Source organism: Cypionkella sinensis (assembly GCF_042646385.1).
In the GTDB taxonomy this organism is placed as follows: Bacteria; Pseudomonadota; Alphaproteobacteria; order Rhodobacterales; family Rhodobacteraceae; genus Cypionkella; species Cypionkella sinensis.
Genome location: NZ_JBHRTO010000002.1, coordinates 507160 through 622502, shown reverse-complemented (window position 1 = coordinate 622502; position 115343 = coordinate 507160). Strand labels below are relative to the sequence as shown.

At 61.6% G+C, this 115343-nt stretch carries 99 protein-coding genes (2 of these 99 only partly in view); 36 read left to right on the top strand and 63 right to left on the bottom strand.

Going from position 1 to position 115343, the window contains the following annotated elements:
• Both leuB and ACFOGH_RS18110 read right to left on the bottom strand, forming a co-directional pair.
• Positions 1-30, bottom strand: the 5' end (the start) of a protein-coding gene (gene leuB, locus ACFOGH_RS18115; protein ID WP_380074577.1) for a 3-isopropylmalate dehydrogenase. The gene continues 1077 nt to the left of window position 1, outside the view; 30 of the gene's 1107 nt are visible here — the first part of the coding sequence; its start codon is at positions 28-30; the stop codon falls past the left edge of the window.
• A gap of 35 nt (positions 31-65) precedes the next feature.
• Complete coding sequence (locus ACFOGH_RS18110) at positions 66-971, bottom strand: LysR family transcriptional regulator (protein WP_380074575.1); 906 nt, start codon at positions 969-971, stop codon at positions 66-68.
• A 90-nt stretch (positions 972-1061) separates the two neighbouring features.
• Between ACFOGH_RS18110 and ACFOGH_RS18105 the strand changes: the two genes are divergently transcribed.
• The gene (locus tag ACFOGH_RS18105) at positions 1062-1952 is read left to right on the top strand and encodes an epimerase (RefSeq protein ID WP_380074574.1); all 891 of its coding nucleotides are present in this window, start codon (positions 1062-1064) and stop codon (positions 1950-1952) included.
• Here the strand turns inward: ACFOGH_RS18105 and ACFOGH_RS18100 are convergent.
• From ACFOGH_RS18100 to ACFOGH_RS18080, 5 genes are all read right to left on the bottom strand, one after another.
• Positions 1914-2834 (bottom strand): endonuclease/exonuclease/phosphatase family protein, encoded by a 921-nt coding sequence (locus ACFOGH_RS18100; protein WP_380074573.1) that lies wholly within the window; start codon positions 2832-2834, stop codon positions 1914-1916. The two genes, ACFOGH_RS18105 and ACFOGH_RS18100, sit on opposite strands and share 39 nt — an antisense overlap.
• A 95-nt stretch (positions 2835-2929) precedes the next feature.
• Positions 2930-3736 (bottom strand): hypothetical protein, encoded by an 807-nt coding sequence (locus tag ACFOGH_RS18095; RefSeq protein ID WP_380074902.1) that lies wholly within the window; start codon positions 3734-3736, stop codon positions 2930-2932.
• Positions 3737-4025: 289 nt separating this feature from the next.
• Positions 4026-4631 (bottom strand): 3-isopropylmalate dehydratase small subunit, encoded by a 606-nt coding sequence (gene leuD / locus ACFOGH_RS18090; protein ID WP_380074572.1) that lies wholly within the window; start codon positions 4629-4631, stop codon positions 4026-4028.
• Positions 4632-4643: 12 nt separating this feature from the next.
• Entirely contained in the window at positions 4644-6062 is a 1419-nt protein-coding gene (leuC, locus tag ACFOGH_RS18085; RefSeq protein ID WP_380074571.1) for a 3-isopropylmalate dehydratase large subunit, read from the bottom strand.
• 308 nt (positions 6063-6370) lie between these two features.
• Positions 6371-6511, bottom strand: a complete 141-nt coding sequence (locus tag ACFOGH_RS18080) for a hypothetical protein (RefSeq protein WP_380074570.1) — start codon at positions 6509-6511, stop codon at positions 6371-6373.
• 219 nt (positions 6512-6730) lie between these two features.
• Between ACFOGH_RS18080 and rsfS the strand changes: the two genes are divergently transcribed.
• From rsfS to ACFOGH_RS18050, 6 genes are all read left to right on the top strand, one after another.
• On the top strand, positions 6731-7201 hold the full coding sequence (gene rsfS / locus ACFOGH_RS18075; RefSeq protein WP_380074569.1) for a ribosome silencing factor: 471 nt from the start codon (positions 6731-6733) through the stop codon (positions 7199-7201).
• A 3-nt stretch (positions 7202-7204) separates the two neighbouring features.
• On the top strand, positions 7205-7675 hold the full coding sequence (rlmH, locus tag ACFOGH_RS18070; RefSeq protein WP_380074568.1) for a 23S rRNA (pseudouridine(1915)-N(3))-methyltransferase RlmH: 471 nt from the start codon (positions 7205-7207) through the stop codon (positions 7673-7675).
• 121 nt (positions 7676-7796) lie between these two features.
• Positions 7797-9323, top strand: coding sequence for a 2,3-bisphosphoglycerate-independent phosphoglycerate mutase (gene gpmI, locus ACFOGH_RS18065; protein ID WP_380074567.1), 1527 nt, complete (start codon positions 7797-7799; stop codon positions 9321-9323).
• Between the two features lie 24 nt (positions 9324-9347).
• On the top strand, positions 9348-10463 hold the full coding sequence (locus ACFOGH_RS18060) for a murein hydrolase activator EnvC family protein (protein ID WP_380074566.1): 1116 nt from the start codon (positions 9348-9350) through the stop codon (positions 10461-10463).
• Between the two features lie 9 nt (positions 10464-10472).
• Complete coding sequence (locus ACFOGH_RS18055) at positions 10473-11819, top strand: S41 family peptidase (protein WP_380074565.1); 1347 nt, start codon at positions 10473-10475, stop codon at positions 11817-11819.
• Between the two features lie 55 nt (positions 11820-11874).
• A complete protein-coding gene (locus ACFOGH_RS18050) occupies positions 11875-12357 on the top strand; it encodes an RNA pyrophosphohydrolase (RefSeq protein WP_380074564.1) in 483 nt (160 codons plus the stop codon).
• On the opposite strand, the gene ACFOGH_RS18045 is transcribed toward ACFOGH_RS18050, so the two are convergent.
• Both ACFOGH_RS18045 and ACFOGH_RS18040 read right to left on the bottom strand, forming a co-directional pair.
• Entirely contained in the window at positions 12345-12809 is a 465-nt protein-coding gene (locus tag ACFOGH_RS18045; protein ID WP_380074563.1) for a GNAT family N-acetyltransferase, read from the bottom strand. The two genes, ACFOGH_RS18050 and ACFOGH_RS18045, sit on opposite strands and share 13 nt — an antisense overlap.
• Complete coding sequence (locus ACFOGH_RS18040) at positions 12809-13195, bottom strand: GFA family protein (protein ID WP_380074562.1); 387 nt, start codon at positions 13193-13195, stop codon at positions 12809-12811. Before ACFOGH_RS18040 ends, ACFOGH_RS18045 begins: the two co-directional genes overlap by 1 nt.
• 194 nt (positions 13196-13389) lie before the next feature.
• On the opposite strand from ACFOGH_RS18040, the gene smc reads away from it, so the two are divergent.
• The 3 genes from smc to ACFOGH_RS18025 all read left to right on the top strand — a co-directional run bounded on the left by smc (position 13390) and on the right by ACFOGH_RS18025 (position 17747).
• On the top strand, positions 13390-16845 hold the full coding sequence (smc, locus tag ACFOGH_RS18035; RefSeq protein ID WP_380074561.1) for a chromosome segregation protein SMC: 3456 nt from the start codon (positions 13390-13392) through the stop codon (positions 16843-16845).
• Positions 16845-17186 (top strand): hypothetical protein, encoded by a 342-nt coding sequence (locus tag ACFOGH_RS18030; RefSeq protein WP_380074560.1) that lies wholly within the window; start codon positions 16845-16847, stop codon positions 17184-17186. Before smc ends, ACFOGH_RS18030 begins: the two co-directional genes overlap by 1 nt.
• Before the next feature lie 210 nt (positions 17187-17396).
• Complete coding sequence (locus ACFOGH_RS18025; RefSeq protein ID WP_380074559.1) at positions 17397-17747, top strand: hypothetical protein; 351 nt, start codon at positions 17397-17399, stop codon at positions 17745-17747.
• A gap of 6 nt (positions 17748-17753) precedes the next feature.
• On the opposite strand, the gene ACFOGH_RS18020 is transcribed toward ACFOGH_RS18025, so the two are convergent.
• Positions 17754-18923 carry a MalY/PatB family protein gene (locus ACFOGH_RS18020; protein ID WP_380074558.1) on the bottom strand — a complete coding sequence of 390 codons (1170 nt, stop codon included), beginning with the start codon at positions 18921-18923 and terminating at the stop codon, positions 17754-17756.
• Positions 18924-19129: 206 nt separating this feature from the next.
• Between ACFOGH_RS18020 and def (ACFOGH_RS18015) the strand changes: the two genes are divergently transcribed.
• Genes def (ACFOGH_RS18015) through fmt form a run of 4 tightly spaced genes read left to right on the top strand, consistent with a single transcriptional unit; the run spans position 19130 to position 21526 of the window.
• The gene (gene def / locus ACFOGH_RS18015; RefSeq protein ID WP_380074557.1) at positions 19130-19654 is read left to right on the top strand and encodes a peptide deformylase; all 525 of its coding nucleotides are present in this window, start codon (positions 19130-19132) and stop codon (positions 19652-19654) included.
• Complete coding sequence (gene def / locus ACFOGH_RS18010) at positions 19654-20136, top strand: peptide deformylase (RefSeq protein ID WP_380074556.1); 483 nt, start codon at positions 19654-19656, stop codon at positions 20134-20136. Before def (ACFOGH_RS18015) ends, def (ACFOGH_RS18010) begins: the two co-directional genes overlap by 1 nt.
• Positions 20133-20636 (top strand): peptide deformylase, encoded by a 504-nt coding sequence (def, locus tag ACFOGH_RS18005; RefSeq protein ID WP_380074555.1) that lies wholly within the window; start codon positions 20133-20135, stop codon positions 20634-20636. The genes def (ACFOGH_RS18010) and def (ACFOGH_RS18005) overlap by 4 nt, the downstream gene beginning before the upstream one ends.
• Positions 20633-21526 carry a methionyl-tRNA formyltransferase gene (gene fmt, locus ACFOGH_RS18000; RefSeq protein WP_380074554.1) on the top strand — a complete coding sequence of 298 codons (894 nt, stop codon included), beginning with the start codon at positions 20633-20635 and terminating at the stop codon, positions 21524-21526. The genes def (ACFOGH_RS18005) and fmt overlap by 4 nt, the downstream gene beginning before the upstream one ends.
• A gap of 18 nt (positions 21527-21544) precedes the next feature.
• Here fmt and ACFOGH_RS17995 read toward each other — a convergent pair whose 3' ends face one another.
• The 5 genes from ACFOGH_RS17995 to hisD (ACFOGH_RS17975) are packed head-to-tail and all read right to left on the bottom strand — an operon-like array spanning position 21545 to position 26074.
• Positions 21545-22324 carry an HpcH/HpaI aldolase family protein gene (locus ACFOGH_RS17995; RefSeq protein WP_380074553.1) on the bottom strand — a complete coding sequence of 260 codons (780 nt, stop codon included), beginning with the start codon at positions 22322-22324 and terminating at the stop codon, positions 21545-21547.
• A 7-nt stretch (positions 22325-22331) separates the two neighbouring features.
• Positions 22332-23015: an alpha/beta fold hydrolase gene (locus tag ACFOGH_RS17990; RefSeq protein ID WP_380074552.1), complete on the bottom strand. Its 684-nt coding sequence runs from the start codon at positions 23013-23015 to the stop codon at positions 22332-22334.
• 3 nt (positions 23016-23018) lie between these two features.
• On the bottom strand, positions 23019-23987 hold the full coding sequence (locus ACFOGH_RS17985) for a cupin domain-containing protein (protein WP_380074551.1): 969 nt from the start codon (positions 23985-23987) through the stop codon (positions 23019-23021).
• 15 nt (positions 23988-24002) lie between these two features.
• A complete protein-coding gene (locus tag ACFOGH_RS17980; RefSeq protein ID WP_380074550.1) occupies positions 24003-24767 on the bottom strand; it encodes an SDR family NAD(P)-dependent oxidoreductase in 765 nt (254 codons plus the stop codon).
• On the bottom strand, positions 24764-26074 hold the full coding sequence (gene hisD, locus ACFOGH_RS17975) for a histidinol dehydrogenase (protein WP_380074549.1): 1311 nt from the start codon (positions 26072-26074) through the stop codon (positions 24764-24766). Before hisD (ACFOGH_RS17975) ends, ACFOGH_RS17980 begins: the two co-directional genes overlap by 4 nt.
• Positions 26075-26325: 251 nt before the next feature.
• Between hisD (ACFOGH_RS17975) and hisD (ACFOGH_RS17970) the strand changes: the two genes are divergently transcribed.
• A complete protein-coding gene (hisD, locus tag ACFOGH_RS17970; protein WP_380074548.1) occupies positions 26326-27624 on the top strand; it encodes a histidinol dehydrogenase in 1299 nt (432 codons plus the stop codon).
• A gap of 1301 nt (positions 27625-28925) precedes the next feature.
• On the opposite strand, the gene ACFOGH_RS17965 is transcribed toward hisD (ACFOGH_RS17970), so the two are convergent.
• The 8 genes from ACFOGH_RS17965 to ACFOGH_RS17930 all read right to left on the bottom strand — a co-directional run bounded on the left by ACFOGH_RS17965 (position 28926) and on the right by ACFOGH_RS17930 (position 37131).
• Positions 28926-30284 carry an amidase gene (locus ACFOGH_RS17965; protein ID WP_380074547.1) on the bottom strand — a complete coding sequence of 453 codons (1359 nt, stop codon included), beginning with the start codon at positions 30282-30284 and terminating at the stop codon, positions 28926-28928.
• The gene (locus ACFOGH_RS17960; protein WP_380074546.1) at positions 30281-30424 is read right to left on the bottom strand and encodes a hypothetical protein; all 144 of its coding nucleotides are present in this window, start codon (positions 30422-30424) and stop codon (positions 30281-30283) included. Before ACFOGH_RS17960 ends, ACFOGH_RS17965 begins: the two co-directional genes overlap by 4 nt.
• Entirely contained in the window at positions 30421-31440 is a 1020-nt protein-coding gene (locus tag ACFOGH_RS17955) for a LacI family DNA-binding transcriptional regulator (protein WP_380074545.1), read from the bottom strand. Before ACFOGH_RS17955 ends, ACFOGH_RS17960 begins: the two co-directional genes overlap by 4 nt.
• Positions 31441-31500: 60 nt before the next feature.
• Positions 31501-32547 (bottom strand): ABC transporter ATP-binding protein, encoded by a 1047-nt coding sequence (locus ACFOGH_RS17950; RefSeq protein WP_380074544.1) that lies wholly within the window; start codon positions 32545-32547, stop codon positions 31501-31503.
• 3 nt (positions 32548-32550) lie between these two features.
• Positions 32551-33423 carry a carbohydrate ABC transporter permease gene (locus tag ACFOGH_RS17945; RefSeq protein ID WP_380074542.1) on the bottom strand — a complete coding sequence of 291 codons (873 nt, stop codon included), beginning with the start codon at positions 33421-33423 and terminating at the stop codon, positions 32551-32553.
• Between the two features lies 1 nt (position 33424).
• Entirely contained in the window at positions 33425-34456 is a 1032-nt protein-coding gene (locus ACFOGH_RS17940) for a carbohydrate ABC transporter permease (protein ID WP_380074541.1), read from the bottom strand.
• A gap of 68 nt (positions 34457-34524) precedes the next feature.
• The gene (locus ACFOGH_RS17935; RefSeq protein WP_380074540.1) at positions 34525-35778 is read right to left on the bottom strand and encodes an ABC transporter substrate-binding protein; all 1254 of its coding nucleotides are present in this window, start codon (positions 35776-35778) and stop codon (positions 34525-34527) included.
• A gap of 195 nt (positions 35779-35973) precedes the next feature.
• Positions 35974-37131 (bottom strand): nuclear transport factor 2 family protein, encoded by a 1158-nt coding sequence (locus tag ACFOGH_RS17930; protein WP_380074539.1) that lies wholly within the window; start codon positions 37129-37131, stop codon positions 35974-35976.
• A 266-nt stretch (positions 37132-37397) separates the two neighbouring features.
• Between ACFOGH_RS17930 and ACFOGH_RS17925 the strand changes: the two genes are divergently transcribed.
• The 4 genes from ACFOGH_RS17925 to ACFOGH_RS17910 are packed head-to-tail and all read left to right on the top strand — an operon-like array spanning position 37398 to position 43113.
• Complete coding sequence (locus tag ACFOGH_RS17925; protein ID WP_380074538.1) at positions 37398-38387, top strand: efflux RND transporter periplasmic adaptor subunit; 990 nt, start codon at positions 37398-37400, stop codon at positions 38385-38387.
• Positions 38384-41551 (top strand): efflux RND transporter permease subunit, encoded by a 3168-nt coding sequence (locus ACFOGH_RS17920; protein WP_380074537.1) that lies wholly within the window; start codon positions 38384-38386, stop codon positions 41549-41551. The genes ACFOGH_RS17925 and ACFOGH_RS17920 overlap by 4 nt, the downstream gene beginning before the upstream one ends.
• Positions 41552-41575: 24 nt before the next feature.
• Positions 41576-42859, top strand: a complete 1284-nt coding sequence (locus ACFOGH_RS17915) for an NAD(P)/FAD-dependent oxidoreductase (RefSeq protein ID WP_380074536.1) — start codon at positions 41576-41578, stop codon at positions 42857-42859.
• Positions 42860-42909: 50 nt separating this feature from the next.
• Positions 42910-43113, top strand: coding sequence for a YgaP family membrane protein (locus ACFOGH_RS17910; RefSeq protein ID WP_380074535.1), 204 nt, complete (start codon positions 42910-42912; stop codon positions 43111-43113).
• A gap of 38 nt (positions 43114-43151) precedes the next feature.
• Here the strand turns inward: ACFOGH_RS17910 and glpK are convergent, their stop codons facing one another.
• From glpK to glpD, 8 genes are all read right to left on the bottom strand, one after another.
• Complete coding sequence (gene glpK, locus ACFOGH_RS17905) at positions 43152-44636, bottom strand: glycerol kinase GlpK (RefSeq protein WP_380074534.1); 1485 nt, start codon at positions 44634-44636, stop codon at positions 43152-43154.
• Between the two features lie 437 nt (positions 44637-45073).
• A complete protein-coding gene (locus tag ACFOGH_RS17900; protein ID WP_380074533.1) occupies positions 45074-46795 on the bottom strand; it encodes an ABC transporter substrate-binding protein in 1722 nt (573 codons plus the stop codon).
• 70 nt (positions 46796-46865) lie between these two features.
• On the bottom strand, positions 46866-47267 hold the full coding sequence (locus tag ACFOGH_RS17895) for a DUF2160 domain-containing protein (RefSeq protein WP_380074532.1): 402 nt from the start codon (positions 47265-47267) through the stop codon (positions 46866-46868).
• A gap of 1 nt (position 47268) precedes the next feature.
• The gene (locus ACFOGH_RS17890) at positions 47269-48072 is read right to left on the bottom strand and encodes a carbohydrate ABC transporter permease (protein WP_380074531.1); all 804 of its coding nucleotides are present in this window, start codon (positions 48070-48072) and stop codon (positions 47269-47271) included.
• Entirely contained in the window at positions 48072-48944 is an 873-nt protein-coding gene (locus ACFOGH_RS17885; RefSeq protein WP_380074530.1) for a carbohydrate ABC transporter permease, read from the bottom strand. The genes ACFOGH_RS17890 and ACFOGH_RS17885 overlap by 1 nt, the downstream gene beginning before the upstream one ends.
• Positions 48944-50020 carry an ABC transporter ATP-binding protein gene (locus tag ACFOGH_RS17880; RefSeq protein WP_380074529.1) on the bottom strand — a complete coding sequence of 359 codons (1077 nt, stop codon included), beginning with the start codon at positions 50018-50020 and terminating at the stop codon, positions 48944-48946. The genes ACFOGH_RS17885 and ACFOGH_RS17880 overlap by 1 nt, the downstream gene beginning before the upstream one ends.
• The gene (locus ACFOGH_RS17875) at positions 50020-51087 is read right to left on the bottom strand and encodes an ABC transporter ATP-binding protein (protein ID WP_380074528.1); all 1068 of its coding nucleotides are present in this window, start codon (positions 51085-51087) and stop codon (positions 50020-50022) included. The genes ACFOGH_RS17880 and ACFOGH_RS17875 overlap by 1 nt, the downstream gene beginning before the upstream one ends.
• 9 nt (positions 51088-51096) lie before the next feature.
• Positions 51097-52692: a glycerol-3-phosphate dehydrogenase gene (gene glpD / locus ACFOGH_RS17870; RefSeq protein WP_380074527.1), complete on the bottom strand. Its 1596-nt coding sequence runs from the start codon at positions 52690-52692 to the stop codon at positions 51097-51099.
• A 284-nt stretch (positions 52693-52976) separates the two neighbouring features.
• Between glpD and ACFOGH_RS17865 the strand changes: the two genes are divergently transcribed.
• The 4 genes from ACFOGH_RS17865 to ACFOGH_RS17850 all read left to right on the top strand — a co-directional run bounded on the left by ACFOGH_RS17865 (position 52977) and on the right by ACFOGH_RS17850 (position 59776).
• Entirely contained in the window at positions 52977-53735 is a 759-nt protein-coding gene (locus tag ACFOGH_RS17865) for a DeoR/GlpR family DNA-binding transcription regulator (protein ID WP_380074526.1), read from the top strand.
• Positions 53736-53943: 208 nt separating this feature from the next.
• Entirely contained in the window at positions 53944-56757 is a 2814-nt protein-coding gene (locus ACFOGH_RS17860; RefSeq protein WP_380074525.1) for a PAS domain-containing hybrid sensor histidine kinase/response regulator, read from the top strand.
• Positions 56758-56908: 151 nt separating this feature from the next.
• A complete protein-coding gene (locus tag ACFOGH_RS17855) occupies positions 56909-57319 on the top strand; it encodes a response regulator (protein ID WP_380074524.1) in 411 nt (136 codons plus the stop codon).
• Positions 57320-57382: 63 nt separating this feature from the next.
• Entirely contained in the window at positions 57383-59776 is a 2394-nt protein-coding gene (locus ACFOGH_RS17850) for an ATP-binding protein (RefSeq protein WP_380074523.1), read from the top strand.
• Positions 59777-59889: 113 nt separating this feature from the next.
• Here the strand turns inward: ACFOGH_RS17850 and ACFOGH_RS17845 are convergent, their stop codons facing one another.
• The 3 genes from ACFOGH_RS17845 to ACFOGH_RS17835 all read right to left on the bottom strand — a co-directional run bounded on the left by ACFOGH_RS17845 (position 59890) and on the right by ACFOGH_RS17835 (position 62479).
• Positions 59890-60993, bottom strand: a complete 1104-nt coding sequence (locus ACFOGH_RS17845) for a Zn-dependent alcohol dehydrogenase (protein ID WP_380074522.1) — start codon at positions 60991-60993, stop codon at positions 59890-59892.
• A 167-nt stretch (positions 60994-61160) separates the two neighbouring features.
• On the bottom strand, positions 61161-61550 hold the full coding sequence (locus ACFOGH_RS17840) for a hypothetical protein (protein ID WP_380074521.1): 390 nt from the start codon (positions 61548-61550) through the stop codon (positions 61161-61163).
• On the bottom strand, positions 61532-62479 hold the full coding sequence (locus ACFOGH_RS17835) for a response regulator (protein ID WP_380074520.1): 948 nt from the start codon (positions 62477-62479) through the stop codon (positions 61532-61534). The genes ACFOGH_RS17840 and ACFOGH_RS17835 overlap by 19 nt, the downstream gene beginning before the upstream one ends.
• Positions 62480-62792: 313 nt before the next feature.
• On the opposite strand from ACFOGH_RS17835, the gene ACFOGH_RS17830 reads away from it, so the two are divergent.
• From ACFOGH_RS17830 to hpaH, 5 genes are read left to right on the top strand one after another with little or no spacing between them, the layout of a single operon-like run.
• Positions 62793-63200: a 5-carboxymethyl-2-hydroxymuconate Delta-isomerase gene (locus ACFOGH_RS17830; protein ID WP_380074519.1), complete on the top strand. Its 408-nt coding sequence runs from the start codon at positions 62793-62795 to the stop codon at positions 63198-63200.
• 9 nt (positions 63201-63209) lie between these two features.
• Positions 63210-64727: a 5-carboxymethyl-2-hydroxymuconate semialdehyde dehydrogenase gene (gene hpaE / locus ACFOGH_RS17825; RefSeq protein WP_380074518.1), complete on the top strand. Its 1518-nt coding sequence runs from the start codon at positions 63210-63212 to the stop codon at positions 64725-64727.
• 30 nt (positions 64728-64757) lie between these two features.
• Positions 64758-65738: a 3,4-dihydroxyphenylacetate 2,3-dioxygenase gene (hpaD, locus tag ACFOGH_RS17820; RefSeq protein WP_380074517.1), complete on the top strand. Its 981-nt coding sequence runs from the start codon at positions 64758-64760 to the stop codon at positions 65736-65738.
• Between the two features lie 9 nt (positions 65739-65747).
• Positions 65748-66611 (top strand): fumarylacetoacetate hydrolase family protein, encoded by an 864-nt coding sequence (locus tag ACFOGH_RS17815; protein ID WP_380074516.1) that lies wholly within the window; start codon positions 65748-65750, stop codon positions 66609-66611.
• A gap of 2 nt (positions 66612-66613) precedes the next feature.
• The gene (gene hpaH, locus ACFOGH_RS17810) at positions 66614-67414 is read left to right on the top strand and encodes a 2-oxo-hept-4-ene-1,7-dioate hydratase (protein ID WP_380074901.1); all 801 of its coding nucleotides are present in this window, start codon (positions 66614-66616) and stop codon (positions 67412-67414) included.
• Positions 67415-67474: 60 nt separating this feature from the next.
• Here the strand turns inward: hpaH and ACFOGH_RS17805 are convergent, their stop codons facing one another.
• Positions 67475-69358: a calcium-binding protein gene (locus ACFOGH_RS17805; protein ID WP_380074515.1), complete on the bottom strand. Its 1884-nt coding sequence runs from the start codon at positions 69356-69358 to the stop codon at positions 67475-67477.
• Positions 69359-69514: 156 nt separating this feature from the next.
• Here ACFOGH_RS17805 and ACFOGH_RS17800 point away from each other — a divergent pair, with 156 nt between their 5' ends.
• Together ACFOGH_RS17800 and ACFOGH_RS17795 are read left to right on the top strand one after the other, a co-directional pair.
• A complete protein-coding gene (locus tag ACFOGH_RS17800; protein WP_380074514.1) occupies positions 69515-70228 on the top strand; it encodes a Crp/Fnr family transcriptional regulator in 714 nt (237 codons plus the stop codon).
• Positions 70218-72071, top strand: a complete 1854-nt coding sequence (locus ACFOGH_RS17795) for a CHASE2 domain-containing protein (RefSeq protein ID WP_380074513.1) — start codon at positions 70218-70220, stop codon at positions 72069-72071. The genes ACFOGH_RS17800 and ACFOGH_RS17795 overlap by 11 nt, the downstream gene beginning before the upstream one ends.
• A 164-nt stretch (positions 72072-72235) precedes the next feature.
• Here the strand turns inward: ACFOGH_RS17795 and ACFOGH_RS17790 are convergent, their stop codons facing one another.
• The 3 genes from ACFOGH_RS17790 to ACFOGH_RS17780 are packed head-to-tail and all read right to left on the bottom strand — an operon-like array spanning position 72236 to position 75112.
• Positions 72236-72844, bottom strand: a complete 609-nt coding sequence (locus tag ACFOGH_RS17790; protein ID WP_380074512.1) for a FecR domain-containing protein — start codon at positions 72842-72844, stop codon at positions 72236-72238.
• Positions 72845-72895: 51 nt separating this feature from the next.
• Positions 72896-73885 carry a capsular polysaccharide export protein, LipB/KpsS family gene (locus ACFOGH_RS17785; protein WP_380074511.1) on the bottom strand — a complete coding sequence of 330 codons (990 nt, stop codon included), beginning with the start codon at positions 73883-73885 and terminating at the stop codon, positions 72896-72898.
• A gap of 45 nt (positions 73886-73930) precedes the next feature.
• On the bottom strand, positions 73931-75112 hold the full coding sequence (locus ACFOGH_RS17780; protein WP_380074510.1) for a mandelate racemase/muconate lactonizing enzyme family protein: 1182 nt from the start codon (positions 75110-75112) through the stop codon (positions 73931-73933).
• 121 nt (positions 75113-75233) lie between these two features.
• Between ACFOGH_RS17780 and ACFOGH_RS17775 the strand changes: the two genes are divergently transcribed.
• Together ACFOGH_RS17775 and ACFOGH_RS17770 are read left to right on the top strand one after the other, a co-directional pair.
• Entirely contained in the window at positions 75234-75632 is a 399-nt protein-coding gene (locus tag ACFOGH_RS17775) for a DUF1036 domain-containing protein (protein ID WP_380074509.1), read from the top strand.
• A gap of 165 nt (positions 75633-75797) precedes the next feature.
• Complete coding sequence (locus tag ACFOGH_RS17770; protein ID WP_380074508.1) at positions 75798-78056, top strand: peptidoglycan DD-metalloendopeptidase family protein; 2259 nt, start codon at positions 75798-75800, stop codon at positions 78054-78056.
• 191 nt (positions 78057-78247) lie between these two features.
• On the opposite strand, the gene tssH is transcribed toward ACFOGH_RS17770, so the two are convergent.
• The 17 genes from tssH to tssK form a co-directional block, all read right to left on the bottom strand.
• On the bottom strand, positions 78248-80881 hold the full coding sequence (gene tssH, locus ACFOGH_RS17765) for a type VI secretion system ATPase TssH (RefSeq protein WP_380074507.1): 2634 nt from the start codon (positions 80879-80881) through the stop codon (positions 78248-78250).
• Positions 80882-80924: 43 nt separating this feature from the next.
• Complete coding sequence (gene tssG / locus ACFOGH_RS17760) at positions 80925-81917, bottom strand: type VI secretion system baseplate subunit TssG (RefSeq protein WP_380074506.1); 993 nt, start codon at positions 81915-81917, stop codon at positions 80925-80927.
• Complete coding sequence (gene tssF / locus ACFOGH_RS17755) at positions 81914-83851, bottom strand: type VI secretion system baseplate subunit TssF (RefSeq protein ID WP_380074505.1); 1938 nt, start codon at positions 83849-83851, stop codon at positions 81914-81916. Before tssF ends, tssG begins: the two co-directional genes overlap by 4 nt.
• The gene (tssE, locus tag ACFOGH_RS17750; protein WP_380074504.1) at positions 83848-84402 is read right to left on the bottom strand and encodes a type VI secretion system baseplate subunit TssE; all 555 of its coding nucleotides are present in this window, start codon (positions 84400-84402) and stop codon (positions 83848-83850) included. The genes tssF and tssE overlap by 4 nt, the downstream gene beginning before the upstream one ends.
• Before the next feature lie 96 nt (positions 84403-84498).
• Complete coding sequence (locus ACFOGH_RS17745) at positions 84499-84999, bottom strand: Hcp family type VI secretion system effector (RefSeq protein ID WP_380074503.1); 501 nt, start codon at positions 84997-84999, stop codon at positions 84499-84501.
• Between the two features lie 71 nt (positions 85000-85070).
• Positions 85071-86558 carry a type VI secretion system contractile sheath large subunit gene (gene tssC / locus ACFOGH_RS17740; RefSeq protein WP_380074502.1) on the bottom strand — a complete coding sequence of 496 codons (1488 nt, stop codon included), beginning with the start codon at positions 86556-86558 and terminating at the stop codon, positions 85071-85073.
• Between the two features lie 55 nt (positions 86559-86613).
• Entirely contained in the window at positions 86614-87138 is a 525-nt protein-coding gene (gene tssB, locus ACFOGH_RS17735) for a type VI secretion system contractile sheath small subunit (protein WP_380074501.1), read from the bottom strand.
• Positions 87139-87258: 120 nt separating this feature from the next.
• Positions 87259-88557, bottom strand: a complete 1299-nt coding sequence (locus ACFOGH_RS17730; RefSeq protein ID WP_380074500.1) for a type VI secretion system protein TssA — start codon at positions 88555-88557, stop codon at positions 87259-87261.
• Positions 88558-88729: 172 nt separating this feature from the next.
• On the bottom strand, positions 88730-89992 hold the full coding sequence (gene tagH / locus ACFOGH_RS17725; protein WP_380074499.1) for a type VI secretion system-associated FHA domain protein TagH: 1263 nt from the start codon (positions 89990-89992) through the stop codon (positions 88730-88732).
• A 42-nt stretch (positions 89993-90034) separates the two neighbouring features.
• On the bottom strand, positions 90035-90631 hold the full coding sequence (locus ACFOGH_RS17720) for a DUF6931 family protein (protein WP_380074498.1): 597 nt from the start codon (positions 90629-90631) through the stop codon (positions 90035-90037).
• A 10-nt stretch (positions 90632-90641) separates the two neighbouring features.
• A complete protein-coding gene (locus tag ACFOGH_RS17715; protein WP_380074497.1) occupies positions 90642-92456 on the bottom strand; it encodes a type VI secretion system Vgr family protein in 1815 nt (604 codons plus the stop codon).
• 159 nt (positions 92457-92615) lie between these two features.
• Positions 92616-95228 carry a serine/threonine-protein kinase gene (locus tag ACFOGH_RS17710; RefSeq protein ID WP_380074496.1) on the bottom strand — a complete coding sequence of 871 codons (2613 nt, stop codon included), beginning with the start codon at positions 95226-95228 and terminating at the stop codon, positions 92616-92618.
• Positions 95225-95968, bottom strand: coding sequence for a PP2C family protein-serine/threonine phosphatase (locus tag ACFOGH_RS17705; RefSeq protein ID WP_380074495.1), 744 nt, complete (start codon positions 95966-95968; stop codon positions 95225-95227). Before ACFOGH_RS17705 ends, ACFOGH_RS17710 begins: the two co-directional genes overlap by 4 nt.
• Positions 95969-96077: 109 nt before the next feature.
• Complete coding sequence (tagF, locus tag ACFOGH_RS17700; protein WP_380074494.1) at positions 96078-96704, bottom strand: type VI secretion system-associated protein TagF; 627 nt, start codon at positions 96702-96704, stop codon at positions 96078-96080.
• The gene (tssM, locus tag ACFOGH_RS17695) at positions 96705-100280 is read right to left on the bottom strand and encodes a type VI secretion system membrane subunit TssM (RefSeq protein ID WP_380074493.1); all 3576 of its coding nucleotides are present in this window, start codon (positions 100278-100280) and stop codon (positions 96705-96707) included.
• Entirely contained in the window at positions 100277-101995 is a 1719-nt protein-coding gene (tssL, locus tag ACFOGH_RS17690; RefSeq protein ID WP_380074492.1) for a type VI secretion system protein TssL, long form, read from the bottom strand. Before tssL ends, tssM begins: the two co-directional genes overlap by 4 nt.
• On the bottom strand, positions 101992-103323 hold the full coding sequence (gene tssK / locus ACFOGH_RS17685) for a type VI secretion system baseplate subunit TssK (RefSeq protein ID WP_380074491.1): 1332 nt from the start codon (positions 103321-103323) through the stop codon (positions 101992-101994). The genes tssL and tssK overlap by 4 nt, the downstream gene beginning before the upstream one ends.
• Before the next feature lie 232 nt (positions 103324-103555).
• Between tssK and zapE the strand changes: the two genes are divergently transcribed.
• A complete protein-coding gene (gene zapE / locus ACFOGH_RS17680; RefSeq protein ID WP_380074490.1) occupies positions 103556-104635 on the top strand; it encodes a cell division protein ZapE in 1080 nt (359 codons plus the stop codon).
• 253 nt (positions 104636-104888) lie between these two features.
• On the opposite strand, the gene ACFOGH_RS17675 is transcribed toward zapE, so the two are convergent.
• From ACFOGH_RS17675 to serB, 3 genes are read right to left on the bottom strand one after another with little or no spacing between them, the layout of a single operon-like run.
• Complete coding sequence (locus tag ACFOGH_RS17675) at positions 104889-105650, bottom strand: TSUP family transporter (protein WP_380074489.1); 762 nt, start codon at positions 105648-105650, stop codon at positions 104889-104891.
• The gene (locus tag ACFOGH_RS17670) at positions 105643-106131 is read right to left on the bottom strand and encodes a GNAT family N-acetyltransferase (RefSeq protein WP_380074488.1); all 489 of its coding nucleotides are present in this window, start codon (positions 106129-106131) and stop codon (positions 105643-105645) included. Before ACFOGH_RS17670 ends, ACFOGH_RS17675 begins: the two co-directional genes overlap by 8 nt.
• Positions 106128-107003 carry a phosphoserine phosphatase SerB gene (gene serB, locus ACFOGH_RS17665; protein WP_380074487.1) on the bottom strand — a complete coding sequence of 292 codons (876 nt, stop codon included), beginning with the start codon at positions 107001-107003 and terminating at the stop codon, positions 106128-106130. Before serB ends, ACFOGH_RS17670 begins: the two co-directional genes overlap by 4 nt.
• A 150-nt stretch (positions 107004-107153) precedes the next feature.
• Here serB and ACFOGH_RS17660 point away from each other — a divergent pair, with 150 nt between their 5' ends.
• The 3 genes from ACFOGH_RS17660 (at position 107154) to ACFOGH_RS17650 (ending at position 110770) form a co-directional block, all read left to right on the top strand.
• The gene (locus ACFOGH_RS17660; protein WP_380074486.1) at positions 107154-108302 is read left to right on the top strand and encodes a phosphoserine transaminase; all 1149 of its coding nucleotides are present in this window, start codon (positions 107154-107156) and stop codon (positions 108300-108302) included.
• Between the two features lie 52 nt (positions 108303-108354).
• The gene (gene serA, locus ACFOGH_RS17655) at positions 108355-109950 is read left to right on the top strand and encodes a phosphoglycerate dehydrogenase (protein WP_380074485.1); all 1596 of its coding nucleotides are present in this window, start codon (positions 108355-108357) and stop codon (positions 109948-109950) included.
• A gap of 88 nt (positions 109951-110038) precedes the next feature.
• A complete protein-coding gene (locus ACFOGH_RS17650; protein ID WP_380074484.1) occupies positions 110039-110770 on the top strand; it encodes a metallophosphoesterase in 732 nt (243 codons plus the stop codon).
• Here ACFOGH_RS17650 and ACFOGH_RS17645 read toward each other — a convergent pair whose 3' ends face one another.
• From ACFOGH_RS17645 to hmgA, 5 genes are all read right to left on the bottom strand, one after another.
• A complete protein-coding gene (locus ACFOGH_RS17645; protein WP_380074483.1) occupies positions 110771-110962 on the bottom strand; it encodes a DUF2783 domain-containing protein in 192 nt (63 codons plus the stop codon).
• Entirely contained in the window at positions 110959-112503 is a 1545-nt protein-coding gene (locus tag ACFOGH_RS17640) for an FAD-dependent monooxygenase (RefSeq protein WP_380074482.1), read from the bottom strand. The genes ACFOGH_RS17645 and ACFOGH_RS17640 overlap by 4 nt, the downstream gene beginning before the upstream one ends.
• Positions 112504-112507: 4 nt before the next feature.
• Complete coding sequence (locus tag ACFOGH_RS17635; RefSeq protein ID WP_380074481.1) at positions 112508-113458, bottom strand: MBL fold metallo-hydrolase; 951 nt, start codon at positions 113456-113458, stop codon at positions 112508-112510.
• The gene (gene fahA / locus ACFOGH_RS17630) at positions 113459-114724 is read right to left on the bottom strand and encodes a fumarylacetoacetase (RefSeq protein WP_380074480.1); all 1266 of its coding nucleotides are present in this window, start codon (positions 114722-114724) and stop codon (positions 113459-113461) included. It lies immediately after the preceding gene.
• Positions 114725-114803: 79 nt separating this feature from the next.
• On the bottom strand, positions 114804-115343 hold the final stretch of the coding sequence (gene hmgA, locus ACFOGH_RS17625) for a homogentisate 1,2-dioxygenase (protein WP_380074479.1). Its footprint extends 822 nt past the window's final position; only the last 540 of its 1362 coding nucleotides appear in the window; the start codon falls outside the window, past its right edge; it ends in the stop codon at positions 114804-114806.

Below are 115343 nucleotides of genomic sequence, written 5' to 3'. Positions count from 1 at the left end.
GGCGAGGATAAGCAGGGAGGGATTTGCCATCGTAGGCTCCAGAGGTTTGAAAGGTTGGCGATGGCCTAGCGGGTGGGTGGGGCAGGGTCAAGGTTTAGCGCCCGGAAATGGGCGGCAAGCGCATCAAACACCCGGCGGATTCGGGGGGTGTGGCGCAAAGCTTCGGGCGCTGTCAGCCAGATCGGCAGGGGCTGCAGATGCAGAAACGGCGCGGCGCGCGTAACTGTACGCTCGGCGTCGCCGATGATGGTCTGCATTCCGCCCAAACCGAGGCCCGCGCGCACCAGCGCCCAATAGACGATCTGATCATCGCAGCGGGTTGGGAAATCTTCGCGGCGGGCCTGGATACCTTGCGCGGACATCATCCGCAGCATCACATCGGATCGGTCAAAGCCGATGAAGTCATGGCTGAGGATGGTTTCGGGTGTGATCGGATCCGGGCGGTGGGTGAGGTAGCTGTGGGCGGCATAGATCGCCATCGGGATGTCGCACAGATGCGCCGTGATCAGATCGGGCTGCGTCGGGCGATACATGCGCAGGGCGATATCCGCCTCGCGGAACAACAGGTTGTCCGAGGCGTCGGTGGGGGAAAGTTCGATCTCGATACCGGGTTCGTCGCGGCGCAGTTGTGCAAGGATCGGCGGCAACAGGTAATGCGACACGATGCGGCTGGCGGTGATGCGGACCGGGCCGTGCAGGCGAGTGTCGCGGCCTGCGGCTGCCATGGCGAGTTTTGCCGCTGCATCGCGCATGCTGCGGGCGTGCGGGATCAGGGCAGCTGCCTCGGGCGTCGGGGCCAGACCGCGCGGTTGCCGGGTGAACAGCGGTAGGCCAAGGGCGGCTTCCAGATCGGCAATGTGACGGCCAAGGGTGGGTTGGCTGAGGTGAAGCTGTCGTGCGGCAGCCGAGAGTGACCCGGTTTCGGCGACAGCGAGGAAAGAACGTGTAAGGGTCCAGTCAAGATTATCCATACAGATATGTATAGCATATCTGCACTTGTTGCCAATGTTATGAATGGGGCAGCGGGTCTAATTTCATCCTGCAACAACAGGAGATTGATTATGGCAGTGGTTTTGGTGGCAGGGGCGTCGGGGCTGTTTGGGTCTCATGCGGCGCGTGCCTTTGCGGCGGCGGGGTGGGAGGTGCGGCGCTATCAGCGTGGCACCGATATGGCGCAGGCGGCGCGGGGGGCGGATGTGATCGTCAACGCAATGAACCCGCCGATGTATCATGATTGGGGCCGGTTGGTGCCCGCGATCACCGCGCAGGCGATTGCGGCGGCGCGGGCCAGTGGCGCGACCCTGATCGTGCCCGCGAGCGTGTATAATTATGGTGTGCAGCCAAGGCCTTGGGGACCTTCGACTCCGCAGAAGCCCAATACCCGCAAGGGCGCGGTGCGGGTGCAGATGGAGGCAGACTATCGCGCGAGCGGAGTGCCGGTGATCCTGCTGCGGGGCGGTGACTTCATGGATGCCGAGGGCAAGACGCAAGCCATGGGTATGGCGCTGCGCGGGCTGGCGAAGGGCAAGGTGATGGCATTTGGCGGCGAGGATGTGCCGCGTGCCTATGCCTATCTGCCGGATATGGCGCGGGCAGCGGTGGAATTGGCTGCGGTGCGGGATGGGTTGCCGCGGTTTGCCGATATTCCGTTCGCGGGGCTGACGTTCAGTGTGCAGGATCTGCTGGCGATGTTCGAGAAGCTGAGCGGGCAAACCTATCGGGTGACGAAATTTCCGTGGTGGCTGATGCGTGTGGCTTCGCCGGTCTGGGAATTGGCGCGCGAGTTGACTGAAATGCGCTACCTTTATGATCTGCCGCATCGGCTGGATGGTGCGACGATGCAGACGGTGTTGCCGGATTTCCAGACAACGGGGCTGGCCGAGGTGGCCGCAGTTCAGCTGCGCCGGGCGGGCTTAGCGGCGCAGATCGACCCACAGCGGGTGATGGCGTGAGGCTGCCGTGATGGTGGCTGCGCTGGGGTCATCGTCGGGCGGCCAAACCACGCCAGCGGCCTGAACCTGCAGGTCTTGCGAGGGCAAGATCATCTCAACCCGCAGGCCGCCGACTTTGGGGTAAAGTGCGGTATCCAGTGCCGGATCGCCGGACTGGCCGGGGTCGTGGCGACTGGAGGTGCCACGCGGGGCGGGGTCTTGCAGCGCCCTGTGGTGCAACAATGCGGTGATGGCATCTTTGCGGCCCGCGCCATCTGCGGGGTCAAGATTGCTTTGGCCGAGGATCACGAACGGCGGCTGAGGCGGTTTGAACGGCAGATCGCCTGCCAGAAGATGTAGCCAGAACGCGGTTTCATCGTGATTGCGACGGCCATTGCGGTCATCCGCGCCGTCAAAGATCGGCGGGCTGGCGTAATAGGCCAGCAGGCGCAGCGAGGTGCCGTCGGGCAGGGTGATCGGCACCTCATAAGCGCCGGTGGTGGATAGAGGCTGGCCGGGGGGTGTATCTGGCGGCATCAGGTTGCCGGGCAGTTCGGCCCACGGGAAACTGCTGAAATCGCGGATGTTATCGGTCTCAATCGGCAGACGCGACAGCACCGCCATGCCACCTTCGCCTGACCAGCGGCCATAGGCCATGGCATCGCGTGGCTCACCCAAGATGCCGTTGCCGTCAAGATCAAGCCCGGTCTGCACCCCGGTATTCGGGCGCAGGGCCAAGCGGTAGGGATAGGCCGCGCCCGCATCGGCAAGGCGCGCCTCAAGCGCCGCGACGGTTTCGCCGCGCAGGTCATAATCTATGCCCGTCAACAGCAGCACATCGGCGTTCAGCTTAGTGATGACCTGAACCGCCGCAAGCTGTGCCGGATTGTCGCCGCGTTGCAAGGATTGCAGCGCAAGGCCGGGGCCCTTCGCCCAAAGGTCGATGTTATAGACTGCAAGTCGCAGGTCAGCGCGGGCAGGCCAGGCCAGCAGCCAGATCAGGCATGCGCATAATGCTTGCCATCGCCGCCCGTCATGTTGGCGGCGCGGGTTTCGATGATCATGTCGGCGATGCGACCCATCGCAATTCCGCGCATGAACAGGCTGGCGGGTAGAAAGGCCCATGCCGTCATCGTCCAGATCAAGGTTTGTGGTGCTGTCAGCGTCAGCGGCTCGAATCCGGTTGACGCGATCTTCACCACGGCTGGAGTCAAGAATGGCAGCAAAAACCCTAACGCAATGTTAATGCGCGCGTCGCGCGTCAGACGCGTCACGACATCGGCCCCTGCGGTGGGGTCGAAAGTGGGCAGATTAACCCAGACGTTGAAGGCGCGGCCGCGCGACGGCCAGCGACCGGCTTTCAGGATTACCACGAAAACCGATAGCGAAATCAATGAGATCAGATAGGCCATACCGGCTGCAGTGCGCACAGCGGCGATTTGCTCGGCGGTGGCGTCATTGGCGACCATCAGGGTGGCAAGGCGCACCGGGCTGTAGGGGAAATCCATCGAAATGCCGATCAGGGTGCCGACGGCATCGAAGAAATCGGTCAGGGTCGTGGGGGCGACGCGGCCATGTGCGATCATTGACAGCGAGAACACCGTCGCCAGCAGCATCAGAAAGCGCACGCGGTTGAAGGGGGCGGCATCACGAAATTCGACAAGGCTGGGATAGGTGGCGTTGTATTCGACAAAGGTCAGAAGGCCGATAAACAGCGCAACCAGCGCCACCATCTGTTTGGCGTCTGCCGTCACATCGACCAGCAGCACGGAGGGCGTGGCGACAAGCACCATCACCAAAACCATGCGCACGATCGCGCCTGTTAGCCGCGAAACCACCGCCCTGCCACCCTTCAATCGGTCTTGACGGGTGCTTTGCCGCGCCAAGGTTCCGAAAATATCCCGCACTTTAAGGCGGGTTGCCTCAATATTGCCCAATTCTTGCCATCTTTCCCGCTGATCGGCAACCATCGGGTTAATGATCGGTAAGCACTGTGGCAATTCCGTGTTATAGGTGTTGCAGGATTGAATCAAACCAGCGGTAACAAAAAGGCCACCCCGCAGGGTGGCCCAAGATGTAGTGGTTTGGCAGGCGTTAGGCCCAAGGGTGCAGGGCCGCGTTCTTTTTCTCAAAAGAATCAATAGCCGAGGCTTTTTCCAGCGTCAGGCCGATATCGTCCAGCCCGTTGATCAGGCAGTGCTTGCGGTGGCCGTCGACTTCGAACGGGAACACTTGGCCGTCCGAGGTGGTGACGGTCTGCGCGATCAGATCAACCGTCTGCCGCGCATTGGCGCCTTTTTTGGCATCTGCCATCAGCACGTCAACCACTTCTTGCGGCATCACGATGGGCAGGATGCCGTTCTTGAAGCAGTTGTTGTAGAAGATGTCAGCGAAGCTGGTGGAAATCACGCAGCGGATGCCAAAATCGAGCAAAGCCCAAGGCGCATGTTCGCGCGACGAGCCACAACCAAAGTTGTCGCCCGCCACGATGATTTCAGCCTTGCGGTAAGCGGGCTGATTCAGCACGAAATCGGCGATCTCGCTGCCGTCGAGATTATAGCGCATCTCGTCGAACAGGTTCACACCAAGACCCGAGCGTTTGATGGTTTTCAGGAACTGCTTGGGGATGATCATATCGGTGTCTATATTGACCAAGGGCATGGGCGCTGCAATGCCGGTGAGGGTGGTGAATTTATCCATCTTTACAGCTCCTTAAACCGTCTCTGCCATCAACTCGCGCACATCGGTCAGATGGCCGGTGATTGCGGCTGCGGCGGCCATGCCGGGCGACAGCAGGTGGGTGCGACCACCGCGGCCTTGGCGGCCTTCGAAATTGCGGTTGGAGGTGGCTGCGCAACGCTCGCCCGGTGCCAGTTGGTCGGGGTTCATCGCGAGGCACATCGAGCAACCTGCCAGACGCCATTCAAAGCCCGCGTCGATGAAGATCTGCGCCAGACCTTCTTCTTCCGCTTGCGCACGCACCAAGCCAGAGCCGGGGACGACCATCGCGCGGATGCCGTCTTTCTTCTTCTTGCCCTTCAGGATCGCTGCGGCTGCGCGCAGGTCTTCAATCCGGCCATTGGTGCAAGAGCCGATGAACACGGTGTCGATTTTGATATCGCTCAGCTTTTGACCGGGGACGAGGCCCATGTAATCCAAGGCCCGCTGCACGGCTTCGACCTTGCCGCCGGTGAAGTCGGACGGCGAGGGCACGACTGCGGTGATCGGCAGCACGTCTTCCGGGCTGGTGCCCCAAGTGACGAGCGGGGCAATGTCTTCGCCCTTGATCGTCACGACTTTGTCGAAATGCGCGCCTTCATCGGTAAACAGGGTTTTCCAGTAGGCAACGGCAGCCTCCCAAGCGGCACCTTTCGGGGCGTGCGGGCGGCCCATGCAATAGGCGAAGGTTTTCTCATCTGGCGCGATCAGGCCAGCGCGGGCGCCACCCTCGATGGCCATGTTGCAGACGGTCATGCGGCCTTCCATCGACAATTCGCGAATGGCCTGGCCACAATATTCGATGACATAGCCGGTGCCGCCGCCGGTGCCGGTTTCGCCAATCACTGCCATGGTGATATCTTTGGCGGTCACACCTGGGCGCAAGGAGCCGGTGATTTCCACCTTCATGTTCTTGCCCTTGCGCTGGATCAGCGTTTGGGTTGCCAGAACATGCTCGACCTCGGAGGTGCCGATGCCATGTGCCAGCGCGCCGAACGCGCCATGGGTGGCGGTGTGGCTGTCGCCGCACACCACGGTCATGCCGGGCAGGGTCCAGCCCTGTTCGGGACCGACGATATGGACGATGCCTTGGCGAACGTCAGAAACCGGATAGTAGTTGATGCCGAAATCGCGGGCGTTCTGATCAAGTGCTGCCACCTGGATGCGGCTGTCTTCGGTCATCGTCGCGGCATTGGCACGGTCGAGCGTTGTCGGCACGTTGTGATCCGGCACGGCGATGGTTTTTTCCGGTGCGCGCACCTTGCGGTTCGACATGCGCAGGCCTTCGAAGGCCTGCGGGCTGGTCACTTCATGCACCAGATGGCGGTCGATATACAGCAGGCAGGTGCCGTCATCGGCTTGGTGGACGACGTGATCGTCCCAGATTTTGTCATAGAGCGTGCGAGCGGTCATGGCTGGCTCATCCTTGGGATTTGGAAAGGGAAAAGGTGATGGGTGAGGGCGGTCTGCCCTGAAAACCGATCAGAGGTGCGCAAGGATGGCGCGCGTGGCCCCGTAAAACCGCCACGGCAGGCGGTCATGGTCGGCGATGTCGAAAAACCGGATCATGTGGGGGATATACGCCTTTGCTGCTTTGCAGGCAAGGGTCGAGGCTGTGCCATGTTGGGAAGTTTGGCCGTAGGCGTGCGGTGTGCTTTGGCGCTTGGCGCAGGCATCCGGGGGCGGGAGCGCCCCCGATGCAGATTCAGGCTTTGGTAGGATCAGAACTGCGCAAAACGTCCGCGTTCGATTTCACGCTCACGGCATTCCAGATCATACAGGCTTACGGCGCCGTTCAGGTATTCAAGCTCTGCCTCGTGGCGGGTTTTGCGGCGCGGCAGCAGTTTAAGGAACTTGGTCATGGTATCTACTCCAGTTGTTCCCTCCCTGTCGATAATATGCTGCGTTGCAGCGTGGATGTGTAGGTATGCGATAAGTATTGCCGCCATGCGTTCAGCGCATGGCTTTGTGCACGATTTTTCATCCTGCCTACTGGCCAAGGGGCAGGTGATCCCCTTGCGCTGCGGCACATTGCAGGCTATGCGCCCGCTTTCGCCTGCCGTTGAGATTGTTGCCCTGCAATGATAGGCTGGCGCAAGCCCTGTGCCGGGGCCGCATCGGCGCGCTATTTGGAGGACGTTGTCCTGTCGCATTCTGATCCTGCCACCGGATTGCCGGTTGGCCCGCGCGCTGCCCGCGCCTCTGAAGATTATACTGCCGAGGATATGCTGGCCGCTGTGCTGGCCTCGGTTGACGACGACAAGGCTGAGGACATCGTGCAGATTGATCTGCGCGGGCGTTCGGATGTGGCGGATTACATGGTGATCTGCTCGGGCCGGTCGTCGCGGCAAGTGGCGGCGATTTCGGAAAAGCTGGCGGATCGGCTGAAAGAGCAGTTCCACCTGTCGGCCAAGATGGAAGGCAAGGAAACCGGCGATTGGGTGCTGATCGATGCGGGCGATGTGATCGTTCACGTCTTCCGGCCGGAAGTGCGCGAGTTCTATGATCTTGAAAAGATGTGGCTTCCCGGCAGCGCGCATCGCGGAGCGTAAGCCTTGCGGCTGCATGTCTGTGCGGTGGGGCGACTGCGGGCAGGGCCTGAGCGGGCGCTGGTCGACGACTACTACACACGGTTGGACCGGACCGGGCGGGCGTTGAGCCTTGGCCCGGTTGCGGAGCTTGAGGTTGAGGATAAGAAAAACCTCGGCATGGCGGCAGAGGCCGTTTTGCTTGAACGCGCTATCCCGGTGGGCGCGCTGATTGTCACGCTGGACGAACGCGGTAAGGTTCTGAGCAGTCCGGAATTTGCCGATCAGTTGGCCGGCTGGCGCGATGGCGGGCGGCAGGACGTGGCCTTCGTGATCGGCGGCGCGGATGGGATTGATCCCGGTTTGCGGGCGAAGGCGGGGTTTTCGATAAGCTTTGGCCGCATGGTCTGGCCGCATATGCTGGTGCGGGTGATGCTGGCAGAGCAGTTGTATCGCGCTGCAACGATTCTGGGCGGCGGGCCGTATCATCGGGCGTGAACGCATTCCGACACGGAATTCGGCACGATTTTTTGTGGAAAAAATCGGAGAGAATCGGTCGGGCGTTGCTCTGCCAGTTGCGGGGCGCTAGAAGCGTTTCACGCATTGGAAAGGCCGCTTCATGTCCCGCAAACCCGTTGTTCTGTGCATTCTGGATGGCTGGGGACTCAATGCTGATCCAAGCGTGTCGGCCCCGGCGCAGGCCAATGTGCCGAACTTCAACCGGATTTGGGCGACCTGCCCGCACTCCACGCTGACCACCTTTGGCCCGGATGTGGGCTTGCCGACCGGACAGATGGGGAACTCCGAGGTTGGTCACACCAATATCGGCGCGGGCCGGGTGGTGGCGATGGATCTGGGCGCGATTGATCTGGCGGTTGAGGATGGCAGTTTTGCCACCAATCCGGCGCTGCTCGAATTTGTGGCCAAGCTGAAGGCGAGCGGTGGCACGGCGCATCTGATCGGGATGGTGTCGGATGGCGGGGTGCATGGCCATATCACCCATGTGATTGCGGCCTGCCGCACGATCACGGCTTTGGGCGTGCCGGTGGCGTTGCATGCGATCACCGATGGGCGGGATGTGTCGCCCTCGTCGGCAGCCGAGTTCATCGACATGCTGATGGTGCAACTGCCCGAGGGCGCGAAGGTGGCGACGGTGATCGGGCGCTATTGGGCGATGGACCGGGATAATCGCTGGGAGCGGGTGCAGCGCGCCTATGATGCGATGGTGATGGCCAATGGCGAGCGGGCCGACACTCCGCAGCAAGCGGTGGCGCAGTCATATGCCAAGGGCGAGATGGATGAGTTCATCGCGCCGACGGTGATCGGCGACTATGAAGGCGCGATTGATGGCGACGGGGTGTTCTGTCTGAATTTCCGCTCGGACCGCTCGCGCGAGATTTTGGGTGCGCTGGCGGCTCCGGGCTTTGCGGGTTTTGCCACCGGGGATCGCCCGGTTTGGGCGGGGATGCTGGGCATGGTGGAATATTCCACCGACCACAATGAATACATGGCGACGGCCTATCCGAAACGCAGCATTTCCAATACCTTGGGCGAGTGGGTATCTAAGCAGGGGCTGACGCAGTTCCGTCTGGCCGAGACCGAGAAATACCCGCATGTCACGTTCTTTTTGAACGGGGGTCGCGAGGTGCCATTCGAAGGCGAGGACCGCGCGATGCCGAAATCGCCGAAGGTGGCGACCTATGATTTGCAGCCGGAGATGTCCTCGGTCGAGGTGGCCGATAACCTCGTGATGGCGATCGAGAAGCGCTATGACCTGATCGTGGTTAACTTTGCCAACCCGGATATGGTCGGACATACCGGCAGTCTGACGGCGGCGATCAAGGCCTGTGAGGCGGTGGATGTTGGTCTGGGCCGCGCGCTGGTTGCGCTTGAGGCTGTGGGCGGGGCGATGATTGTCACCGCCGATCATGGCAACTGCGAGCTGATGATTGATCCGGTAACGGGCGGGCCACATACCTCGCATACCGTCAATCCGGTGCCGGTGGTGCTGGTTGGCGGCCCTGAGGGCGCGGTGCTGCGTGATGGGGGGCGTTTGGGCGATCTGGCGCCAACGGTGCTGGCGCTGATGGGGTTGCCGCAACCGCCCGAGATGACGGGCCGCGATCTGATGCAGACGGCGATCTGAGGCAGGATGGGATTTGACCCCGGCATGATCCGCACAGCTGCCTTTGCCTTGATGCTGACCGCCAGTGCTGCATCGGGCGGCGTGGCGGAGGATGCCGCACAGGCGAGTGACGAGTTGCAGCAGGCGGTGGCGGCATTGCAAGCGGCTGAAGGTGCCAAAGATCGCGTCTCGGCTTTGACACAGACGATCAAGGCCTATGAGGAAGGGCTAGCGGCGCTACGCGAGGCTTTGCGTCAGGCCGAATTGCGCGAGGCGGCGATGACGTTGCAGTTTCAGACCAAACGCGACCGGATTGCGCAGCTTTTGGGTGTTCTCAGCAGGATTGATGCCGAGCCGGGGCCGCTGCTGCTGCTGCATCCGACCGGGCCTTTGGGCACGGTGCGCTCGGGCATGATGCTGGCCGATGTGACCCCGGCGCTGCAGGCCGAGGTCAATGCGCTGAAAGGCCAGTTGCAGGAATTGTCCGATCTGCGGCGGTTGCAAAAGGCGGCGGGGCAGACTTTGGCGCAAGGACTGGCTGCGGCGCAGGTGGCGCGCTCTGATCTAAGTCAGGCGATTTCTGACCGCACCAAACTGCCGAAGCGCTTCACCGAAGACCCTGAAGTGCTGAAAGGTCTGTTGGAATCGGCCGATACGCTCGAGGCTTTCGCAGCGGGTCTGGCGCTGGACGATACGGGTAATGCAAGCTTTGCCGATCAAAAGGGCAAGCTGGAGTTGCCCGCGCTGGGCACCTTGCTGCTGAAACCCAATGAAACCGATGTGCGCGGTGTGACCCGCCCCGGCATGACTTTCGCCACACGTCCGGGGGCTTTGGTGACAAGCCCATGGGCTGCAACCATTCGTTATCGTGGGCCGTTGCTGGACTACGGAAACGTGATGATCATTGAGCCCGGCGGCGGCTATCTTTTGGTTCTGGGCGGGTTGGATCAGGTGTATGGCGAGGTTGGCGAAGTGATTGCGAAGGGCGCTGCGCTGGGTCTGATGGGCGGGGCGGCGGCGAGAACGGGCGATCTTTTGACCGGGGCACAAGAAGGCAGTGGCGGAGCCGAGACGGAAACGCTTTACATAGAGTTGAGGCAAGGTGCGACCCCCGTGGACCCGATGGCGTGGTTCGCGGCGACCGCCAAAGCAGAGGAATAGGACGAGCCGATGAAGAAGATGATTATCGCAGCGCTGTGCGGCTCGATTGCAGGCGGCGTTTTGACAACGCAGGTGGCGGGCCCGCTGATCGCGCAGGATGCGACGAAAAATGCGAGTGTCTATGAACAGCTTGATCTGTTCGGCGATGTGTTTGAGCGTATCCGGGCGCAGTATGTCGAGGACGTGGACAGCAAAAAGCTGGTTGAGGCTGCGATCAACGGCATGCTCACCTCGCTTGACCCGCATTCCAGCTATATGGACGCCAAGGCGTTCGAAGATATGAACACGCAGACCCGCGGCGAATTCGGCGGGCTTGGCATCGAAGTGACGATGGAAGATGGCTACATCAAGGTCGTCTCGCCGATGGATGGCACGCCAGCTGACAAGGCCGGGATCAAGCCGGGCGATTTCATCACGACCGTGGATGGCGAAAACGTACAAGGCCTGACGCTGGACGAAGCGGTGGACAAGATGCGCGGCCCGATTGGTTCGGAAATCGTGATCACCGTGGTGCGCGAAGGCGTCAAAGAGCCGTTCGATGTCTCGATCGTGCGCGATACCATCAAGGTGGCGGCGGTGAAATCGCGGCTGGTTGGCAATATCGGCGTGATGCGGGTGTCGTCGTTCAACGATCAGACCTATCCGGGCATTCAGGAAGGCATCAAGAAGCTGGCGGAAGAAGCTGGCGGTGCCGACAAGCTGAAGGGCTATGTCATTGACCTGCGCAACAACCCCGGTGGTTTGCTAAAACAGGCGATCCTGACCTCGGACGCATTCCTGAACGAAGGCGAAATCGTCTCGACCCGTGGCCGCAATGCAGAAGACAGTTCGCGTGAGAATGCGACGCCGGGCGATCTCGCGGACGGCAAGCCGATTGTGGTGCTGATCAACGGCGGCTCGGCTTCGGCATCCGAGATCGTGGCGGGCGCATTGCAGGATCATCGCCGCGCGATTGTGGTGGGGACAAAAAGCTTTGGCAAAGGCTCGGTCCAGACGCTGATTCCGCTGAAAGGCGAAGGCGCGATGCGATTGACGACGGCGCGGTACTACACGCCGTCGGGCCGCTCAATTCAATCGTTGGGCGTGATGCCGGATATAGTGGTCAATCAGCCAGTGGTTGACCCAGCGGCAGAGGGCACCGAGGCCAAGGCGGCAGAGGATCAGGCCAAACAACGCACCGAGGCATCGCTGCGCGGCGCGATCAGCAATGACTCGATGACCGAAGACGAGAAAAAGCAGCTTGAGGAAGAGCGTGCGCGCACCGAAGAAGCCGCGAAACTGCGCGACGAAGATTATCAACTGGCCTATGCGGTCGATATTCTGCGCGGGTTGAACGCGGTCGCTCCCAAGCCGTAACCTGTTGTTGCCGCGCCGATTTGTTCCGGCGCGGCATTTCATTGCTCGAGGCCCCATGACACTAGACTCCGAAAGCCTGCCGTATCGCCCTTGCGTGGGCGTGATGCTGATCAATCCGCAGGGTCTGATCTTTGCCGGGCAGCGGTTGGATAATCCGGTGCCAGCCTGGCAGATGCCACAGGGCGGCATTGACGATGGCGAAAAGCCACGCGCGGCGGCGCTGCGCGAGTTGTGGGAAGAAACTGGCGTGACGGCTGATCTGGTCGAATTCGTCGCCAAGACTGATGATTGGGTGACTTACGATCTACCGCCCGATTTGCTTGGCAAAGTCTGGGGCGGCAAATATCGCGGTCAGCGGCAGAAGTGGTTTCTGTTCCGGTTCTTGGGCGAAGATCGCCAAGTGAACATCGACATGGATCACCCCGAGTTTTCAAAATGGTGCTGGATCGGGGCGGACGAGATGATCGCCGCCATCGTGCCGTTCAAGCGCAAGGTCTATGAAGAAGTTGTGCAGGTGTTCCGGCCTTATCTGGCCTGAACCGCTTTGCGATAGCTGATCGAGGTTGGCTGCGCAAAGCCCGGATGAGCGGTGCGGCTAGTCTCAACAAAGCCCATGGCCTGAAATGCGGCTTGGTTTTCCAGCAGTTCCACGCGGGTTTGCAATTCCACCGCCGCCAGTCCCAAGGCGCGGGCACGGCTTTCGGCGACCTCGACCAAGGCCCGCGCCATGCCCTTGCCACGTGTGCTGGCGCTGACGGCGAGTTTTCCAAGATACAGCGAATCCGCCTGCAACGTCAGAAACATACAGGCCAAGGGCGGCGTGCCTACCACCCAGATTTCACCGTTTTCGGCAGTGCTGGCCATGTCTGCTTCCGTCAGTCGGTGCATTGACGAGGGCGGGTTGATCCGCGCATCCATGTAAGCGAATTCGCTGCGGATCAGGCGCAGGATCGCGGCCCAATCGAATGGGGCTGTTGCGCGATAGGGCATCATCTGCGCGGCAATCCGTCGGACAGATGCAGCCAAGGCAGCATTTCGGCAGTGTGAACATGGTCTTGCGGGGTGTAGAGGCTGGGATCATCCAGCAAGGCCGCGTAGAAGTGGATCTCGCCGGGAAAGTGCGCGCTGCGATAAGCCATCTGCGTGCCGCAGGTGGCGCAGAAATCGCGCCACACCCCGGGGGATGAGGCATAGGTGGCAGGGGCATCACCCGTCCATGCCCAGGTGCCATCTGCGACACCGAAGAACGAGGTGAACGGGGCGGCGCAGGCGCGACGGCAGCTTTCGCAATGGCAATGACTTTGCCACAGCGGGGCTGCGGTGCAGTGAAAGCGCGTGGCCCCGCAGAGGCAATGGCCGGAATAGGGTGGTGTCATTTCGGCTCCTTTGTCGCAAGCCTGCGGGTTGGGGCCAGATCGGTCAAGCCTGATCCACCCGAGGCTCTGCGCTGTCATTTTGCGCAATATCTTGGGGATAAGCGCACAAGTTGCGCCATATGGGGCGTGTCCGCGTTGACTCGGTGACCCCTCGCTTGCGACAGTGGACGACCGAAGGAATCAGGACCACGCCTTTGCGTTTTACCAAGCTGCGCTTGAACGGCTTTAAAAGCTTTGTGGACCCGACCGATCTGGTCATCCACGACGGGCTGACCGGGGTGGTTGGCCCCAATGGCTGTGGCAAATCCAATCTGCTGGAAGCGATGCGCTGGGTGATGGGCGAAAACCGTCCCTCGGCGATGCGCGGCGGCGGGATGGAGGATGTGATTTTCAACGGCGCGGCAAGCCGGGGCGCGCGGCATTTTGCCGAAGTCGCGCTGGTGATGGACAACAGCGATCGGCTGGCACCTTCTGGGTTCAACGATGCGGACACCATCGAGATCACCCGGCGGATCACCCGCGATGCGGGGTCTGCTTATAAACTGAACACCAAGGATGTGCGCGCGCGTGATGTGCAGATGCTGTTTGCCGATGCCTCGACCGGGTCACACTCACCCGCGCTGGTGCGGCAGGGGCAGATTTCGGAACTGATCAACGCCAAGCCGAAAGCGCGGCGGCGGATACTTGAGGAAGCGGCGGGGATTTCCGGGCTTTATGCGCGGCGGCATGAGGCTGAGTTAAAGCTGTCGGGGGCTGAGACCAATCTGCTGCGGGTGGATGATGTGCTGGAGAGTCTCGCGCAGCAGCTTTCGACTCTTACCCGGCAGGCCAAGCAGGCAGCGCGCTATCGTGAGATCGGTGAGGAACTGCGCCGTGCGGAAGGCCAGTTGCTGTATCGCCGTTGGCGCGAGGCCGATATTGCCCGCGCCGAGGCCGATGGTCTGTTGCGCCAGCGTCTGACCCAAGCCGCGCAGGCCGAGGCTGCCGCGCGTCTGGCCGCCAAGCAGCGCGAGGCGGCAGAGGATTCGCTGCCGCCCTTGCGCGAGGAAGAGGCGATTGCCGCCGCGATCTTGCAGCGGTTGATGGTGCAGCGCGATCAGTTGGGCGATCAAGAGGCGCGGGCGCGGGCGATGATCGAAACCCTGCGCGGGCGGATTGTGGAACTCGACCGAGATGCGGAACGTGAGGCCAGCCTGAACCGTGATGCGGGCGAGGTGATTGCGCGGCTGGATTGGGAGATCGAGCAGCTTTTGCGCGCGCATGACGGCCATGAGGATCGGCTGACCGAGGCCTCGGACGTAGCGCGTGAGGCTTCGGCAGTGTTGACCGACCGTGAGGGCGTGTTGTCACAGGCGACCGAGGATGCAGCGCGGCTTGCGGCACGGCACCAATCGGTGCAGCGGATGTTGGCGGATACCAAGACCGCCGTGCAAAAGGCCGAAACCGAGGCGGCGCGGGCCAACGATGCGGTGGTGGCAGCAGAGGCGGCGCTTGCTACGGCAGGCGATGCGTTTGACGCCGCCGAAGAAGCGCAGGTTGTGGCGGCTGAAACCGCCGAGGCTGCCGAAGAGGCCTTGCTTGCCGCCGAAGATGCGCGCGCAGAAGTGCAGGGCCGCGAGGCCGAAGCGCGCGCGGCGCGGTCTGAGGCGGAAGGCGAGGCCAGCGCTCTGCGCGCCGAAGTGGCGGCGTTGACGCGGCTGGTCCAGCGCGAGGCGCAGTCGGGGCATCAGTTGCTCGATCTGCTGGTGGTGGAGCCGGGGCTGGAAAAGGCCATCGGTGCGGCGCTGGCGGATGATCTACGTGCGCCGGAAGTTGCGGGCGATAAACGCTCGGGCTGGGTGGCGTTGCCGGATTATCCGCATCCGCAGGGCCTGCCTGCCGGGGCGGTGGCGCTGTCGAACCATGTGCAGGCTCCGGCGGTTTTGGCGCGGCGGCTGGCGCAGATTGGCCTGATCGCGCGCGAGGATGGCCCCCGCTTGCAAGCCGATCTGCAACCGGGGCAGCGGTTGGTCTCGGTTGAGGGCGATCTGTGGCGCTGGGATGGTTTTCGCGCCGGGGCCGAGGATGCGCCCTCGGCGGCGGCGCTGCGTTTGCAGCAGTTGAACCGGCTGACGGCGCTGAAACGCGATCTGGAGGAGGTCGCCGCACGGGCCGAGGGCGCTGCGCAGGCGCATGTGATGTTGCAAACAAGGCTCGCCGAATTGGCGCAGGCCGACCAGCGCGCCCGCGATGCGCGGCGCGGCGCGGATGCGCGGGTGGCCGAAGCGGGGCGAATGGCGGCGCGGGCCGAGGCCGATAAATCCATCGCAGGCGGCAAGCTGGATGCCGCACGTCTGGCTGTGGCGCGCTATGACAGCGAGGCCGTCGAGGCGCGCGAACGGCTGGAAGCGGCGCTGGCTGCGGAGGAGGATCTGCCCGAACTGCACAGCGCGCGCGAAGCGGTGGAGGCGGCGAAACTGGCGGTGGAAGCTGCGCGCATCACCATGATGGCGCGTAGGTCTGCGCATGACGAACTGCGCCGCGAGGGCGAGGCGCGGGTCAAGCGGCGTCAGGAAGCGGTCAAGGAATTGTCGGGATGGAAGCATCGGCTGGACACTGCCGCCAAGCGGATTGCGGAATTGGCCGAGCGCCGCGCCGAGACGCAAGAGGAGTTGTCTGAGGCCTCTGCCGCGCCCGAGGAAATCGCCATCAAGCGCGAGGAACTCAGCGATGCGATCACCGAGGCCGAAGCGCGCCGCACGGTGGCCGCAGATGCGCTGTCTGCCGCCGAGGCGGTGTTGCGCACCGCCCGCGATACCGAGCGCGAGGGCGAGCGGTTGGCCGGTGAAGCGCGCGAGGCTCGCGCCCGCGCTGAGGCCCGTGCCGAGGCAGCCCGTGAAAGCGTGACCCTTGCCGCCGAGCGCATCGCCGAGGAACAGGGTGCCACCCCCGATCAGTTGCTGGACACGCTGAAGGTCGAACCCGACAAGATGCCGGATGCCGAGACGTTGGATACCAATGTGCAGCGGCTGAAACGCCAGCGTGAGGCTTTGGGTGCGGTGAACCTGCGCGCCGAGGATGACGCCAAGACGGTTTCTGATGAATATGATGCGCTGGCGCAGGAAAAGCTTGATCTGGAAGAGGCGATTAAGAAGCTGCGCACGGGCATTGCCGGGCTGAACCGCGAGGGACGTGAACGGCTGTTGACGGCGTTTGAACAGGTGAACGCCAATTTCGCGACCCTGTTCACGCACCTGTTCAACGGCGGCGAGGCGCGGCTGGTGCTGGTGGAATCGGATGATCCGCTAGAGGCCGGGCTGGAGATCATGTGCCAGCCGCCGGGCAAGAAACTCGCGACGCTGAGCCTGCTGTCGGGCGGCGAGCAGACGCTGACGGCGCTGGCGCTGATTTTCGGGGTTTTCCTCGCCAATCCGGCGCCGATCTGCGTGCTGGACGAGGTGGACGCGCCACTGGATGATGCCAACGTGACGCGGTTCTGCGACTTGCTGGACGAGATGACCCGGCGCACCGAAACGCGGTTTCTGATCATCACCCACCATGCGGTGACGATGGCGCGGATGGATAGGTTGTTTGGCGTCACGATGGCCGAGCAGGGTGTCAGCCAGTTGGTCTCGGTCGATCTGAAACGCGCTGAGGCTTTGGTCGCCTGATGGAAGATCTGCTGCGGGCGGCCGGATTCATCGGCGTGGAACAGGTGGACGGGGTGATTTACGCCCGCAGCGATGCGGCCTTGCCAGAGTTTACCGCAACGCAGACCGATGCCGGTTGGCAGTTGGCACAATGCTGGCCATTGCGGGCGACGGCGGCGCAGATTGCGCAGTGGAACGCACGGCACCCCGGCGTGTCGATGGACATTTGGCAAGGCGAAACCCGGATTATCCTGCTTGCGACGCCCGAAAGCCTTGCAGCTTGGGGTGATCTGACGCGCGAGATGGTGGCGCGCTGCGTGGCGTGGCGGCGCGCGACTCGGCAGCGGGACGAGGGGATGTAAGCTAACCTGCGAATCGGGCGGGCGCGTCACCGGGGCTTGATTTCCTCCTCAGGTTGTGACGAAGATCTAAGGAGGGGATGTGGCGAGATCGCTAATGGCTGATTTGCGACAATTCGGCCACGCACGCGGGGTGTTTCTTTATCGCGTTCCAACTCTGTCATAAAATTAAGCACTTCGCAGGCAAACTTGGCGACAGGTAAGGAGGCGATGATGCTGGAGTTTCTGCCACAGGATATTCGCGACGGTCTGGATGCGGCGCGCAAACGCGAGGCTTCGCGGAAATCGCGTCTACGCGTGCAGGTGGGCGAGGCGGTGTTTCCGGTGATCCGCTGCTGGCATGATGGCTTTGCGCTGGATGCCGCGCTGACCCCGCATCTGCGCGGGCTGGTCGATGTTTACGACGGCTCGCGGCATATTTTTCAATGCCTGATCGTCGCCTCACTGGTCGAGAATGGCGATTTGGTCTGCGACTTCAAGCGCATGACCCTTGTGTCGGATCATGCGCCGCTGGATTATGAACGCGACGAAAACGCCCCTGTGGCGCTGTTGCCCAGAGCCTGAGCGCGGCTATTGCAGATCGGCGAAGGCAGCTTGCAGCCGTTGCACAGCCTCGACCACAACCGCGCGGGGCGTCGCCAGATTGAAGCGCAGGAACGACTCGCCCCCGGCCCCGAACGGCGTGCCATGGTTGCTGGCGATCTTGGCCTGCTTTTCCACCCGCTCGATGAACTCGGCCTGCGCCATACCGGTGCCCGTGAAATCCACCCAAGCCAAATAAGTCGCCTCTAATGGCATCGAGCGCAGCCCCGGAATCTGAGCAATGCCATCGTTGAAAATCTTGGCATTGCCCGCAAGGTATTCGCAAAGCGTATCCACCCACGCGGCACCTTCGGGCGAATAGGCAGCGGTCGCCATAAACATGCCGAAAGAGTTCGGCGAGATGCCCATCGCGTTCATCCGCTCGGCGAAACGCGCGCGCAGTTTGGGATCGGCGATGATCACGTTGCCCGAATGTGCGCCTGCAATGTTGAAGGTCTTGGTGGTTGCGGTCATCATGACCAGACGTTCACTTATCCCCGGCAGGGTCGCCATGACAGTGTGCTTCTGACTAGGCATCACAAGATCATGGTGAATTTCGTCAGACACCAGCAACAGGTTGTGGCGCGCACAAAAGTCAGCCACGCCCTGCAACTCGGCCACCGTCCAGACACGTCCGCCCGGATTGTGCGGAGAACACAGGATCAGCATGGTTTCCTTGCCTGTCATCTGCGCATCCCAGGCGGCGAAATCCATTTCATAACGCCCGTTCACATTAGCGAGCTTGCACTCTACCACCTGCCGCCCGGCGCCTTTGATCACCCGCGCGAAGGCGTGATAAATCGGGGTGAACAGCACAATGCCATCTCCCGGCTGGGTAAACGCATCCACGCACATGGCGGTGCCATTCACCAAGCCGTGCGTGGTGAAAATCTGATCCCGCTCAACCGTCCAGCCGTGGCGGGTCTGCATCCACCAGCGAATAGCGTCGAGATAGGCGGCGTCATCGCCGTAATAGCCATAGACGCCATGCGCCAACATGCCTTCAAGCGCCTTTTGCACGCAGGTGGGCGGGCGGAAATCCATATCCGCCACCCACATGGCAATGCCGTCCTTGGCGGGCACGCCGTAGAAGGCTTCCATCGAATCCCATTTGACAGAATGGGTTCCAAAGCGATTGATTGGGGTATCGAAGGTCATGATCGTCCTGTTTCGGTTTGGTATTTCATTCTAGTTATGACATGTAAATCGGTATGTCTTCCCTGATTGATGATCAATATCGGAATAATGAACCTATAAACGGCATCTAATGGGGAATTTATCCTGGAGAGTAGACTTTATTGGTGATTTCACGGAATCCCTCCCGCCCTCTTGCACGATTTGCCCCCGCGCCGTAAATCCCAAACATGATACGCGATATCCTGATACATCCCGATCCGCGCCTGAAAAAGCCCTGCGAGCCGATCGCAGCGGTCAGCGCCGAGATTTCTGCGCTGGCGGCGGACATGCTTGAAACCATGTATGACGCGCCCGGTATCGGCTTGGCCGCGCCGCAGATTGGCGTGATGAAGCGAATCATCGTGATGGATTGCATCAAGGACGGCCCGCCCGAGCCTATGGCCCTGCTGAACCCGGAGGTGCTTTGGTCGTCGGAAGATCTGGGCAGCTATGAAGAAGGTTGCCTGTCGATCCCCGATCAATATGCCGAGGTGAAGCGGCCCAGTTCGGTCAAGGTTGGCTGGATGGATCTGGACGGGGCACCGCAGGAACGGCTGTTCACCGGGTTGTGGGCGACCTGCGTGCAGCATGAGATTGACCATCTGAATGGCAAGCTGTTCATTGATTATCTGGGCCCGCTGAAGCGGCAGATGATCACCCGCAAGATGGAAAAGCTGAAACGGGAACGCGCGCGGTCTGGTCCCGAAAGCTGATGGCCGTTCTGCCGATCTTGCGCTGGCCAGATCCGCGGTTAACGACCGTTTGTTCGGAAATTTCCGGCGATGTTTCGGGCTTGGCGGCGGATATGCTGGAAACCATGTACGCAGCGCCCGGTCGAGGTTTGGCTTCGCCGCAGATTGGCGCTCTGCTACGGCTTTTTGTGATGGATTGCACCTGGAAGGAAGGCATTTATGCGCCGCGGGTGTTGATCAACCCCAAAGTCCTCTGGGCCTCGGAAGAAACCGCGACCGGGCCAGAGGGTTGCTTGTCTTTGCCAGGGTTGACCAGCCAGATCGCACGCCCGGTTGCGGTGCGGATGCGGTGGATTGGTCTGGATGGTGGCCAATATGAAGAAGCATTCACAAACTTTGCAGCCATCTGCGCGCAGCACGAGCTGGATCATCTGAACGGCGTGCTGACGCTGGATCATCTGGACCCGGCCGCGCGTGCCCAAGCCGAAAAGGCCCTTACATGACCGTCAGACTCTGCCTGCCCTTCCCGCACCCGTGCCTGCGCACGCCCGCGCAGCCGGTGGCAGAGATCACCGCTGAGACGCGGGCGATTTGGGCCGACATGGTCGATACGATGGATGCGATGCCGGGGTATGGCCTCGCTGCGGTGCAGATTGGTATCTCGCAAAGTCTGGCGGTAGTGGATTGTTCCGAGCAGCGCGGGCAGGCCATTCTGATGGCCAATCCGCAGATCTTGCACGCCTCGGGGCAGTTCCGCGAACATGAGGAAGCCTCGCCCAATCTGCCCGGCGTTTCTGCCATCATCAGCCGCCCGCGTGCGGTGACGGTGCGCTATCTGAATGCGGAAAATCAGATCGAGGAGCGCGATTTCGTCAATCTGTGGGCGACCTCGGTGCAGCATCAGATCGACCATCTGGCGGGCAAGATGTTTTTTGACCACCTGTCTGCGGTGAAGCGCAAGATGTTGATTGCGCGGGCAGAAAAATTGCGGAAACGGCAATGAAAATCATTTTCATGGGCACGCCGGATTTCTCGGTTCCGATCCTGAAAGAGCTGGCGCAACATCACGAGATTGTCGCCGTCTACTGCCAACCACCCCGGCCAGCGGGGCGCGGAAAAGCCGACCGTGCCAGCCCGGTGCAGCAATGTGCCGAGGCCTTGGGGTTGCCGGTGTATCATCCCGTTTCGCTGCGCACATCCGAGGCGCAACAGGCGTTTTTTGATCTGCAGGCCGATCTTGCGGTGGTCGTGGCCTATGGCCTGATCCTGCCGCAAGCGGTGCTGGATCACCCAAGGCTGGGCTGTGTGAACATCCATGCCTCGCTGCTGCCGCGTTGGCGGGGGGCCGCACCGATCCATCGCGCGATCATGGCGGGGGATGCCGAAACCGGCGTCTGCATCATGCAGATGGAGGCGGGCCTGGATACCGGCCCGGTGCTGGCGCGGGCGCAGACGGCGATCGGGGCCGAGGAGACCACCGCAGACCTGCATGACCGACTGGCAGCGATGGGTGCGCGGTTGATCAGCGCGACGATTTCAGATTTGCCGCGGCCTGCCGTGGCGCAATCCGAACAGGGGGTCATATACGCCACCAAGATCGACAAGGCCGAGGCGCGGGTGGATTGGGCACAGCCTGCCGCCGTGGTGGATCGCCAGATAAGGGGGCTGTCGCCGTTTCCGGGGGCCTGGTGCGAGATCAATGGCGAGCGGGTGAAGCTGCTGCGCTCGCGCCTTGCCGAAGGCGCAGGGCGGGCAGGGCAGGTGCTGGATGGCTTGCGCGTGGCTTGTGGTGACGGCGCAGTGGAAATCACGCTGGCGCAACGCGAGGGCAAGCGGCCGATGTCGGCGGGCGATATTCTGAACGGGCTGAAGCTGCCCGAGGTTCTGAGCTAAAGCGGGCGCGGTGGGGCTTTAGTAGCCCTTCACCGTCTCGACACTGGTCTGCTTCACCGCTGCCAACTGCGTGGCGATGGCAGAGGCGAACATCCGTGCGTCGGTCAGCAGCGAGGCGAAATCATAGCCTTGCGCGAACATACGGCGGATCATCTCGGGCGAGCCGGTATGAATCCCGGCGCAACGCCCTGCGGCTTTGGCACGGGTGGCAATTTCGGCAATCGCGTCAAGCACTTCGGTAGCGGTCGGCTCTAGCGTGGGTTGGTAGCCCATCGACAGCGCAAGGTCAGACGGGCCGACGTAGACGCCGTCGATGCCTTCCACCGCAAGGATCGCATCCAGATTGCCAAGCGCCTCGCGGGTTTCGATCATCGCAAAGACGGACACGGCAGTGTTGGCGGTTTGGGCGTAGTTTGCGCCATGTACCAGATTGGCGCGGGTGGGGCCAAAAGACCGCGCGCCCAAGGGTGCGTAGCGGGTGGCCTGCATCAAGCGTTTGGCGTCATCGGGCGTATTGATCATCGGACAGATCAACCCGGCAAAGCCTGCATCCAGCGTTTTCGCGATGATCCCAGGTTCATTCCACGGCACGCGGGCCATCACCGGGGCGGGCAGGGGTTGCATCACTTGCAGCATGGTGAGGGCGGATTGATAATCAATCAGCCCATGTTGCAGATCAATCGTCATCAGATCAAAGCCCTGCCGCGCCATGATCTCGGCGGTGATCGGTGACGGGATCGCGCACCAGCCGTTGACGGCTTTGGTTCCGGTGGCGAAAAGCTGGTGCAGCGGGGTCATGCGGTTCCTAACACGGTTGATCAAGCCAGTTCCGCAAAGCGGTTTGCGTGGCCTGCGGGTTTTCCAATGGCGGTATATGACCTGCATCGGGGATGATTGTCAGCCGCGATTGTGGCATCGCTGCGTGCATTTGATCATGACGGTCACGCGGGCAAAGCTGATCATGCGCGCCCATCAGCACCAAAGTAGGGCCTTTGAACGTGGCGAGGGTCGCGGTCTGATCGGGACGGTCGCGCAAGGCGCGGGACTGGCGGGCGAAGGTTTGCGGGCCAAGGTCAAGCGCCATATCCAGACATAGATTGGCAAGTGTTTCTTGATGCTGTGCGAAATAGCGCGGAATCATGTCAGCCATCACGCCTGCCAGATCGCCAGCGAAGGCGCGGGCGATCTGCGGCGCGCGCAGGGCTTGCACCTCTGGCAGTTCTGCGCGGGGGTTGGTGTCGAGCAGGGCAAGACGCCTGACACGCTGCGGTGCTTGCCGCAGCACCTCCATCGCGACGATGCCGCCCATCGACAGGCCTGCAAGGTCAAAGCTGTCGGGGGCGGTTTGCAGGATGGCGGTGGCCAGCGCTTGAACGCTGTCGGCGCCGGTGCTGGCCCCCGTGATGTCGGCGTGCAGCACCGGGGGCAAGCCTGCAAGCTTGCCCCACATCCGCGCGTCACACATCATGCCGGGGATCAGCAGTAGCATGGTTTACAGCAACCGCCCGGTTGCACCCGCCGCATCTTCGGTGCTGATCACCCGGTAGAGCGAGGCCTCGCCGGTCATCGCGGGTGCAAGGCTATGCTCCAGCCCCGGCGGAATCGCAGCGGTATCGCCGGGATTCAGAGCCGTGGTGCCGCCCGCCCAGCTCAGCCGCCAGTGGCCGCGCATCGGCATCAGAATCTCATGCTGATCAAGGCTGTAGGTGGTGTCTGGAATGGAGTTACGCGACAGGAATTCCACCTCAAACCCCGGACGGTCGCGCAGCTTGCCTTCCGCACCGATCACCTTGGCGGGCTGACGATCAGACAGAGCCATCAAGTCCCAATAGCGCGCGACGCAGTTCGGGATCACTTCGGCAGTGGTGGGTTCGGGGAAGGCTTTCAACTCTTCTTCGGTCAACAGCGGCATCGGCACAACGCCTTCGGGCAGGTTCTGGCCCTTCTTGGTGTCGTAAAGCTTGCCGTTCTTCCCAAGGATCAAGCCGTAATCCTTGGCGTCGGTGATCACTTGCGGCGCCCAGACCACGCCACCGCCCGCATCGTCGCCGCCCAACACGGCCATGATCATCCCGTAATCGGTGCCGACGTTTTCAAAGGCGCGGAAGATGCCGGTGGGGATGTTGAATATGTCGCCTTCCTCGGCAATGAACTCGCCAGCCGTGCCATAGCGGCCCCAGAAGAACCGCCAGCGGCCCTTCAGCACGAAGAACACTTCGGCGGTGCGGTGGGTGTGGAGCGAGTTGCGGCAACCCGGCGGTTGACCTGCCGCCCCGATGTTAAAGCCAGGCGTTTCGCGGATATGCACGTGCTGATCCGGGCTTTCCGAAACGCCACCACCGATGATGGTGAAGTTTTCCTTGCGGTTTGATCCCGGCGTATGCGCGTCGATAAACGCGGTCTTGCAGGGGCGCAGATCGCCATAGCGGACGATGCGGGCTTCCATTTCTTGCGGAGTCATAGGGCACCTTTGCGGTTAATCGGCGGTCCAGCCGCCATCGATAAGAAGAGAGGTTCCGGTGATCAGGCTGGCGGCATCCGAGGCCAGAAAGGCCACGGCCCCCATGATGTCGGTGACTTCGCCGACGCGGCCCAGTTTGATCTTGCTGGCGATCCACGCTGCACGTTCGGGGTTGGCGAAGGTGGCGGCGGTCAGGGCCGTGCGGATGAAGGTCGGGGCGATGGTGTTCACGCGGACCCCATGCTTGCCCCATTCAATCGCCATGCTTTTGGTCATGCCTTCGACGGCGTGTTTGGTGGCGGAATAAACTGCGCGGTCGATACCGCCGACATGCGCCATCTGGCTGGTGATGTTGATCAGGCTGCCGGGTTTGCCTTCGGCAATCAGCCGGGCGGCAACGGCGCGGGTCAGAAAATAGGCGGCGCGCAGGTTCAGGTTGCTGGCGAAATCGAAATCCTCGGGTGTGGTCTCAATCGCCGGGCTGTGGCGCGCACCACCCGCCGAGTTCACCAGAATGTCGAAGGCGGGCAGGGCTGCCAATGCGGCTTCAGTCGTCATGGTATCGGTGATGTCCAGCGGTAGGGCGTGGGCCACAAAACCCTCGGCCCGCAATTCATCAACCAATGCCGCCAGCTCACCAGCACGGCGGGCGCAAAGCGAAACTTCGGCCCCCTGTTCGGCCAATGCCACGGCGCAGGCCAACCCGATGCCAGACGACGCCCCCGCGACCAAGGCGCGGCGGCCATCAAGACGGAAGGATGGCGTGCGCGGCAAGCTCATTCGGCTGCCGCTCCGTAAGGCACGTTCTGCCCGCCGTAACGGCGCACGCGGATGTTGCACTGTTCGGCATGGCCGACGAAACCTTCCAGCATACACAGGCGCGAGCCATAGGCGCCGATTTCGGCTGCGGCGGCGTCGGTGGTGATGCGCTGATAGCTGTGGGTTTTCAGGAACTTTCCAACCCAAAGCCCGCCGGTATAGCGGCCAGCTTTCTTGGTGGGCAGGGTGTGGTTGGTGCCGATCACCTTGTCACCATTGGCAACATTGGTGCGTGGGCCCAGGAACAGTGCGCCATAAGAGTGCATGTTTTCCAAGAACCAATCGTCGCGGTTGGTCATCACCTGCACATGTTCCGAGGCGATGTCATTGGCGACCGACAGCATCTCATCATAGCTGTCACAGACAATGACTTCGCCGTAATCCGCCCAACTGACCGAGGCCGTCGCGGCGGTGGGCAAGATTTTCAGCAGGCGATCCACTTCGGCCATCGTCGCCTCGGCCAGTTTGCGGCTGTTGGTCAGCAAGACGGCGGGCGAGTTGTAACCATGCTCGGCTTGGCCCAGCAGGTCGGTGGCGCAAAGTTCGGCATCCACGGTATCATCGGCGATCACCATGGTCTCAGTAGGGCCAGCGAACAGATCAATGCCGACGCGACCATAAAGCTGGCGCTTGGCTTCGGCGACGAAGGCGTTGCCGGGGCCAACGAGCATATCGACGGGCTTGATGGTTTGCGTGCCAATCGCCATCGCGCCGACCGCCTGCATCCCGCCCAGAACATAGATTTCATGCGCGCCGCCCAAAGCCATCGCGGCCACAATCGCCGGATGCGGCGCACCATTGACCGGGGGGGCCGAGGCGACAATGCGCGGCACGCCCGCAACGGATGCGGTTAGCACCGACATATGCGCAGAGGCAACCATGGGAAACTTGCCACCCGGCACATAGCATCCGACCGATTGCACCGGGATATTGCGATGACCGAGGAAGACGCCGGGGAGGGTCTCGACCTCGATATCCGTCATGCTGGCGCGCTGCGCTTCGGCAAAGCGGCGGATCTGGGTCTGCGCGAAACGGATGTCCTCCATATCGCGGGCGCTGACCTTTTGCATCGCGGCTTCGATCTCGGACGGGGTCAGGCGAAAGCTGGACGGGTCGTAGCGGTCGAACTTCACCGACAGATCGCGCACTGCCGCGTCGCCGCGCGCTTCGATATCGGCCAGCACAGATTCGACGGTGGCGCGGGTTTTTGCATCGTCGGCGGCGCGTTCGGTTTCGGGCTTGCCACGTTTGAGCCAGGTTACAGCCATTTCAATCCTCGGCAGTGAATACGTTTGCAATATGGATAGACCAAGGCTGGGCAAGATGGCAAGCCACTTGTGCAGATTTCTGCGAAAACCCGCCTCGTGTGTATGGCGCAATAGCTTAATCAGAAACAAAACCCCTTTGATTTAAGCAGGTTGCGGGCAAAATGAGTGGGATCGTGAAACAGGGCTTTGCAATCGTATGCAGATTGGATAGCTTATTGGCAAAGCAAAGGCCCCGCTGGCCCGAAAGGAGCATGATGTCGAACCTGTCCGAAGCCTATCCTGCCGCCAAGATTTCCTGGGTGAAGGCACCCACCCGCAATGCCGAAAGCGATAACAAGCCGGTGGCCGAATTGGTGGCCAAGATCCTTGCCGATGTGAAGCTGCGTGGCGATGCGGCGGTGCGGGAATATTCCGCGCAGTTCGACAAATCGGATTTGCAGGTGTTCGAGGTGACGCCAGCGCAGCGTGAGGCGGCGGTCGCGGCTCTTGATCCGCAGACGCGCAAGGACACCGAATTCGCCATCGCCAACGTGCGTCGCTTTGCCGAGGCGCAACTGGCGACGATTCTGCCGCTGGAGGTCGAGCCGCTGCCGGGTGTGTTCATGGGGCATCGGGTGATTCCGATTGACCGTGTGGGCTGCTATGTGCCGGGTGGGCGGTTCCCGTTGTTGTCGGCGCCGATCATGACCATTGTTCCGGCCAAGGTGGCGGGTGTGCCTGAAGTGATCGCTTGCTTGCCGCCCAATGCACATGAGGCGATGGTGGCGGGGTGCCATCTGTCGGGTGCGGATCGGATTTTCCGCATTGGCGGGGCGCAGGCGATTGCGGCGATGGCGTTTGGCACCGAAACCGTGCCGGGGGTGATGAAGATCATGGGGCCGGGCAATGCCTTTGTGAACGAGGCCAAACGGCAAGTGTTTGGGCCGGTGGGCATTGATCAGCTTGCGGGGCCGTCGGAGATCTACATTCTGGCCGATGAGACCGGCGATGCCGAGATGATCGCGACCGACCTTTTGGCGCAGGCAGAGCATGATGTGCGCACGCGTGTCGGCTTGATCACCACGCATCGCCCGCTGGCTGAGGCTGTGGTGGCCGAGGTGGAAAAGCAGATGAAAACCCTGTCCACCGCCCATGTCGCGGAACCGGCTTGGCGCGACTATGGCGAGATCGCGGTGTGTGAGGATGAAGCGGCGATGATTGCCTATTCGGATTTCATCGCGGCGGAACACCTTCAAGTGCATACCGCTGATGCGCATGGGTTTGCGAAAAAGCTGCGTAACTATGGGTCGTTGTTCATCGGGGAATTGGCCTCTGTGGTCTATTCCGACAAATGTTCGGGCACCAACCACACGCTGCCGACCATGGCGGCGGGGCGTTATACCGGCGGTTTGTGGGTGGGGGCCTATGTGAAGATCGCCACGCATCAATGGCTGGAGCCGCAGGGCGTGGATCAGGTGGCACCGCCTGCAGCGCGGCAGGCGGCGAGCGAAGGGCTTGAGGGCCATCGCCGGGCGGCGCAACTGCGTCTGGATCGGATGCAGCGCGGGTAATCGCTTTCCCATCTGGGAATGACTTGTGCCTTTGTAAGCTTTATCGGCCCTAAACCACAACATGTTGTGGTTTAGGGCCGGTTTGCATTTGAACTGCCCGTCGCAACGGCCAGCGCTGGCGGGGGGACGTGATGTCCCCCCGCACCCCCTTGTGCGATTACAGAGTAACGTCCAGAAAAGTGGGAACATCTGGGAAGTGGTGAGAAGCGCCGTGATTACGGGGGCTAAAGGGGATGCAGGGGGCGTGAAGGTTTGCGCGTGATGAAGTTTGCCGAGGCGCGGAAAATGGCCTTCGGCGGGGTCTGCGACGGCCTTGCGGTCTGGTTGGACGTAGCGGGCAAAGCACCGTCTAAACGCCCATAAAATAAGACTTTAATACAGGGGTTTGGCGGGATTTGGGCGCATTGGACTGGGCTTTGGTCGGCTGGAACTGGGAACAGCGCTTTCCAGAAAGAAAACACCGTCCCAGTTGGCGATAATAAACTGATAGAAATACGAAACTGGATGCTGCGTCACAATTAAGCCGCCAGGCGTCTGGGAAGTGATTTTGCCGTGAGCCGACGAATGTGAAAGTCGCTGCCAAACTGCCGCGATCCGACCTGATAGCGAAATGCGCGCTTGCAGCGGAGGACAGCTATGCGGACAACTTCGCCGTTCCCGGCAGAGATCGTCATTGGTAGTCTAAGAACAACTGGATTAGGTCATCCGTTTGAACGATGCTGGCGGACGGAAATCTACTCGGCATTTGGTCGTGTTTCCCCGACCACGTCAGATGCACAAGGTAAAAGCTGCTAGCGTCGGCGATCTTAGCCACCAATACATCGTCGTTGGCGTCGCATTTCGCAATCACTTTCAACTCACTAAGGGATTGGAATAGAAAGTGCTCGGGCCCGATTTCTTTTCTGAGTTCTTCTGTGTATGCCTCGGCCAGGTTGTCAGGTAATGGCCACCAAGGGGAACCTTCTGGGATCGAAAGAGTAACTCTGGCCATACACTGCGCTCCTAAAGCGGAAGACGTCAACGCTTGGGTATAGCTTCCGAAAATGCAAAAGACATCAAACTTTTCGCTGTCGCTTCGGGCCCCTACGCGCCGCCACTGTGGGTCTTATTGAATGCGAATGGCCGCAATGGGCTCTTCACGTCGATCTGGCTGTCGGCCCATGCCAGCGGCGCTGGACCGAGCAAAGCGTGGCCGCTATGTGGGACGGAGCGGGCGCTTATAGTCGATGCCATCACGCAAAAGCTCGTTGCTGCGGACTCTGCTGGCACACCCCCTGCGGGATCATCAAGTGGAAATGGAGTTAGAAGCTTGGCCGCTGGCAGGAATGGTCGGTGGCCTGCTCGAACGCGTGGGCGGCGGCGCAGATCAGGTCTTCGCAGCCGATCCGGCCCACCAGTTGCATCCCCAGTGGCAGGCCTGCGTCAAAGCCGATTGGCACGGAAATGGCGGGTTGGCCTGTCAGATTGAAGGCGATGGTGCGCATCGGTGTCCACACCGCTTTTTCGCCATCGAAGGCGGAAAACGGCAGCGCAGGCGTCAGGGTGGTGGCGGTCAGGATCAGATCGAAGCCGTCCATCGCCGCCAGCATGGCGGCGGTCAGGCTGGTTTGGGCAAGGCGGGCTTGCGCCAGATCATCGTCACCAATCGCCGCCCCGAAGGCCAGACATTGCAGCACCGGGCGGCCATAAAGTGCGGCCCTGTCGCGGATCAGATCGCGGTGTTCGGCCAAAGCCTCGGCATGCAGGATTACCGAGGCGGCGGCCTCGTAGGGCGCGTAGTCGGGCAGGGTGATTGGGGTGATGCTGGCGCCCAGCATGGAAAGCTGTGCGGCGGCATCATCCATGGCGCGGATCAGCGCGGGGGCGGCTTGGGGATCATCCGCGAACCAATCACGGGCGTAACCGATCCGCAGGCCGCGCGCGCCTTGGGCCAGCTTGCCGCTGGCGGGGCGCCATGCGGAGGGGTCGGCGGTGATCGCATCCAGCATCAGCGCGGCATCGGCGACCGAGGCGGCAATCGGGCCGGTGTGATCAAGCGCGGGCGAGAGGGGGAAGGCCCCGGCGCGCGCGACGCGGTCGTAGCTGGGCTTCAGCCCGACGCAGCCGCAATAGGCCGAAGGGCTGCGGATTGACCCACCCGTATCGGTGCCAAGCGCCATGCGCACAAGGCCCCCCGCCACCGCCGAGGCCGAGCCAGAGGACGACCCCCCGGTGATATGCGCGCGGTTCCACGGGTTGCGCGCGGGCGGTTCCGGCAGGGTCAGATCGGGGCCGACCATGGCAAATTCGTAGGTCGCGACCTTGCCCAGCACCACCGCGCCTTGGGCGCGGAGCAGGGCGACGGCAGGGGCATCGGCATCGGCAATCCGGCCTGCGAGCACGGCCGAGCCGCTGGTGGCAGGCAGGTCTGCCACGTCGATCAAGTCTTTGACCAGAAACGGGATTCCGCACAAGGGGCCAGCCTGACCTGCCGCCAGCAGGGCATCGGCGCGGTCGGCTTCGGCCAAGGCCTGCGGGTTCAGATGGGTGACGGCGTGCAGATGCGGATTGCGGGCGGCACAGCGGGCCAGCGCAGCCTCGGTCAACGCGCGGGCGGTGAGGGTGCCTGCGCGCAGGGCGGCTGCGACGTCTTGCAGGGGCAGGTCGAGGGCTTCGGTCATAACTGGGATGCTAACCATTTTTCAACGCGGGCGATCTCGGCCCGCAGGTGCTGCGCCCCGGCCCAAGCGGCGGCGAAGGCCTTGTCATCCAGCGTCAGGCCCAAGGCGACCAAGCGGGCGCGGAAGGTGGCTTCGGTCATCGTGCGATCCCGATGCGGCGGGTAGAGCTGCGGATCACCAGTTCGCCCGGCAGCACCACGCGGGATACTTTCGGCTGATCGGCGGCGATCCATGTCATCAGCATGTCGACGGTTTCCTGCACCATCTGATCGACGCGCTGGCGATAGGTGGTGAGGTTATAGGCGGGCCATGCGGCGGGGGGGACATCGTCGAAGCCGACAACCGAGACATCCTCGGGCACCCGCAGGCCGAGTTCAAACCGCAGCACATCCATCACCGCGAAGGCCATGTGATCATTGGCGACGAACACCGCATCGGGGCGGCGCTGGGTGGCAAACAGGGTGCGCGCGGCCATCTGCGCGGTGCGGTAATCGAAATTGCCATCGGCGCGGGCGAACAGCTCTTGCCCCGCCTCGGCCAGCCCTGCGCGAAAGCCTGCCTCACGGTCGGCCTGGGTCGAGGCCCCGGCAAAGCCCGCGATATAGGCGATGCGGCTGTGGCCGGTGGCGCAGAGGTAATCGGCCAAGGCCTTGCCGCCGGCGAAATTGTCGGAGGTGACGGAGGAGAGGTTCTTATCCTCATGCGCGCGGTTGAACAAAACCACCGGGATGCCGGTTTCCTGACAGCGGGCGGCAAGGTCAGACGACATCGAGACCGATGCCATCACGATGCCATCCACTTGATAATCCAGAATTTCACGGATCACCTGATCGACGTTGACGCTGGTTTGCGGGGCCAGAAAGATCAGCACATGGTAGCCGACTTTCTGCAGTTCGGTCGAAAGCCGCTCGACCATCTCGGGGTAGAAATAGTTCTCCAGATAGGCCACAACCAAGCCGATGATACGGCTTTTGCCGGATTTGAGCGAGCGCGCCAGCACGTTGGGGCGGTAGCCCAGTTGCAGGGCTGCCGCACGCACCTTGTCGGCGGTTTTCTGGCTGACGGATGAGCCGGGGGTGAACACCCGGCTGACCGCCGATTGGCTGACACCGGCAAGCGCTGCCACCTCGAGCGATGTCACTTTTTCATTGGCCACCAGAACACTCCCCCTGCTTTGGCGCAGTTTGCGTCAAAGGAGCGGTGTGGGGCAAGCCTGTCATTCTGCGATCCGTGCGCCGGTGGTGGCGTCAAACAGATGCACGACGGACAGCGGCACGCGGATTTGCAGCGGGCTGCCGATTTCGATGCGGAAATCCTTGGGCGCGCGGACGGAGACCAGCGCCGCGCCGATGCGGACGGAAACCAGCGTGGCGTCGCCCAACAGTTCCATCGCGTAGACCGGGGCCGAGATGTTGCCGCCTTCGGTCACGACGGTGGCATCCTCGGCGCGGAAGCCGAGGGTGGCGGGGCCGTTGCCGGCAACGCCCGAGACCTGCATCCCCTCGGCGGTGAAGGCACCGTTGGCCAACTGGCCCGCAATCAGGTTCATCGCCGGAGAGCCGATGAAGCTGGCGACGAAGGTGTTGGCGGGGCGGTCGTAGATTTCGGTGGGGGTGCCGACTTGCTGCACCTCGCCCTTGTTCATCACCACGACGCGATCGGCCAGCGTCATCGCCTCAATCTGGTCATGGGTGACGTAGATCGTGGTGGTTTTCAGCGTGTGGTGCAGGTTCTTGATTTGCGCGCGGGTGGAGACCCGCAGTTTGGCGTCAAGGTTGGACAAGGGTTCGTCCATCAGGAAAGCGTTGGGTTCGCGCACAATCGCGCGGGCAAGGGCGACGCGCTGGCGCTGGCCGCCCGACAGGGCGGCGGGGCGGCGGTCGAGCAGGGGGCCGAGTTCGACCATTTCTGCCGCGCGCATCACGCGGGCATCGTGTTCGGCTTTCGGCACGTTGCGCACCCGCAGCGGGAAGCGGATGTTTTCATACACTGTCAGGTTCGGATAAAGCCCGTAGCTTTGGAACACCATCGAGATGTCGCGGTCTTTCGGCTCCATCCCGTTGACCATGCGGTCGCCGATCCAGATTTCACCGCTGGAGGGTTCTTCCAGACCTGCGATCATCCGCATCGTCGTGGTCTTGCCGCAGCCCGAAGGCCCGAGCAGCACCAGAAACTCGGCATCCGCGATTTCGAGGTTGAAGTTGTCGACGCCGACGTACGAGCCCCAGCGTTTGCAGACGTTCACAAGGCGAATTTGCGCCATGACTTACCCTTTCACAGCGCCGGCGGTGAGGCCGGAGACGATTTGACGTTGGAAAAACAGCACCAGCACGAACAACGGCACGGTGGCAGAGACCACGGCGGCCACGGCAAACATCACGTTGCCTTCGTTCTGGATCGACCCGAGGAAACTTGCGATCTTCGGGATCATGGTTTGGTTGTCTTGACTGAGCAGCATCGAGGTGACGGCAAAGTCGTTGTAGGCCAACAGGAAGCTGAACAGCCCGGTTGTCACCACCCCCGGCCACATCACCGGCATGATCACCATGCGGAAGGCCTGAAACCGGGTGCAGCCATCTACCAGCGCGCTTTCGTCAAGATCCTTGGGGATCGACAGGAAAAAGCTGTGCAGCATCCACAGGGTGAAGGGCTGGTTGATTGCGACCAGCACGATGATCGTGGTGGGCAGCACGCCCCAGATGTTCAGCTGGAAGAACGGCAGCAGGTAGCCCGAGACCAGCGTGATATGCGGCATGGCACGGAACACCAATGCCGCGATCAGCACCCAGAACGCATAGCGCTGACCAGAACGCGCAAGGGCATAGCCGCCCAAGGTGCCGACAAACAGCGAGATGCAGGTGACGAACACTGTCACGATCAGCGTGTTGATCACGGGTTTCCAGAATTCGTTCTTGATCCACGCGCCTTCATACCCGGCAAGCGTGAAGCTGCCGCCGGTCTGGGCCTGAGTGCGGGTGCCTTCGATGGCGAACCACCAGCTTTCGCGCGAGAAGAAGTCAGCCTCGACCTTGAAGCTGCCCCAAACCGTCCAGGCGAAGGGGAACAGAGCGGCGATCAGCCAGATCACCAGAAATCCGGTCGTCAGACCGCGTAGGGCCAGCGGGCGGCGATCCACCATGTTATACCACCTTCCGGTTAAAATCGCGCCATGTGCGCAGCAGGACCGGGGCCAACAGGATCAGCACGCCGATAATCGTCATCACCGATGTCGCCCCGGCAGAACCGAACTGCGCCGAATCCTGACTGACGAGATCGTTGTAAACCAGCCACGACAGCGAGGTTGCATTGGCTTCGGCCGAGAAGCCTACGATGGGTTCGAACACCCGGAAATTGTCCATCAACTGCACCAGTGCAACGAATGTCGCGAGCGGCATCAGATGCGGGATGATCACAAAGCGCACGGCTTGCCAGCGGGTTGCGCCATCCATCTTGGCGCTTTCCAGCGTATCTTGCGGTACGGTTTGCAGGCCCGCGTAGAACACCACGAAAGAAAACGGACCGTTGGTCCACACGCCATAGGTCAGCAGCACGGCCCATGTCAGCGCAGGCGAGGCGCGCAGCGAAAGGGTGGGGTCGCCGGTCAGGTGCTGCAAGCCCGCGCCCAAGATACCTGCGGGGTTGAACATCCACGACAGGATCAGCGAGCCAACCAAGGGCGTGATGATCATGGGCAGCAGCGAGACAAAGATCGTCGGGCCGCGCAGCAGTTTCGGGATCGTGTTCACTGCCAGCGCCACCGCAAAACCCAAGGCCATCGCCAGCGGCGTGACGAAAAAGCAATAGGCCAAGGTGAAGGCCAAGGCGCGGTAGAACGGCAGGTTCATCAGGCGTGCGCCGATGTCGCCCAAGCCGTTGTTATTGCTGAAGATCGCGCCAACTTCGGCCACCGCCAGATGGTTGCGGTTCAGATAGTTGGAAAAGCCCGCGAATTTGCCCATCGGGGCCTCTTCGCGCAGTTTGGCCATCGCAGCCGTATCGACTTTGGTTTCGGTTTCGCAGCCAAAGGGGCCGCAGTTTTCAACCGTTGTCAGAATGGCATCATGTTGGACAAAGAACGACTGCACCACCACCGAGAAGATCGGCAAGGTGATGAACAACACCATCGCCAGCAGTGAAGGAAACATGAAGGCGAAAAACGTGCGATGCGGCATGGCGGGCTCCGAACAAAAGGAACAGGCTGCAAGGCGGGGGAGACCACCTTGCAGCCAAGGGCGAAAGCTTACTTCAGAAAGCCGCCTTCTTTCGCCGCAGTGTCATAGGCCGATTTCACATCCGCCAGTGCCTGATCTGCGTCTTCCTTGCCAGCGATGAAATCAGCCAGTTCGGTTTGCAGCGCGGTGTGCAGCAGGCCCATGTAGGGCTGCATCGGGTAGGGCTTGGCCCCGCCCTTGGCATTGCCGATCACGCCGACGGCAGTCGGGCCGGGCTCGTATCCTGCGACCAGCCAGGTTGCCACACCGGGATGCGCCGCAACGGTTTCCGGGCTGATGCCTTTGACCATGGCCTGGAACGACACCGCTGCATCTTCATCCGAGATGTTGGCGGCGATGGTGAAGCCATCCCACCACAAAGCTGCTGCCGGAATGGTGCCGCCGTTGATGGTCGGTGCGGCGGCAAACGCGGTGCCGGAGGCGACTTCGGCGCTGGCGGTTGCCGGGTCAATCGCAGCCGCAGCCAGCGAGCCCCACTGGTTCATCATCGCGACCTTGCCCGCATCCCAGACCTTGTTCAGTTCGGTTGCGTCATAGGTCAGATAATCGGGGTTCATGAAGGTGGTCATCGCCCGCATGGTTTCCAGCACTTTGCGGCCGTTGTCGTTATCAATCGCCAGTTCTGCCGAACCATCGGCGAAGAAGCTGGCGCCGGTGCCGAGATACATGTTCACAAACTCGGCAGCCAGATCCCAGCCGGGTTTGTCCGCGGCGGCCAGCGGGTATTCCATCAGGCCCTTGTCTTTGATCACCTGCGCTGCGGCCAGCATTTCTTCATAGCTGGTCGGCACGGCGACACCGGCCTTTTCCAGAATGTCCTTGCGGTAGAACAGGTGCTGACCGTTGCCCATGAAAGCAATCGCCATCACCTTGCCGTCGATCTTGATCAACTGGTTCGGTTGCAGGCTGGCGCCGTATTTGGCGACAAGATCATCCAGCGGGCGGATCAGGCCGTCGTTCATCAGGGGCACGATCGAGTTGTTGGCGACCACGGCGACGGTGTATTCCGCAGGCTTGGCCGACAGGGCGGGAACCTGGATGTTCTTATGCTCGGCCGTGGCGTTTGCGGTGACGGTCAGCGTTGCGGTGGCACAGCTTGCAGCCACGTCGTTGACGATGCGCAGGGCCTCGAAGTCATTCGACAGGATGCGGACCGAACCTGCATCGGTGATGCCGCAGTCTGCCCAAGCCGCGCCACCTGCCAGCAAGGCTGCTACACTTACAGCGCCAGCCATCAGCGCCTTGGTCATTCTCAATTTCATATCGCACCCCTCTGTTGGCGATTTCATCTCTGCGACTGGTCAAGCCAGCCCGGAACCCATCTGCGCGGGAAGCTAAACATTTCTTGCATACGATTGCAAACATATTATCGCGACTCGGAAAAAATGCCATGTGCGGCGAAAATGCAAACGGCCCGCCAAGCTGGCGGGCCGTCTGAGTCTTTGAGGCTTGCGCGCTTAGACCGCCAGCATGGCCGCCTTGCGGTCGGCCATCTGTGCCAGTTTCACCTGCACCAGTGCCGAAGCTTCGTCATAGACGCGCCATTCATCGACAATCTTGCCGTTTTTGTAATGGAAATGCGTGATCCCCATCATTTGCACCCGCTTGCCGGTCGGCGCGCCGAGGTGGTTCAAGATGCCGTAACCCAAGTGATGCCCTTCCATGATCCAGCGCACCGCAACCTTTTCGCCGCCTTCTTCGCAAGGCGTGGTGCAGATGTGCTGGGGCGTAAAGGCCGCGTCGGGCAGCGAGCCGATCAGGCCAAGGGTTTGATGGATGATCGAGGCGACGCCATAGAGTTCTGCCATCAGCGGGCCGTGATATTGCGCGGTGGGGGCGTAGAGTTCGGCAATCTGGCCCAGCATCTTGCGGTTATACACATCGTGCAGCCAGCGCAGGGTGTGGCGTTCCAGATCATTCGAGGCGATGGACAGATCGGCTTCGGCTTCGGGCGGATATTGCCCGATCATGTGGCGATTTTCGCCAATATCCAATGAAACCATGCCCTTATCAAAGGCGGCGCTGGCGATCCGCTCGGCATAGGCCTGCACGTCCAGCCCCAGTTGTTGCAGGATGGCGGTGGTGTCGGCGACAACCCATTCGCGGTAGATCTTGTTTTCATAGATCATGCAGTCGGCGATGGTGCGCGAGGTGAACATGCGGCCCGTCGGATAGCCAAGGTGGCCGTTCTGGGTGTGCCGCCCCGTGCCTGTGACCAGATGCGAGGTATAAAACCCTGCATTTTCATCACCTTTCCAGATCACCTGCGTGGCCATGCCACGGCGTTCGGGGAAGGAAACCAGCCGCTGAATGGTGTCACGCACCACTTCTTCGCGGGTGTAAAGCGTGCCGGTGGTGCCGTAGAGAACGCAGTTGTGGGTGTAGTGGGTGTAGATCAGACCGATGTCACGCTCGTCCCAGATCTTGTGGGTGCAGCGCACGATGTAATCCACGATATCGGTGTAGATCGGATCAAACCCCCGCATCGCCTGCGTGCGCTTGCCATTGGCGGGTGCCAGATCGGGGTAATCGTGCCGCTCGACCTGCAACACCTTCTCGGACCGTGCGGCCGCGACTTCGGTTTTCGACGCCGCGCTGTCAATCTTGTCTGCCATACCCATTTTCGCCTTTTGCGCTGTTTCGCCCGCGCGTTCCCATGCGCCGCCGGGTGAGTTTACCTGATGGGCGCTAAAATGAACCTCAAAGCATACGTATGCAATAGAAAACTGATCTGACCTTGGAATTGATCTTGCGAGGGGCGCATTGCGGTTGGGCTGGGGCGTGGAACGGGCAAGCTGTCGTCGCCTTGGGGAAACCAAATATGATATATTTACATATTCGAATATAACTATATATAGGCGGGGCAAGGAAAGCCACCCGCATGAAGATCATCCCAACTTTCGCCCTGCTTATCGCAGTATGCGCCCAAGCGGCATATGCCGAGACTATGGCGCTTTCTTTAACCCCTGTAACGGATTGGAAGGCAGTCTATGGCCGCATCGAGGCGCGGGATCGCTTGCCAGCGCGGGCACGAATCGGCGGCACTTTGACCGAGTTGCAGGTTGCCGAGGGCGATCTGGTGGTGGCCGGGCAAAGCATGGCGATGATTATTGACGAAAAGCTGGCGTTTCAGCTTGCCGCACTGGAATCGCAAAAGGTGGCGTTGGCCGCCCAGCTTGCCAACGCGCTGGCCGAGGTGAAGCGTGGCGAAGATTTGCTGCGGCAGGGGGTGACGACGGCGCAAAGGCAGGATGCGTTGCGGACGCAGGCCGAGGTGCTGGCGGGGCAATTGGCGGCCTTGGATGCCGAAATGAACGTCACCCGGCAGAATCAGGCCGAAGGTCAGGTGCTGGCCCCGGCAGCAGGCCGCGTGCTGGAGGTGCCTGTGGCCAAGGGCGGCGTGGTGATGCCCGGCGAAACGGTTGCGACGCTGGCGGTTGGCGGCAGCTTTCTGCGGCTGTCGGTGCCAGAGCGGTTGGCGACCGCGCTGCATGAAGGTGATGTGATCGAAATTGAAAACGGCGATCTGGCCGCAGAGGGCCGTCTGGCCCGCATCTATCCGCTGATCGAGAATGGCCGGGTGGTGGCGGATGTTGCCGTCAAAGACCTGTCTGATCGATTTTTCGACGCCCGCGTGTTGGTACGCTTGGCGGTGGGTAGCCATCAGGCGCTGATGGTGCCGCGCAGCGCCATCTTAACGCGCGGCGGGCTTGATTTTGTGATGTTGGACGGTGCCGGTGGCCCAGTCATGCGCAGCGTGGTGCCGGGTGTCGAGGTCTTGGTGAATGGTGTCGCGCAGGTTGAAATCCTGTCGGGCTTGCAGGCCGGCGATCGGATTGTGACTGATGCCACCGCACAGGCCCAGCCATGACAGCGCCGATAAAAGCTGCACTTGGTATCGCGGGCCGGCTGACCCAAGCCTTCATCGCCTCTTCCCTGACACCGCTGTTCATCCTTGCGGCGCTGGCGGCAGGGCTGGTGGCGCTTGGGGCGTTGCCGCGCGAGGAAGAACCGCAAATCTCGGTGCCGATGGTGGATATCCACATCGCCGCGCCGGGATTGCGCGCCGAGGATGCGGTGAAGCTGGTGACAGAACCGCTTGAGGTGATCGTCAAGGGCATCGCGGGCGTCGAGCATGTCTATTCGCAGACGCAAGACGATGGCGCCTTGGTGATGGTGCGGTTTGCGGTTGGCACCCGGTCAGAAGATGCGGTGTTGCGGGTGCATGACAAGGTGCGGGCCAATCTGGACCGGATTCCAGTTGGCATCCCCGAGCCGTTGATCGTCGGGCGTGGCATTGATGATGTGGCGATTCTGGCGGTGACGCTTTCGGGCAAGCCGGGAGCCGATGTGGGGGCAAACGATCTGACCCGTATCGCGCGGGCCTTGCAGGCCGAGGTTGCCAAGACCGAGAATGTCGGCCTGACCTATCTGGTGGGCGAGGGGCAGGAAGCCATCCGCATCGCGCCCGACCCGGATCGGTTGGCGCTGTATGGGGTGACGCTGCAACAACTGGCGCAGAAGGTGGCGCAGGCCAATCGCACGCTGACGGCGGGTAAGCTGCGCGATGGCGGCGAACAGGTGGATCTGGTTGCGGGGCAGACGTTGGTTGCCCCGGCTGAGGTGGCGAACCTGCTTGTCACCACGCGCGACGGGCGGCCGGTTTATGTCTCGGATCTGGCCGATGTGGCGTATGTGCCCGATACCGGCGATGCGATTGTCGCCAACCTGACCCGCGGCGATCATGGCATCGCGCGCAGCCCGGCGGTGACATTGGCGATTGCCAAACGCGCCGGGGCGAATGCGGTGGTGGTGGCGGAAGCGGCGCTGGCGCGAGTGATGGCGCAGCAGGGGCGCATCATCCCCGATGAGGTCGCGGTGACTGTGACGCGCGATTATGGCGAGACCGCCAACGAAAAGGCCAATGAACTGCTGTTCCATCTGGGCCTTGCCACGGTTTCGATCATCGCTTTGGTGTTGCTGGCGATTGGCTGGCGTGAAGGCATCGTGGTGGCGATTGTCATTCCGGTGACGATCCTGCTGACGCTGTTTGCAAGCTGGATCATGGGATACACGCTGAACCGCGTCAGCCTGTTTGCGCTGATCTTTTCGATTGGCATTCTGGTGGATGATGCCATCGTGGTGATCGAGAATATCGCGCGGCATTGGGGCATGGCGGATACCCGGCCCCGCGCGCAGGCGGCTGTCGATGCGGTGGCCGAGGTTGGCAATCCGACGATTGTGGCGACGCTGACGGTGGTGGCCGCACTGGTGCCGATGCTGTTTGTCAGCGGCTTGATGGGCCCCTACATGTCGCCCATTCCCGCCAATGCCTCGGCGGCGATGATCCTGTCGTTCTTTGTCGCCGTGATCATCACGCCTTGGCTGATGGTCAAGATCGCGGGCAGGGCGCAGGTCAGCCACACAGCGCATGTTGGCATCATGGAGCGCACCTATGTGGCGCTGGCGCGGCCCGTGCTGGCCAGCAAACGGCGGTCGGCGTTGTTCCTGCTGATCTCGGCCGCTTTGTCTTTTGGGTCGCTTGGCTTGCTTTACACGCAGGATGTCACCGTCAAGCTTTTGCCGTTTGACAACAAATCCGAGCTTTCGGTGATGATCGACCTGCCGGAAGGCGCTGCGACCGAGGCGACGGATCGGGTGGCACAGCAGATCGGCGAGGCGGTGCTGGCTTTGCCGGAAGTCACCTCGGTGCAGACCCATGCTGCCACCGCGTCGCCTGCCAATTTCAACGGCCTTGTGCGCCACACCTATTTGCGCGCCAGCCCGCAGATGGGCGAGGTTGCGGTCAACCTGCTGCCAAAGGGCGCGCGCGACCGCACCAGCCATCAGATCGCGCTGGACATTCGGGCGCGGATTGCCGCGCTGGCCCTGCCTGCGGGCACTTCGGTCAAGGTGGTGGAACCGCCGCCGGGGCCGCCGGTGATGGCGACCTTGCTGGCCGAGATTTATGGCCCCGATGCGGCCACGCGGCGGGCGACGGCGTTGCAGGTCGAGACCGCCTTTCGCGCGGTGCCGTTCATCGTCGATGTGGACAACAGCTATGGCACGCAGGCGCGGCGGTTGCGGGCAACGATTTCGACCGATGATCTGGAATATTTCGGCGTGCAGGAACAGGATGTGTTCGACACCATCGCGGCACTGAACGGTGGGCAGGTGGTGGGCTATTCGCATCGCGGCGAGGGCCGCTATCCGCTGCCGCTGATCATTCAGCGCGCCAAATCCGACCGCGTGATGGACGAGCGTTTTCTGACCACGCCGATCCCGGCCAACACCCTGCCCGGCGCGCGTGAGGTGGTGGAGTTGGGCGATGTGGTGAAGGTGCAGACCGAGGCTGCATCCTTCCCAATCTTTCGCCACAACGGGCGTGCCGCCGAAATGGTCACGGCGGAACTGGCGGGCGATTTTGAGGCACCGCTTTACGGTATGCTCGCCGTGGGTCGCGCGCTTGCGGCAATCCCCGGCGCGCCCGAGATCGCGCTGCATGGCCAACCCGATGACGAAAGCCGCCCGGTGCTGCTGTGGGATGGCGAATGGGAGGTCACTTGGGTGACGTTCCGCGACATGGGGGCTGCCTTTGGCGTGGCGTTGCTGGGCATCTACATTCTGGTGGTGGCGCAATTCGGATCGTTCCGCCTGCCTCTGGTCATTCTGACGCCAATTCCGCTGACCTTCTTGGGCATCATGGTTGGTCACTGGCTGTTCCACGCGCCGTTTTCGGCAACCTCGATGATCGGGTTTATCGCGCTGGCTGGGATCATTGTGCGCAACTCGATCCTGCTGGTGGATTTCATCCGGGGCGAGGGCGCGGTGAGTGTTGAAAGCCTGATCCATGCCGGGACCATCCGCTTCAAGCCGATTTTTCTGACCGCCGTGGCTGCGATGATCGGTGCGGCGGTGATCCTTGCCGACCCGATCTTTCAGGGGCTGGCGATCTCGCTGCTGTTCGGGCTGCTGACCTCCACCCTGCTGACGGTTCTGGTCATCCCCGCGATTTATCGGGTGTTCAAAACCTGACCATTTATCAAGGGAGGATGAAAAATGGCACATGTCGTTGTTTTGGGTGCGGGCTTGGGTGGGGCCTTGATGGCCTACGAGTTACGCGATCAATTGCGCGCGGAAGATAGCGTGACGGTCGTTACCAAGGATGCGCATTATCACTTTGTCCCGTCTAATCCGTGGGTGGCGGTTGGGTGGCGGGGGCGGGACGAAATCACTGTTGATCTGGCCACGGTGATGGCGAAGAAGAACATCGCCTTCATCCCGGTGGCCGCCGAGCGGCTGCATCCCGACGAAAAGCGCATCGCCCTGATCAACGGTGAAAGCATCAGCTATGATTATCTGGTGATCGCAACCGGGCCCGAACTGGCCTTTGACGAGATTGAGGGCTTTGGCCCCGACGGCTTTACCCAATCCATCTGTCACGTTGATCACGCCGAAAAGGCTGCCAAAGTTGTTGAAGCGTTGATCAAGACTCCCGGCCCGGTGATTATCGGTGCCGTGCAGGGGGCAAGCTGTTTCGGGCCGGCCTATGAATATCTGTTCATCCTTGAAACTGCCCTGCGCCGCGCCAAAGTGCGGGATCGTGTGCCGATGACCTTTGTCACCTCTGAACCCTATATCGGGCATCTAGGGCTTGATGGCGTGGGCGACACCAAGGGGCTGCTCGAGTCCGAGATGCGCGCCAAGCACATCAAGTGGTTGACGTCGACGCGGGTGAAAAAGGTCGAAGATGGGCAAATGCTGGTCGAGGAAGTTGGAGAGGATGGTGTGGCAAAGCCCGAACGCCAGCTTCCCTTTGCGTTTTCGATGTTGCTGCCAGCGTTTCGCGGCATCAAGCCAGTGGCGGGCATCGAGGGCCTGAGCAATCCGCGCGGCTTTACCTTGGTGGACAAGCATCAGCAGAACGCGAGATACCCCGAGATTTTCGCAGTCGGGGTTTGTGTGGCCATTCCTCCGCTGGCCGCAACGCCGGTGCCTGTCGGGGTGCCGAAAACCGGGTTCATGATTGAGTCGATGGTGACGGCAACCGCGCATAACATCGGCAACCTCGTGCGTGGCCGCGTGCCCGATCAGGTGGGGACGTGGAACGCCGTCTGCCTTGCCGATTTCGGTGACGGCGGCGTGGCGTTCGTGGCCCAGCCGCAGATTCCGCCGCGCAACGTCAACTGGTCGTCCAGTGGCAAATGGGTCCACATGGCCAAGATTGGGTTTGAGAAATACTTCATCCGCAAGCTGCGCAAAGGGGTTTCCGAGCCGTTCTATGAAACGCTGGCGCTGAAAGCCCTGGGTATCGACAAGCTGAAAGAAACCAAAAACGGCTGACCTTTGCCGGGGGGCTCTCGCCCTTCCGGCATTGCTGAAAGGAGAAAACCATGACGATTGATCGCGCGGTGTTGGTGTTTGCGGGGCTGATGGTGCTGCTGTCGGTGGCGCTGACCTATTGGGTGTCGCAGGGCTTCTTGCTGCTGACGGTGTTTATCGGGGTCAACTTGATCCAGTCTGCCATCACCGGATTTTGCCCTGCCGCCACGGTGTTTCGCGCTTTGGGGATAAAGCCAGGCTGCGCGTTCAAGTAAAGCGCAGACTGGCGTTCCAGCACCTTTTAGGTCGGGCGTCACACGGTCATTGTGGCCGCGACGGCGCGGGTCCAGCGGGCGTATTTGGCATCGCGGGTGCTGGCGCTCATTTGCGGCAGGAATTGGCGTTGCAGCGCCCATGATTTCTGGAATTCGGCAGGGGTCGGGCAAATTCCGGCTTTCAGTCCCGCCAGATAGGCAGCGCCCAAGGCGGTGGTTTCGGTGATCACCGGGCGGTCTACGGCTGCGCCGAGGATATCGGACAGAAACTGCATCGCCCAATCCGAGGCGGTCATGCCGCCATCCACCCGCAGGATGCCCTCGGCGGCGACGCCCCAATCGGCGCGCATGGCTTCGAGCAGGTCGCGGGTCTGGTAGCCGACGCTTTCCAGCGCGGCGCGGGCCAGTTCGGCGGGGCCAGAGTTGCGGTTCAGCCCGTACACGGCACCCCGGCAATCGGGCCGCCAATAGGGTGCGCCAAGGCCGGTGAAGGCGGGCACCAGCACCACGTCTTGCGCGGGGTCGGCGGCTTCGGCGAGGGGTTGGGTTTCGCGGGCGTCGCGGATGATTTTCAACCCGTCGCGCAGCCATTGCACCACAGCACCCGCGATGAAGATCGAGCCTTCCAGCGCGTAGGTGGGCTTGCCGTCCAACTGATAGGCGATGGTGGTCAGCAGGCGGTTCTTTGACGGCACCATTTTATCGCCGGTGTTCAGCAGGGCAAAACAGCCGGTGCCGTAGGTGGATTTCATCATGCCGGGTTGAAAGCAGGCCTGCCCCACCGTGGCGGCTTGCTGATCGCCTGCGACGCCAAGGATCGGGATTTCGTGGCCGAACAGATCGGCGCGGGTCAGGCCGAAATCGGCAGAACTGTCGCGGACGTCGGGCAGCAGTTGCATCGGGATGTCGAGGAGGGCGCAGATGTCGGCGTCCCAGCGGCCCTCGGCGATGTTATAGAGCAGGGTGCGGGCGGCGTTGGTGGCGTCAGTGGCGTGGGTGCGCCCGCCAGTGAGGTTCCAGATCAGGTAGCTGTCGACGGTGCCAAAGGCGAGTTCTCCGGCACGCGCGCGGGCGCGGGCGTTGGGGATCGTGTCCAGCAGCCACTTCAGTTTCGTGCCGGAGAAGTAGGGGTCGAGCAGCAGGCCGGTGCGGGCGGTGATCATCGCCTCGTGGCCTGCGTCTTTCAGGGCGGTGCAGGTGTCGGCGGTGCGGCGGTCTTGCCAGACGATGGCGTTGTGCAGGGGGTGGCCGGTGGCGCGGTCCCACAGCAGGGTGGTTTCGCGTTGGTTGGTGATGCCGATGGCCGCGATGTCGCGGGCAGGCAGGCCTGATTTCTCGATGGCGGCGCGGGTGGTGGCGGCGACTGTGGCCCAGAGATCGGCGGGGTCATGTTCGACCCAGCCGGGTTGGGGGTAGTGCTGGGGAAATTCTTGTTGGGCGGAGGAGACCACTTTCAGGCCCGCATCAAACAGGATCGCGCGGGACGAGGTGGTGCCTTGGTCGATGGCAAGGATGTGGGTCATGTGGCCTCCGGGGTGGTGCGGTCCCAGCGCGGGACATTTTTTTGTTGTGGTATGTCAGGGGGTTGGGGTGGTGGTTTTAGCGGATTTTTAACGGTTGAGCGATTTTAGGAAGTGCAGGGTAGAGCAGTCGGGCAGTTGGGGGAACAGTGTTTCCTGCGGCCTGAACCGATAGAAAACTCTGCGGGGCAGAGTTTTCCGGTTCATTGCTCATAAGGCTGGAAGCCGTTGAGCAAGGGGCGTTGTGCCGCAACCCGTCGGGTTGGAAATCGGGGCGCGCCTGACTGGGCGGGCGCGGAAACGCGCCTGCCGAGGGCAGGCAGGCGCGGCCCGATTTGTCTGCGGCCAAATCGGGCAAGAAGCCCGGCCCGCCCGCGTGGAAGCCACCAACGAAAAAGGGGCGAGGCTTGCACCCCGCCACCAGTTGTCAGCCTGTCAGATCACTTCTGCCACGACTTGATCAGCTCGTCATAGGCAATCGTCTCGCCCTGCGGCTTTTCGTTTTCCAGTTTTGCCACCGGCGAGCCGGGTTCATCCAGCCAGACCTGCGGGTCTTTTTCTTCGTTCAGCTTCGGACCGATGTCGCCCTGAACGCCAGCTTTCTCAAGCCGACCCAGCACTTTTTCCTGCTCGGCGCAGAGGGCATCCAGCGCTTCCTGCGGGGTTTTCTCACCCGACATGGCGTCGCCGATGTTCTGCCACCACAGCTGCGCCATTTTCGGATAATCCGGGATGTTGGTGCCGGTGGGCGACCATGCAACCCGTGCGGGCGAGCGGTAGAACTCGATCAGACCACCAAGTTTCGGGGCGCGATCGGTGAAGTGCTGGCTGTCGATGGTCGATTGACGCGCAAAGGTCAGGCCGACATCCGACTTTTTCATATCGACGGTTTTCGAGGTGACGAACTGGGCATAGAGCCAAGCTGCCTGAGCGTGATCCAGCGGCGTCGATTTCATCAACGTCCACGAGCCCACGTCCTGATAGCCAACCTTGGTGCCTTCCGACCAGTAAGCGCCGTGCGGCGAAGGCGCCATCCGCCATTTCGGCGTGCCGTCTTCGTTCATCACCGGCAGACCGGGTTTCACCATGTCGGCGGTGAAGGCAGTATACCAGAACATTTGCTGGGCGATCTGACCTTGGGCCGGAACCGGGCCTGCTTCGCCGAACACCATGCCTGCGGCTTCTGGCGGCGAGTATTTCTTCAGCCAGTCAATCGCTTTGGTCACAGCATAAACAGCGGCTGCGTCGTTGGTCGCACCACCACGGGCCACGCAAGAGCCGACGGGACGCGAGTTTTCGTCAACGCGCACGCCCCATTCGTCAACCGGCAGACCGTTCGGCTCGCCCTTGTCGCCCATACCGGCCATCGACATCCACGCATCGGTGTAGCGCCAGCCAAGCGACGGGTCTTTCTTGCCGTAGTCCATGTTGCCATAGACCTTGTCCGGCCCGCCTGCATAGGTCATGTCGCGGCCGGTGAAGAACTCAGCGATGTCTTCATAGGCCGACCAGTTGATCGGAACGCCCAGATCATAGCCGTATTTGGCTTTGAAATCGTCTTTGGTTTTCTGATCGTTGAACCAGTCGTAGCGGAACCAGTAGAGGTTGGCGAACTGCTGGTCGGGCAGTTGATAAAGCTGGCCATCGGGGGCTGTGGTGAATTTGGTGCCGATGAAGTCGGCCAGATCGAGACCGGGGTTGGTCACGTCTTTGCCTTCGCCTGCCATGAATTCGGTCAGGCTGCGGGCTTGTTTATAGCGCCAGTGGGTGCCGATCAGATCCGAGTCGTTGATATAAGCGTCATAGATGTTTTCGCCCGACTGCATTTGGGTTTGCAGCTTTTCAACCACGTCACCTTCGCCTATCAGGTCGTGAGTGACTTTGATGCCGGTCAGCGCGGTGAAGGCCGGGGCCAGCACTTTGGATTCGTATTCGTGGGTGGTCAGGGTTTCCGAGGCAACCTTGATCTCCATCCCGGCGAAAGGCTTGGCGGCGTTTTCGAACCATTGCAGTTCGGCTTCCTGATCGGCGCGCGAAAGCACCGACATATCGCCGATTTCCTTATCAAGGAATGCCTTTCCGGCTTCCATGTCGGCAAGGGCCGGCATGCCATAGGCCATCAGCGCAAGCGCCATGGCGGTGGATGTTGTGCGCAGTCTCATTCGATTCCTCCCAGAATGTTGAGCGTCGTTGTTTGCCCGGCAGTCGCCCGCCGGGGTGGTTCGGCTGCCGTCAGACCCAGCGGAATACCGCAAAGGCATAGACGAGGCAGAGGATCAGCGCCCAAGTCAGCGGTGCGCCGAAGAAGAACAGCCAGGCCAGATTGATGAAGGCCGAGCCGAGTAGGGTGATGAACAGCCGGTCGCCGCGCGTGGTTTCGATGGTGAGGATGCCGCGGCGGGGTGTTTCGGGATAGCGGATCGCCAGCAGGGTGAAGGTGATCAGCAGGGCTGCGATGATGTAGAAGAACAGGGCAACCGGGAAGGTCCAAGCCATCCAGCCGCCGGGGATCATCGGGTCAAACCATTGAAAGCCTTCGTCATTGCGCGGTGTGGCCCAGATCAGGAAAGCAAGCACGGCTGCCATGGCGGCGGCGGTGGTGGCGAAGATGGTGTTCCAGCGTGAGGTGGTCATATCAAACCCTCCCGAGGGCGAAGCCCTTGGCGATGTAGTTGCGCACGAAGTAGATGACCAAGGCTCCGGGGATGATGGTGAGCACGCCTGCAGCGGCGAGGACGCCCCAATCCATGCCGGATGCGGACACGGTGCGGGTCATGGTGGCGGCGATGGATTTGGCATCGACGGCGGTCAGGGTGCGGGACAAAAGCAACTCGACCCATGAGAACATGAAGCAGAAGAACGCAGCCACCCCGATGCCAGATGCCACCAGCGGCATGAAGATGCGGATGAAGAAGCGCGGGAAGGAATAGCCGTCGATATACGCCGTCTCGTCGATTTCCTTTGGCACGCCGCGCATGAAGCCTTCCAAGATCCACACCGCGAGGGGGACGTTGAACAAGCAATGCGCGAGCGCCACGGCGATGTGGGTGTCGAACAGGCCGATGGAGGAGTAAAGCTGGAAGAACGGCAGCGCGAACACGGCGGGGGGCGACATGCGGTTGGTCAGCAGCCAGAAAAACAGGTGTTTGTCGCCCATGAAGCTGTAGCGGCTGAACGCATAGGCGGCGGGCAGGGCCACGGTGATCGAGATCACGGTGTTCATCACCACGTAGATCATCGAATTGACATAGCCCATATACCACGACGGATCGGTCAGGATGGTAATGTAGTTGGCGAAGGTCAGGGTCTGCGGGAACACCGAGAAGGTCGAGGTGATCTCGGTATTCGTCTTGAGGCTCATGTTGACCAGCCAATAGATCGGGATCAGCAGGAACAGCAGATACAGGGTCATGGTGATCAGCGAGGCGCGGTTTTTCATCACTTGGTCTCCTGCGCGTCAAGCGTGGTCATCACGGTGTAGAACACCCAGCTCACCAGCAGGATCACGAGGAAATACATGATCGAGAAGGCGGCGGCGGGGCCAAGGTCGAACTGGCCGACGGCCATTTTCACAAGGTCGATCGACAGGAAGGTGGTGGAGTTGCCGGGGCCGCCGCCGGTCAGCACGAAAGGCTCGGTGTAGATCATGAAGCTGTCCATGAACCGGAGCAGCACGGCGATCAGCAGCACGCCGGACATTTTCGGCAACTCAATATATCGGAACACAGACCAACGGCTGGCTTGGTCGATCTTGGCGGCTTGGTAGTAGGCTTGCGGGATGGATTGCAGGCCAGCGTAGCAAAGCAGGGCGACGAGAGAGGTCCAGTGCCACACGTCCATCACGATGATGGTGATCCAAGCGTCGAGCGCGTCGTTGGTGTAGTTGTAGTCGATGCCAATGGCAGCAAGGCTGTGGCCCAGCAGGCCAATGTCGATGCGGCAGAAGATTTGCCAGATGGTGCCGACCACGTTGAACGGAATCAGCAGGGGCAGCGCCATGAGGACAAGGCAGAAGCTGGCCCAGAAGCCTTTCTTGGGCATGTTGAGGGCGACGAAAATGCCAAGCGGCACCTCGATGGCGAGGATGATGGCCGAGAACAGCACCTGACGGCCAAGGGCGGCGTGCATCCTGTCGGAGGCGATCATTTCTTCGAACCAGCCGAGGCCGTTCCAGAAGAAATCATTGGAACCAAAGGTGTCGTTGACCGAATAGTTCACCACGGTCATCAGGGGGATCACGGCGGAAAATGCCACGAGGATCAGCACCGGCAGGATCAGGAACCACGCCTTGTTGTTCTGGGTCTTGTCCATCAGACGGCCCCTCCTTGCACGCGCCAGTCATCGGCATAGACGTTGATCCGTTCGGGTGCGAAGCGGACGCGCGTGTGATCGGCCCCAATCGCAGCACCTTCGGGGGCGATGACGTTGAAGGCATTGCCGCCAACCTCGCCGCGGATGATGCGGTGACGGCCCACGTCCTCGATGCGGCGGATGGTGATGGGCAGGCCTTCGGTCGCGGACAACTCGCAATATTCTGGGCGGATGCCGATTTGGGTGCGGCCGCTGATGGGGGCGTAAGCGGCGCCCAAGGGCACCTGCGCGCCAAGCACTTGCGCGGTGTTGCCGGTGACGGTGGCATCGAGTAGGTTCATCCCCGGCGAGCCGATGAAATAGCCGACGAAAGTATGCGCGGGTGCCTCGAACAACTCCTCGGGCGTGCCCATTTGCACGACGCGGCCATCATACATCACCACAACCTTGTCGGCGAAGGTCAGCGCCTCGGTCTGGTCATGCGTCACATAGATCATGGTGTGGCCGAAATCGCGGTGAAGCTGTTTCAGCTGCGTGCGCAATTCCCACTTCATATGCGGGTCGATCACGGTCAGGGGTTCGTCAAACAGGATGGCGTTGACATCTTCGCGCACCATGCCACGGCCAAGGCTGATCTTTTGCTTGGCGTCGGCGGTCAGACCGCGCGCTTTGCGATCCAGCGTCGCCTCCATCCCGATGGTTTGCGCAATGGCTTGAACGCGGGCCTTGATATAAGCGGGGTCCATGCCGCGATTGCGCAGCGGGAAGGCGAGGTTTTCGCGCACGGTCATGGTGTCGTAGACCACGGGAAACTGGAACACTTGCGCGATGTTACGCTCGGCGGTGGCGGCGTCGGTCACGTCGCGGTCGCCAAACAGCACGCGGCCTTGGCTGGGGCGCAAGAGCCCTGAGATGATGTTGAGAAGCGTGGTCTTGCCACAACCGGACGAGCCGAGCAGGGCATAAGCGCCGCCATCCTGCCAGACGTGATCCATCTGTTTCAGCGCGTAATCGGCATCGCTGGAAGGCGTGGCGCTGTAGCTGTGGGCGAGGTTTTTCAGGGTAATTTGCGCCATTATGCAGCCACCGCGTAAGAGGCGGATTGCGCCAAGCGCCCGTCGCCATCAAAGACATAGATATGGGCGGGGTCGAGCCAGAGGCTGACGGGATCGCCCGCGTTCAGGGATTGCACGCCATGCACCAAGGCGACCCAACGGTCAGCCCCGTGTTGCAGATGCAGGAAGCTTTCCGATCCGGTGATTTCCGAAGCAATCGTGGTGCAGGGCAGTTCAATCGCATCGGCGCTGGGCTTGTGCAGTTGCAGATGGTTGGGCCGGAAGCCTGCGGTGTAGCTGCCATCGGGCAGATGCGCGAAGGCGGGGGCGTTCAGGCTCAGGGCTGTGCCGCGCTTGGTGAAGGGCAGGAAGTTCATCGGCGGATCGCTGAACACCCGCGCCGTGGTGGCATCGACCGGGTTGCGATAGACCTGCGGCGTCGGGCCGAATTGGGTGACGCGGCCTTGCCAAAGGGTTGCGGTATTGCCGCCCAGCAGCAGGGCCTCTTCCGGCTCGGTCGTGGCATAGACGAAGATCGCGCCGGATTCCTCGAAGATGCGCGGGATTTCGGCGCGCAATTCCTCGCGCAGTTTGTAGTCGAGGTTGGCCAGCGGTTCATCCAGCAGCACAAGGCCTGCGTCTTTCACCAAGGCACGGGCGAGGGCGCAGCGTTGCTGTTGGCCGCCTGACAGTTCCAGCGGTTTGCGTTGCAGCATCGGTGTCAGTTTCAGCATCTCGGCCACCTGCCGCACGGCGCGGTCGATCTCGGCCGAGGATTTGCCGATCAGGCGCAGGGGGCTGGCGATGTTGTCGTAAACGCTCATGCCCGGATAGTTGATGAATTGCTGGTAGACCATCGCCACCTTGCGGTCTTGCACGCGCATTCCGGTGACATCGCGGCCCTGCCACAGGATGCGGCCGGTGGTGGGTTGATCAAGGCCAGCCATCAGGCGCATCAGGCTGGTTTTGCCCGACAGGGTCGGCCCCAAAAGCACGTTCATCGTGCCTTTTTCCAGCGTCAGGCTGGTGGGCTGGATATAAGTCTGCCCCTTCACCACACGCGAGACGGATTGCAGTTCAATCGACATGCCGTTCCCTTATTCCGCCGCAGGGCTGATGGCCCGCGGGGTTACTGTAGCAGCCATGAAGGCCGAAAGTTGAGTGATTTGCGCAGCGCTCATGCGCAGGCCGAGTTTGGTGCGACGCCAGAGGATGTCATTGGCCTCGCGGGCGAATTCGTGGGTGATCAGCCAGCGCACTTCGGCCTCGGTCAGTGTCGCGCCAAAGTCTTGGCCCAGATCGGCTGCGGTGCGGGCGTGGCCGAGCAGGGTTGCGGCCTCGGACCCGTAGGCGCGGATCAGGCGGGCGGCCCAGTAGGGGGTGAGGAAGGGATAGTTCCGATGGAGGCTGGCCGTCAGCTTTGCCACATCGGTATGCGGGAAATCGCCGCCGGGCAGGGGGGCGCGGGCGGTCCATGCCGGTTTGGCATGGGGGAAGAACGGGGCGAGTTTGGCCAGCGCGCTTTCAGCAAGGCGGCGGTGGGTGGTGATCTTGCCGCCGAACACATTCAGCAAAGGCGCGCCGTTTTGGTCCAGCGACAGCACATAATCGCGGGTGGCGGCGGTGGCCGAGGTGGCGCCGTCATTATAAAGCGGGCGGACGCCGGAATAGGTCCAGACCACATCATCGCGGGTGACGGGTTTGGCGAAATACTGGCTGGCGAAATTCAGCAGGTAATCGCGCTCTTCATCGGTGCAGATGGCTTGGCCGGGGGCGGATTGGTGATCTTTGTCGGTGGTGCCGATCAGGGTGAAGTCTTGCTCATAGGGAATCGCGAAGATGATGCGGCCATCGGTGCCCTGAAAGAAATAGCAGCGGTCGTGATCATACAGCTTGCGGGTCACGATATGGCTGCCGCGCACCAGCCGCACGCCTTCGGACGAGTTGATGCGGGCGACGTTGCGGATCACATCCTCGACCCAAGGCCCGCCTGCATTGACGAGGGCGCGGGCGGTGTGGGTGGTTTGGCCGTCAGCGTTTTGGGTAGTGATCTGCCACAGATCGCCGATGCGCGTGGCCGAGACAACGCGGGTGCGGGTGTGGATGGCTGCGCCGCGCTGGGCCGCATCGCGGGCGTTCAGCGAGACCAGCTTGGCATCCTCGATCCAGCAATCCGAGTATTCATAGGCATGGGCAAAACGCGGTTGCAGGGGCTTGCCCGCCGCATCGGTTTTCAGATCAAGCGTGCGGGTGGCGGGCAGGATTTTGCGGCCCCCCAAAGTGTCATACATGAACAGGCCCAGACGGATCAGCCATGCCGGGCGGCGGCCCTTCATCCACGGCATCAGGCGGGCCATCAGCTTGCCGGTGGGGGTTTCGCCCTCAAACCGCATGTCGGGGTGGTAGGGCAGCACGAAGCGCATCGGCCATGAGATATGCGGCATGGCGACCAGCAGGGTTTCGCGTTCTTCGAGTGCCTCGCGCACCAGACGGAACTCGAAATACTCGAGATACCGCAAGCCGCCGTGGAACAGCTTGGTGCTGGCCGAGGAGGTTGCCTGTGCCAGATCGGCCTGTTCGCACAGCGTCACCGACAAGCCGCGACCGACCGCGTCCCGTGCGATGCCGCAGCCGTTGATGCCGCCGCCGATGATGAAAAGATCGACCGTTTCGGGCCGGGCATTCTGGGTCACGCTAAGTCTCCTCCCTAGCGAGATCAAACCTGCGTGATGTGCAGCCTTCGGTCAACCCGTTATTTTCGCTTTTTTGCGAAATGGGATAAAGCGAACATTTTGCGCGTCATGGTGGCGCTAACTGGTTTGCTTCTGCTGGATAAATCTGAAATTCGCACAAATTCGCGCTGCATTGCGGCGTGATCTATGCGCGCGGTGCGGCATGTTTTCTGGCTTGATCGCGGGCGGCACATCGCTGAAACATGCCGCTTATCGCAGCGTCACCCCGGCGAAAGGACAGCGCCTTGGCCTTGAGTTTTCGGCAGACCGAAATCGTCGAAATTGCCCGCGCCGATGGCCGTGTGGTGGTCGAAGATCTGGCGCAGCGCTTTGATGTGACCTTGCAAACCATCCGCCGCGATCTGACCGAGCTTGCCGATTCCGGCCTGCTGGACCGGGTGCATGGCGGGGCGGTGTTGCGCACCGGGGTCAGCAATCTGGGCTATGACGAGCGGCGCACGATGAACGAGGCCGCGAAGGCGGCGATTGCGCGGGCTTGTGCGGCGGCAATCCCCGACAACTGCTCGATCATCATCAATCTTGGCACCACGACCGAAGCGGTGGCGCGCGCGCTTTTGCACCACAGCAACATCACCGTGATCACCAACAACATGAATGTGGCCAACATCCTGGTGGCCAATCCGGGCTGCGAGATCATGGTGGCGGGCGGGGCGTTTCGCAGGTCGGATGGCGGGTTGGTGGGCGAGTTGACCACGCAGTTCTTTGAGCAGTTCAAGGTCGATTACGCTATCATCGGCGCCTCGGCTTTGGATGCAGATGGCGATTTGTTGGATTTCGATCTGGCGGAAGTGCGGGTGTCAAAGGCGATCATCCGGCAGGCGCGGCGGGTGTTTCTGGTGTGCGATCACTCGAAACTGGGGCGCTCGGCCCCGGCGCGGTTGGCGTCGTTGGGCGAGATCACCGAGATGTTTACCGACAAGCCGCTGCCCGACGATCTGGCACAGCGGTGCAGCGATTGGGGCGTGAAGATCAACCTTGGTTGAAGGGCGATGCCTGTCAAAGGGCCTGCGCCTTGCCCCTGCATCTGCCCGCCTGACGCGACGGAAATCTCAGCTTCAGGGCTAGGATGTTGCGTGGTTTAGCGGTAGCAATGGACAATCTCTGAGGGAATTGCCATTGCCAGCCGATATACCTTTGGTTGCAGTTCTTGCGAACCTTTTGGACTGTTCTAAGCGTGGCTCGGCGTTGCCGATGGCGGCTGCGCTGGATCAGTTGTGCGATGTCGTCGGGCTGGACGGGATTGCGATCTATCGGCGGGCCGAGGCTGGGCGGGTGCATCTGTGCCACCATGCGGCGCGGCTGGATGGGGTGCGGCCTGCGGTGGTGGGACGGGCGGTGTCGCGGTTGGTGCAGGCCTGTTGGATGGGCGATGCCGTCGCACCGGGTGCAGTGCAGGTTTCAGACATTGCGGCGGGTGACTTTGCCGGTGGCCAAGAGCCGGGTGCGGTGGTGCTGCCGATGTTGGAAGGCGGGCGGTGCGTGGGCGCTGTGGGCTATTGGCTGGCCCAAACGGCGGCGCCGGTGGATATGCGCCCCTTGACCGATCTGTTGCACGGGCTTTTGGCGCAGGCTGCGTCGGTGCCGCAAGAGGCGCAGATGCAAGCGCTGGCGGCTGCCGCAGAAGCCGCGCATATCCGGCTGAACAACGCCATTCAGGCGCTGCCCGATGCAGTGGTGATCTTTGACGCCGAACACCGCCTGCTTGCGGTGAATGCGGCCTATCAGCAGATGTTTCCCGAGATTGCGGAATATGCCATGCCCGGCATGCCCCTGGCCGAGTTATTGCGGGCGGGGCTGCGCAAGCAGACGTTTTTCGCTGCCGCCAGCGAAGCGCAGCAAGAGGCCTGGCTGCAGGCGCGGTTGACGCAGTATCGCGAGCCATACTCGGAGGATGAAGTGCGTCTGCCGGATGGCCGCTGGATGCGCCGCGTCAGCACCCGCACCGCCGATGGCGGTCTGATTGCGATGGGCTTTGATATCACCGCGCGGCGCAATCATCTTGCGGCGCTGGATGCGGCCAACTGCGATCTGAAGAACGTGCTGGCCGACCGCGACCGGGCCGAGCAGCATCTGAGCGGGATCATCGAAGGCGCTGCGGTTGGTATCTGGGATCTGGACGTCATCAGTCGCAAGATTGGCGTCGGCGGGCGTTGGGGCGAGATCATCGGGCTGGAGACGGCCAAGCTGAGCAATCTGGCCGAGGATGATTTTCTGGCCTTGCTGCATCCTGACGACCGCGCGGCCATCTTGTCGGACCGCAGCTATACGCATGTCTTGCCGGGGGCGCTGGCCAGTGTTGAATTCCGTATGCGCCATGCCCAAGGCCATTGGGTGTGGATTCTGTCGCGCTACCGGATTTCCGAACGGGCGGCAGATGGCAGCGCGTCGCGGGTGTCGGGCGTGCATCTGGACATCAGCGCGCAAAAGCAACTGGAACAAGAGGCCTTTGCCGCACGCGCGTTTCTGCAGGATGTGATGGACGCCAGCGGTTGCGCGATTGTGGTGCTGGATACGGCGTATCGGATTTCTTATGTGAATCAGGAAGCCGATGATCTGCTGCGCCAGATCTGTGAAGCCGATGCGGGCGGTGCGCCGGATATCACGAAACTGCGGCTGCAGCATCGCGATGGCACGGCACTTGCTCCGGATCAGTCGCCCTTCGCGCTGGCGTTGCGCGCTGTGCGGCCCATGCAGGATGTGCCCTATGCTTTCCTGCGCGACGATGGCACGCGTGGGGTGCTGGCGTTCAATATGGCGCTTCTGGACATGGGCGATGAGCATTTCGGGGTGGTGCGGTTCACCGATGTGACCGAGGCTCTGGCAGCGACAGAGCGCCTGCAAGAAGCCTTGATCCGCGCCGAGGAAATGAGCCGGGCGAAATCGACCTTTCTGGCGAACATGAGCCACGAGATCCGCACGCCGCTGAACGGTGTGCTGGGGATGGCCGAGGTGCTGGCCGATACGGTTGTGGAACCCATCCAACGCCAGATGATCGACACCATCCGCAAATCCGGCGAGACCTTGCTGACGGTGCTGAACGGTATCCTTGATATGTCAAAGATCGAGGCGGGCAAGATGGCGCTGGAGCTGGCCCCGTTCGTGCCGCTGGAGCTGATCCGTCAGGCGGAATCGATCTTTACCATTGCGGCGGAAGAAAAAGGCCTGGCGTTTGAGGTGCTGGCGACAGCGGGCTGTGACAAACCGCGGCTGGGCGATGCGCATCGCTTGATGCAGGTGCTGAACAATCTGCTGAACAATGCGTTCAAATTCACCGAGCGTGGCAGCGTGACGCTGAAATTCTCGTGCCGCAGCGGCAAGCCGGTGCAGATTGAGGTCTCGGATACCGGGATCGGCATGGGTGAAACCCAGCTTGCGCGGGTGTTTGAAAGCTTTGAGCAGGCCGATGGCAGCATGACGCGGCGGTTTGGTGGCACCGGGTTGGGGCTGTCGATCGTGCGGGAATTGGTTACGCTGATGGGAGGTGAGATCACGGTGGACAGCACGCCGGAGGTTGGCTCGGTTTTCCGCATCACCTTGCCGTTGGCCGAAGTTGACGCCGCCCCCGCGCCGCAAGCCAAGCCGAAATCCGATCACTTGCAGGAAGATGGCTTGGCGGGGGTGCGGCTGCTTTGTGCGGATGACAATGCCACCAATAGGCTGGTGCTGTCCGAAATGTTGGGCAGAACCGGCGCGGTGGTGACGCAGGTTGAAAACGGCCAAGAGGTGATTGCGGCCTGGCAGGCGGCGCTGGATCGCGGCACGCCTTACGATTTGCTGTTGCTGGATATCACCATGCCGGTGCTGGATGGGATGAGCGCGCTGGAGCAGATTCGCAGCATCGAATCAGCCCGCGAATTGCCTGCGGTTCTGGCCGTTGCGATCACGGCACATGCGATGCCGTCGCAGATTGCCGATTATCTGATCGGCGGATTTGACAGCCATCTGGCGAAACCGTTTCGCAGGTTGGACCTTTTGCACGTCCTGCATAGTCTTTTGCGATTGTAAGGAAACGGAATACAACCTGAGATTGTTTGCGCGTGATTGCCCCTGTCAAATAGGCCAATCGGGCCATTCGGGGCCATTTTCTTGACCCACTTTTGCACGTTCTGGTCTATATAGGGGCCAGAGTTTGTTGCTTCAGGTGGTGGTTGATCTTATGGCAAGTGACGTTTCGCAGACCAAGTTCCAAGTGTTGTTGGCCGAGGATGACGAGGTCAATCAGAGCATCGTTCAGGCATTCCTGTTCGATGTGAATGTGGAACTGACGATTGCATCCGACGGGCGGCAGGCGCTGGAAGCAGCCCTGACGCATCAGTATGATCTGATGATCGTGGACCAGAACATGCCCTTCATCACCGGGGATCGTGTGATCCGCCATCTGCGCGCAGGCCGCACGATGAATGCCACAACGCCGGTGATCCGGTTTACCGCGAATGCCGACCACCCGCCGTTTGATCTCAGCACAGCGGCCTCTGTGCTGGAAGTGACCCTGCCAAAGCCGCTGAGCCGGCAAGATCTGGTTTCAACGGTGGATGCATTGTTGCGACGTCACTCTGCGGCAAGTTGAGTTTAGCGCAACATTCGCTTGACAGAGACCGGGCATCATGTGGACCTGTCTTTAGACGAGTGAATGAAAAGGCTGGATGTGAACGGCGCGCACACTTCGGGATCTGATGATCCGAAACAGGCTGATACTGGCATTACGGAGGGGCAATTACCGAGCCGAGAAGCGCTCGACCTGTTGGAACAGGGCGTGGTGATCTACGATTCCGATGATCGGTTTTTGTATTGCAATCAAAGCTATCGCGACTTTTACCCACTGATTGGCCCGGTGCTGGTGCCTGGCACTTCGTTTGAAGACATTCTGCATTTTGCCATTGAGCAGGATCAGTTGGTCGAAGCGGAATCAAGCCAGGACGAGTGGGTGCTCTACCGCATTGCGATGCGCCGCAAGCACTGCACGGGCTGGAAGCGGATGCTTCACGACGGCCGGCAATTGTGGGTTGTGGAACGGATCTTGTCGGGCGGCGGCCTGATGGAAGTCCACTCTGACATCAGCATGCAATATCTGACCGAACAGAAGCTGACCAACCTGATCGCGGGGGCGCAGATCTGCACTTGGGAGTGGAATGTCACCACACAAGAGCATCGCGTGAACGAGTATTGGGCGCAGCTTTTGGGCTATCGGCTGGAAGAATTGCAGCCCGTTACATTTGAGACATGGCGGCAGCGGGTTCACCCGGATGACCTTGAGGCCACCGAGGCGCTGTTCAACAAGCTGTTTGAAGACCCGCGTGCGGTCTACAAGGCGGAATACCGGCTGCGCCACAAGGCGGGGCAATGGATCTGGGTGCTGGATACCGGGCGCGCGCTGCGCTGGGGGACAGACGGCGCGCCGGGTCTGGTGACGGGGGTGCAGGTTGATATCAGTGAGCAACGCGCCCGCGAAGAGGCGCTGTCAGCCGTCAAGGCCGAGTTGGAGCGGTCGATCGTTGAGCGCGCCAGGGTTGAAAAGCGCCTGATCGACATCGCCACGGTCTCGGATGGTTGGCTGTGGGAAATGGACGCGGATCGCCGCTTTATCTTTGTGCTGGACGGCGACTATTTTGACGATGGCGGCATCCCGAAAGAGGGGCTGATCGGCAAAACCCAAGAGGAATGGCTGCAAGCCCACCCCGATATGCTGCCCGGCATTGACTGGGACATCATGCTGTCGGCGCTCAATTCCAACCAGCCCTTCCGCGATTTTGTCTACCGTGCACCGCAATCGGCCGATGGCATCGTGCGCTGGCGGCGGATGAGCGGCGCGCCGGTGTTTGAGGATGACGGCACGTTCGCGGGCTTTCGCGGCGTCGGGTCGGATGTGACGCAGCTTTACGTCGCTAAGGCCGATGCCGAGGACGCCAGCCGCGCCAAATCAAAGTTTCTGGCGAATATGAGCCATGAAATCCGCACGCCTCTGAACGGGGTGCTGGGGATGGCGGAATTGCTGGAAACCACGCTGGATCAGCCGGATCAGAAACGCATGATCGGTATCATCCGCCGCTCGGGCGAGGCGCTGTTGAATATCCTGAACGATATTCTGGATATGTCGAAGATTGAGGCAGGCAAGATCGAATTTGAAGACCTGCCGTTCAACCCGATGGATCTGGCCAAGCGCATTGAAGACCAATATGAGTTGCGCGCCGATGAAAAGGGGTTGGATTTCGAGGTTCTGCTTGGTTCGGGTTCCGAATTGCTGCGGATGGGCGACCCTTACCGCGTGCAGCAGGTGCTGCACAATCTGGTCAGCAACGCCATCAAGTTCACCGATCAGGGGTCGGTGACGGTCAAGATCAGCGGCAAGGCCACCGCGCCGTTGCTGATCGAAGTGCGCGACACTGGTATCGGCATGACGCCCGAGCAAGTCGCGCGGCTGCATGACGAGTTCAGTCAGGCCGACAGTTCGGTGACACGGCGCTTTGGCGGCACAGGGCTGGGCATGACGATCACCAAATCGCTGGTGGAGCGCATGGGCGGCAAGATTGAGGTGACATCTGCGGCGGGGCGGGGCACCGCGATTGTCGTATCCTTGCCGCTGCCGCTGAGTGCGGCGACGCTGGACAAGCAAGCCAAGCCCGCCGAAGAGGCGGTGGCGCTGACCGGTCTGCGGCTGCTTGCGGCGGATGACAACCTGACGAATTGTGCCGTGCTGGAGATGATGCTGACGCGGTTGGGCGCCGAGGTGGTGATCGTCAATGACGGTGCGCAGGCGGTGCAGGCGTGGCAACCGGGGCGGTTTGACGCGATCTTGCTGGATATTGCCATGCCGGTGATGGATGGCCCGACCGCTTTGCACGAAATCCGCGCGCTGGAAATTCAGCACCGCGCCAAGCCGGTACCGATCATCGCGGTAACGGCGAACGTGATGGCGCATCAGGTTGCCGATTACATTGCTGCCGGGTTCGACAGTTGCATCGGCAAACCGATTGGCGCGATTGACCTGTCATGGGCGATCAGCAGTCTGGTGGCATCGAACAAATGACCCCGGCGCGGGGTCGTTTGCATGAATCTCGCGCACCCGGTAACTTGCAGCGTTCTGAACTGCCACATTTTGTGCGGTGGATATCGGTCGGTTGAACCTGACAGAACGCCCTGTCAGGCGGCAAACTCTATCATGGTGCGGGCCAGCACGCCCTGTTCCAGCCAGCGCAGGGCCTCGTTGACCTCGGATAGTGCAATGCGGGCGCCGATCTGGGCGTCTAGTTTCAGCCGGCCTTTGCGGTAAAGGTCAAGGATGCGGTGAATGTCGCGCTCGGGGATGCCACCGCCGTAGATCGAGCCGATCAGCCGCTTTTTCGACCCCGGAAAGCCGATGGCGGGAAGGGCCAGATCCGCTTCCTTCGGCGCGATGCCGACGATGACGACATGACCGGCCGGTCGGGTCAGATGATAGGCTTGCGCTATGGCGGATGGCCGCCCGGTGCATTCGATTGCAGAATCGACTCCGCGACCTTGGGTCAGGGCGCGGACCTTTTCGGGCAGATCGGGATCACCGGCGTTCAAGAAATGGGTTGCGCCATGCGCCAGGGCCAGCGCAGCTTTGGCGGGGTCAATGTCGATGGCCAGAACCACGCCTGCACCTGCGACCTCTGCCGCCTGAAGTGCATTGATGCCAACGCCGCCGATACCGATGACGGCAAGGCTTTCGCCGGGTCGCAGGCCCGCATCGTTGACAACCGCGCCAAAGCCTGTCGTCACCGCGCAGCCGACCAAAGCTGCGACTGCGAAGGGCACATCTTCAGTGATCAGAATGCAGGCGGCTTCGGGCACAACAGCCTGTTCGGCGAACGAGGAAATGCAGGAATAATGGGCAATTGGTGCGTCGATCGGCCCCAGTCGCCGCGTGCCATCCCACAACGCCCCATGGCCCGCCGCCATACCGTAAGTGTCGCAAAGCGTCGGGTGGCTGCCCTGACAGTAAAAGCACTGGCCGCAGTTTGGTGCCCACGACAGCACCACGCGATCGCCGGGGCGCACCTTTGACACCCCCGGACCGACCATTTCGACCACTCCAGCGGCCTCGTGACCGGGCACCAAAGGCAGTTCGGCCCCGGTCTTGCCCCGGATCGTCGTCAGGTCTGAAGCGCAGACCCCGGTGGCCCGTATGCGCACCAGCACCTCGCGGTCGCGGGGCAGCGCAAGCGGGACATCCTCGATCTGAAGGTCGCGGTCGAAGGTACGCAGAACGGCAGCTTTCATGGAAGTCTCCTTCGGCCTGAAACTGACATTTCTTGCATACCTATGCAATAGTTTCAGGGCGAAGGCGCGCACGCTTGCTGCGCGTTAAACTTTCGCGCGTCTGGCTGTGCCAGCGCACGGTGGCACTCTGAAATGCCGTAGGTTGGCGGGTGCGTTGCCGCCTTGGCCTAATCGTCCAGCAGAGATTCCATTTCCATCAGAAGTGACTCCAGCATCGGGTCGATGATCAGTTGGAAATAGGCAGGGTCAGCGCATTTCGCCGGGTTTTCGGTGATGGCGCGGTCCAGATTGCCGGCCAGTTGCCCGGTTCTGAAAAACCCCAGCGTTGCCCCCACCCCCGAAATCTTGTGGGCAATGCCGGCGATCTTGGCCAGTTCGTCCTGCGGATTTTCGCCGTGCTGGACAAGCTTGCGATAGGCCTCAAGTGCCATGATCCGCTCGACGATCAAGCCGCGGAACATGGCGCGCGCAGGCTCTAGCACGGCTGTCATCTCATTGGCTCCACCGCCGAAGGCTCCGCTGAAAGAGTGCAAGCTGCTCATGCTGCTGTCCACCATGATTTGGATTTTGAGTCGGGTCGTGATTGGGCAAGGTCGATCGCGTGCTCCAGGATGCTGGTCGGGTTCAGCAAGCCAAAGAACGAAGCGCGGGCCAGCCCACCAACCTTGATCTGCGGCAGGGGCAGACGGTCAGCCGTGTAAAAGCTGGCGAAATCCTCGATCCCTGATTGCATCATGGCTTCAAGTTCCAGCAGTTCGGTGGACAGGCCAGAGGACACAACCGCCACGAAATTGCCTGACCCGGCATAGGCGATCATCATCTGTTCGGCCTTCACCGCATCGCTGATCGCCGAGGCGACATCGCCCAGCATGTTCACAAAGCAGGTGGGTGCGGATTTCTTGAAGAAGATATGGGCGTTTCTGACCGAGATGCCAAAGGCCGCCGTGCTGTACATCCGCTTGCTGCCCAGCATCAGCAGATAGTTTTCCAGCGCCAGATACTCCATCGCGCGGTCAAAGCCGGGGATCGGGAATGGCGTTTCGAAATCGACCTCTATGGCGATGACGTCGTTGCGCTGATCAGCTTTCTTTTCCAAAGCCGCAGTCAGGCGACGTTCTTTCAGCAAACGCTCGGCCATCGAAATGCGCGCTTTCAGATCCATCGGGTCCAACGGTTTGGTGATGTAATCCGTGGCCCCTGCGTTGAACGCATCATCGACAAAGCGCTTGCCCGTCATCGAGGTGATCATGACGATGGGTGTGCGGCGATGGTTGGGCAGATTGCGGATATGGCCGCACAACTGCACGCCGCTCATGCCCGGCATCTGGATATCGAGCAAAAGGCAATCAAACGACTCGGCCGATAGCTTGAACAGAGCCTCATCGCCCGAATTTGCGGTGGTCACATCGGTTTGTCCCAGTGCGGCAAGCATTGGAAGCAAGATCCCCAGAAAGATTGGATCATCATCTACTGCCAAGATTTTCATTGTCGCCCCCCTTGCCTGAACGCCTTCTGATTGCAGGGCATGGATGCCGTGATTTCACAAAGCTTCTAAGAAAGTTCGTTTCAAATTGTGGCAAATATCGGGCAGAGGCCAGCGCTATCTATCTATTTGGGCAAAATAATCGCCGTATAGTTGTGTATCGGCCTTTGGCTGCGCTTTTCTGCGCCACGCAACGGACCGGTACTTAAAAACATACATTTCAACCACAGGAATTATTCTGATTCGCCTTTGGGTGGTGAGCGAGGCGCGCCGACTGTCAGGCTTGACAGGTCAGGCGATATTATTTAACACGTTAATGACACCATTGGAGGCGCGCGTGCCACATCTGACCATCGAATATTCCGGCAATCTGGATGCGCAGGCGGATATCGCCGGGCTTTGCCGCAGCCTGCACGCGGCCATGGTGGATTGTGGCCTGTTCGAACTTGGCGCGATCCGTGTGCGGGCGCTGCGCTGTGATGATTATGCGGTGGCCGATCTGCTGGCCGAGAACGCCTTTGCCGATCTGCGGTTGCGGATTGGGGCGGGGCGCAGCGCCGAGGAAAAGCAGCGGGCGGGGGCGATGATCTTTGCTGCGGCCTGCGCGCATTTCGCGCCGTTGTTCGAGGCGCCGCATTTCGCGCTGACGCTGGATATTTCTGAACTCGATCCAGCGCAAAGCTGGAAGAAAAATGCCATCCACCCGCGCCTGCGCGGCAAGTAAGAGGCCGACATGTCTGATCTGAACAGCAATCTTGCCAAGGCCGAGGGCTATCTGGCGCGGTTTCGACGCGACGGGGTGTTGAACCATATCGGCGGCAAGGCGGTGGCGGCGCAGGACGGGGCATGGTTTGACACCATCTCGCCCGTCGATCTTGCGCCGATTGCGCGTGTGGCGCAGGGCAAGGCGGCGGATGTGGCGCGGGCTGCGGCGGCGGCGAAGGCGGCTTTTCCGGCGTGGCGCGCGATGGATGGTGCAGCGCGGCGCGCGCTGTTGCACCGCATCGCCGATGCGATCGAGGCGCGGGCTGAGGAGATCGCCTTTGTCGAGGCGATGGACACCGGGCAATCCATTCGCTTCATGGCGAAAGCTGCGCTGCGTGGGGCCGAGAATTTCCGCTATTTCGCCGATCTGGCACCGCAGGCGCGTGATGGGCAGACGCTGCACGCCAAGGGGCAGGTCAACATGACCACCCGCACCCCGATTGGTCCGGTGGGGATCATCACGCCGTGGAATACGCCGTTCATGCTATCCACCTGGAAGATCGCGCCGGCCTTGGCGGCGGGTTGCACGGTGGTGCATAAGCCTGCCGAGTTCTCGCCACTATCGGCGCGGCTGCTGGTTGAGATCGCCGAAAGCGCAGGTCTGCCCGCCGGCGTGTGGAACTTGGTCAACGGTTTTGGCGAGGATGCGGGGCGGGCGTTGACCGAGCATCCTGACATCAAGGCGATTGGCTTTGTCGGCGAAAGCCGCACCGGCAGTATGATCATGAAGCAGGGTGCCGATACGCTGAAGCGGGTGCATTTTGAACTCGGCGGCAAGAACCCGGTGATCGTGTTTGCCGACGCCGATCTGGAACGCGCCGCCGATGCGGCGGTCTTCATGATCTATTCGCTGAATGGCGAGCGTTGCACCTCGTCCAGCCGCTTGCTGGTGGAGGCTTCCATTTATGACACCTTCACCGCGATGGTGGCCGAGAAGGCCAAGCGGATTGTGGTCGGCCATCCGCTGGACCCTGCAACGGTTGTCGGCCCGCTGATCCATCCGGTGCATGAGAAAAAGGTGCTGGAGTATATCGAAATCGGCCGCGCCGAGGGGGCGGTGGTGGCCGCAGGCGGCGCGAAATTCGCGGGACCGGGGGGCGGCTGCTATGTCAGCCCAACGCTGTTTACCGGCGCGCATAACCAGATGCGGATCGCGCAAGAGGAAATCTTTGGCCCGGTGCTGACGGCGATTCCCTTCAAGGATGAGGCCGAGGCTTTGGCGATTGCCAATGATGTGCAATACGGGCTGACGGGGTATCTGTGGACCGCCGACGTCACCCGCGCCTTCCGCTTTACCGAAGCGTTGGAGGCTGGGATGATCTGGGTAAACTCGGAAAACATCCGCCACCTGCCGACGCCGTTCGGGGGCGTGAAGAACTCGGGCATCGGGCGCGACGGCGCGCAGTGGTCGTTCGATTTCTACATGGAAACCAAGAACATCGCTTTTGCCACGCAGGCCCACCCAATACCGAAACTTGGCGGCTAAGTTACCATTATTGCTTCAGGGAGGAAGCCCATGCCCGTTCCCAGCCCCGTGCTGTATCCAGCGTTTAATGTCATCCGCCTCAGCCATGTTGAACTGGCCGTCAAAGATCTGGCGGCAAGCCGGGCGTTTTATGTCGACCTGCTGGGTTTGCAGGTTAGCCACGAGGACGCCGAGGCCATCTATCTGCGTGCGATGGAGGAGCGTGGCCATCATTGCGTGATCTTGCGCAAAGCCGATGCGCCTTGTGTCAACGTGCTGGGCTTCAAGGTGTTTGCCGAGGCTGATCTGGATGCCGCCCACAAATTCTTCGCCGATCAAGGCCTGCCAGTGGCTTGGGTGGAGCGCCCGTTCATGGGCCGCACCCTGCGCACGGCTGATCCGCATGGCATTCCGCTGGAATTTTACGCCAAGATGGATCGTCTGCCCCCGATCCATCAGCAATACGCGCTGTATCATGGCGTCAAACCGCTGCGCATTGATCACTTCAACTGCTTTTCGCCCGATGTCGATGCCTCGGTTGCGTTCTACAATTCCTTTGGTTTCCGGGTGACGGAATACACCGAGGACGAGGGCAGCAAAAAGCTGTGGGCGGCGTGGATGCATCGCAAGGGTGGGGTGCATGATATGGCCTTTACCAATGGCCGTGGCCCGCGCCTGCACCATCTGGCGTTCTGGGTGCCGACACCGCTGAACATCATCGACCTGCTCGATCTTATGGCAACCACCGGCTATGTCGCCAATATCGAGCGCGGGCCGGGGCGGCATGGCATTTCCAACGCGTTCTTCTTGTATATCCTTGACCCAGACGGCCACCGCACCGAGATTTATTGCTCGGACTATCAAACCGTTGACCCTGATCTGGAACCGATCCACTGGGATCTGAAAGACCCGCAGCGCCAGACCTTGTGGGGGGCGCCTGCACCGAAAAGCTGGTTTGAGAATGGTTCGGCCTTTGCCAATGTCGCCGCCCGCGATGCGGTGCTGACGGCGCAGCCGATCATTGCGCCATAGGGGGTGGGGATGCGATTTGCCAGCTTTATGCATCAGGGCCGCTCGGCTTGGGGGGCGATCACCGATAGCGGCGTGATTGATCTTTCCGCCCGTTATGGCGGGCAGTGGCCCAGCCTGCGTGCGGTGATTGAACAGGCGGCACTGCCGCAGATCGGTGATCTGGCAGCGGGGCAGGCTGCGGATTTTGCGGTGGCGGATATTGTTTATGACATCCCGATCACCGCGCCGGAAAAAATCCTCTGCGTCGGGGTGAATTTCCCCGATCGCAATGCCGAGTATAAGGATGGGCAGGAAAGCCCGCCATATATGTCGCTGTTCCCCCGTTTTGCCCGCAGCTTTACCGGGCATGGTCAGCCGCTGATCCGCCCGCCGGAAAGCCCGCAACTGGATTACGAGGGCGAGATGACGATCATCATCGGCAAAGGCGGGCGGCGGATTGCCGATGCCGACGCTTTGGGCCATATCGCGGCGTTGACCCTTTGCAACGAAGGCACCATCCGCGACTGGGTGCGCCATGCCAAATTCAACGTGACGCAAGGCAAGAACTGGGATCGTTCCGGCGCTATCGGGCCGTGGATCGTGCCGTTTACCGATGAATCGCAACTGGCCGACATTGCGCTGCAAACGCGGGTGAATGGGCAGGTGCGCCAATCGGATCGCACCAGCCGGATGATCTTCGGGTTTCGGCAGATCATTGCCTATATCTCGACCTTCACCACGCTTGTGCCGGGGGATGTGATTGTCTGCGGCACGCCGACAGGCGCGGGGGCGCGGTTTGATCCGCCGATCTGGCTGAAACCCGGCGATGTGGTTGAGGTTGAGGCCGAAGGCATCGGCACGCTGACCAACACCGTTGCAGATGAGGTGCCATAATGCTGAGCGCTGCCGAAATCGCCGCCGCTGCGGCCCGTCTGGTGCAGGCCGAGAAAACCCGTGTGCAATGCGGTCTGTTGTCGATTGCGCATCCCGAAATGACGATGGATGACGCCTATGCGGTGCAGGCCGCTTATGTGGCGGCGCGCCATGCCGAGGGACGCCGGACGATTGGCTGGAAGATCGGCCTGACCTCGAAAGCCATGCAATATGCGCTGAACATCGCCACACCGGATTCGGGCGTGTTGCTGGATGATATGGCGTTTGAGGATGGCGCGACGATTCCAGCCGACCGCTTCATCCAACCAAGGATCGAGGCGGAATTGGCCTTTGTGCTGAAAGCCACGCTGCAAGGGCCGGGGGTGACGGTGACGGATGTGCTGAACGCCACCGATTACATCATCCCCGCGCTAGAGATTCTGGATACCCGGATCCTGCGCGTTGATCCGGCATCGGGTAGAACCCGCACGATTGTGGATACCATTTCCGACAATGCCGCCAATGCGGGAATCGTCACCGGGGGCCGTGCGATGCGGCCCGACAGTTTTGATCCGCGCTGGGCCGGGGCCATCGTGATGCGCAACGCCGAGGTGGAAGAAACCGGCTTGGGCGCGGGGGTGCTGAACCAGCCGGCGCGCGGGGTGGCGTGGTTGGCGAACCGCTTGGGGCAATATGGCCAGCGGATCGAGGCCGGTCAGATCGTGCTTTCGGGCTCGTTCATCCGGCCTGTTGAGGCGCGGCATGGCGATACTATTCTGGCCGATTATGGCCCCTTGGGCACGGTTGGCTGCTTCTTCGCCTGACCCCACAAAGCGCGAACGCCCCGGACCAAGCCGGGGCGTTGCAGGTGGTTTTCGCAGCGGTCAGAGCAGGAAGTCGCCAAAGCCAAGGTTCACGTTGCCGGTCAGTTGCACGATCAGATCGGGGTTGCCGTCGGCATCCATATTGACCGCGATCTGGGTGATCGCATCGGCCCCGGCTCCGAAATGTTCAACGTGGATGGTGCCTGCCGCATTGCCGCCCAGCACAAGGCTAAAGGCCTGATCCCCGGCGGTGGCAGCATCGGCATCCAGCCCGCTGAAATCCAGCCGGTCGATACCCACTTGGAAATCGGTGATCAGATCGGCCCCGCCCAACTGATTGAGCGAGTCGGTGCTGGCGCGGAACACGAACACATCCGCCCCGCTGCCCCCGGTCAGCACATCCGCCCCGGCATCGCCCACCAGCACGTCATTGCCGGTGCCACCGTTCAGCACATCGGCGCCCGCACCACCTTCAACCCGGTCGTTGTCAAAGCTGCCGTCAAGCCTGTCGTTGCCGTCGCCCCCCGTCAGCGTGTCATTGCCCAGAAAGCCGGTCATCACATCGTTGCCGCTGTCGCCTGCCATCACGTCATTGCCCGTCCCGCCGTTCATCACGTCGTCGCCTGCATCGCCGTGCATCTGATCATTGCCAGAGCCGCCATCCATCCGGTCGTTGCCGGAGCCGCCGCTCATCACATCATCGCCTGCATCGCCGCTCACCGTGTCGGTGCCGCTGCCGCCCGAAACCTGATCATTGCCCGCGCCGCCGAACACCTGATCCGAGTCAAAGCCGCCATCGACGCTGTCATTGCCGTCTCCGCCCAGCACCGTGTCATTGCCAAAGCCGCCCAGGATGGTATCGCTGCCCGCCATGCCTTCCAGCCGGTTGGCCGAGGAATTGCCGGTGATCGTGTCGATGTTGCTGGTGCCGATCACATTCTCGAACCCCGAGAAGGTGGTGGTGCCAAAGGTGCCGGTGACAAGGTTGATCTGGTTGTTGCCGCCGATCACCTGAAACGGCGTCGACATATTGGTGAAATCCAGCGTGTCGGTGCCGCTGTCGCCGAACAGCGTATCGCCGCTGCTGGCCAGCACGGTATCATTGCCCAGCCCGCCATGCACCAGATCATTGCCAGCGCCGCCGTCCAAGCGGTCGTCACCGTCGCCGCCATCAAGGCTGTCGTTGTCCAGCCCTCCGGTCAGCACATCGTTACCACTGCCGCCCGTGATGCTGTCGTTGCCGGAGTCGCCATTCAGGATGTCATGATCGGTGCCGCCATCCATCCGGTCATTGCCGCTGCCGCCGTTCAGCAGATCACGCCCCGCGCCGCCGAACATCTGATCATGCCCTGAACCACCCGAAAGTTGGTCATTCTCGGCCCCACCGTCGAGCAGGTCATTCTCGCTGCCGCCGTCCAGCACGTCACGCCCGTTACCGCCATACAGGCTGTCATTGCCGATGCCGCCGAAGATCACGTCATTGCCGTTCAGCCCTTGCAGCTTGTTGGCCAAGCTGTTGCCAACCAGACGGTCGCTGAAGCCTGACCCATTGACGTTTTCGATGCTGATCAAGCGGTCGCCTTGGGCAAAGCCGCCAATCTGCGTCGTGCGGGTCAGATCGACATTCACCGCGGCCGTCGAGGTGCTGTAGGTTGCGGTGTCGGTATCGGCGCCGCCGTTCAACGTATCATTGCCGAGGCCGCCAAACAGCGTGTCGTTGCCGTCATCGCCGTTCAGATTGTCATTGCCGGACACGCCCAGCACAGCCTCGTCGTGCAGCACGTCATTGCCTTCGCCGCCCGACAGGGTGTCGTCGCCGACATAGGAAAACAGCGTGTCATTGCCGGTCAGGCCGGAAATCACATCATTCAACACGCCCAAAGTGCCGTCGGTCACTTCTGCATCATTGCCGAGGGTGCCGGATTTACCAAAAAGGGATGCCAATTCAATCTCCATCTATCTGTTTCAGGCGGCGTGATTGCCGTCGTAGGGATGGAATGCCACGGCGCGGTGCGGGCGGCTGTTCCCTGCGGAACAGGGGGTAGGGCCTTGCGCGAAACCGCAGCACAGGCGAAGTTTGCCAAAAGCAACGGAGCCCTGATGAGCGCTGCACCGCCCCCACGCGAAAAACCAAGCTTTTGGCGGTCTTTCCCGCTGTTTGAGGATTTGCCCGAAACGGTATTGGCGGATGTGGCGGCGGTGGCCGTCCCGCAGCGCTGGACGGCAGGCACGGTGATCTTTCAACGCGGCGATGCGGGCGAATGGCTGGTGGCGCTGAAATCGGGCCGCGTGCGGTTGTCGCTGATCACCCAAGGCGGGCGCGAGTTGACGCTGCGCCATGCCGAACCGGGCGACACTTTGGGCGAACTGGCGCTGTTTGATCAGCAGCCGCGTTCGGCTGATGCGACGGCGGTGGCGGAAACCCTGGGCTATGTCCTGGCCCGCCGCGATTATGACGTTTTGGCCCGCACGCATCCGGCGCTGACGATGGGCGTCGCACGCTACCTCAGCCGCCGCCTGCGCGAGACGACCGAGCAGTTGGAATCCATCGCGCTCTACCCGCTAGAGGCCCGCGCGGCACGGTTCTTGCTGTTCACCCTGCGGCAGTTGAATGGTCACGATCTGCCTGCCCGCGCCACCCTGCGGCTTGAAATCAGCCAGACCGAACTTGCCACCGTGCTGGGGGCCAGCCGCCCCAAGGTCAACCGCGCTTTGCAGGCCTTGGCCGATGCGGGCGCGTTGATCAAAGGCGGCGATGGCTGGGATTGCGACATCGCCGCGCTGCAAACCTTGGCCGAACCCGATGCGGATTGAACGCGCCGCCCTGCGTGCAGGCTTTGCCGCGCTGGTGCTGGCAGGCGTCTTGGGACTGGCTGCGCCGGACGCCCTGCGCGATCTGCGCGAGGCGGCGCTGGATGCGGGGCTGTCCGCGCGTGCGCCCGCACCTTCGGGGCAGGTGCAGGTGATCGAGATCGCGGCGGACGATCTGGCACAACTGGGCCGCTGGCCGTGGCCGCGCACGCGGCTTGCCGGGGTCGTCGCACAGATTGCGGCGCAGAATCCGACCGTGTTGGGCGTTGATCTGGTGCTGTCCGGCCCTGATCCCGCAGGCCCACTGGCCTTGGCGGATGTGCCGGGGGCCGCCGCCTTGCCCGATGGCGACGCCGCCTTGCAAGCCGCCCTGTCGCAGGTGCCCACGGTGCTGGCCGCTGCTCTGTCAGATCAGGCTGGCCCTGTTCCGCCGCTTGTGCCGCTGCTGTCGGCTGGCCCGCCGGTGCCGGTGCAGCCGTGGTTCGCGCCGGGGCTGGAGGCCTCGACGCTGACCGCCAAAGGCCTTGGCGTCAGCGCTCTGCGCGGTGAGGCGCAGGGCAGGGTGCGCCGGGTGCCGCTGCTGGTGCTGGCAGACCAGACCGCCGCACCCGGTTTTGCCGCTGAAGTCGTGCGGCTGGCGCAGGGGGCCAGCACCCTGCGCATCGGGCAGGGGCGCTTGATGCTGGGCGATATTGCGCTGCCCATGGGGCCGGACGCTGATCTGCGCATCCGCCCGACCGATCCTGCGCGGTGGCGCGACCGGACCCTCAATCTGGCGCAGACCTTGTCCCAAGACCACGATTTTTCCACAAAAATCGTGGTGCTTGGCTTAAGCGCGCCGCAAGCGGCCTCGCTGCGCCCCACGGCTGTGACCCCACTTGCGCCCTCGGTGCAGATACAGGCGGATGCGATTGAAACCATGCTGTCGGGTCAGCTTCTGCTGCGCCCCGCTTGGGCGGGCTGGGCCGAGATTGCAGCCGCACTGGCCATGGCCGCGCTGGCGCTGTGGGTTGCGGCGACTGGCTCTGCCACCCAGGCGCTGACCGTGACGCTGGCGCTGCCGCTGCTGTGGGCTGTGACCGCCACCGCCTTATGGCTGCGCGCCGGGATCGCGCTTGATCCGGTCAACCCCGCCCTGCTGCCGCTGGCCACCGGCCTCAGCGCCACCGCCAGCGCCATGCTGGCCGCCCGCCGCCACGCCCAAGCCATGCGGCGGCGGTTCGAGCGTCACCTCTCTCCCGCCGTGGTGGCGCATATCGCCGCTCAGCCGGGGCTTTCGCGCCTGCCCGGTGAAGCGCGCGAGATCACCGCGCTGTTCACCGACATCGCAGGCTTTTCGCCATATGCCGATGCCCTCGCCCCCGCCGATCTGATCGCCATCCTCGACCGCTATTTCGACGGGCTGACCCAGATCGTCCACGCCCATGGCGGCATGATCGAGAAATTTGTCGGCGACGCCGCGCATGTGCTGTTCAACGCGCCGTTCGATCTGCCAGACCACGCCGCACGGGCGGTGCAGGCGGGGCTTGCATTGCAAGCTTACGGCGTGAAATTCGCCGCTGTTCCGGCAAACCAAGGCCTTGGCATCACCCGTGTCGGGATGGAATGCGGCGTGCTGGTGGTGGGCGATGTCGGTGCGGGCGAAAAGCTGGATTACACAGCCCACGGCCGCGCGATGAACATCGCTGCACGGCTAGAGCAGGCGGGCAAGGGCCTTGGCGTCACGCTCTTGGCCGGACCGGCATTGCACGCAGCCCTGCCGGGTTTGCCGTGGCAAAGCATGGGCGAAATCGAGTTGCGCGGATTGGGGGCGGTGGCGGCCTACACCGTGCCACCTGTGGTCTAGGGGTTGATCGACAAGCAGGCGTTTGCCTGCGGGCGAGTAGCGCGCGCCATCGGCGGGTCGGGCGCTGGCCGGGCCTTGGAGGCCCGGCGGTTTCAGCGGCACCTGCACCGCATGACGAAGGCAATAGCCTTCGCCAGATTGTCCAATGTGAAAGTCGATCCGCCTCAAGCCCCGACCAAAGCCATCGCGGCGTCAATCCGTGCCTGTTTCCAGCGCGCAGGCGCAGACGGGGCCTGACCGGGTTCTGCAATATCGCTGCCAAAGCCCGGCAGCAGCGCCACCTCGACCCCGCCGCCCGACAACCGCACTTCGCCACGTTCGACAAACACGCCAAACTTGCCGTTGCTTGGGCCCGCGAAAAACCGCGTGCCGCGCACGGCGATCAGCCCAAAGGCGGTGCTGAGTTGCACGGGGGTTTTCGGAGCGCCCTCATCGCGGTCAAACAGCAGCGCGCCATCGCCCAGCACCAACTCGCCACCCGCTTCGGCGGTGTATTGATCAATTGTCAGCGTCGTCTGCGGCCCCATCAAGATCCGCGTGGTGCCCGCCAGCATCATCGCCAGCCGAGACTCTGGCCCGGTGCCAACCTCATCGCCCAGAAACACCGCGGCCTGTGCCACCAGATCGCGGGCAGGCGAACCCGCCGCCCAAGCCTTGCCCTCGGTGGTTTCCACCACGCCCACATCGCCCCCCGCCCAGACCGGCAAGGGCAGCATCGCGGCAGAAGCCGCCAGCATCACATGCCGACGACGCAAATGGATCGGGGAGGGCATCGCAAATACCTCATGCAAATAATGCGTCGCAGTCTAGCGCATTTTCCGCGTTCAAGCCAGCGCCGCCGCTTGCGCCGCCTTAATCCGCGCCCAAGCCAGATCGGGAAATTCCGGCTTGGCAGGTTCCAGCAGGTTCTGCGCCAGAAACCAGTAAAGGTATTTCTCATAGTCAAACCCTGCATGCGACAGGGTCGCACTATGCAGGGCCTGCACCAAAAGCGCGGGGCGGTTTGCCACCACGGTTGCATGATGATAGTCGCATTGCGCGCAGGTGATGACGGGCTTTTTCTGCATCAAGGCCTCAAACCCCGCCGCAGAGTTCTGCGTCACCACCATCTGCGCGGCCTGCGCCAGATCATGCACCGAGGCGTCAGAGATCACCAGATTGGCCAGCTTGCGCGCTTGCTGCTGCACCCAGGCCACCGTTTCCGCGCGCTGCAGCGGATGCAGTTTGACATAAACCCGCGCGCCATCGGCTTCGCGCGCGACCAGCTTCAGCATCTTCGTGGTTTCAATGTAATGCACCGGGCTGGCGAAATGCTCAATGTCCTGCAGGAACAGGGTGGCAAAGGCTGCGGGCAGCACGCGCCGCTCGGCCTGAGGGAACTTTGACACGTTCTGCCGCAGGTTCCAGCCGGCCACGCCGTTGAAGAAAAACCGCGCGGCCTTGGCGTCGATCTGATCGGGTTTGAACGCGCGACGGATCAACGACGAGGCCATGTTGACCCCCACCGGATCCAGATACCAGAACCCGCGCAGATAACCCGGATGGGCATGCAGGATTCCTGGCCCAATCGGCGCGCGCGGGCCGATCAGAATATGAACATGCCGTCTGTCCTGCAAAAGCTGGGCCGAAACCGCGCTTTCGCTGGGGGCAAGCAGCGCAGTCAGGCCCTCTTCTTGCGCCCTGTGGCCCAGCTTTTCAAAGAAATCAAACCGCCCCAGCGCCACATCCTGATACCAGCTTTCCCCGGCATGCACGATCACGCTGGCGGGCAGGGTATCGGGGGGTGTGGCGGGCAAAACGGCAAAACGGGGCATCGGGCACTCTCACACACAGCCAGAGCCCGCGTCGAATGGCTCTCGTCAGATCAGCGGCATCCGGCGCATCTGGCCGGGGGCGTCTGGGTCGTGATACTTGTTCGGCACACCGTTTTCCACCAAAAGCCGCGCGCAATAGGCCACGCGGTCGCCGTCCAGCGTCACCCCCAGCCCCGGCCCGGTTGGCAGAGTGATGTGGTTGTGCTTCGGGCTGAACGGGCCTTCGACGATCACGTCATGTGGCTGTTGGCGCAGTAGCGACTGGTTCGGTTCGCGGATATGCGGATGCGCCGCGCAGGCGTGCAGATAGGCGGCAGTTTCCAGCCCTGAACCGCCCGAATAGCACCAGAAATCAATCCCAGCCGCCTGACAACCGCTGACAAACCGCAGCATTGCCGAAAAACCGCCAAACCCCGCCACATCCGAGACGATGGCATCCGGCACGCCGTAGGCCATGGCTTTGCCGATGTCGGTGTTGTGGCCCGAGAACGGGATCGTGGTGCGCGCCCGCAAGCGTTTCATCGCCGTCCAATCCGGGGTGGGGTCTTCCCAGTTGCGGATGTTCAACTCTTCGAACGCCGGGGCCAGATGCAGGCAGGACGGCAGCGAGAACGCCTGATTGCTGTCGATGCGCAGCATGGCATCTTCGCCCAAGGCGGCGCGTAGTGCCTGAATCAGCCGGATATTGGCGTTCAGATCGGGGTCCGAGACCTTGCCCTCAAACCATGTCGTGCCATGCGCCTCGCGCAAGGACAGGCAGTAATCCACCACCGCCTGCACGCTGGCTTCACCGCCTTTGCCGTTCTGCGGCAAGCGGTAGGAAAAGTAATCGGTGAAGGGGATTTCACTGCTTTGAATGCCGCCCAACAGATTTGCCACGGGCTGCCCCCACAGCTTGCCGCGCAAATCCCACAGCGCGATCTCGATCCCACCCCAGGCAGCGCGGGTGGCATAGTCGGTGACAGAATGATTGGCGGGCATCGACGGCAGCACGCGGCGTTCCAGCCCCGCCATATCCAGCGGGTCGTGGCCCACCAAAGCCTCGGCCATCCGCAGGATGATCGCAGCCGAGCCATGGCTGGGCGCTTCGGCAATCCCGATCACGCCATCGCTGGTTTCCACCTCGACAATGGTCTTGGTGAAGCCATCCAGCGCGCCGTAAGACCAAAGATACGGCGCCTCAAGCGGGATCAGTACCGGGGTTGCGCGAATGGCCTTGATCTTCATGCTGCCTCCATCTTGCCCGTTCAATCTGGCAAGGATCGCCCCTGTGGTCTGGTTGGGTTGCGACAGAAAACGTCGCGCCTTGTCTCTTTGCGCAAGCCGCGCGGGCGGCTATGCTGGTGCGATGATCCGCGTGTTGCTCTTGCTGTCCGGCCTGTGTCTTGCCACCCCTGCGGCGGCGGAATTTGCCGTGTGCAACCAAAGTTTTGATGTGGTCAACGTCGCCATCGGGCAGGATGTGGCGGGCGAGTTTCAGACCGAGGGCTGGTGGACCATCGGCCCGAACCAATGTGCCAATGTAATCAAGGAAGAACTCGCCAGCCGCTACATCTATCTTTACGCGCAGGATGTGTTCGGCCAGCCGATTTTGAACGGCACGACGCAGATGTGCATCTCACCGCGCAAGTTTTCGATCCGGGGGATCAATGAATGCTGGTCACGCGGCGATATTTCTGCGGGGTTCATCGAGGTGGATACGCTGAAAACCCAGCGCTGGACGTTGTTTCTGGCGGCAACGCAATAGGGGGCTCGCCCCCTCGGCTTCGCCTCACCCCGAGGATATTTGCGCGCAGAGGATGACAATTTTAGACAAGTTTTAGCGGTTTTCAGCCGCTAGCCAGTTGAGTTGCGCTGCGCTAGGCTGGCAGGATTATTGGCAGAATTTCAGCGCGTTTCCGGCAAGGTTGGCATGGATATCGACCCCCGTTTCAAAGCCGCCCGCGCGCGTTCGGCGCAGCGGCGCAGCAATGCCGTGGCGGTGCGTGTGGTGCTGTGGATCGGGGCGGTGGTGGCGCTGTGCGGGGTGGCGGTGGCGCTATACCTCGGCGGCGTGGTCACGGTGGGCACCCCTGATGCGCCGGTGGATGTGGCCGACGATACCCCGCCTGCCGCCTATGTCTCGGCCTTTGTCGATCTGGCGGGCGATCCGATGGTGCTGCGCTTTGACACCGGGGCTGCGCTGAAAACCCGCAAACTGTTGCGCCCCATCGACATACCGGCAGAGCGGGCGGGCGATGAGCTGTCGCTGCTGAGCGATGATCTGATCACGGGCGAGGAAAAGCTGATCACAACACTGCCGTCGAGCCGCGAGGATTTCGCCTATTTTCAGGCGCAGCGCGCGGCACCCACAGCCTTGCCGAAACCGCAAGCGCCCTCGGAGCAGCCTGCGGAAACCGTGGTGGTGGCGGATGGTGATGCCAGTTGGGGCGAGAATATGGATGGGACGACCACGCTCGAAACCTATGTCAAAACCCGGATCGAGAACACCACCAGCGTCAATTTCATCCTGCCGGAAGGTCAGCGCAAGCCACCCTATCAGGATACTTTTCTGCGGTTGAAAGACACCACCGACCTTGCCGCCCTGATGGCCGGGAACGGCATGGATGCAGCCGCCGCCAAGCGGTTTGCCGAAGCGGCGGCGGTGCTGGTGCCCGAATTTGCCAGCCTTGGGCCGGGCAAGATTCTCGCGGTGCGGGCGGCGAACCGCAGCGGGATTATGGTGCCGGTGCAGGCCTCGCTTTACACCAAGACCGATTACTTCGGCTCGGTCGCCATCAATGATGCAGGCAACGTCGTGACCTCTGCGGACCCCTGGGTCGAGGAAGATCTGTTCAGCTTTGCCGGGGATCAGGCGGCAGCGGATATAGATACAAGCCGCAAATACCGGATGCTGGATGCGTTCTATTCGGCGGCGATCCGTAACGGTGTGCCTTCGGCGGTGGTGGCCGAAACCATCGTGATGATGAGCCAAGCCTTTGATATGGATAGCTTCGCCGCCCCCGGCGACAAGATGACGCTGCTCTATTCGCGCAATCCGGGCACGGGCGGCTCCGGCCCCGGTCAGGTGCTCTATGCCGCGATCAAGGGCGAGGGCAAGGTGCTGGAATGTCATGTCTTCAAGCCTGCCGGGAAAGAGGATTACACCTGCTTTGGCCCCGGCACCAGCGGCGGCGGCGGCGCGGCAGGCGGGGGTGTTTCCTTGCGGGCGGGGTTTGTAACGCCTGCGAAGGGCGTGCTGACCTCGCGCTTTGGCCCCCGGATGCACCCTATCCTCAAGGTGTTGAAGCTGCACAAGGGCACCGATTGGGCCGCCCCAATTGGCACGCCCGTGGTGGCAGCGTTCGGCGGCACCATTCTGGCGGCGGGCGATGGCGGCACCTATGGCAACCTGATCAAGATCAGCCATCCCGGCAATCTGGAAACCCGCTATGCGCATCTTTCGGCCTTTGCCGATGGCATCAAGGCGGGCATGGCAGTGACGGCGGGGCAGTTGATCGGCTATATCGGCACCACCGGGCAATCGACCGGGCCGCATCTGCATTTCGAGTTGTATGAGAACGGCGTCGCGGTTGATCCGTTGGTGGGTGGGGCTGCAGTGGTGGCCGATGGCGGCGGCTCGGCGGTGGAAGTGTTGGTGGATCAGATCATCCGGGTGGAATCGGGCGGCAAGGCCGATGCCGCCAATCCGCTTTCCAGCGCCGTGGGATTGGGCCAGTTTATTGAAAGCACATGGCTGCGGATGATGCAGCAATACCGCCCCGATCTGGCCAGCACGATGGACCGCGCCAGCCTGCTCGCGCTGCGCACCGATCCCACCATCAGCCGCGAGATGGTGACGGCCCTCGCGCGTGAGGGCGAAAGCTATCTGCGCGCGCGGGGGCATGACATCACGGCGGGGCGGCTATACCTGTGCCATTTCCTTGGCGCCGAGGGGGCCAATATGGTGCTGAACGCACAGGATGATCAGTTGGTGGGCGATGTGATGGGGGCAGGCGTGGTCAAGGCCAACCCGTTCCTGGCCGGGCGCACCATTGCCTATGTCAAGGAATGGGCCGAGCTGAAGATGAGCCGCAAGGGCGGCTCCAGCCTGCCCGCCGTCGCCGCCACCCCGCCCGAAGTGCTGGCCTACCAAAAGATCATCGCAGGCCTGCTGGGCACTCCGATCTGAGGAGGGTGCGTGCAAGCACACACCCTACCAAATATGACCGTAGGGTGCGTGCTTGCACGCACCACTGCCCAATGATCAAAACCAGCACCCTGTCACCACAACATATGGTGTCTTTCCTATTCCGCCACACAAGTCATTCCCAGATGGGAAGATACATATCCCGTAGGGTGCCTGCTTGCAGGCACCGCCACTCAGGCGAAATCGTAACCGATAGCCCCGTCTTTCATCACGATCTCCACCGTCTTGATAGGCGTCTGCGTCACCATCCGCGACAACACCTCGCGCGAGAGGTCGGGCAGGATGGTGTTGGTGATGATGTTATCGACCATGCGGCCACCCGAATCCGGGTCTTTGCACTGATCGACCAGATAGGCCATCACCTCGGGCGACACGGTCATCACAGCGCCATGGTTTTCCTTCATCCGCCGCACGATGGCTTTCAGCTTCAGTTTGACGATGCCCGACAGCACCTCGGCAGACAGCGGGAAATACGGGATCGTCACGATGCGGCCCAGCAGGGCGGGCGGGAATACACGTGTCAGATAGGGCTTCATCGCCTCGGACAATTCCTCGACCGCAGGCCGGGTTTCGCCCTTTTCGGCCATATCCATGATCACTTCGGTGCCGACATTGCTGGTCAGCAGGATCAGAGTGTTCTTGAAGTTGATCGGGCGGCCCGAGCCATCCTCCATGATGCCCTTGTCGAACACCTGAAAGAACAGCTCATGCACATCAGAATGGGCCTTTTCGACCTCATCTAGCAGCACGACCGAATGCGGTTTGCGCCGGACCGCTTCGGTCAACCGCCCGCCCTCGCCATAGCCGACATAGCCGGGGGGCGCGCCTTTCAGCAGGCTGACGGTATGGGCCTCTTGGAACTCGCTCATGTTGATGGTGATGATGTTCTGCTCGCCGCCATAAACCGCCTCGGCCAAGGCCAGCGCGGTTTCGGTTTTCCCCACACCAGAAGGGCCGCACAGCATGAACACCCCAATCGGCTTGTTCGGGTTCGACAGCTTGGCGCTGGAGGTCTCGATGCGCTTGGCGATCATCTCCAGCCCGTGATCCTGCCCGATCACCCGTTCTTTCAGCCGGTCGCCCAGCGTCAGGATCATCTGCAATTCGTCCGACACCATGCGGCCCGCCGGAATCCCCGTCCAATCCGAGATGATCGAGGCCACCGATTGCGCATCTACATGGGCATAGACCATCCGGTCATCCGGCTTGGTTTCCTCAAGCCCGGTCATCTTGCCCGCGAGTTCACCGCGCAGGGTGGCCGCATCAGCGCCTTCCTCGGTCAGCGCGGCGCGCAGGGCCAAAATCTCATCGACCTTGGCCTTTTCGCCCGTATACATCGCCTCGGTCACAGCCAATTCGGCCTCGGCCGCCGCCTGTTCGGCCTGCGCTTCGGTGATGCGTTCCTCGTTCACCTCGCCCAGATCACGCTGGGCTTCCTTCGCAGCAATCTCAGACGCCAGTGCCTGAATCTTCACCCGCAGATCCTGCACCTTGGCGGGCGTGGTCGATTGGCTGATCGCCACCCGCGCACAGGCGGTATCCAGCAGCGACACCGCCTTATCGGGCAACTGCCGCGACGGGATATAGCGGGCCGAAAGGTTCACCGCCGCCACCACAGCCTCGTCCGAAATCCGCACGCCGTGGTGCTTTTCCATCGGCGCAAGGATACCGCGCAGCATGTAGCAGGCGCGGTCGGTGGAAGGCTCGTCAATGGTGATCGGCTGGAAGCGCCGGGTCATCGCCGGGTCTTTCTCGAAGTATTTCGCATACTCCATCCATGTCGTAGCCCCCACCGTGCGCAGGGTGCCGCGCGCCAGTGCCGGTTTCAAAAGGTTCGCCGCATCGCCGGTGCCAGCCGCCCCGCCCGCGCCCATCAGGGTGTGAATCTCGTCAATGAACAGGATGATCGGCACGGGGCTGCCCTGCACCTCGTCAATCACGCTCCGCAGGCGCTGTTCAAACTCGCCCTTCATGCTGGCCCCGGCCTGCATCAGCCCCAAATCGAGCATGTAAAGCTTGTTGCCCTGCAATTTCGGCGGCACATCGCCCGCAGCCAATCGTTGCGCAAAGCCTTCGACCACGGCGGTTTTGCCGACCCCAGCCTCACCCGTCAGGATCGGGTTGTTCTGCCGACGCCGCAGCAGAATGTCGATGATCTGGCGGATTTCCTCATCCCGGCCGACAATCGGGTCCATCTTGCCGGATGCCGCCACCGCCGTCATATCCACCGCGAAACGATCGAGCGCAGTGGTGCCCGTCTGGCCCCCCGCCGCCGCCGCACCCGCCTGCGCGCGCCCCACCCCGGTGCCGTCCATCGGGCGCATGTCCTCCTCATCGGAGTACTTCCACGCCCCACGCGCTTCGTTCACCAGCGTATCCGGGTTGATCTCGCCGAACACTTTCGACATCTGCACCAGCTTGGCGCGCGCCTCTTTATCCTTCAGCGCCGCCACCAGAATATGCCCGGTTCTGATCTGCGCTTCGCCAAACAGCAGCGTGGCATAGCGCCAGCCGTGATCCATCACCGTGGTCATCGACTCGGATACCGAGGGCATTTCGGTCGCACTTTTGCGGAAACTGTCGATCACAGCGGCCAGATCACGCTCCAGCTTGGCACGGTCGAGTTTGAAGTGGTTCAGCGTTGCCGAAATATCCGATTTCGGATTCTGCACGATATGGAACAGCCAATGCGACAACTCGACATTGCGGTTGCCCTCATTCTTGGCGTGGCGCAAGGATTGCAAAAACGCATCATACCCCACCCGGTTCAGCTTTCCGGCGACGGTTTCAAGGCTAATGTCGGCCATGGTGTTTCCCTTCAAATCAGTTTTCAAATGTCAGAATGCGAAGTCAGGCAGAGCGGCGGTCCGAGGCGAAAACCGCATCCGACCTATAGCTGCCCGGAGGGGCTTGCGGTGGCGCGATCCAGCCTGTCCAGCCAAGCGCGCCCGACTTGCCCAAGGCCATGCCTTTGACCTGATCGGCGGGCAAAGAGGGTGCGATTTCCACCTCGGTCTCATGGCCAAGGTATGTGAACAAAAGCTCGGTCAGGCGCTGAAAGCTGGTGCCACCCGGCAGAAAACTTTGATACTGCGGCAGGCTTTCGGTTCTCACCGCGACGCGGATTTTCTCTGTCACCGATTGCACCCGGCTGCCCAAGCGGCAATCGCGCCCCAAGCCAGAATTCGCTGCCCCCAGCCGGGTGAGATCCGAAGGCTCAAACCCCAGCCAGACCGGCACATTCTCCTCAATCTCAACGCTTACCCCGCACAGGCTTTCCAGTATCTGCCGCAGCCGCACCGGGCTTTTCACCCGCGCCATCGCGATGCCCGTCAAGGGCAGCCGCGCCATGTCCGGCACTGTGCCACGGCGCTGCAAGGCGGGCGAGGCAAGGCCCACGGGGGCGCCGACATAGGCCTGAAACCGATCATCCTCGGGGTGGTCATATTGGGTGATGCCGCGCGCATCCGACCAGGCCCGGAAGAACAACTGCTGAAAGCGGTTGGTGAACAGATCGGCAAGGCGCACGAACGCCTCATCCTTGAACATATACCACTGCTGCACCTCTGCCGTGGTATTCATCGGCAGCGCCCCTTGCGGGCCGAAATAGCCAAGGAAATTCGACCGCACCCGCAGCTTTCCGCCTGCGGTTTCCGTCACTTGGCTGACGTTGCGGTCGGGGAAGGCCTGAAACGGTTCCTGCCCCAGCCGCACCACTTCCTGCGCCATGGTCTGATTGCGGCCAATCCGCGGATGTTGCGGCTGGCCACGCTCCAATTCACGCATCAAGGCCAGAAAGCCAAACTCGGCAGGCTCGGCCTTGAGCGCGTCGCGGCGGTTCATAGCAGCGGCCCCTGTCCGGTGCGGGGCGGGAACGTCTTGATCACGCCGCGTTGATCGCTGGTCAGCACCAACTGGGTAAAGCTGTTGATGCTGGCATATTCGGCAAAAAACCGATCCAGCACCGCACCCAGCAAGAACACGCCCGAGCCTTCGAACGCGCGTTCGTCAAACCGCAGCGTCACCTCGGTGCCGCGCGCCGCGTGATAGCCGCCCGCGCGCTGGATAGTGCGGGTGACGGGGCGGCTGGTCACAGCCTTCAACCCCTGCAACTGCCGCTCGGTGGTCTGAGCGGTGACATCGGCGAACAGCGACAACAATTCGCGCAGCGCCGCCGCTTCATCGCGGCTGCCGCGATTATCCAAGCCCAGAAAATTCAGCGACAGGAACGAGATCAGCCGCCACTGCACCGGCCCCGCCGTGGCGCGGTGGGGGGCGGATTGATCCAACTCCAGCACCGACTCGCGCGGGGTGGTCGGTCCCGCGATGCAGCGCAGCGGGATGGCGGTATCGTCATTCAGCCGGAAATCCGCACCGCCTTGGGCAATCGGCAGGTATTGCGGCAGATGGCGGTTGGAACACAGCAGTTTGATCTGCAAGCGCTTCACCCGCTCGGCACTGTCCAGATGCCCCGGCTCGTAAATCGAGATAAAGCTTTCGGTGCCGGTATAGCCTTGCACCTGCCCAAAACGTTTTTCCTTGGCGGTCAGACGGCGCGGGCGCTGCTTGGCGGTGTAATAAAGCGCCTCACGCGGGGCCATCACATCGGCGGGCAGGCCATACAAAGGATGCACCGGGATCTTGGTTTTCACCCCGGCGTAATAGGCGAACACTTCGGTAATCCGATGCACTTCGTAATGCGAAGCAGGGCTGCTGTCGGCGCTGACAAGGTAGTCGTGCCGCAGCGTGTCCAGTTTGACCTGCGCGCAGTTTTCCTCGAAAAGGTTGATTGCAGGGGCGGCGAACAGGCGGAAATTCTCGGCCGTGATCCGCGCCGGCAGGCTGGGGCGCACCGCGTTCATCTCGACCATCAGATCAAAACTGGCCGCCGGAATACGCGGCAGAACCTTGCGCAGGCCTTGCAGGCGAAAGCCCAGGAACTTCTGCGGAAACAGGAAAAACTCGCGCAGCAGGGTAAAGCCGCGGAACACACGGGTATCCTCGGGGAAGATCGCCTCGGCCTCGTCAAAGCCGATCTGCTCCAGCCAGCTTGGTTCCAGACGCAGGAAAATCGGATCGCCGCGCGCATCCAGATAGCGGATGGTGGCGCGGGTGGAGTTGGTGAACAGATGCTCGTAAACCGAAATCTGCTCTCCCAGATCGCCGGTCAGATAGACGGGAAGGCTGTCGGCTTGAATGGCCGCCACCGGCTTGCCGGGTTTATCCTTTTGCGCGGCCGAGGCTGGGCGCAGGAAAGACAGGATCAACCCGCCCGCCGTATCCGGCCCAACATCCAGCCCCAAAGCCTGAAACGCCGTCGGCCCAGTGACAAACCGCGCCGTGGTCAGCCGCAGCGGCCACAGCGTCAGCGGCGCAGACAGCCGAAACCGGCAGGAAATCCGCTGATCACGATCGACATAACGTGCATCCAGATAGCTACCGGGGGCAAAGCTTTTGCCCTTCTCCAACTCATCCTCGGCAAAGTTCGGATCGGCCTGCGCGAGGATCGCCGAGGGTGTCGGGGCCATGAAGTTCGGCAAAAGCTGATCGAGCAATTCGCCGGTAAAGGTGGAAAACTCACTATCCAGTTTCAACTGCACCCGTGCCGCCATAAAGGCCGCACCTTCCAGCAGCCCTGCCACCGCCGGATCAAGGTTGTCTTGCGTAAGCCCCCCCAAACGCTCGGCAATGCCGGGAAAATCCTCGGCAAATTCCTTGGCCCCTTCATACAGCAGGGCCAGTTCGCGGTTATATGCCTCAAGGAAAGCCCGGTTCATCCGCGCACCACAAGGTTCGACAGCGCGACTTTGCCTGCCCCGGTGTCGATCTCGGCGACAAATTCCAGCGGCACATCCACCGGGCGCGCGGCCATCTCGGCGGTGATGTCAAAGGCGATGCGTTGCGCGCTGTCGGCCTCGGGGCGGCGCATTTTGACCGACAGGGTTTCGGCAATCAACCGGGGTTCATGCGCCAGCAAAGCATCGCGCAGATCGCGGGCAACTTGGCTGTGGCGGTGATCATCCACCGTCAGGCGCGACATATCGGGGATACCGTAATTCAAAATCGACTTCTTCACAAAATCAAGGCCGGTCAATGGAATCGAGGCTTCCAGATGCACAGTCGCCATCAGGTTGCCCAGATCAATCGCCAGATGGTCGCGCAGGGTCGCTTGCCCCGCACCTTCGCGGCGTTCAATGCTGCGGGCCGACAGAACCCGGCCATCGCCGTCGGTCATGGTATCATCGCGCGCAGAAGCATCGCGCTGGCGTGCGGCTTGGCGGAACACGTTCATCAGGGAAACTTGGAAAATGCCGTCACGCTCTGCCATAGGCCGACTTTCTTCGGATCTCGTCGCCTGAGAGCGGTGCGGGTCAAGCGCTGATCAAAGGGGAAGGCCGGGCGCAGAAACGCCCGGCCTTTATGCTCAGGAGCCTTTGTTCGTGGCGAGGTCGTATTTCTTCTCGACCTTCGCACCTTGGCCACCAGCGGCGGTTTGCTGCCAGTAGGTCAGGGTCAGTTCGCGGAAGTTGAACGAGAATTGCTCGTTGATCAACGCGCCCTGACCACCGCCCGAACCGGTCTGATACGACGACACCAGCACGTCTTTCATCACGAACTGGAAGTAAACCATCGCCTTGTCGCCGGTGGCTTTGCGCACATAGAGCGTCGCATCCGGGATGTGCTTGCCGGTGGCGCAAGCGATCATCAGTTCGGGCGAGGCTTTGCAGATCAGCTTGGTGAAATGCATGTCCTGCACCATCGAACGGCCCGCGCCGCCGCCTGCGCCCGAACCGGCGCTGAACGTGCCTTGCTGGGTGACGCCCCAGCCATAGCTGTCGATGTTCAAATGATCTTTGAACTGGTCATCGGTGGATTCGCCGTTGATCCCGCCGCCAACCTTCAGAAAAATGTCTGTTCCGGCCATCTGTACTCTCCTTTGAATGAAACTTTAGCTGCCTTGGGCGGTGTCGTGAGTGTGACGCCCAAGACCGCGACTTATTTGCCGGAAGGCAGCTTGGAGACCAGGCTCATCCCGATATCCATGCCTTCCAACTGGTAGTGCGGACGAAGGAAGAATCTTCCGACGTAGTAGCCGGGGTTTTCTTCGTCCGCGATCACTTCCACCTTGGCCGCAGCCAAGGGCATCAATGCCTTTTCGCGCTCCGAGGCAGTTGCAGGGTTGCCGTGAACATACTGGTTGATCCAGTTTTGCAGCTCTTTTTCCAGCTGCGCCTGCTCACGGTTTGAACCGACCATGTCCCGCACCATGCATTTCAGATAATGGCTGAAACGCGAGATCGCGAAGATATACGGGATGCGCGAAGACAGATTGTCCGAGGCCGTGGCCTCTTCGTTCTGGTATTTCTTCGGTCGGTACAACGATTGCGCGCCCAAGAATGCGGCGCGGTCGGTGTTCTTGCGGTGGATCAAGGGCATGATCCCCGATTTGGAAAGCTCGCCTTCACGGCGATCGCTGATGGCGAATTCGGTCGGGCATTTCATATCGGTCGAGCCATCGCCGGTATCGAAGTTATGCACCGGCAGGCTGGTGATCTCACCGCCCGAGGTGACGCCGCGAATCTGCACCGTCCAGCCGTATTCCTTGTGCGCGCGGTTGATGTTGACCGCCATCGCATGGGCGGCGTTCATCCAAGCATATTGCTTGCCTTCATGGCCATCGGTGGTTTCTTCAAAGTTGAATTCTTCCACCGGCTCGCCATTTTGGCCGTAGGGCGCACGCGCCAGCACCCGCGGCATCGCCAGCGCGATATAGCGCGAGTTTTCCGAGTCGCGCAGCGAGTTCCAGCCTGCATAATCCGGCGTGTCAAACACCGTGGACAAATCGCGCGGGTTGCCAAGTTCGTTCCAGCTGTCCATCCCCATCAGGGTCGGTGCGGGCGAGGTGATGAAAGGCGCATGGGCGGCGGCGGCAATCTTGCCCAGATCGCGCAGCAGGCGCACGTCAGACGACGAATGGTCGAACGCAAAGTCACCCACCAGCGCGCCGAATGGCTGGCCGCCCAACTGGCCAAACTCGGCCTCGTAAATCTTCTTGAACAGCGGGCTTTGGTCCCACTTGGCCCCCGGATAGCCGCGCAGTTCCTTGTCCAACTCGGTTTTCGAGATGTTCATCACTTGCAGCTTCAGCGTCGCATCCGACTCGGTGTTGTTCACCGTGTAGGCCAAACCCCGCCACGCGCTTTCCAGTTTTTGATATTCGGCGTTGTGGATGATTTCATTGACCTGCTGCGACAGCTTTTCGTCGATCTTGGCCAGCATCTTGTCGATGGTGTCGAGGATATCATCGGTGATCACCGTCTCGTCGGCCAAAGCCTCACGCACAAGGGTGCCAACGGCGTTTTCCACTTCGCGCGCCGCGACATCGCTGCGCGGTTTGAAGTTTTGCTTCAGGATCGCCGAGAATTCGTCCAACTCGTGAAGGGCGCCACCAGCCCCGCCGTCTTGTTGCAGTTCAGTTGCCATGTCGATGTCCTAAAAATGTCTTGCGGGAACGCGGCCTGCAACGGCGCGCGACAGGTTATTCTTCGCCTTCCGGCTTGGCAGCGGCGCGGCGTTCGTTCAGGGCGGCCATCAGGGCCGGATCGGCCAGCAGTTGCTTCAACTGATCCTGCGCGCCGGATTTGCCGTTCATGTAGCGGGCCAGATTGGCCAGTTGCTGACGCGCCTCAAGCAGGCTGTTCAGCGCAGGCACCTGCCGCGCGATTTCGCCGGGGGAGAGATCGGCCATTTTCTTGAAGTTCAGATTGACTGACAGCTTGCCGCCCTGTTCGGGGTCCAGCTTGTTGTCAACATTGATCGCCAGACCCGGCGAGACGCTTTCCATATAGTCATCCAGCGTATCCGACGACACCGAGGTGAATTCGCGGTCGGCGACAGGCGGTTTTTCCACTTTGCTGGCATTGCCGGACAGGTCAGACATGATCCCCATCACGAAGGGCAGTTCGACCTGTTTGTTGGCTTCAATCGGATCGGCGTAGGAAATCTGCACGCGCGGCGGACGATTGCGCTTGATAAAGCCTGTGGCTGAATCGGAAGGGGCCATAACAATTCTCCTGTTCTAAATACGAAAAGAAAAGCCGCACAGAGGCTACAAGTCAACAGATTTCAACGGGGCACCCAAAACGGGCAACTGGTCAAATGAAACGGGGTCGGTCAGGCAAAATCAGTTCGGCGGAATCAATTCGCGCACCAGCGCGTGAAAGTCTTTAGACAGCATATTTCGGGCTTTGAACAGTAGGATTGGAATCGGGCTTGCCGGTTCGCGCATCCGGTAGAAATCTTCGATCTGCTTCAAGATCTGCCCGGCGTGATCGCGGCTGACCACTTCGGGCGTGGGCGGGTCATCCTCACGCGGGGTTGAGAAATCATCGCTGGTGATATTGGCCTGCCCGGACAGATCGCGCATCCGCGACATCGAGATTTCAAAGCCGGTTTCCGTGCCAAAGTTGATCTTGGCGTAACCGGCTGAATTTTCAAGCAAAGCGTCGATGGCTTCCACCAGCGGCCGCCCGATCAGCAACCGCGATTGCGTCACAAGAACCAACGCCAGCGAGGCCGGTTCCGTGGTGGCAAAGTAGCGCTCTACCGCCTGCAACAACTGATAAGCGGCACGGTGGTTGGGTACCTCTGCGGTGCCGGTCTGCACAGTGATCGTGGTGGCAGCACCACCCGCAGCCACAGCGGGCAGGTCTCCGTCGGTGGATTCTGTCGCCACCGGCGCAGCCTCGCCCAGATCGCCGCGCGCGGCCGTCACCATGGCCAGAATATCGGCCAGCTTGTCGTCCAGACGCTCTAACTTTGGGGTGAAGCCCTTCGGTGCCGATTGGCACAGCTGAACCATCGTCTTGATCGCCGCCCGCATCCCGGTCAGCTGCGCGTAAAGCGCATCCACCGCCTTGGCATTTTCCGCAGAACTCAGCGCGCCGGTTATATTGCCGACATCGCCTGGCTGCTCGCCCTCGCGCAGCGGGATCTTGCCCGAGGCCGTGCCGTAGCCGCGATAGATGATGTCACCCACCCGCTTGTCGGTCAGCAGGATCGCGTAATCCAGCGGGGCCACAATCGTCGCCAGCGCGTTCAATTCCTCGATCGCATTCTGCCGGTCGACGGCATCCACCGGCACTACATCACCGGGGTAGGTCTCGATCAACCCGGCAAAGCCCATCACCGCATCGGCAAAGCCTTTGAAGCGCCCGGAAAGGATCTGAAACTTGGCCTCAAGCCCCAGCAGGCGCAAATCGCGGCTGCGTTTCAGCAGGGCATCTATCTGGGCGGATTCGGTCTTTTGATCGACTGTTTTCGGATCAAACAGGGTGCCGCGCACCATGTTGAAATAGCTGGTGGGCAGGCGGTCTTCGACGTTGAAGTAATAGTCGCAGTAATCGGGATCATCGAGCGCCAGCAGATCTTCACCGCAAGGCGCATCAGGGGATATCGGCTTGATCAGATCATCCAGCCGCATCGGGCAAGCTTACTTGCGTTTTGCAGCAACCCGCACGGGCTGAGGTTTCGGCAACGCGGCAATCAGGCCGGCGCCCACGATGCCAGTGCCAAGAATAAGGGTGATCAATGCGGCAGTCATTGTCGATCCTTTGCAAAACTTATGTGAAGGCTAGCGCCGCGTTGCGGCATGGTCAACCGCCGTTTTTCGGGGTGGCAGATTTCACCGCTTCGTCATAGGCGTCCGAGAAATAGGCCAAAAACACGTCTAACATGCCGTTTTCATAGGGATGTGTCTTGGCATCCCAGCGTTCGACAAACAATTCCCACGCCCGCGCCTTCTTCGACGACATGATTCCCCCGGTCGAGCGTTCTTCAATCGACTCAGGGCTCAGATCTTCCAGCAGGCGGGCAAGTGCTGGCTGCATCGCCGCATAAACTGCCGTCTGATGGCGCTTTACGTCGTCAAAGCCTTGGCTGAACGCGGCCACCGCACCCAGATAGCTTTCGGTTTTCTGCGCGAACATCGTGGTCAGCGCTTCGGTGGCGTTGGGCTTGAACTTCAGGGGCGAATTGTTGATGCCGCCGATCATCGTCCGGCTCGAGCTTTTGACGAACTGCTTCGCCGCCGCCCGCGCGCCCAGCAAAGCCATCAGTTGTTCGGTGGCGATGCGCAGGGATTTGCCAATGTCTTCGCCCAGTTGCGTCACATCGACTTTCGACAGGCTACCCGCGGGCAATCCAGCCCCTTTGCAGATCGCATCCAGCAACGGCAGTGCCTCGGCCGGGGCCTCAACCGGCACCGGCGACGGTTTCAGCGGAAACGGCTCTGACGCTGGTGGGGTCGGCGTTGCCACAACGGGTGTTGGCGTTGTCACCGCCTGCGGGAGGGGGCTGAGCGCTGGCGCAATCGGCACCTCTATCGGCGGAGTTGTCAGGGGCGGGGTGGTTGGCACAAACGCCGCAGGGCGCGGGTTTTCGATGAAACTGTCGCCAAACTGCCCTGCCAGCGCTTGCGAGGGCGTATTGGGCGGCGGCAACGGCGTGTTGGAAAACTGCGGCATCGGCGTGGGGCTGGGCACAAGGCTCCACGGATCGGACACCGGCGTGATAGCGGCGGGCGCAAAGGCCTGCGCCGCAGGGTCCACCACCAGCACGCGGATGATATACTGCCCCACCTGCAACCGTTCGTTATGGCTCAGCGCAAGCGGCGAAGATACCCGCATCGACGCGCCATAGATAAAGGTGCCGTTGGTGGAAATGTCGTTCAGCCAGAACTGGCCATCGCGAAACGTCACCTCGAAATGCCGGCTTGAGATATGGCGGTTCGGATCAGGCAGGGTCCAATCCATCGCCGAGTCGCGCCCCACCTCGAAGCCGCGCGCCACAGCCGAAAACTCCAGCGGGCCGCCGTCGGGCAGGCTGTCCAAATTCTCGATGCGCAGGGTCAGTTTCATTCAGGGGCATTTCCAACAGGGGCGAGACGTAAGATAGGGCGCTCAGGCGGTTTTTGCCAGCACCTCGGCCATGCCAACATAGTGATCCAGCATCCGCCGCCGCATGTCCTGTGGCACCCGCGCCAGTGCCGTCAACACCCCCGCATTCAGCGCCCGCCCAATCGCAAACAGCGGCACCAAGGCGGGTGGCAACCCTTCCGGCGCCATCGAGCCACTTGCCCAGCCCACCGCCAGCGCCAGCCAAGCTCCCGGCCCGCGCACCGCGGCGTGCAGACCCGCGTTCAGCGCGTTGTAGCGGTTGGCCTCACTCGGTTCGGCCACCCAGGCCTCACACAAAGCCAGCATCTCGCGGTCTTGCTCGGTCAGCAACTCTGGCGCCGCTTTCAGGCATTCGTGCCCCCACCAAACCGCCGGTCGCGGCTGCAAGGCAAAGGCCATCAACGAGATCGCCTCCTCTGGCGTCTCGCCCAAGCGCAGGCGGCGGGCAAAGTCGAACACATGCTCGCCCTCGGCAGGACGCGCGGTGATGTCATCCGCCATTTCCGGCATCGTGCCAAACAATTGGCGCGCCAGTTGCAGCCGCAGACCGGCTGCGGCGGCAATGGTGACGGGAGGAGTGGTGTCGGTTGCGCTGCCCATCAGTTGCCCATCAGTTGATCGTCACCAGAACGCCCTTGATCACCATCATCGGCCCCCCATCATGCGTGGCCATCGCCCCGGCTTTGGTTTTCAACTCGGCAGTCGCTTCGACTTCTACCGTCAAGGCTTTGATCTTGATCGAGGTTTCATCAATGGTGATGCTGGATGTGCCCACCTTCAACTCGATCTTCGCCTTCGATTCAATCGACAGACTGCCCTTGACGTTATGGGTCTCCTTACCGCTGACCGAGGTGGATTTATCCCCCCCGACCGAGGACGAAGAACTGCCCCCCACGCTTTCGCTTTTGCTGCCCTCGACCTTCAGGGTTTGCTTGCCCTTGGTGGTGGATTTATCGTCATGCATCACGTCGCGAGTCATATCCTTTTGCGCGCGGATGTAGATTTTCTCAGCCCCTTCGGTGTCGTCAAAGAATAGCTGATTATTGCGCACGGTCTTGAAACCACTGGTCAGCCGGTTCTTCGGCATCTCGGGGCCGTTCTTTTCGTTCCAGACACAGCCCGTGATCAACGGCTTGTCCGGGTCGCCGTCGAGAAATTCGACGATCACTTCCATCCCGGCATGGGGCACGAAGATAGATCCCCATTCCTCATGCGCCCAGATTTGCGACACACGACAATACATCGAGACATCATCGGGTGCCCAAAAGAATTTGACCTTGATACGACCAAATTCGTCGATATCACCCTCGGCCCCCGTGACCACCACCGCCGTCTGTGGCCCCAACACGCGTGGCGCGCGGGTCAGCCGCTGTGGCGCAATCGGATTGGCGCTGCGGGTCAGCACATAGGCCCCCTGATAGGCTGTCTCAACCGACATGCCCCCACCCGAGCGAAACGTCCCGTTCGAGACAAAGTGCTGCGCCGCCAGCACCGCATATTCATCCAACTGCCCGGCATCAGAATGGGCCGACAGTGCAAATTTCATGCCCGCACCAAGGCTCGCCGCATTGCCATTGGCACGTACGGTGGCATCGCCCATTCGGTAGGCATCCAGCCGCCGCTGGGCAATCGGGTTGCCCTCGCCGGTGTTCAGATACCCGCCGGGATAGCCAAAGCTTTCCATATTCGCGCCGACAAACCCGCGCAGGTTTTCGCGGGTGACTTCCATCTGCGTCGACACCGTCTTGAAGTTGTAATCGGTCAGCCGCACTGCCCCCGTCGTCAACTGTCGCTGCGGGGCCCAAGAATCGAAATGCTCTGGCGTGGCATCGCCCCGGCTGCCCAGCGGGCTGAACGCCCGAGGTGAGGCCGGGGCATCGCTGAACGCATCGCCCCCGGTGGTCAGCACCAACGTGTGCCGGGTCTGCTCCATCTGGAAATGGTAGTTGATCCCGAACCGCTCCATCAGGCGGCACAGGAAATCCATGTCGGATTCGTTGTATTGAACGACATATTCCATCTCGGGAAAGCTGCCGACGGTCAGGTCGATGAACCCGGCCACATCGGAGTTGCCGTATTCATCGACAATCTGCCGGATCACATCCACCACATTCAATTCGTGGAAAATCCGGTAGTTGATCCGGCGCGACAACTGCCAGAACCACGGGCGCAGCTCAAACTCATAAACGTGATGGTCGCCCTCGGGGCCCAGATAGCGGATTGCATCCACCATCTGATGAAAGTCGCGCACATCGCCCAAGGGCGTGACGATTTCAACCGCCACCGCTTCGCCCAGCAGTGGCTCGATTTCGGAAATGGTTTTGGCGGACAAGGCTTTGACGCGAAACTGGCTGATGGCGTTCACAGCTTCGCTGCCGGAAAATTCGATCAGCACCAGGTCATTCGCCCTTAGGGGCGTGAACATCCGACCGATGCGATTGTCTTGGGAAAAGGTCGTTGGCATCTGGATATCGCTTTCAAAAAACAGACTAAAACTGGCAGAATGGGGAAAATAACCCCGGATACCTGCCACGCTACATCAAGCGGCGGCAATCTGGCAAGAAAAGCTGCGCAAGCGGCGCGTTCAGTTCTCCAACCGGAAATAGGCAAAGCCCAGCGTTGGCGTCAAATCGGCCTTTTCCAACTGTTTTTCCAAGAATGGCATCAGCGATTGCGCCGTCACCCCGGCAGGCACCTTATCCAACGCGGGCAAGGGCTTGTCAGTGACAAGCGCCACCAGAATCTGCGGTGCGGGCGGCGCGTTCGGCTCTAGCGTCAGGTTGAATTCGAAACTCGCGCTGCCGTCTGCGGCCATCGTCGTCCAGGGTTGCAGGTTGGTCGCCCCGCCGCCTTCCGAGAACAGGAACAGCTCAAAGTTGCGCCCGTTCAACCCTTCGACCTTGCCGCTGACATTTGCACCGCTTTTCACCACCTCGGACGGTGTTTGCATCACCACCGCCAACGGGTCGGGGGCGGGGGCCGGATAGCGGCTGGCGAATTCGATCAGCGGGCATTGCGTGGCGTTGATCTGATGGGTGGCAAGGCTGGGTTTGGTCTGCGTCGCCGCCTGCCAATCGGCCACAAAGCCCGCCAAAGCCGCCGGGTCGGCCGTGTACCCCTCCAGCCCAAAGCCCGAGGCCTTGGCGTCCTTCAACGTCACCAAAGCGCAGAGCGGTGGCTTTAGCCCCGCCAGATAGGTCATCTGGGTGGCGACCGGATCTGCCTTGGCTGCGGCTTCCTCGGCGGCCTTTTTCGCTGCCGCCTCGTCCGCCAGTTTCTGCGCAGCTGCAGCCTCGTCCGCGGCTTTCTTTGCGGCGGCTTCTTCGGCCAGTCGCAGTTCTTCTGCTGCGGCTGCCTGCTTGGCCGCTGCTTCGTCCGCCGCCTTCTTGGCCGCGGCCTCGTCCGCTGCCTGCTTTGCTGCCGCCTCGTCTGCCAGCCGCTTAGCCTCGGCAGCCTCTTTCGCGGCTGCTTCCTCTGCCGCTTTCTTGGCTGCCGCATCCTCGGCTACCTTTTGCGCGGCGGCTTCCTCCGCAGCTTTCTGCGCCGCCGCCTCTTCCGCTGCCTTCTGAGCCGCCGCATCCGCCTCGGCCTTTTGCGCCGCCGCTGCTTCCTCTGCCGCCTTTTCTGCCGCGGCCTGCTCTGCCGCCAGCTTAGCCGCCGCTTCCTCGGCAGCTTTCTGCGCCGCAGCCTCATCCGCCGCATTTTTGGCCGCCGCCTCGGCCTGGGCTTGTTTTGCAGCATCCTCGGCCGCCTTGGCATCGGCGGCAGCTTTGGCCGCTGCGGCTTCCTCAGCCGCCCTGGCTGCTGCGGCATCTGCTGCCGCCTTGGCATCCGCCGCAGCTTGCTCGGCGGCCTGCTGTTCCGCCTCGGCCTTCACCCGCGCATCGGCATCTGCCTGAGTCTCGCCCGCCGCAGGCACCGCCTTGCCGTCAAACACCCCGCCGAAATAGGCCCCCGCCGCGCCACCACCCAAAGCCAGCAAGGCCACAACTGCGATCAACCCGCTTTTGCTGTTCTTCACCACCACCGGATCGACATGCGGCGCGGCCACCGCCGCCGCCACGCCCGGCGCACCGAACGGGCTGACATCTTCTGCCTCGGGCGGGGCGGTCACCGCAGAAATCACCGTCGCCCCAACGGGGGCCGAGGTTTTTGCCGCCACTGGCACCACAGACACAGGCACCACAGACACTGGCGCCACCGACACCGGCGGCACTGACACCGGCACCGCCGACACTTCTTTCACCGGCGGGATCGGCAAAGACCCCCCGATCACCGTGCGGTTCGGATCGGGCGCTTTCGGCGCGGGCGGGGCGATCTGCGGCACCAGCGCCGGGTTATCCACCGCCGCGATCACTTGCGCCATGCTTTCGGGCCGCGCCGCAGGGTCGGGCTGCAACATCCAGCTCAACAGCGGCACCAAGCCTTCGTCCACCCCGGTCAGATCCGGCACACCAGATCGCTTGCCAACCGCATCGACAATCGACGCGCCCATCGGCAGCACTTCGCCCTTGCTCGCCGCCGCCGTCACCAAGGCCAGCGAGTAGATATCCGACCGCCCATCCACCGCACCGCCAAACGCGCCCAACTGTTCGGGCGACACCCAGTTGAACTTGCCAGCGAACTGCCCCTGCAACAAAGTCCCCGCACCAAGGGCGGTGCTTTTCGCGATGCCAAAGTCGATCAGCTTGGCATGTTCAACCTGACCTTCTTCCAGAATCACATTGTCCGGTGACAGATCGCGGTGCACCACCCCCGCCCGATGCGCCTTGTCTAGCCCCGAGGCCACCCGCCGCAGCATCACCCGCACATCCGCCACCGGCATCGGCCCCGCCTCGATCCGATCTGACATCGAGGTGCCGGAGACGAACTCCATCACCATGCAGGGCCGCCCGATGGTCGGATCGACGGTAAACACATGATAGCGCACGATCGCCTCGTGACTTAGCCGCGACAGCGTCGTGCTTTCCTTCTGAAACAGCGCCACGATCTTCGGATCGTGCGCCAGACTGGGCAGCACGATCTTGATCGCCACAGGCTCGTCATTGTGGATATTGCGGCCGCGATACACCTCGCCCATGCCGCCCGAGTTGATCAGCCGCTCGATCTCATAGGTGCCCATAATCAACGTGCCGGAAGACACCGTTGTCGCGTGGTTCGGGCCCTTGTCCGGGCCGCTGGTTGGCACTTCGGTCATTGCCAGCCCCCCGCCGCACGCACCCGCACCACCACCACCGTCACATTATCCCGCGCACCGCGCTGCAAGGTCAATTGCACCAAGGCATCGCAGGCCGCTTGCGGCGCAAACTGCGCCAAAGCCTGCGCCATCTCGGCATCCTCGACATGCTCGGTCAGCCCATCCGAGCACAACAGAAACACATCGCCATCCGCCAATCCGCCCGACCGTTCATCCGTCTGCGGCGTCGCATGCACCCCAATCGCCCGCGTGATCACATTGCGGCGCGGCCAGGTCTGCGCCTGCTCCATGGTGATCGCGCCTGTGCGCAGCAGTTCATTCACTTCGGTATGATCCATCGTCACCTGAGTGTATTGCCCGCTGCGCAGCAGATAGATCCGGCTATCCCCCGACCAGACACAGGCAAAATGCTGATCAAACGCCAGCAGCGCCACCAAGGTCGCCCCCACCGTCGCGCCGTTCAGCAGCGCCGACTGATCCTGAATAGCTTGATGCGCCCGCAGCAAACGGTCCATGAACCGCGCCTGCAAATCGGGCGCGGAAACCGGGCGGCCCAAAGACCCCACGCTGTCGACGATGGTCTTGCTGGCAAAATCGCCTGCGTGATGCCCGCCCATGCCATCTGCCACCACCCAGACGCCCGCCTCGGGCAGGGTCAGAAAGCTGTCCTCATTGTGATCGCGGACGCGGCCTGTATCGGTCGCCGCACCCGTCTCGAATTGAAATGGAGCCTCGATCATCGACTCACCCGCTTGAAACAACCTATGCCCCAAGGCTGAAAATCCGGGGGCTGAAATGATTGCGCCAGCTTAGGCGGAAATCTATCCATCTGCCTAGCCCCAACCTGAGTTACGCATTTTCAGCATAACCGCGCAAAAACCACGCCAGCACATGGCCCGAGGGCAGACCTTCCCCTGCCCAAACCTGCGAATGGCCAAAGTCGTCGCCAGCAATCCACCAATAGCTGCGGTTGTGGCTGGCGCGGTGATGGTCGGTGATGGCGATATCCTCCAGCAAGCCAGCCGCATCCGCACCGGGCCGCGCTGCCCAGAATTCGGGCGGGCCAGCGGGCAGGGTGGCGGGGCAGGGCAGGGCAAAGCCGTTCAACTCTGCCGTCTCACCCGCCAGCACTTGCAACAGTTTCGTCTCAACCGCGCCGTGCCAGTCCTGTGCCGGGTCAATCACCGGGCAGGGCGGGCAATCCGGCCCGAACCCCGCAATCAACAGCGGATAACGTCGCCCGACCTTATCACCACTTGGCCCCATGACCCCGGCGACAGGCTCTCCCCAAACACTCGGCCCGATCCAGAACCGAACAGGCCGTGCCGCCGCCCACACGCTTTCCCAAGCCTGATCAAGTCCATGCCGCGCCTCGGCTAGCGCGCCGTCCAGCCAGCCCTCCAGCCCCGCCTGCACGGGCAAGCCGCCGCCGATGAAATCGCCCTTCGACGGATGCTTGCCATAAAGCGCGATCATCTACAGACCAGTCGGGCAGCGGAATTCGCGCAGTTCCGCCATGTTGAACGGATTGACCAACGCATTCACCCGGATTTCATACGTGATATTGCGCCCGCCGATCACGTAATCCACCTGCATCACATCGCCGATCTGACGCGGGTTGCCGTCGCGGATGAACTGCAGGAATGCCCACGGCCCCTGATACATGATCTGGCTTTCGCGGTTGTTCATCTCGGGCAACAGTTGCACCGAGGTGTTGCCCGCACCTCCCGGCCACGTCACCGTCACCGGCGTATTGCCCGCCTTGCGCATCTGGATCGGTTGATCGTCGATCACCAGAATGGATTGCTTGATGCGGTCATGCGCGGTGATCTGGTTCACCGTCACATCCAGCTTGACCGTGGGCGACCGGCCCGGAAAGAACGCATCCCGAATGGCCGCGGCTTTCTGAAACTGCCGCAGGCTTTGCAGACTTAGCTTTTTCGCCAGCGGGCTATCCTCGCGCCACGTCCAGTCGCCCGCGCCCATATTGGCGTGGATCGCCAGATTGGCGTTGAAGAACCGATCCAGTACACCATCCGGCGCGAACAGTTGCGCGAATTCCGACAAAGGCACCTGCCGCGCCGGGCTTTTGCTGAACGGATAGCGCCCGTCGACAATGCCCTCGCATACCGCCGTCACTTGCGAGGTGAGGTCAGCATTGATCTGCGCCACGGCGGTAGAGGCCGCATCGCCCTCAAAATTATCCACCGCCTCGCCCACCATCCGCGACAATTCGGGCGGCAAGCGGCTGGCCGCTGTTTTCAACTGCCCGATCAGCGCGGGAATTTGCGCGTTCGCCTCGGCCTGATTGAACCCTGCGGCAATCACCAAGCCCTGCTGGATCGCGCCCAGCGAATTGAGCAAAGCATCAATCGGGCGCGTCCCCGGTGTGCCCTCAAGTAGCGCGTGATATTCAGCAAACTGCGCCTCGATATCCGCCCCCGGCACTGTTGGCGCAGACCCTGCTGCCACCCCGGCCCGCTTCTGTGATTTCCCCGCCGCCAGTGCGATATCCAGCCCGATCCGCTGCAAGCCCGATGTCCGGCTGGCCACCATCTGCGTCACATCACTGCCCGCTTGGCTGATCGCATCGGCCACCGCCGTCGCATCCTCCGACGCCTGCCCCGCCACGCCCTCTGGCTCTAACGGCTGCGTCAGCTTGGTCTCCGCCGAAATCCCCTCGACCAGCTTCAGAATGGGCGAGGTCGTGGGCGAGGCCGCTGCCGACAGCGAAAGATAGGCAGGCTTGTCCGCCGCCATTGGCGCCAGCTTGATGTTCGACAGAACTGCATCCCAAGCCGCCAGATAATCTTCCCGATACCGCGCCAAAAGCTGAGGCCCCAGCCGCGACAACTGCTCATCCACCTTTGCCGCTTCGGCCTGCTTGCCCATCACCCATTGCTCGGTTTCCAGCTTGTGCGCGACCGCCGCCAACTGGTCGAGGAAGAAGTCGTTGAACCCGGCGTAAGTATACAGCGCCGGCACCGTCAGATTGCCCAGATCAGAGCCGTCGACGGTTTCAAACACCAGCCGCGCATCCGGCCCTGCGCGTTCCACCACATTGAAATCCGGCAAACCCGACACAGGCGCCGTCGCCACGATCAGCGAATAGGCCTGATCCGCCACCGACATCCGCGCCAAGATCACCTCGGCCTTCGCCACCAGATCGGCGTTCAACTCAACCGTGGGGGCAGTCGTATCATCCAACTCCAGCATCGCGGCGAGATGCTTGTTCAGCATATCCCGCGCCGGTTCTTCGTTGATGCCGGGAAACATCACCTGCTCCCAATCATCATGGAACCACGTTTTCACCAGATCATCCTGCGGGGCAGGGGCAGCACCGCCCAGCAGCTTGTAAACCTTCAATGTCTCATAAATCGGGATCGGTTCATTGGCCAAAACGAACTGCTGCAACTGCCCTTCCACCCGCAGCACCAACCGGGGGCGCAACAACCGCTCCAGCCCCTGCGCATAGGCATCCCGCGCCGCCTGCCGGATCGCGCCCTGCTGCGACAGGCCAAAGCCGCGCGTCCAGTCGCCCTCTGGCTCCTCAGGCGATTCAAACCCCGAAGGCATCGTGCGCAGCAGCTTCAACTCATTGCTGACGCGCAGAAAATCGGTGTCCTTCACCTCAATCGCCTGCAAATCCTCGGTCGCCGCCAGCTCGTAATCCGCCATCGCCGCCTGCGCCGAGGCCACCAGCGTCCGGTTGTTGAGGTAACTATACCCCCAAGCCGCCAAGATCCCCGCCGAGGCCAACAGCATCACCGCCGTAATCCCAGCCCGCAGCACGGAAGACCGCCGCACCGCGTTACGATCATAAGAAACCCAGCCCTGTTCGCCAAAAATCACCTTGGTCAGAAGATCATGCAGGAAGAAGCTTTTGCCCTTGCCCGACAACGCCGCCTGCACGCCCAAACTGCGGCTCATCGCGCCCAGAACCTGATCAATCGGCGTGCCTTCCTGCGTGCCGGATGTGAAATAGAACCCGCGCAAAATTGCACTCGTCTTATAGCGCGTCGGTTCAAACACCTGCCGCAAGAAGCTTTCCACCTCGTCCTTCAGCATCGCCATCTGGCCCGGCAGCCCGAAGATGGCGATGCGGTTCACGCCGTCGGGTTCTTCTGACAGACGGTCGATTACCTCATCCGACAGCCGCGCCACCAGCGCGTCAAACTCGCCCCCCACACGGTCAAAGGTCTGTTCCTTGCGGCTTTCGGTCTGGAACGTCGCGCCCCAAACCTTTTTCCGCCGCCCTGCCGCGAAACTGCTGAAATACTCGCGGAACCCGGCGATCAGATCGGCCTTGGTGAACATCACATAAACCGGGAAATCCACCTTCAACGTCTCATGAATCTCGCCCAACCGCGCCCGGATGGTTTCCGCATGAGCGGTGATCTTATCCGGCCCCGCGTTCATCAGATCGGCCACCGAAATCGCAAGGATAACCCCGTTGATCGGCTGCTTGGGACGGTTTTTCTTCAGCAAATTCAGAAAGCTGGTCCAGGATGCCTTATCCTCGCCCGCGTCGCTGTCTTGTGTGGTATAGCGCCCCGCTGTGTCGATCATCACCGCGTCTTCGGCAAACCACCAATCACAGTATCGAGTCCCGCCAAAGCCCTGCAAACCACCCTGCTGGCCCGACAGCGGGAACTTAATCTCGCTGTTCACCAGTGCCGTGGTCTTGCCCGAACCGGGCGGCCCGATGATCACATACCACGGCATATCGTAAAGATAAGTCTTTGAGTTTCCGGATTTCTTCAGCGTATTGATCGCCGCTGTCATCCGGCTGGCCAGTTCGCGGCCATCGCCCGCAGGCACATCGATCACAATCGCCTTTTCCAGCGCGGCACTGCCCTTGCGGCGGCGCAAAAACGCGATCAGCCCCCAGATGATCAGCACCAAAGCCAGCAAGCCGATGATCAGCGCACGCACCCATTCCGGGTCAAACGGATGTGCCTCGCCAAAGCCGATCAGCGGCCCTGCAAACCAGACCACGGCGGAAAATGCCAGAAAGCCGATCAGAACCAGCGCGAGTTTAAGCCACTTCATTGCAAAGTCTCTTCCCGCTTGATCATGATCTCTACCCGACGGTTGGCGCTGCGCCCCTCATCGGTGGTATTGTCGCCAATCGGCTCGGCCTCGCCCTTGCCTTCGACTTCAAAGCGGGTGGGGTCGGTCATGCCCACTTCCAACACCTTCTTCACCGCTTCGGCGCGCGCCTGCGACAGATCATGGTTGTTCTTGAACCGCCCGCGCCCCGACATCGGCACGTTGTCGGTGTAACCCCAGACGTAAACCGGCCCCGGTTCCTTATCCAAAGCTGCCGTGATGCGCGCGCCCAAGTCGTTGAATTCTTTCTTGGTTTCTGCCTTGCCGCTGGCAAACAGCGCCGCGTTGCTGACCCGGATGAAAATGAAATCGCCCTTGATATCGACCTTCACCAAACCGCTGGCGATATCGTCTTTCATCTTTTCTTGCAGCCGGTCCAACTGGCTGCTTTCCGTCACCGGAACCACCTCCAGCGGCGTGAAGGCCACCGCGCGCACCAGATTGACCTTTGAAGTCGGGGTCAGCGACAGCAACCGCTGTGACACGACCGAGCCTTCCTGCGCGATCAGCGTGGACAGGCCAAAATATGCCCCCATCAGCACCGCGCCCAACACTGATCCGATCACCCACAGCGGCGTGCCGCCAAACCGCCGCCGCCCGCCCACCATCACCGGCTGCCAGCGCGGCGAGATATCGTCGTCCGGTCGATTCTGCACCCGGCGCAAGGAGTCGTAGATCATGCCCCTGATGCGCCCCAGTTCCACCGCGCCATTCGGGGCACTGCGATACTGACCCTCAAATCCAAGGCTCAGGCAGGTCATCGCCAATTCCAGCAGTTGGAAATTCTGCGCCGGTGCTTGCAGCGCCTTCTCAACCTCTTGAAAGAACCCCACGCCACTGGTGCGCCGATTGAAAAACCGCGCGACCATCGAATATTGAATCCACAAATGCCGATCGGTGCCGGGGATGTTCTGCACGATATCATCCGCCGTGCCGCACAGCAGGTACTTCGCCACCTGCGTCTGATGCGCGTCAACGCCACCCTTCAGGCAGTTCTCCTCAAACCCCTCAATCTCGCGGGTGACGTATTCCATCAGCGGAACCGCCTCCATCTCGACCATCTGCGTGCGCAGACGGCCGAACAAGATCAACAGATTGGCGGCCGCCGCCAGCATCGGGCTTTTCGGCCCACCCGCGCCAAGCCCCTTGGCGACCAACGCCTTACGCAGATCAATCTTCGGCCCGGTATTGGCGTAATTGGTGGGCTGGGCGGTCGAGGCTTCGGGAAAAAACTGATCCGGTTGCGCAAACGCCCCCGCGACGGGCCGAGGCGCAGGCGCTTGCCCAAACGGCTGGCCGCCAAAGCCCGGAGAATTCACCCCCGGATGTGTTGAACTTGGCGGGATCGGCGCAAACCCACCCTGACCGCCCGCTGCCGGGGCAGGCGCAGGCACGCCCCAGGCATCGGTATCGCCGCCAAATCCCGGTGTCGACGCTGGCGGCATCCCGCCCTGCGGCCCAAACCCGCCCGGACCAAACGCCCCCCCGGCCCCCGGCAAAGCCCCGCCGATCACCGTTCGCTCATTCGGGGTCGCCTGCCGCTTCCCCCCCGGCATCGGATTGACACCCCCCGGCAACGGCGAGGGCGCTCCCAGCCCCCCGCCTATTCCGCCGATGACGGTCTTATCCTTGTTGCCGTCATCCTTGCTGCTCATACCTTGGTCTCCACGATGGCCCAAAGCTCCATCTTCAGATCAGGCCAGTCGCCTGCAAAGTGCATCCCGATCGCCGGAGCGGTCGAAAACTCGCGCCAAAGCGGCGAATTCTTTTCCAGAATGAAATACACATTGCGCGACACCGCCCGGATCTGCCGTGGCGGCGTCGGAATATGGATCAACTCGATCCCCGGCAGGTTGTTGTTAACAATTTCCGACATACGGGTGTTTGGCCCCACCTTGCACAGCAGCGGGAACTGCTGTTGCACCAAGGTCAACGCCCGCGAACTCTCCACCTCGACCACAAACGTTGCATCGCGGAACAAATTCCGGTCCGGCACCTGCGCCAGATACGAATTCTGCCGCACCTGCACCAGATCCAGCCGCGTCGCCCGCCCGACATCGCGGCTGAGCAAGCGCTGAATATCCCGCACCACAGGCTCGATCGAGCCCTTCAGATCGGCATGATCATAAGCGTCATAGGGCGGCGCCAGCCGCTTATCCTGATCAAACGTCCACAACTCACCCGAGAACCGCAAAAGCTCCTCATACAGCCGCTCGGGGTGGACATAACGCGATTGCCGCAGATGCCGCAGCACGTTGATCTGCCGGTTCAGACACAGCAACATGAAGTAATCGGTGGCCTGCAACCCCCCCGCCGCCGAAGGGTCCGCCGCATAGCGCGCCAAACTCTCCAGCTTGGTCTCCACCCAGCCGATCACCCGATCCAGCCAGCCCAACGCCACGCCATGCGCCGAAATCGTCAGCAGGGGCGGCGGAAAGGCATCATCCAAAATCACCACATTGTCGCGCACTTCGACAATCCGCGCGATCTTGATGCACTGATAACCGGGCTTCGCCGTCGCCCGAATGTCCAACTCCAGCCGGGGGCTGGCGACCTCGATCTGCTGCTCCAACCGCAAGGCGGAGGCGCTATCCGCTACCGTCTCGGCCCCCAAAACATAACGCGAGCCTGCATCCGCCTCCATCGCCACTTCGCGCCCGTTCATCACCTGATCGGGCAGGGTTAGCCAAACCCCCATGCCATCCGATCCGGCAGGCACCTCAACCGCGCGCGGCAAGGGCGAAATCCCCGGCGCTTCAAACGGCGTGCCATCGGGGAAAATCCCCGCCACGCTTGCCAATTCGATCCGCCCCTGCTGCAAGCGATCCCGGTTGACCCGCATCTCCTCGATACCCCAAGGATAGGGCGAGACATGCCGCACCCGCGCCTCGATCAGCTTTTCGACGTAGCGATCACTTTGCTGCAAGTGGTGCGGCTGCAAGAACAGCCCTTCTTTCCACGCAACCTTGCTATACCAAGACATGCCAACCTCAATTCATCAAACATCACGCCGGGTGAGCTTTCGGCCCACAATAGCGCTTCTAAATCTGCCACCTAGAAAAAACCGCGGCGGCGTAATGGAAAATCCTGTGCCCAGATTGCAGCACCCCCCGCGCAGGATCAAGCCTCAGATTGCCATATCCGCGATCACGTTTACTCTGAAGCAATGACCCGCCACGCCTTCCCCCGGCCCAAAACCGCTGGTATACAACGGTATGCGAATGACCCTGACCGAGATCTACAGCGCCGAAGTCGCCGCAGGCCGTTTGCGCGCCGACCCCGCGCAACTTGCCCTGCTGCCGGGGTTAGAGGAACTGCGGCTGTGGCTCGAGGCCAACGCCACCCGCAAGGTCGGCCTGTTCGCCGGCCTGTTTGCCAAACCCGTCACCCCGCCTAAGGGCCTGTATTTGTGGGGCGGTGTCGGGCGCGGCAAATCGATGCTGATGGATCTGTTCTTTGCCAATCTGGCCATCATCCAGAAACGCCGCGTGCATTTCCACGCCTTCATGCAGGAAATCCATCACGCCATGCACGAGGCCCGCAAAGGCGGCGTCGATGATGCCATCGCCCCGGTGGCCGAGGCGATCTCCCGCGACATCCGCCTGCTGGCCTTTGATGAAATGCAGATCACCGACATCACCGACGCGATGATCGTGGGCCGCTTGTTTGAAAAACTGCTGGCGGCGGGCGTGGTGATCGTCACCACCTCGAACCGCCCGCCCGAGGATCTGTATAAAGACGGCCTCAGCCGTGCCTTGTTTCTGCCCTTCATCGCCATGCTGCGCGAACGGCTGGAAGTGCTGGAAATCGCCTCGCCCAACGATTACCGCCAACACCGCCTGACCGGGGCGCAGGTGTATTTCCAACCCGCAGGCAAAGCCAAGGATGCCATCAACGCAATCTGGCGCGATCTGACCGGGGGGGCCGCAGGCGAGCCTTTGCGTCTGCCCGTCAATGGCCGCGAAACCATCCTGCCGCGCTTTGCCAACGGCATCGGTCGGGCAAGTTTCTGGGAGCTTTGCGCCAAACCGCTTGGCCCCGCCGATTTTCTTGCGATTGCATCCGCCGTGCGGGTGCTGATCCTAGAAGACATTCCACAGCTTTCCGCCAGCAACTACAACGAAGCCAAACGCTTCGTCACCCTGATTGATGCCTTGTATGAGGCGAAAACCAAACTGATCTGCTCGGCGGCAGACGAACCCGAGCGGTTGTATATCGAAGGCTCGGGAAGTTTCGAGTTCGAGCGCACAGCCAGCCGTTTGCGTGAGATGCAGGCGGCGGATTGGGGACAATAGCCAGCAGCTAGCGCGGCTTGGGCCAGCGAAGCCGGGGGTTTCACACCCCCGGACCCCCGTGGAGTATTTTCGCCAAGATGAAGGCAAATTTTACTAAAATTGTCATCCTCTCTGCTCAAGTATCCCACCGGGGTCTGGGGGTGTGAAACCCCCAGTTCAACCTCTGGACAGATCAAAACGTTAAAAATTCCTTAAATCGTCTATGTCAAACCATTGATAAGAAATAACAAAATTTGGTCCCGAGTTGGGACCATCACCCAAACGCCTGCCAGAGCAGCCGCAAGGCCATCCCCGTCGAGGTCACGACAAGCAAGGGCTTGATCAGCCGTGCCCCGATCCGCATCGCCAGCCTTGCCCCCAAAGCCGCGCCTGCCACCTGACCCCCCGCCATCGCCAGCCCCACGCCCCACCACATCGCCCCGCTCCAGACAAAGACGGAAAGTGAGCCGATATTCGAGGCGAAGTTCAACATCTTCGTGTGGGCCGTCGCCTTCAAAACCCCAAACCCCGCCAGCATCACAAACGCCAGCATCAGAAAGCTGCCGGTGCCCGGCCCGAAGAAACCATCGTAGGCCGTGATCAGCGGCACGGCGGTGAAGGTGAACACCGCAGGCTTGATCCGCTCGACCCGGTCCGCATCGCTCAGCCCCGGTTTGAAGGCAAAGAACAGCGCCACCGCCACCAGAATCACCGGCATGATCACCCGCAGCACCTCGGCCGGCATCAGATGCGCCACCAGCGCCCCCAACGCCCCGCCCGCCGCTGAAACCGCCGCCATGCCCAATTGTTCCGCAGGCTTCACATGCCCCGCCCGCGCATAGGCCAGTGCCGCCGTGCCTGCACCGAAACTGCCCTGAAGCTTGTTGGTGGCCAAAGCCTCGATCGGCGACGCCCCTGCCAGCAGCAGCGCAGGGACCGAGATCAACCCTCCCCCGCCCGCGATCGCATCGACAAACCCCGCAACAAAGGCGGCGCAGGCCAGCATCAGGGCGAGATGGGTGGCGATTTCAAACATCGGTTACGTCGAACCGCTTGGAAATCCGCCCGACACGACGGCCGTCTTTCAACTGATAGTCCGGCTCGCTTGCGTAGTCGACAAACCCGCGACGGCTGTAATACCCGAGACCCGGCACATTATCGCCGCGGATCGTCGCGTTAATCGCGGTGATCCCCCGCGCCCGCGCCACCTCCAGCGTCGCCGCGAACAGGGCAGCCCCCGCGCCCGTGCGCTGCCGATCCGGGTTTACATAGCTGCCAATGTCGCCCCAAGCTTCGGGCAACGCGCTGTTGCGAGCCATCGACTGAAACCCGATCAAACCGCTGGCATCCTCGGCCAGATGACAGCAGATCACCCCCGGCCCGCTGATGTAGTGGCTGTCGACATAGGCCGCGTCATGCTCCACCTCATGCGCGGTCGTGCCACCAATGCGGATGATCCGGTTCTGCAGATCGGACATCGCAGCGGCATCTTGCGGCGTGGCGGGGCGGATAATCACAGCACGAACTCCTCACGGGTGTAGCCCTGCATATACAGAAGCGCCGTCAGATCACCATGGTTCACCCGCAGATCGCACTGCGCGGCAACGTTCGGCTTGGCGTGCAGCGCCACGCCCGCGCCCGCCAGCCCCAACATCCCCAGATCATTCGCGCCGTCCCCCACCGCCATCGCCTCGGCCACCGAAATCCCCAGCCGTGCCGAGATGTCCTCCAGCGCCAAGACCTTCGCCGCCCGACCAAGGATCGGATCGGCGACCTTGCCGGTCAACACGCCGTCCGCGACCAACAAGGTATTGGCCCGGTTTTCATCAAACCCCAGCCGCGTTGCAATCGCCCCGGTAAACGCGGTGAACCCGCCCGAGACCAGTGCCGCATAGCCCCCATTTGCCTTCATCGTTGCCAGCAACACCGGCCCGCCCGGCATCAGGGTGATCCGGTCGCGGATCACCTGACCAATCACCTGTTCTGGCAGGCCCGCGAGCAAACCCACCCGCTCGCGCAGGGCATCCTCGAAGTCCAACTCGCCATTCATCGCCCGAGCGGTGATGCCAGCGACATGCGCACCAACGCCAGCCTCATCGGCCAGCTCGTCTATACATTCCTGCTGGATCATCGTGCTGTCCATATCGGCAATCAACAGCTTTTTTCGCCGCCCGTCCGCCCGCTGCACCACCAGATCGACGCCGATTCCCTGCATGCCCTGCCACACCTCCCAGCGGTTCGCAGGCATCTCCTCCAGCGGAAATTCCGCCGCCACACCCGGATCAAGCCAGACCGCATCGCCACCACCCCAGGCATTGCGCAGCGACTCGACCGTCACGCGGTCAAGCACAGGGCGGTCGGGGTTGGTCAGCAAAGTGGCTATGAACATGATGTTTCCGATAGTGGAGTTTCGTGTCGGTTTTTGCAGATGATGCGCCGGAATAGCGCGCTTTTCTGGCTTGCGCCACCCCGGCGCGGCCAATATGCACGGCGGCGGGACACCCTTCCCCAACGAAGGGCTTATATCTGCGAGGATACCATGGCTGATCTACCCGCCCCGGCGACGCGTCCGGCAAACCCGCGTTTTTCTTCTGGCCCTTGCGCCAAAATCCCCGGTTATACCCTTGATATGCTTGGCGATGCGCCCTTGGGCCGCTCGCACCGTGCCAGCGTTGGCAAGGCCAAGCTGAAACAGGCGATTGACCTGACCCGAGACATTCTGAACGTCCCCGCCGACTATCGCATTGGCATCGTCCCCGGTTCTGACACCGGCGCGGTTGAGATGGCAATGTGGTCGCTGCTGGGGGCCCGCCCGGTCGAGATGCTGGCGTGGGAAAGCTTTGGCGAAGGCTGGGTGACGGATGTTGTCAAACAGTTGAAGCTGGATGCGAAGGTAAAAATCGCGCCCTATGGTCAGATCGTTGATTTTGCCACGGTCGATTTCAATTCTGACGTGGTGTTCACCTGGAACGGCACGACTTCGGGCTGCCGCCTGCCCAATGCTGATGCGATCCCGGCAGACCGCCAAGGCCTGACCATCTGCGACGCCACCTCGGCAGCTTTCGCTATGGATCTGGATTGGGCCAAGTTGGATGTGACCACCTTTAGCTGGCAGAAAGTGCTGGGCGGCGAAGGGGCGCATGGCATGATCATTCTGTCGCCCCGCGCGGTGGAACGGCTGGAAAGCTACACGCCCGCATGGCCGCTGCCGAAGATTTTCCGCATGACCAGCAAAGGCAAAGTCATCGAAGGCATCTTCGTGGGAGAGACCATCAACACGCCGTCGATGCTGGCGGTGGAAGATTACCTTGTGTCGCTGAAATGGGCACAGTCGGTGGGCGGGCTTGCTGGCCTTGTCGCCCGCGCCAAAGCCAATGCGCAGGTGGTGTGGGATTTCTGTACCGCAAATCCGTGGCTGCAAAATCTGGCGGAAACCCCAGAGATTGCCTCGACCACCTCTGTCTGCCTGAAGTTCAACGATCCGCGCATCAAAGATGGTGAGGCTTTTGCCAAAGCCGTCGCCAAACGGCTGGAGCAGGCCAAGGTCGCCTATGACATTGGCGCTTATCGCGACGCACCCGCTGGCCTGCGGATCTGGTGCGGCTCTACCGTGGAAACCGCTGACGTGGCCGCGCTGATGCCGTGGATCACACATGCGTTCCACGCGGAAATCGCTGCTCAGGTTTGAAACCGCGGTGGGCAACGCGCCCACCCCCCCCTCATTTCATATGGAGTCCATCATGGCCCCCCGCGTTCTCGTATCCGACGAACTTTCCGAAACCGCCGTTCAAATCTTCCGCGACCGTGGCGTCGAGGTGGATTACATGCCGAAGCTTGGCAAAGACAAAGACGCGCTGGCTGCGATCATTGACCAATACGATGGCCTTGCGATCCGCTCGGCCACCAAGGCCACCGAGAAACTGCTCAGCGTTGCCAGCAAGCTGAAAGTGATTGGCCGTGCGGGTATCGGCGTGGATAACGTCGACATCCCCGCCGCGTCGAAAAAGGGCGTGATCGTGATGAACACGCCGTTCGGCAACTCGATCACCACTGCCGAACATGCCATCGCAATGATGTTCGCCGTGGCGCGGCAATTGCCCGAAGCGAACGCCAGCACCCAAGCTGGCAAATGGGAGAAATCCCGCTTCATGGGCGTGGAATTGTTCAACAAAACCCTTGGCGTGATTGGTGCGGGCAACATCGGCGGCATCGTCTGCAACCGCGCCGTTGGCCTGCATATGAAGGTCGTGGCCTTCGACCCCTTCCTGTCGGATGAGCGCGCCAAGCAACTGGGCGTCACCAAGGTGGAGTTGGATGAGTTGCTGGCCCGCGCCGATTTCATCACCCTGCACGTGCCCTTGACCGACAAGACCCGCAACATTCTGTCGGCAGAAAATCTGGCAAAAACCAAGAAAGGCGTGCGCATCATCAACTGCGCCCGCGGCGGTTTGGTGGATGAGGTTGCCTTGGCCGCAGCCCTGAAATCCGGCCATGTCGCAGGCGCGGCGCTGGACGTGTTCGAGGTGGAACCCGCCACCGAAAGCCCGCTGTTCAATCTGCCCAACGTCGTCTGCACCCCGCATTTGGGCGCATCGACCACTGAAGCGCAGGAAAACGTCGCGTTGCAAGTGGCTGAACAGATGTCGGATTATCTGCTGACCGGGGCGGTTTCCAATGCGCTGAACATGCCGAACGTCACCGCTGAAGAAGCCGCCGTGATGGGGCCGTGGATCAAACTCGCGAGCCACCTCGGCGCTTTCATCGGCCAGATGACGGATGAGCCGATCAAGGCAATCAACATCCTTTACGATGGCACTGTCGCGGGCATGAATCTGGCCGCACTGAATTCGGCGGTGATTGCGGGCGTTCTGAAAACCCAGAACCCGGATGTGAACTTGGTCTCGGCCCCGATTGTCGCGAAAGACAAAGGTATCCAGATCTCAACCACCCGCCAAGACAAGACCGGCACCTTTGACGCCTATATCAAGGTGACGATGGTGACGGAAAAGCGCGAACGCTCGGTTGCGGGCACCTGCTTCAGCGATGGCAAGCCGCGCTTCATCCAGATCAAGGGCATCAACATCGATGCCGAAATCGGCGCGCATATGCTCTACACCACCAACGAAGACGTGCCGGGGATCATCGGGCTGTTGGGCATGACGATGTCGAAAAACAACGTCAACATCGCCAACTTTACCCTTGGCCGGGAAGGTATCGGCAAACAGGCCATCGCCATCCTGTATCTCGATCAGGCGATTGATCCGAAAGTGCTCGAAACGCTGGAATCCACCGGCATGTTCCAGCAGGTCAAGGCGTTGCAGTTCGAAGTGGCTTAAGCCGCCTTGCCATTTCATCTGTTCATAAATATCCCACAGGGGGTCCGGGGGGCGTGAAGCCCCCCGGCCTTTTCTGCATGAGGCACGCATGAGAACCTATGCCATCGGCGACATCCACGGCCATATTGATCTGCTGAAAGAGGTCCACGGTTGGATCGCCGAAGATCAGGCCAAACATGGCGCAGCGCCGGTTGTGCATGTCGGCGATCTGGTCGATCGCGGGCCCGATTGTCGCGGCGTGGTGGACTATTTGCGCAACGGCATCGCCTCGGGGCAGGATTGGGTGGTGCTGAAAGGCAATCATGACCGGATGTTCACAAACTACATCGCTGACTTCAACTATCACGATCCCTGCCTGCGTTCCGACCTGTCTTACCTGCACCCCAAGATCGGCGGCGCGGCCACGCTGGCATCCTACGGCGTAAAAAATGCGGCAGATCGCCCGCTGGCTGCTGTCTATGCCGAAGCGGTGGCCGCCGTGCCGCAGGCGCATCTGGATTTCCTAACCTCCCGCCCCAGCTATTTTCAGCGCGGCGCAGTGATCTACGTCCACGCCGGCATCCGCCCCGGCATTATCATCGGCAGCCAGAGCGAGGATGATCTGGTCTGGATCCGCAAGGGCTGGCTGGAAGATACCTCGGACCACGGCGCGCTGATTGTCCACGGCCACACCGCGCTGGACGTGCCCACGCACTACGGCAATCGGGTCAATATCGATTCCAGCGCCGCCTATGGCGGGCCGCTGACCGTGGTCGTGCTAGAGGGCCGCGATGTTTTCCACCTGACCGCTACCGGGCGCACGCCCCTGCTGCCGGAATAGTCAGCGCCCCATTTTGGCCAGCGCCAAAGCCTGCGCCAGCACTTCGGCATCCCCGATGTGATTTGCCAAGATCAACACAAGCCGTGCGTTCATCGCGTGGCTTTCCGCCTCGCTCAATCCATGATGCGCGGCCAGAAGGTCAGCGTAAAATCCGTCTGAATCGGCAATATTCGACTGAGTTTTCAATGTCATGCAGCGCCGCTCCAACTTTGTGCCAAGGCCTGTTCCACATCGCCCGACAGGGCCGTCAGCCAACGCGCCGCCACCACTTGATCGGGCCGGATCAGATAGATCGCTTGCGGTTGATCCCCCAGATAACGACGGCGCAACGTGTCGTTCAACTTCGGCGTCAGTACGCGCAATTCGGTCTGCGGCGCGTCACAACCCAAGGCCAGAATCACAAAATCCCCACCCAAAGCCTCGGTCATCCAGCCCGCTTCCAACGGTGCTTCTGGTGCGACGGCACCCGGCCGCGCGGCTGCTGGCAGCGGTGCGTCTGGGGCCCGCAACGGGTAGACGCAGGGGCGCGACAGACGGCCAGAGTTTACCATCGGGCGGGCGAAATCAGCATGCGCAGCCAGATGCAAAACGGCATCGCGAAACAGCCGCTCAACACCCGGTTCGGGCGACATGAAGCGGGTTGAGCGGCTGGAATTGAGCAGATTCTCATCTGCGCCATAGCAGCGCTCCCGGTCATATCCCTGCAAAACCGCCGCCTCAGCAGCGCCGTTTACAACCGCTGCCAACCGCCATCCCAGCGCATCGACATCACCCAAGCCGCCATTCCCGCCGCGCGCGCCAAACGGTGAGACGATGTGCGCGCTATCGCCAACGAACAGAACGCGATTGTGAACAAAGCTTCGTAAACGCCGACATTGAAACGTATAGACGCTGACCCAATCCAGTTTGAAATCGCTGTGTCCGACAACTTTTTCGATGCGCGGGATGACGTTTTCCGGGCGCTTTTCCATCTCTGGGTCGGTATCCCAGCCAAGCTGAAGATCTATGCGATAAATGTTGTCAGGCTGTTTGTGCAGCAAGGCCGATTGGCCGGGATGGAAATTTGGTTCGAACCAGAACCACCGCTCGCTGGCGAAATTGCCTTGCATTTCGATGTCGGCGATCAGAAAGCGCTCCTCAAACAACTCGCCATCAAATTCCAGCCGCATCATTTCGCGGATCGGGCTGCGCGCGCCGTCGCAGGCAATCACCCAATCGGCATCAAGGCTGTAGGTGCCATCGGGCGTTTCCACTTTCAGCGTCGCGAAATCGTCGTGCTGCTCTAGCGCCGTCACCCGGTTTTTCCAGCGCAGATCAACGCCCAATTCCTCCGCGCGCTGCACCAGAAATTCTTCGACAAAATACTGTTGCAGGTTCACGAAGGCGGGCATCTTGTGCCCGTCTTCCGGCAGCAGATCAAAGGAAAAGACTTCCTTATCGCGATGAAAGGTGCGCCCGACTTTCCAGGTAACGCCTTTTGTGACGCAGCGTTCACCTATGCCCAAACGATCCAAAATCTCAAGAGAGCGCTTGCTCCAGCAAATCGCACGCGAGCCCACGGACACCACGTTGTTGTCGTCCAACACGGTTGCCTTGACACCATGATTGGCCAGTTCAATCGCCATCGCCAGCCCAATCGGGCCAGCGCCGACAATGATTACCTTGTGGCGTGGCTCTATCGCCGTCAGGCCATAAGGTTTAACATATTCAAAATGTTGATGCGTGTAGGCCATCGCATCAACCCTGCAGTTCCGCCCACATCTGACGGTCGCGCTCTGCCGTCCAGACCCGTGGTGTTGCAATGCCGCGAGCCTCGTCATAGGCGCGGGCGACATTGAACGGCAAGCAGTGTTCGTAGATCGCGAAATGAGCGAACTTATGGTCACATTCAGCCCGGACCGCATCCCATGCCTGCTTCAAACTGCCGCCACGCGCCGCTACTTTTGCCGCAGGACGATAGGTGCTGGCGACGAAATCAGCCGTAGCGGTGATAGCTTTGCCCACCATCTCGCGTCCGATCAGGGCGTCGCCGCGCCCCGGCGCAATCGCCTTCGGGTCAAAATCCGCGATCCGGGCCAAGGTGCTGGTCCAATCGGCAAAATGCCCATCGCCGCAGTAGCAGGCCGAGTGGTATTCGACGATATCGCCGGTGAACATCACCTCTGCATCCGGCACCCAGACCACCGCATCGCCCGCCGTATGCGCCCGCCCCAGATGCATGATATCGACCCGGCGCTTGCCCAGATAGACCGTCATGTGATCGCTGAAGGTGGTGGTCGGCAAAGTCAGTCCGGGGATTTCTTCGTGGCCTTGGAACAGTCGGGGGAAGCGGCCGAATTCGCTGTCCCAATCCTCTTGCCCGCGTTCCATCACCATGCCGCGCGCGGCATCCGACATGATGATTTCCCTTGCACCATAAGCACTTGCACCAAGAACCCGCACGGCATGATAATGCGTCAGCACCAGATGGCTGATCGGCTTGTCGGTGACGCTGCGGATACAGTCCACCACTTTGCGCGCCAGACGCGGCGTCGCCTGCGCCTCAATCACCATCACAGAATCGTCGCCGATGATCACGCCCGAGTTCGGATCGCCCTCGGCGGTGAACGCATAAATTCCGTCGCCGATTTCGACAAAAGAAGTCTTCTTGTCGGTCAGATCACCCTGCGATGCGAACGCCTTGCTCATTCATGTTTTCCTTGCATAAGGGTCCGCGAGGGCAGGGATCACCTTGCCCCAACACGCACCAAACCCGATCCGATAGCCATCCCCTAGCGCCGCGCCGCGCAGTGTCAGGGTGTCATTGTCTTCGATAAAACTGCGGCTGCCGCCTGCGATTGCAAACGGTTCCTTGCCACCCCAAGACAGTTCCAGCAGGCTGCCCCGGCTGTCTTTGGTGGGGCCCGAAATCGTCCCAGAACCCAGCAGATCGCCGATGTTCATGGCACAGCCCGAGGTGGTGTGATGCGCCAGTTGCTGCGCTGCAGAGTAATACATTTCTGCATAGTTCGTGCGACTGATCACCGTTTCCGAACCATTGTTCGGTTTCAGTCCAACTTCCAATGCCACGTTGTAAAGCATTGGACCCGGTTCGACCAGATGCGGCAAAAGTGGCAGGTCGCGCGGTGGAGTCGCGGTGCGGAAAGGCTCCAAAGCAGCTTTCATCACGATCCACGGGCTAATGCTGGTGGCGGTTGCCTTGGCCTGAAACGGGCCGAGCGGCTGATATTCCCAAGCCTGAATATCTCTGGCAGACCAATCGTTTAGCAGAACATAGCCAAAGATCATTGCATCGGCTTCGGCCACCGTCACCGGCTGACCATGCGTCGATGCCTGCCCCACCACTGCGCCAAGTTCCAGCTCGATATCAAACCGGCGCGAGGGCGCGAAGATGGGGGCTTCAAACTCGGGGCCTTTCAACTGCCCCCAGGGTCTGCGGATGTCCGTTCCCGAAACCACTACGGATGATGCGCGGCCATTATAACCAATCGGCATATGCAGCCAGTTCGGCGGTAGCGCATTTTCTGCACCGCGGAACATGGTGCCGACGTTGGTGGCGTGATGGCGCCCGGCATAAAAATCGGTGTATTCGGCGACGACAAACGGCAGATGCAGGCTCACTTCGGCGCGCGGCACCAGATGATCCTCGATGATCCAGCGTTTGCTGGCACCTTCTGTCAGCATGGCGGTGATCTGGGCACGAAATTCTGCCCAGACGGTCGGGCCAGCCTCCATCAGTTCGTTCCAGAACGGCACGTCGAACAGCGGCTGATCGGCCAAAGTGAGCAGGCCCTCGGCCTCTAGCGCGCTGATATCCAGCACAAAATCGCCAATCGCCACACCGCAGCGGGCCGGTTCATCACCCACCGAAAACACGCCACAGGGCAGGTTGTTCAGCGGAAAATCGGTCGTCGCGGAATTCGCGCTTTCCACCCAGGACTTCAGCAGTTTCATCGCGCAACCTCCAAAAGCCCGAGGCATGCGCGCAAGCAGATGGCACTGTCAATGCGCTGATGAGAGCAGGCGGCGCTGATCATTTCACCCCCGGCGTGCCATCGAATTTCTTCGCCAGAGACTCCCAGCAATCAATGTAATCGTCCTGTAACGGCGCTTCTTTCGCGGCGAAGGCGGTCAGGTGTTGCGGGAAGCGGGTCTCAAACATAAAGGACATAGTCTCGTCCAGCTTTTCCGCCTTCAAGACGGCATTCGAAGCGCCCTCAAACGCTTGCTTGTCCGGCCCGTGCGGCAACATCATGTTGTGGAGGCTCATACCACCCGGCACAAACCCTTTGGGTTTGGCGTCGTAAATGCCGTAAATATTGCCCATCAGTTCCGACATGATGTTCTTGTGATACCACGGCGGGCGGAAAGTGTTTTCGGCCACCATCCAACGCTCGCGGAACAGTACGAAGTCGATATTCGCGGTGCCTTCCACGCCGGAAGGAGCGGTCAGAACCGTAAAGATCGACGGGTCGGGATGATCGAACAAGATCGCGCCGACCGGGCAATAGGTGCGCAGATCGTATTTCACCGGCGCGTAATTGCCATGCCACGCCACCACATCCAGCGGGCT

Excerpts from the sequence above, each read along its gene's own strand:
- def (WP_380074555.1), top strand. The coding sequence starts at position 20,133 with ATGACCGTCAGACTCTGCCTGCCCTTCCCGCACCCGTGCCTGCGCACG.
- ACFOGH_RS18080 (WP_380074570.1), bottom strand. The coding sequence starts at position 6,511 with ATGACCAAGTTCCTTAAACTGCTGCCGCGCCGCAAAACCCGCCACGAG.
- tssB (WP_380074501.1), bottom strand. The coding sequence starts at position 87,138 with ATGGCCCCTTCCGATTCAGCCACAGGCTTTATCAAGCGCAATCGTCCG.
- ACFOGH_RS17795 (WP_380074513.1), top strand. The coding sequence starts at position 70,218 with ATGCGGATTGAACGCGCCGCCCTGCGTGCAGGCTTTGCCGCGCTGGTG.
- ACFOGH_RS17675 (WP_380074489.1), bottom strand. The coding sequence starts at position 105,650 with ATGTTTGAAATCGCCACCCATCTCGCCCTGATGCTGGCCTGCGCCGCC.
- ACFOGH_RS17930 (WP_380074539.1), bottom strand. The coding sequence starts at position 37,131 with ATGGCAGACAAGATTGACAGCGCGGCGTCGAAAACCGAAGTCGCGGCC.
- ACFOGH_RS17745 (WP_380074503.1), bottom strand. The coding sequence starts at position 84,999 with ATGGCCGGAACAGACATTTTTCTGAAGGTTGGCGGCGGGATCAACGGC.
- ACFOGH_RS18050 (WP_380074564.1), top strand. The coding sequence starts at position 11,875 with ATGACACTAGACTCCGAAAGCCTGCCGTATCGCCCTTGCGTGGGCGTG.
- ACFOGH_RS17645 (WP_380074483.1), bottom strand. The coding sequence starts at position 110,962 with ATGACATTGAAAACTCAGTCGAATATTGCCGATTCAGACGGATTTTAC.
- serA (WP_380074485.1), top strand. The coding sequence starts at position 108,355 with ATGGCCCCCCGCGTTCTCGTATCCGACGAACTTTCCGAAACCGCCGTT.
- ACFOGH_RS17885 (WP_380074530.1), bottom strand. The coding sequence starts at position 48,944 with ATGGACAAGACCCAGAACAACAAGGCGTGGTTCCTGATCCTGCCGGTG.
- hpaD (WP_380074517.1), top strand. The coding sequence starts at position 64,758 with ATGCCCGTTCCCAGCCCCGTGCTGTATCCAGCGTTTAATGTCATCCGC.
- tssL (WP_380074492.1), bottom strand. The coding sequence starts at position 101,995 with ATGAGCAGCAAGGATGACGGCAACAAGGATAAGACCGTCATCGGCGGA.
- ACFOGH_RS17895 (WP_380074532.1), bottom strand. The coding sequence starts at position 47,267 with ATGACCACCTCACGCTGGAACACCATCTTCGCCACCACCGCCGCCGCC.
- ACFOGH_RS17635 (WP_380074481.1), bottom strand. The coding sequence starts at position 113,458 with ATGAGCAAGGCGTTCGCATCGCAGGGTGATCTGACCGACAAGAAGACT.
- ACFOGH_RS17800 (WP_380074514.1), top strand. The coding sequence starts at position 69,515 with ATGAGCGCTGCACCGCCCCCACGCGAAAAACCAAGCTTTTGGCGGTCT.
- serB (WP_380074487.1), bottom strand. The coding sequence starts at position 107,003 with ATGTTCATAGCCACTTTGCTGACCAACCCCGACCGCCCTGTGCTTGAC.
- ACFOGH_RS17920 (WP_380074537.1), top strand. The coding sequence starts at position 38,384 with ATGACAGCGCCGATAAAAGCTGCACTTGGTATCGCGGGCCGGCTGACC.
- ACFOGH_RS17990 (WP_380074552.1), bottom strand. The coding sequence starts at position 23,015 with ATGCTACTGCTGATCCCCGGCATGATGTGTGACGCGCGGATGTGGGGC.
- ACFOGH_RS17900 (WP_380074533.1), bottom strand. The coding sequence starts at position 46,795 with ATGAGACTGCGCACAACATCCACCGCCATGGCGCTTGCGCTGATGGCC.
- ACFOGH_RS17880 (WP_380074529.1), bottom strand. The coding sequence starts at position 50,020 with ATGGCGCAAATTACCCTGAAAAACCTCGCCCACAGCTACAGCGCCACG.
- tssH (WP_380074507.1), bottom strand. The coding sequence starts at position 80,881 with ATGGCCGACATTAGCCTTGAAACCGTCGCCGGAAAGCTGAACCGGGTG.
- ACFOGH_RS17925 (WP_380074538.1), top strand. The coding sequence starts at position 37,398 with ATGAAGATCATCCCAACTTTCGCCCTGCTTATCGCAGTATGCGCCCAA.
- hpaE (WP_380074518.1), top strand. The coding sequence starts at position 63,210 with ATGTCTGATCTGAACAGCAATCTTGCCAAGGCCGAGGGCTATCTGGCG.
- hisD (WP_380074548.1), top strand. The coding sequence starts at position 26,326 with ATGATGTCGAACCTGTCCGAAGCCTATCCTGCCGCCAAGATTTCCTGG.
- ACFOGH_RS17960 (WP_380074546.1), bottom strand. The coding sequence starts at position 30,424 with ATGACCGAAGCCACCTTCCGCGCCCGCTTGGTCGCCTTGGGCCTGACG.
- zapE (WP_380074490.1), top strand. The coding sequence starts at position 103,556 with ATGCGAATGACCCTGACCGAGATCTACAGCGCCGAAGTCGCCGCAGGC.
- ACFOGH_RS17770 (WP_380074508.1), top strand. The coding sequence starts at position 75,798 with ATGGATATCGACCCCCGTTTCAAAGCCGCCCGCGCGCGTTCGGCGCAG.
- ACFOGH_RS17640 (WP_380074482.1), bottom strand. The coding sequence starts at position 112,503 with ATGGCCTACACGCATCAACATTTTGAATATGTTAAACCTTATGGCCTG.
- tssM (WP_380074493.1), bottom strand. The coding sequence starts at position 100,280 with ATGAAGTGGCTTAAACTCGCGCTGGTTCTGATCGGCTTTCTGGCATTT.
- tssC (WP_380074502.1), bottom strand. The coding sequence starts at position 86,558 with ATGGCAACTGAACTGCAACAAGACGGCGGGGCTGGTGGCGCCCTTCAC.
- ACFOGH_RS17850 (WP_380074523.1), top strand. The coding sequence starts at position 57,383 with ATGAAAAGGCTGGATGTGAACGGCGCGCACACTTCGGGATCTGATGAT.
- ACFOGH_RS17875 (WP_380074528.1), bottom strand. The coding sequence starts at position 51,087 with ATGTCGATTGAACTGCAATCCGTCTCGCGTGTGGTGAAGGGGCAGACT.
- ACFOGH_RS17710 (WP_380074496.1), bottom strand. The coding sequence starts at position 95,228 with ATGACCGAAGTGCCAACCAGCGGCCCGGACAAGGGCCCGAACCACGCG.
- ACFOGH_RS18040 (WP_380074562.1), bottom strand. The coding sequence starts at position 13,195 with ATGACACCACCCTATTCCGGCCATTGCCTCTGCGGGGCCACGCGCTTT.
- tssF (WP_380074505.1), bottom strand. The coding sequence starts at position 83,851 with ATGAACCGGGCTTTCCTTGAGGCATATAACCGCGAACTGGCCCTGCTG.
- ACFOGH_RS17775 (WP_380074509.1), top strand. The coding sequence starts at position 75,234 with ATGATCCGCGTGTTGCTCTTGCTGTCCGGCCTGTGTCTTGCCACCCCT.
- ACFOGH_RS17785 (WP_380074511.1), bottom strand. The coding sequence starts at position 73,885 with ATGCCCCGTTTTGCCGTTTTGCCCGCCACACCCCCCGATACCCTGCCC.
- ACFOGH_RS17890 (WP_380074531.1), bottom strand. The coding sequence starts at position 48,072 with ATGAAAAACCGCGCCTCGCTGATCACCATGACCCTGTATCTGCTGTTC.
- tssG (WP_380074506.1), bottom strand. The coding sequence starts at position 81,917 with ATGAACCGCCGCGACGCGCTCAAGGCCGAGCCTGCCGAGTTTGGCTTT.
- ACFOGH_RS18020 (WP_380074558.1), bottom strand. The coding sequence starts at position 18,923 with ATGACCTTCGATACCCCAATCAATCGCTTTGGAACCCATTCTGTCAAA.
- ACFOGH_RS17815 (WP_380074516.1), top strand. The coding sequence starts at position 65,748 with ATGCGATTTGCCAGCTTTATGCATCAGGGCCGCTCGGCTTGGGGGGCG.
- ACFOGH_RS17715 (WP_380074497.1), bottom strand. The coding sequence starts at position 92,456 with ATGTTCACGCCCCTAAGGGCGAATGACCTGGTGCTGATCGAATTTTCC.
- leuD (WP_380074572.1), bottom strand. The coding sequence starts at position 4,631 with ATGGATAAATTCACCACCCTCACCGGCATTGCAGCGCCCATGCCCTTG.
- ACFOGH_RS17940 (WP_380074541.1), bottom strand. The coding sequence starts at position 34,456 with ATGCCGCATCGCACGTTTTTCGCCTTCATGTTTCCTTCACTGCTGGCG.
- gpmI (WP_380074567.1), top strand. The coding sequence starts at position 7,797 with ATGTCCCGCAAACCCGTTGTTCTGTGCATTCTGGATGGCTGGGGACTC.
- ACFOGH_RS17840 (WP_380074521.1), bottom strand. The coding sequence starts at position 61,550 with ATGGTGGACAGCAGCATGAGCAGCTTGCACTCTTTCAGCGGAGCCTTC.
- ACFOGH_RS17910 (WP_380074535.1), top strand. The coding sequence starts at position 42,910 with ATGACGATTGATCGCGCGGTGTTGGTGTTTGCGGGGCTGATGGTGCTG.
- ACFOGH_RS17650 (WP_380074484.1), top strand. The coding sequence starts at position 110,039 with ATGAGAACCTATGCCATCGGCGACATCCACGGCCATATTGATCTGCTG.
- ACFOGH_RS18060 (WP_380074566.1), top strand. The coding sequence starts at position 9,348 with ATGATCCGCACAGCTGCCTTTGCCTTGATGCTGACCGCCAGTGCTGCA.
- ACFOGH_RS17860 (WP_380074525.1), top strand. The coding sequence starts at position 53,944 with ATGGCGGCTGCGCTGGATCAGTTGTGCGATGTCGTCGGGCTGGACGGG.
- ACFOGH_RS18110 (WP_380074575.1), bottom strand. The coding sequence starts at position 971 with ATGGATAATCTTGACTGGACCCTTACACGTTCTTTCCTCGCTGTCGCC.
- ACFOGH_RS17660 (WP_380074486.1), top strand. The coding sequence starts at position 107,154 with ATGGCTGATCTACCCGCCCCGGCGACGCGTCCGGCAAACCCGCGTTTT.
- ACFOGH_RS17945 (WP_380074542.1), bottom strand. The coding sequence starts at position 33,423 with ATGGTGGATCGCCGCCCGCTGGCCCTACGCGGTCTGACGACCGGATTT.
- ACFOGH_RS18025 (WP_380074559.1), top strand. The coding sequence starts at position 17,397 with ATGCTGGAGTTTCTGCCACAGGATATTCGCGACGGTCTGGATGCGGCG.
- rsfS (WP_380074569.1), top strand. The coding sequence starts at position 6,731 with ATGATAGGCTGGCGCAAGCCCTGTGCCGGGGCCGCATCGGCGCGCTAT.
- ACFOGH_RS17995 (WP_380074553.1), bottom strand. The coding sequence starts at position 22,324 with ATGACCCCGCTGCACCAGCTTTTCGCCACCGGAACCAAAGCCGTCAAC.
- ACFOGH_RS17915 (WP_380074536.1), top strand. The coding sequence starts at position 41,576 with ATGGCACATGTCGTTGTTTTGGGTGCGGGCTTGGGTGGGGCCTTGATG.
- fmt (WP_380074554.1), top strand. The coding sequence starts at position 20,633 with ATGAAAATCATTTTCATGGGCACGCCGGATTTCTCGGTTCCGATCCTG.
- ACFOGH_RS18030 (WP_380074560.1), top strand. The coding sequence starts at position 16,845 with ATGGAAGATCTGCTGCGGGCGGCCGGATTCATCGGCGTGGAACAGGTG.
- ACFOGH_RS17835 (WP_380074520.1), bottom strand. The coding sequence starts at position 62,479 with ATGAAAATCTTGGCAGTAGATGATGATCCAATCTTTCTGGGGATCTTG.
- tagF (WP_380074494.1), bottom strand. The coding sequence starts at position 96,704 with ATGATCGCGCTTTATGGCAAGCATCCGTCGAAGGGCGATTTCATCGGC.
- ACFOGH_RS18095 (WP_380074902.1), bottom strand. The coding sequence starts at position 3,736 with ATGGTTTTGGTGATGGTGCTTGTCGCCACGCCCTCCGTGCTGCTGGTC.
- ACFOGH_RS18055 (WP_380074565.1), top strand. The coding sequence starts at position 10,473 with ATGAAGAAGATGATTATCGCAGCGCTGTGCGGCTCGATTGCAGGCGGC.
- tagH (WP_380074499.1), bottom strand. The coding sequence starts at position 89,992 with ATGAAACTGACCCTGCGCATCGAGAATTTGGACAGCCTGCCCGACGGC.
- ACFOGH_RS17965 (WP_380074547.1), bottom strand. The coding sequence starts at position 30,284 with ATGACCGAAGCCCTCGACCTGCCCCTGCAAGACGTCGCAGCCGCCCTG.
- ACFOGH_RS18045 (WP_380074563.1), bottom strand. The coding sequence starts at position 12,809 with ATGCCCTATCGCGCAACAGCCCCATTCGATTGGGCCGCGATCCTGCGC.
- ACFOGH_RS17985 (WP_380074551.1), bottom strand. The coding sequence starts at position 23,987 with ATGACTCCGCAAGAAATGGAAGCCCGCATCGTCCGCTATGGCGATCTG.
- ACFOGH_RS18105 (WP_380074574.1), top strand. The coding sequence starts at position 1,062 with ATGGCAGTGGTTTTGGTGGCAGGGGCGTCGGGGCTGTTTGGGTCTCAT.
- ACFOGH_RS17780 (WP_380074510.1), bottom strand. The coding sequence starts at position 75,112 with ATGAAGATCAAGGCCATTCGCGCAACCCCGGTACTGATCCCGCTTGAG.
- fahA (WP_380074480.1), bottom strand. The coding sequence starts at position 114,724 with ATGAAACTGCTGAAGTCCTGGGTGGAAAGCGCGAATTCCGCGACGACC.
- ACFOGH_RS17830 (WP_380074519.1), top strand. The coding sequence starts at position 62,793 with ATGACACCATTGGAGGCGCGCGTGCCACATCTGACCATCGAATATTCC.
- def (WP_380074556.1), top strand. The coding sequence starts at position 19,654 with ATGGCCGTTCTGCCGATCTTGCGCTGGCCAGATCCGCGGTTAACGACC.
- ACFOGH_RS17730 (WP_380074500.1), bottom strand. The coding sequence starts at position 88,557 with ATGCGGCTGGATGATCTGATCAAGCCGATATCCCCTGATGCGCCTTGC.
- tssK (WP_380074491.1), bottom strand. The coding sequence starts at position 103,323 with ATGTCTTGGTATAGCAAGGTTGCGTGGAAAGAAGGGCTGTTCTTGCAG.
- ACFOGH_RS17790 (WP_380074512.1), bottom strand. The coding sequence starts at position 72,844 with ATGCCCTCCCCGATCCATTTGCGTCGTCGGCATGTGATGCTGGCGGCT.
- ACFOGH_RS17935 (WP_380074540.1), bottom strand. The coding sequence starts at position 35,778 with ATGAAATTGAGAATGACCAAGGCGCTGATGGCTGGCGCTGTAAGTGTA.
- ACFOGH_RS17980 (WP_380074550.1), bottom strand. The coding sequence starts at position 24,767 with ATGAGCTTGCCGCGCACGCCATCCTTCCGTCTTGATGGCCGCCGCGCC.
- def (WP_380074557.1), top strand. The coding sequence starts at position 19,130 with ATGATACGCGATATCCTGATACATCCCGATCCGCGCCTGAAAAAGCCC.
- leuC (WP_380074571.1), bottom strand. The coding sequence starts at position 6,062 with ATGACCGCTCGCACGCTCTATGACAAAATCTGGGACGATCACGTCGTC.
- ACFOGH_RS17705 (WP_380074495.1), bottom strand. The coding sequence starts at position 95,968 with ATGATCGAGGCTCCATTTCAATTCGAGACGGGTGCGGCGACCGATACA.
- ACFOGH_RS17845 (WP_380074522.1), bottom strand. The coding sequence starts at position 60,993 with ATGAAAGCTGCCGTTCTGCGTACCTTCGACCGCGACCTTCAGATCGAG.
- ACFOGH_RS17720 (WP_380074498.1), bottom strand. The coding sequence starts at position 90,631 with ATGGGCAGCGCAACCGACACCACTCCTCCCGTCACCATTGCCGCCGCA.
- ACFOGH_RS17950 (WP_380074544.1), bottom strand. The coding sequence starts at position 32,547 with ATGGCGCAAATTCGCCTTGTGAACGTCTGCAAACGCTGGGGCTCGTAC.
- tssE (WP_380074504.1), bottom strand. The coding sequence starts at position 84,402 with ATGGCAGAGCGTGACGGCATTTTCCAAGTTTCCCTGATGAACGTGTTC.
- glpK (WP_380074534.1), bottom strand. The coding sequence starts at position 44,636 with ATGACCCACATCCTTGCCATCGACCAAGGCACCACCTCGTCCCGCGCG.
- ACFOGH_RS17855 (WP_380074524.1), top strand. The coding sequence starts at position 56,909 with ATGGCAAGTGACGTTTCGCAGACCAAGTTCCAAGTGTTGTTGGCCGAG.
- hisD (WP_380074549.1), bottom strand. The coding sequence starts at position 26,074 with ATGGCTGTAACCTGGCTCAAACGTGGCAAGCCCGAAACCGAACGCGCC.